Here is a 96,553-nt window from a genome sequence, read left to right as displayed (position 1 = left end):
GAGGCCGAAACGGCGAGACGGGCCTCAACCCTTTGAGGTGTCTCGTAAGACTCGACACCGCGTGGATCCCGGTCAAGACACCGCATGGTGCTCAAGTCCGGCGCTGGTTCGTCGAACCGTGGTGTCCCGGTCCGGTGCTGGGTCCGTCAACCAGCTTAGGGGAGTTGGCCAGTGCGAATGGTGCGGGTATGAGTGAGGACACCACCGGGGTGGGGTGCTGCGGGATGTGGCCGGGACCGCTGTGACTCGAGCGTGGCCGGGAACGCCTCGGTATCAGCAGAGGCGGGGCCCGAAAGAACAGTCCGCCCGCGAACCCGGGGCGGGTAGCGATCGCAGCCGGGTGTCGGGGACCACGGCCGAAACCGGTCCGGGCGGTCCGGCAACGGTGATCGGTTCGCCGGGTATGGGCACGGGCGCCGGGGGCCGAAGGACTCTTCGGCCCCCGGCCACCGACGTGTCGAGGCGTTCACGATGGCCTGGCGGCGTATTCGGGGTTCACCGAGGCCCGGGCAGGGCGGGCGCCGGGCCGGGTAACGGTGACCAGAAGTCGTCGCCGGGCGGGGCCTCCAGTTCCAGTCTGCCGTCGGGGCGCCACTCGGCGGCCAGGTCCAGGCGCCAGGAGTGCAGATGGGCGCGCGGGAGCGTGCCGGAGCGGTCGAACAGGGGATCGCCCAGGATGGGGTGGCCGATCCAGGCCAGGTGTACGCGGAGCTGATGGCGGCGGCCGGTAATCGGGCGCAGCGCCAAGACGGTGTGTTCGCGGTGCCGGGCGAGGACGGTGAACTCGGTGGACGAGGGGTAACTCTTGGTATTCAGCAGGTCCGTGTCGGCGATGGACCAGCGGTCGCCGTCGCGCCGGATCGTTTCGCGCGGGGCGGCCACCCGGACGCGGTTCTTACGGCCGACGCTGAGCGGGAGATCGATCGTCCCGGTATCAGGGAGTCCGGGGGAACCCGCGTCGACGATCGCCAGGTAGGCCTTTGCGGCGGTCTGCTTGTTGAACTGGCGGGTCAGCGGGCCGTGGGCGGACAGTTCCCGGGCGAACAGGATGAGGCCCGAGGTCACCTTGTCGATCCGGTGGACCGGGTACAGCTTCTCGCCGTGCGCCTCGGCGGCGGCCACGATATCGATATCGTGGCGCTCTCCGGTGACCGATATCCCGGCCGGTTTGTTCAGGGCCAGGATCGCCTCGTCCTCGAGGAGCAGGCTGCGGGCGCGCAGCTCGGGCCAGTCGATATCCACCGGTCGAGCCTAGGAGCCCGGTGTGCGGTGTGGTCGAGCAGGTTCCGGCGGACCGGTGACCTTCACGAAACTCCGGGAACCCGGGTGAACCCGGACTCGGGGGCCGTAGCGGGCACAATGGCGAGGAGTACGGCCGTGAGTCAGTGATATAGCGATAACGGCGGTTCGGGAGGGCCCGGCCTTCCCGGCCGCGTTCGATGACCGAATCGCCCGTCGAGCGGTGGGACCAGGTGTCCAGCGGGCGCGAGAGCTAGCCGGACCGATCTCCCCAGGAGTGATGGTGGCCTCTTCGACCCCGCTGAATCCCGGCCGGGCCATGGCCGGCGACCGGGCCGTCACCGGCGGACGCACCCTGATGCTGGTCCTGGCCACGGCGGGTTTCGCGCTCAACTTCTGGGCGTGGGCGCTGCTGAGCCCGCTGGCACCGCGGTTGCGCGACGAGCTCGGGCTGAGTTCCTTGCAGGAGTCGCTGGTGGTGGCCGTCCCGGTGATCGTGGGTTCGCTGGGCCGGATTCCGATCGGCGCGCTGGCCGACCGCTACGGCGGGCGCCTGATGTTTCCGGTGGTTTCGCTGATCACGGTACTGCCGGTGCTGTTCCTGGGCCTGGTCGGGCACTCTGCGTTGGCGGCCTTGCTCATCGGCGGTTTCTTCCTCGGCATCGGCGGCACGGTCTTCGCGGTCGGTGTGCCGTTCGTGAGCGCCTGGTTCCCGCCCGAGAAGCAGGGGCTGGCGATCGGCGTGTACGGAATGGGCATGGGTGGCACCGCGATCAGCGCCCTGACCACGGTGCGCCTGGTGGACGCGGGTAATACCGCCACACCGTTCCTGCTGTGCGCGGTCGCGCTGGTGATCTACGCGATCCTCGCCCGGTACCTGCTGCGCGACGCCCCGGGCCGTACCCCACCCGCCGAATCCGTGACCACCCGGCTGAATCAGACCATGCGGCTGCCCGCGACCTGGGTGGCCTCAGCGCTCTACGCGGTGTCCTTCGGCGGTTTCGTGGCTTTCTCCGTCTACCTGCCCTCCTATCTGCGCACCGCCTATGACCTGTCGCAGACCGACGCGGCCGGTCGTATGGCCGGGTTCGTGCTGCTCGCGGTGGTCATGCGGCCGATCGGCGGCCGGCTGGCGGATCGGTTCGACGCGCCCACGGTCCTCGCCGCGACGCTGTGTGCTGTCGTGATAGCCGCCTCCGTGCAGGCCACGACCCCGGACCTGGCCCCGCTCGGGACTCTGGCCTTCCTGGTGCTGGCCGCCGCACTCGGCGCGGGCAGCGGGGCCACCTTCGCGCTGGTCGCCCTGATCGCGCCCGCGGGCAGGGTCGGGGCGGTCACGGGTTTCGTCGGAGCGGCCGGTGGGCTGGGCGGCTTCGTGCCACCGCTGGTGATGGGCGCCGTCCACGAGGCGACCTCCGACTACGGCCCGGGTCTGCTGGCTCTCGCGGTGGTGGCCCTGGTCGCGTTGTTGTTCACGCTGATCGTGGTGCGCCCCCTGGTGGAGCGCAACCACACATGAGGCGATACCTCCGCCGACGCTTCGGTCTCCGCGGACCGCGTACACACACTTCGAAGGGAGTTCTATGACTCACAACGGTGCGGGGCAGGCGGGACTCGACGACGAACTGACCGATGCGCTGGTGGGTACTCGGCGGTTCTTCACGCGGGCGCAGATCTCCCCGGACCGGCGTTCGATGTTCGAGGTGGGCGGGCGGCAGGCGGACGAGTTCTACCGGGACCGCTGGAGTCACGACAAGGTGGTGCGTTCCACGCACGGCGTGAACTGCACCGGATCGTGTTCCTGGAAGATCTATGTCAAAGACGGCATCATCACCTGGGAGACCCAGCAGACCGACTATCCGTCGGTGGGCCCCGACAAACCCGAATACGAGCCGCGCGGTTGTCCGCGGGGGGCCGCGTTCTCCTGGTACACCTACTCGCCGACCCGGGTGCGCTACCCGTATGTGCGGGGTGTGCTGCTGGAGATGTATCGCGCCGCGAAGGCCGCCACCGGCGATCCGGTGACCGCCTGGGAAACGATCGTCGAGGATCCGGATTCGGCCCGGCGGTACAAATCCGCGCGCGGCAAGGGCGGTCTGGTGCGGGCGAGCTGGGACGAGGCGACCGAGATGATCGCGGCCGCCCACGTGTACACCATCGCCCGCTACGGCCCGGACCGGATCGCGGGGTTCTCACCGATCCCGGCCATGTCGATGGTGTCGCATGCCTCCGGCTCCCGGTTCGTCTCGCTGGTCGGCGGGACGATGCTGTCCTTCTACGACTGGTACGCCGATCTACCGGTGGCCTCGCCGCAGGTGTTCGGCGATCAAACCGACGTCCCGGAATCGGGGGACTGGTGGGACGCGGGCTACCTGATCATGTGGGGCTCGAATCTGCCGGTGACCCGGACCCCGGACGCGCACTGGATGGCCGAGGCCCGCTACCGCGGGCAGAAGGTCGTCGCGGTCTCCCCGGACTACGCCGACAATGTGAAGTTCGCCGACGAATGGCTGGCCCCGCATCCCGGTACCGACGGCGCGCTGGCCATGGCGATGGGGCAGGTGGTGCTGCGCGAATTCTTCGTGGAACGCGAGGTGCCGTATTTCGGCAGTTACGTGCGCCAGTTCACCGATCTGCCGTTCCTGGTCCGGCTGGCGGAGACCGACGGCGGCTACACCCCGGGCAAATTCCTGACCGCCGCCGACCTCGACGAGCACGCCGGGGTGGAGAATGCCGCGTTCAAGACGGTCGTGCTCGACGCGGACGGCCGCCCGGTGGTCCCGAACGGTTCGGTCGGTCATCGCTACGGCCGCAGCGGTAGGGGGAATTGGAATCTCGATCTGGAGGGCGTGGTGCCCCGGCTGACACTGTTCGGCGAGGCGGCGGTGCCCGTGCTGCTACCCAGATTCGACACCCTCGGCGGTGACGACACGACGATACGACGCGGTGTACCGGTGCGCCGGGTGAACGGCCATCTGGTCACCACGGTGTTCGATCTGATGCTGGCGCAGTACGGGGTGCACCGGGACGGACTGCCCGGGACCTGGCCCGTCGACTACGACGATTTCTCCCAGCCCTACACCCCGGCCTGGCAGGAGACCATCACCGGTGTCCCGGCCGCGGCGGTCCTGCGGATCGCGCGCGAATTCGCCGCCAATGCCGAGGACAGCCACGGCCGCTCGATGATCATCATGGGCGCCGGGACCAATCACTGGTTCCACTCCGACACGATCTACCGCGCGTTCCTCACCCTGACCACCCTCACCGGATGCCAGGGCGTGAACGGCGGCGGCTGGGCCCACTATGTGGGTCAGGAGAAGTGCCGACCGGTCACCGGATGGAATCAGCTGGCCTCGGCCCTGGACTGGTCGCGGCCGCCGCGGCAGATGATCCAGACCGCGTTCTGGTATCTGCACGCCGACCAGTTCCGCTACGACTGGTTCGGTGCCGACAAACTCTCGGCGACCCCGGGTACCGGCCGGCTGGCCGGTATGAGCACTGCCGACGTGATCGCGCAATCGGCGCGGCTGGGCTGGATGCCGTCGTATCCGACCTTCGACCGCAACCCACTGGAACTGGCCGATTCCGCCGCAGCCGAGGGCGGCTCGGTGGCCGGCTATGTGGTCTCCGAACTGCGTTCGGGGCGGATGCGTTTCGCCTGCGAGGACCCCGACGCCCCGGAGAACTTCCCGCGGATACTGAATGTGTGGCGGGCCAACCTGCTCGGTTCCTCGGCCAAGGGCAACGAGTACTTCCTCGAACATCTGCTGGGCACCGAATCGTCGCTGCGCGCCAAACCCACTCCGGCCGGCGCCCGCCCGCGTGATGTGGTGTGGCGGCCGGACGCGCCGCGCGGCAAACTCGACCTGCTGCTGACCCTGGATTTCCGGATGACCAGCACCACCCTGTTCTCCGATATCGTGCTGCCCGCCGCCACCTGGTACGAGAAGCACGATCTGAGCACCACCGATATGCATCCGTTCGTGCACTCGTTCAATCCCGCCATCGCGCCGCCTTGGCAGAGCCGCACCGATTGGGACGCTTTCCGGGCGATCGCCGAGAAGTTCAGCCAACTCGCCGGTCCCCGGCTCGGGATCCGCAAGGATGTGGTCGCCGTGCCGCTCTTGCACGACACCGCGGACGAACTGGCCACCCCGCACGGCCGGGTAGCGGACTGGAAAACCGGGGACGCCGAGCCGGTCCCCGGGGTCACCATGCCCAGACTCGTGGTGGTGGAGCGTGATTACGGCGCGATCGCGGCGAAGATGAGCGCGCTGGGCCCGTTGGCGGAGAAACTCGGCGGCACCACCAAGGGAGTGACTTTCGATTTCGGGCCCGAAGTCGAGTACCTGCGGCACAAGAACGGCGTGATCCGCGGCGGCCCGGCCGACGGCCGGCCGTCGTTGCAGCGCGGTATCCAGGCGTGCGAGGCGATTCTGGCGTTGTCCGCCACCACCAACGGCCGGCTGGCCACCGAGGGTTTCCGCACCCTCGAGCAGCGCACCGGAACCCGGCTGGCCGATCTGTCCGCCGAACACGAGGGCAAACAGATCACCTTCGCCGACACCCAGGCCGCTCCGGTGCCGGTGATCACCTCGCCGGAATGGTCGGGGGCGGAAACCGGGGGTCGCCGGTATTCGCCGTTCACCATCAATATCGAACGCCGAAAACCCTGGCATACGCTCACCGGCCGCCAGCATTTCTATCTCGACCACGATTGGATGACCGAACTCGGCGAGGGATTACCGGTGTACCGGCCGCCGCTGAACATGGCCGCGCTGTTCGGCGAGCCCGTGCTCGGTTCGACGGGTGAACTGGGTGTCACAGTCCGCTATCTCACCCCGCACAGCAAATGGTCCATCCACTCCGAATACCAGGACAACTTGTTCATGCTGAGCCTCTCGCGCGGCGGGCCCACGATCTGGATGGCGCCCGCGGACGCGGCGACCATCGGGGTGGCCGACAACGAATGGGTCGAGGCGGTCAACCGCAACGGTGTGGTGGTGGCCCGGGCAGTGGTCTCGCACCGCATGCCCGCCGGAACCGTGTACATGTACCACGCGCAGGACCGGCTCATCGATGTACCGATCAGCGAGACCTCCGGGCATCGCGGCGGGGTTCACAATTCGCTGACCCGGCTGCTGATCAAACCCAGCCACCTCGTCGGCGGCTACGCCCAGCTCAGTTTCGCGTTCAACTATCTCGGACCCACCGGTAACCAACGCGACGAGGTGACCGTGATCCGTCGTCGCAGCCAGGAGGTGAGTTACTGATGCGGGTGATGGCGCAGATGGCGATGGTGATGAACCTCGACAAATGTATCGGCTGTCATACCTGTTCGGTCACCTGCAAACAGGCGTGGACCAACAGGTCGGGCGTGGAATACGTGTGGTTCAACAATGTCGAGACCCGGCCGGGACAGGGATATCCACGCACTTACGAGGATCAGGATCGGTGGCGCGGCGGCTGGGATCTGAACTACCGGGGCAGGTTGCAACTCAAAGGCGGCGGCCGGTTGCGCAAATTGTTCACCATCTTCAGCAATCCGATCCTGCCCGCCCTGCGCGACTACTACGAGCCCTGGACCTACGACTACGAGAATCTGACCACCGCGCCCGCTCAGCGGCACACTCCGGTCGCCCGCCCGAAATCGCTGATCAGCGGCCGGAATACGAAAATCGAATGGTCGGCGAACTGGGACGACGATCTCGGCGGCGCACCCGAATACGGCCACCACGATCCACTACTGCGCAAACTTTCCGAAAAGGTACGTTTCGAATTCGAGCAGACCTTCATGTTCTATCTGCCGCGGATCTGCGAACACTGCCTGAATCCGTCCTGCGCCGCCTCGTGCCCCTCGGGCGCGATCTACAAACGCAGCGAGGACGGGATCGTCCTGGTGGACCAGGACCGGTGCCGGGGTTGGCGGATGTGCGTCTCGGGTTGTCCTTACAAGAAAGTCTATTTCAACCATCGCACCGGTAAAGCCGAGAAGTGCACCTTCTGCTTCCCGCGGGTGGAGGTCGGATTGCCGACGGTCTGCGCCGAGACCTGTGTGGGCCGGCTGCGCTATATCGGGCTGGTTCTCTACGACGCCGACAAAGTGCTGGCGGCCGCGGCCACCCCGGATGAGCAGGGCCTCTACGAAGCGCAACGCGAAGTGTTCCTCGATCCCGCCGACCCCGAGGTGCGGCGGGAAGCCGAACGCGCGGGTATTCCGTGGGACTGGGTGGAGGCCGCCGCCCGGTCACCGATCTATTCGCTGATCAACACCTATAAAGTCGCGCTGCCACTGCATCCGGAATACCGCACCATGCCCATGGTCTGGTACATCCCGCCGCTGTCGCCGGTGGTCGATATCGTGCGCGATACCGGGCACGACGCCGAGGATCACGGCAATCTCTTCGCCGCGATCGAGGCATTGCGAATTCCGGTGGACTATCTCGCGCAGTTGTTCACCGCGGGCGACCCCGGACCGGTGACCGCGATCCTGCGCCGCCTGGCCGCCATGCGCAGCTATATGCGCGATATCAATCTGGGCCGGGAACCGCAGGAGCGCATCGCCGAGGCGGTCGGTATGTCGGGTGAGCAGATCTACGATATGTTCCGCCTGCTGGCTCTGGCCAAATACGACGAGCGCTATGTGATCCCACCCGCGCATACCGAATCGGCGCACGGGCTGGAAGAACTCGCCACCGAATGCAGCCTGGACTACGAGGGCGGCCCGGGAATGACCGGTTCGGGACCGTTCGGCGAAAGCTCGGGCGGGGTGTCGCCCATCGCCGTCGAGAACTTCCGGATGCTGCGCAATCGGCAGACTTCCGAGACCGCCACCAGCGTGGGTGGCCCGGGCCGGGTGAATCTGCTCAACTGGGACGGAAAAGTCCCGGACAGGCTGTTCCCGCCGAAGGGGTCCGACCCGGTAACCGGTGATGTGGAGCCGCCGCGATGAAGGTAGCCAAGGCGAAGGCCCTCGATCCGGCCACCCGGGCCGCGGCCTGGCAGGTGCAGTCCCTGCTGCTCGGCTATCCGGACGAATCCCTGCGCCGCAATCTCGATGTGCTGGGCACGGTGGCGGCGGCGCTGCCCCCGCCGGTCGGCGCCCCGCTCACCCGGTTCCTCGGCCATGTACGGACCCGCTCGCTGTTCGAACTCGCCGCCGACTACGTGGCCACCTTCGATCACCACAAGCGGTTCAGCCCCTATCTCACCTACTTCGCCTATGGAGACACGCGCAAACGTGGCGTCGCCCTGCTGCGTTTCAAACAGGCGTATCGCGCGGCCGGGCTGCGGCTCTCCGAGGAGGAACTGCCCGATCATCTGTCCGTGGTGCTCGAATTCGCCGCGGCCGGTAATGCCGAGACCGGGTTACGGCTGCTCACCGAGCATCGAGCCGGTCTCGAGGTGATGCGCCGGGGCCTGCGGGAGACCGGTTCGCCCTGGGCCGACGTCCTGGAATCGGTCACCGCCACCCTTCCCGCCCTCGGCGGGTCCGAGCAGCACGCCGTCGCCCGGCTCATTGCCGAAGGCCCGCCCGAGGAAGCCGTCGGCCTCGCGCCGTTCGCCCCGCCGCAGTACCTCCCCGATCCGGTCGTGCGCCCGCCGCAGGCCGGGCAACCGAATACGGAGGCGTGCCGATGAACTCGATGTTGCTCGCCGCATCGGGGGATAACCTCACCGCGATGGACATCCTGCTGTGGGTCGCCCTGCCCTACGCCTCCATCGCCACGTTCCTGGTGGGTCACTACTGGCGCTACCGGTACGACAAATTCGGCTGGACCACCCGCTCCTCCCAACTCTACGAGAGCCGCCTGCTGCGCCTGGGCAGCCCGCTGTTCCACTACGGGATCCTGCTGGTGATCGTGGGTCATATAGTCGGCCTGCTGGTTCCGCAAGGTTGGACCGAGGCCGTCGGCGTCAGCGATTCGGTGTACCACGTGGGCTCCGCCAGTATCGGGATCGCGGCCGGCGCCGCCACGCTCGCCGGTGCGGCCATCCTGATCTACCGCCGCCGCACCACCGGTCCCGTCTTCTCCGCGACGACCGGCAACGACAAGATCATGTATGTGCTGCTGCTCGGCACGCTGCTGCTGGGTTTCGGCACCACGCTGACCAACAACGCCGACAACCACCCGCACGACTACCGGGAGACGGTCTCTCCGTGGTTCCGCTCCATCCTCTCCTTTCGCCCCGATACCGACTTGATCCTCGCCGCGCCCCTCGGCTTCCAGCTCCACGTGATCGCCGCCTGGCTATTGTTCGCGTTCTGGCCGTTCACCCGGCTGGTGCATGTCTTCTCGATGCCGATCGGATACCTGACCAGGCCGTATATCGTTTATCGCAGCCGGGACCGGGAGTTGGGGTCGCGGCCGGAACGCCGTGGCATCGAATTCCATCGAGGGGTTCAAGGTCGCCACCATCGACGTCGAGGACCTGCTCGCTGGAGAGCACGACGTGGACATCTCCGAGGAGAACCGCGCCGAGACGCTCGCCTATGAGCAGATGATGACCTATATCCAGACGTTGCACGATGTTCGAGATTTCGCCTATAGCAAGGAATTGCTCAACGCGCTGCACTGGATGCTGCAGGGGCATCGGCATGTGCCGCGCAAGCCTGCGGGGCAGTGGCGGCGCGGTCCGGTCTATGTAACCGATGACCGTGATCCGAGCATCGCCGCGTACACCGCGCCGGACGCCGATGTGGTGCCCGGGCTCATGGCGGAGTTGGTGGACTGGCTCGAGACCGCAGACGGCACCCATCCGCTTGTCCGCGCCGCGATGGCCCATCTGCATCTGGTGTCGATACATCCCTGGGCGGACGGAAACGGCCGGATGTCCCGCTCGCTACAGACGCTGATGATCGCGCGGGAAGGAGTGCTGGCGCCGGAGTTCTCTTCGATCGAGGCGTGGCTCGGACGGCCGGGCAATACGTGGGAGTACTACCAGGTACTCGGGCGCCGGGGGAGCGAGTATCGACCGGATCAGGATGTATCGGAGTGGATTCGGTTCAATCTGACCGCCTATCACCAGCAAGCGCAGACCGTGCATGCGCGTTTTGTTCGATCCGGACGTGTGTGGGAGCAACTGCTGGAGCTCGCTGCCGACGAGTCGTTCGACGAGCGGCTCGTCACCGCGTTGCACGACGTCGCGATGGCGGGCCGGGTGCGCCGCAGCCGATACGAGCAGAGTGAAAACCTGAGCGTTCAGCAGGCTCAGCGGGACCTGCGTGAGCTGGTGCGCCGGCAGATCCTGGAGCCGGTGGGACGGACGCGCGCCAGGTTCTATGTGGCGGGTGCACGCTTTCCCGAGAAGATTTCGGAGGTGGCGCGCACGCCGGTGACCTTGCGGGACCCGTACCGCGCGTAGACGTCTTCTCGCTTGTTCCGCGGTCGCTGTCCGGCGAGGCCGTGGCGGTAGCACTGCGTCTGTGATCATCGGCCTCCCTCTGGGCACCGGCCTGTCGGCAGATGCGAATCCGTGTTAACTTAAATCGAACGGTCATTAACTTGACCGGCCGGAACAAGCATTCAGGAGGGACTATGCAGTCCGCCGTCATCGTCGATGTGGTTCGCACGCCGTCCGGGAAGGGTAAGGCCGGTGGTGGGCTGTCCGGGGTGCACCCGGCGACCCTGCTGGCCGGGGTGCTCAGCGAACTGCTGCAGCGCAACGACCTGGATCCGGCGCTGGTCGACGATGTGATCGGCGGATGTGTGACACAAAGCGGGGAGCAGGCCTTCAATATCTCCCGGACCGCTGTGCTGGCCGCCGGATTCCCCGAATCCGTACCGGCCACCACGGTGGACCGGCAGTGCGGGTCGAGCCAGCAGGCCGCGCATTTCGCCGCGCAGGGCGTGATCGCGGGTGCCTACGATATCGCCATCGCCTGTGGCGTGGAGTCGATGAGCCGGGTGCCCATGTTCTCCAACGCGCAGGGCCAGGACGCCAATCGCGGTCCCATCGCGCACCGGTACCCGGCAGGCCTGGTGCAGCAGGGCGTCGCCGCCGAGATCCTGGCGGCGCGCTGGAAGTTCGACCGGGCCACCCTCGACGAATTCGCCGCCCGGTCGCATCGGCTGGCGGCCGAGACCGCCGCGGCCGGCGGGTTCGACCGGGAGCTGGTGGCGGCCGGGGAGCTGACCGCGGACGAGACCATCCGGGCCGGGTCCACCCCCGAGAAACTCGCGGGCCTGAAGCCGGCGTTCGCCGACGAGCAGTACACACAGCGGTTCCCGGAGATCAACTGGTCCATCACCCCGGGCAACTCCTCGCCGCTCACCGACGGGGCGTCGGCTGCGCTCATCATGAGCGAGCAGGCGGCCGCGAAGCTCGGGCTGCGGCCGCGGGCGCGTTTCCACTCCTTCGCGGTGGTGGGTGACGATCCGCTGCTCATGCTGACCGCGCCCGTACCGGCCTCGAAGAAGGTGCTGGAGCGGGCCGGCCTGACGATCGACGATATCGACGCCTACGAGGTCAACGAGGCCTTCGCGCCGGTGCCGCTGGTCTGGCAGCACGAGCTGAACGCCGACCCGGAGAAACTGAATCCGCGCGGTGGGGCCATCGCGCTGGGGCACCCGCTGGGCGCCTCGGGCGTGCGGATCCTGGCCACCATGGTCAACCATCTCGAGCAGACCGGTGGGCGGTACGCGTTGCAGACCATGTGCGAGGCCGGCGGCCTGGCGAACGCCACCATCATCGAACGTCTCTGATCACCGGGTACGGCCCTCGGTACTTCCCCGTCCCGAGGGCCGTACTCCGTGGGTGCTCCGTGGGCCCGAGGCTGTGGTTCGGGTTTGCCACCGGTCGATGGGGACCACGGTGCGGCCCGGGTCAGAAGCGGCGTGCTCCGACCACGGGCGAATACGACATCGGCGATATCTCCACGGTGGAGGTGGCGGCGTGGATCACCTGACCGTCTCCGGCGTACAGGGCCGAATGGCCACCACCGCTGTAGGAGATCACATCGCCGACCTGGAGCTGGTCGAGCGGTACCGGTGTACCGGCGGAGAGCTGGGACCAGCTGGTGCGCGGTACCTCTACTCCGGCCTGCCGGTATGCCCACTGCACCAGCCCCGAACAGTCGAATGCGTTCGGTCCGGTACCGCCGGAAACATACGGTGCCCCGAGCTTGCTGCGCGCCGCCGCCACCGCGACGTCGCCGACGGGCGGGGCGGGCGCTACCTGTGGGGCGGGCGCGCCGACACCGGGGATTCCGGCCGGTAGGGGTATCTGATCGGGGATTTCGAAGGTGCCGAAGCCGGGCAGTGTGACCGGCTGGGCCTGGGCGGGTGCCGTTGGTCCGAGAATGGCGCCGGCCGCGGCGGCGAAAAGAGCCAGTGCGGCACAGCGCTGACGTATCGGTACAGAATCCATAATTGCGGTCCTCCGTGCTCAGGTCGAGAGCCGGTGGAAGCGCCACGGTTTGCACCGCCGAGTGCGCGAGGAGAACATCACCGACTGCTCGAACAGCGTTGGAAATGCACCACAGCTATATGTCGGTCCTGCAAACCCGGGGAGTCATATTTCGCGTGATCGCGCGCCGATCGGTAAGCGACACGGGGAATACGGATCACGAAGAAATAACTATCTGCATTTCCGCAGCTCGGAGTCGGTATCGGAATTCATCCGGGGCGATATCTGGCCTTGATGTGGAACCGCTCGCCCTGCGGGCCGTAGATGCTCAGATACTCCACCGGCTGCTCGTCGGCGTTGCCGAACCAATGCGGCAGATGGGTATCGAATTCGGCCACCTCACCCGGGGTCAGGATCATGTCGCGGTCGCCGAGGATGAGCCGGAGTTTGCCGTTGAGCACATACAGCCAGTGATAACCCTCATGGGTGTGCATTTCGGGTTCGGCGGCGGCGCGGCCGGAGAGGATCTGCTTGTAGGCCTGCAGGCCGCCCGGTCTGCGGGTCAGCGGGATGAAGGTCTGACCGTGCCGCGTCACCGGGCGGGTGTGGACCCGGGGGTCACCGGTAACCGGTGCGTCGACCAGTTCGTCCAGCGGCACCTGGTGGGCCTTGGCCAAGGGCAGCAGCAGTTCGAGGCTGGGTTTTCGCTGCCCGGATTCCAGGCGCGACAGGGTGCTCACCGGGATGCCGGTGACCTCGGACAGTGCCGCCAGCGTCGTGCCGTTGCGGCGGCGCAGTTCGCGCAGCCGCGGGCCGATCGCATCGATGACCTCGCCGAACTCCCGCTCCATCTCTCTATTGCAGAACTGGCAAATAAAATTGTCAAGCCGGCTGTTTGCCCGGATGCTGGGAACCACACCTCACGAGACCAGGAGTAACGGATGGACCAGCAGTTCTGGGACGATATGTACGGCGAGAGCGAACGGCGCTTCAGTGGGTTGCCCAATGACGCCCTGGTCGCGGAAGTGACCGGTATGGCGCCCGGCCAGGCCCTCGATCTCGGTTGCGGTGAGGGGGCGGACGCGTACTGGCTGGCCGAGCGCGGCTGGCAGGTCACCGCGGTGGATATCTCGCAGGTGGCGCTGGACCGCGCCGCGGCCGGGCACCCGGAGATCTCGTGGCAGCGTGCCGATATCACCGTCACGCCGATGCCGGCCCGGTCCTTCGATCTGGTGTCGGCACACTATTTCCCGATTGTGCACGAATCCGATCACGCCACCGTGCGCGGACTGATCGACGCCGTTGCCCCCGGTGGAACTCTGCTGTTCGTCGCGCACGACCCCACCGAATTCCCCCAACGGGACGACCATTCGCATGAGGGTGATCGACCTTCGCCGCGGTTCGATCCCTACGACTTCTACCAGCCGTCCGAGATCGTCGAACTCCTCGGCGACGACTGGACCGTCGAGGTGGACGAGCGACGGGACCGCGACCGGCCCGCCGCCGGACATCAGATCAAGGACCTCGTCCTGCGGGCGCGGCGCGCGAGCTGACGCCGCGCCGCGGGCTCTCCCCGGGCCCCTGCCACATCGGTTCCGATGATCGGTCGAGTCCGCGCGTCGTAACCCGGTTCCTTCAGAGCTGATTGCTATCGTCGGCTCCACCTGTGCGCGGGAACCACTGTCGGTGCCACCTGCGCGCGGAACCGGAACCACGAGGTGGAGGGTTTGTCCATGCGGCTGTACCGGGTTCACGGTCTCGCGGCCGCCGCGGCCGCCACCGTGGTGGCCATCGTGATCGTGATCGTGGTGGCCGCGCAATCCGCGCGCCACCCGGTGCACCGGGACACTTCCCCGGCGGTATCGCCCGCCGAGCTCGCCCAGCAGTGGACCGACCTGCACGACGGCCCGCAGCCGTATCCCGAGACGCGCATCGACAAAGACGTACTGATCACCATGAGCGACGGTGTGGTGCTGAAAGCCGATGTGTACCGGCCCGCGGCGGCCGGCGGTGCGGTGGAGACCCGGCCGCTGCCGACGATCGTCACCATGACGCCGTACTCGAAAATGATGTCGAGCATGATCGAGGCGGCGATGAGTGATCCCGAAGTGCGGCGGTGGACCATGGACCTGGTGCGGCGGATCAATCTGACCGGCACCCCGATCAGCGGTTTCGAGGATCTGCTGCACGCGCTGGACGGTGGCACCGTGGCGACCGTGCTCGGGCTCGACAGCCGGCTCGTCCGAGCCGGTTACACGCTCGTCTCCGTGGATGTACGCGGTACCGGGCAGTCCCAGGGGCTGTGGGACACCCTCGGTGAGCGCGAACAGCTCGACACCCGCGAGGTGATCGAATGGTCGGCGCGGCAACCGTGGTCCAACGGCCGGATCGCCATGAGCGGTGGGTCCTATGCCGGGATCAACCAGCTGCGGGCCGCGGAGAACGCCCCACGACCGCTACAGGCCATCTTCCCGGTCGAACCGGGTAGCGATCTCATGCGCGATGTGGTGGCGCCGGGTGGCGGTGTGGGCGTGACCTTCCTGCCGCTGTGGCTCACCCAGGTGAACCGGGCCAAGCTCATGCCCGATGTGAAGGCCATGCTCAACGGCACCTTCGACTGGCAGTGGCTCCGCGACCGCATGGCAGATCCCGCGACGAACTACGATCTGCTCGCCCAGGCGCTGCTCACCCCCTCCCTACGCGAGATGCCGCCGGCCCTGGCCGACGCACTGGACGAGAACAGCGCCTTCCGTCAGGGCATCGAGGGCCATCCGGAGAAGATCACCGTGCCGACCTTCGTCTACGGCGGCTGGCACGACATCTTCGCCAACAGCGCGACCACGCTCTACAACGACATCCCCCTGCCGCCGGGCCGCAAACAGCTCATCGTCGGCGACACCTATCACGCCAACCCCGGTGCCGGGACCGGACGCCCCGGGGCCCCGCCGCGTCTGGACGTCCTGCAGCGCGCGTGGTTCGACCACTGGCTCAAGGACATCGACAACGGCATCACCGACTACGGTCCGGTGATCGTATGGGAGCAGGGCGGGGACTGGGTCGTGCTCGACCAGTTCCCGCAGCCGGGTATGACGCACCGGCGGGTGTATCTGTCCGGGGCGGCGAGCGGGACGACCGGCGACTCTCTCCACGACGGCTCGCTCACCGCTGCGCCGGGGGCGCCCGAGCGGCTCACCGTATCCCCGGGCCTGACCAATTTCTGCTCGCGGGACATGGCGCAGGGTTCGGCGGGGATCGGCGCGGCACTGGACATGTGTGCCAAGGACTCCCGTATCGCCGAACGCAACGCGCTCACCTTCACCAGCGAGCCGATCGCCGAACGCACGATCCTGTCCGGCCCGATCAATGTGCACCTCAACACAGTGCACGACGCCGCGGACGGCTACTGGAACGTGACGGTCAACGACGTGGCGCCCGACGGGACCTCGACCGTGCTGAGCACCGGTCAGCTCACCGCGTCGCTGCGGGCCGTCGACGAGTCCCGCAGTGCGCGGTCGGCCAATGGTGATCTCACCGCGCCGCACAATCCACTCACTCTGGACAGCGTGCAGAAGGTGGTGCCCGGGGAGCGGGTGACGCTCGATATCGCGGTCATTCCCATCCAGGCGGTACTGGCGCCCGGACACCGGCTGCGGCTCGACGTGTTCGCCGGCAATTCGCCCAAGGCATTGGCGTTCCGGCCCATGCTGAACGACAGCGAGCTGAAACCGCAGCATCTGGAACTGGATCCGGCCGCGCCGAGTTTCGTCAATCTGCCCACCGACCGGCCGCTGTTCGTCTCGCCCGCCGTCCCCGCCCAGGCCGCTCCCCGCCCGGTACCGGCTCCGGTGTCGCAGCCGGTACCGGCCCCGCAGCCCGTGCAGGCCCCCACGCCACCCGGCACCGCCCCGACGATCCCGCCCGCGGTGCCGGCCGAGCAGCCCGCCCCGCAGCCCGCGCAGTCCGGACGGCAGCCCGAGGTGCCGACCACGCAACCCGCGGCGCCCACTGCCCGGCCGGCCGAGATTCCCGAGCCAAGGGCGGTGCCGGCCGCCCCGGCCCCGGCCGGACCGCCGGTCCCCGTGGCCCCTTCCGCCGAGGTCCCCGTACCGGCGCTCACGCCCCCCGCCTAGATCGCTTCGCGGGGCTGCTCCGCCGCCGTCCCGCGCAGTGGCGGGCGTCGAGGCGGTGGTCGGCCGGGCCAACTCGCCGATCGCGGAAGGTGAGGAAGGCCGCGCCTCACGACCTGGTCATCCGTAGCCCGTGGTGCTGCACCCGGGCCCCGGTCGGCCGGCACGCCGGTACCGGGGCCCGCCCTACCTCGCGACTCCGGACCGGGCCGCCGCTATGCGAGCCGCTGCCCGAACATGACGCAGATCACCGGGCGATTCACCCGGACCGACCGGCGGGCCGGCGGGGCGTCGTAATGTTTCGCCCATGGTGTCGCAGGAGAAAGCCGAATTGGTGCGGTCGGCGGCCGAGGAGAGCCTGCTCGCCGGCCGCCGGCGCTACAACCGCAACGAGGTGGCCGAAAGAGCCGAGGTGACACCGGAGCTCGCGCGGCGGCTGTGGGTCTCGCTCGGATTCCCCGCCAGCGAGGACGACAGCGCGCGCGATTACACCGACGCCGATATCGCGGCCATCCGGCGATTCCGGGAGGTGGGAACCCTGGCCGGGGCGGACACCCGGCAGCAGGCCGCGACGGCCCGCACCATCGGGCAGACCATGGCGCGGCTGGCCGAATGGCAGGTAGACCTGGTACTGGCCGAAATCGATCGACGTGTCGCCGCGGCCGGAACCGACGGTGATCGCGAACAGATCATCCGGACCGCCACCGTGGAAACGGTGGAGCTGCTGGAAGGTCTGCTGTCCTATGCCTGGCGGCGCCACCTCGACGAGGCACTTTCGCGCAATCTGGAGGAGGCGGGTCCGCCGGCCGATTCGACCCGGGTGCTGGCCGTCGGGTTCGCGGATATGGTCGGCTACACCCGCCTCACCCGGCATCTGCATCCCGACGAACTGTCCATGCTGCTGGAGGCGTTCGAATCCACCACCAACGACGCCATCGCCGAGAACGGCGGCTGGGTCATCAAGAACGTCGGCGACGAAGTGATGTTCGCCGCCGAATCACCGCTGGCCGCGGCCCGGATCGCGCTGGCGCTGCAGGAATCCACCATGACGGTGGGTACCACGCCGGAATTGCGCATCGCACTGGCCTACGGGCCGGTGCTGCAGCGTTTCGGCGATCTGTACGGCTCGGTGGTGAACATCGCCGCCCGGCTCACCGGTGTCGCCCGGCCGGGCACGATCCTGGTGGACGACGGTGCCGCGGCGGAACTGGACAACGAGCCCGAGCTGAGCATCAAACACCTGCGCAGCGTGCGGGTGCGCGGATTCAACCGGCTGCGGCCGCACCTGCTCCGACGCAACGGCCGGGCATAACTGGCCCGCCCTATTCTCTGTTTCAACATACGAGATTTTCGACAACGTAAACGGCGCTATGGGTAGGGTCTTCGGTGAGCCGGGTGCGGCTCACGCGTGAAAAGGAGACCAGGATGGCCAAGGGCTACGTCATCGTGACCGAGCTGATCAAGGACCCGGCGGGGATGGCCGAATACGGTAAAGCGGCCGGTAAGGCGATGGCCGCCGGAGTGAAGGTCCTCGCGATCGATACCAAGTTCGAGGTCCTCGAAGGGGAGTGGCCCGCGACCCAGACCGTGGTGCTGGAATTCGAATCTCCCGAAGCGGCCCGTGCCTGGTATGAGTCCGAGGAATACCAGGCGGCGATCCCGCTGCGACAGGCGGCCGCGGACTGCAATGCGGTGATCGTCAACGGGCTGTAACCGCCCGGAGTTCGCGTGTGGCCGGCGCGAGGCCCGCCGGCCGTGGCGATTGCGGCCGCCGTGGCCGGTCGCGCGACGCGGGCCGCGTGTTCGCCAGGCGCGGCCGGGATGGGTATCTAGGCTGACGAGGTGACCATCTTCGAGCGCATCGCCCCGACCGGCCGCTCGATCGTGCTGGAGCTCTCCGGCGTGCGCGCCGAGATCGGCACCGTGGCCGCTGTCCTGCGTGGGCTGACCGTCGGCGGTGTCGCGGTCACCGAACCGGTTCCGGCCGAGGCGATGCCGCCGATGGGCGCCGGCATCGTCTTGGCGCCCTGGCCCAACCGGGTCCGCGACGGTATCTGGATACTCGACGGCCTACCCCAGCAGCTCGATATCACCGAACCGGCGCGTTCGAACGCGATACACGGGTTGCTGCGCAACACCGCCTACGAGGTGCGGGAACTGTCCGCTGCCGCCGTGACCCTGGGCGCGCTGATACCACCCCAGCACGGCTGGCCGTTCCTGCTCGACACCTGGGTTCGCTACGAACTGTGCTCCGACGGACTCGCCGTGACCCACGGCGTGCTGAACCACGGAGACCGCCCGGCGCCGTACGCCGTGGGCGCGCACCCGTATCTGCGGGTGGGTGCGACGCCGGTCGAAGATCTGGAGCTGACCGTCTCCGCCACAACATATTTCGAGGTCGACGCCCGCATGAACCCGGTGGCCGAGCACCCGGTCGAGGGCACCCGCTACGACCTGCGGGCCGGGGTGCCGCTGTCGGAGCTGGACCTGGACACCCCGTTCGGCGGGGTGACGCCCGCGGCGGCGGCCCGGCTCACCGCCCCCGACGGTGCGAGGGTCGAACTCGTCCAGGACGCGGGATGGGAGTATCTGCAGGTTTTCACCCCGCGGGAGTTCCCGCGGCCGCAGGGGCGGGGTCTCGCGGTCGCGCTGGAACCGATGACCGCGCCGCCGAACGCGCTGAATTCGGGTGAAGCAGTACTTCGCCTCGAACCCGGTCAGCGCTGGGAGGGCGGATGGCGTATCCGGTACACGCCCGGGCCGAGCGTGATGTCGCGGCGGTGATCAGCGGCGCTGGGCGGAGCCGTGGTGGCGGTGTGGACGGGTCACCTGTCGGCCAGTATCAGCGCGAATCGTCCGGCGGGGTCGGTCCAGGTGTGACGCACGCGGAAACCGGCGGTGGCCAGTTCCGCGTGGAACCCGGGCAGCCGGAACTGCGCCGAGATCTCGGTGCGCAGGTGCTCTCCGGCGGCGAAATCGACCACGAGATCCAGCGCGGGAATCGTCACCCGCATCGCCTCGGTGGCGACCAGGCGCATTTCGATCCATTCGAGGTCCGGGTCCCATACCGCGAGATGGGCGAATGCGAGCGGATCGAAATCGGCGCCGAGCCGGTCGTTCAGTATGTGCAACATATTCCGGTTGAATTCCGCGGTCACCCCCGCGGCGTCGTCGTAGGCGGAAATCATCCGGGCGGGGTCGGTGACCAGGCCCACCCCGACGAGCAAGTGTTCACCGGGTGTGAGCACCTGGTGCAATTCACCCAGGAACGCGGTGCGCTCGAAGGGCGGCAGATTCCCCAGGGTGCCGCCGAGCAGCGCGACCAGACGGCGGCCACCGTGCGGAAGCGCCGCGAGCATGGTGGTGAAATCGCTGACGATGCCGTGAACGGACAGATGCGGGAATGCGCCGCTGGTCCAATCGGCCGCGGCCCGCAGCGCGGTTTCGGAGACATCCTGCGGTAGGTAGGAGCACAGCGAGCCGTGTGCGGTGAGCGTGTTCAGCAACAGCCGGGTCTTCTCGGAGAAACCCGAACCCAGTTCGACCAGTTCGGTCGCGCACGAGGCATGCCGGGCGATCGCGCCGGCCGAGATACGCAGCAGTTCGCGTTCGGTGCGGGCGGGGTAGTACTCCGGCAGCCCGGTGATGAGGTCGAACAGCGCGTTCCCGCGAGCGTCGTAGAACCATTTCGGGGGAAGCCATTTGCGGGGAGCGGACAAACCCCAGAGCACATCGGTACGCAGTTGCTCGCGCAGATCGGCCTCCGTGAGCTGAATATCGAAGGTAGGTGCGATAGCCATTGGATCCTCTCTGTTCCGCGGCCTCGCCGTGAAAGTTAGGGCAGCCGCGACGACGGGACATCCGCCATTTCGATCGGAATATCCGCACTTGGTCCGGGTCGGGTGCAGTGCCGGCCGGGTTCGCGATGGTCGCCGTGGCGGGTGTGTCGGCGCCGGAATACGGATATTTCGATGACCGGAGGCCGATGTTCGGCAGGAATCGCGGCCTTATCGTCGTATGGCTCGGTGACGACGAGCCACCGAGCCGAGAACCGTTGTGCCCGGCTCAGTCCGGCGCAGAGAGGAAGGCAACCGTGAACAAGATTTCGGTGGCATTGTCGCTCGCTTCCGTCACCGCTGCCGGTCTGCTACTGGCAGTGGTCAATTCCGGTGCGGCGAGCGCCACGATCGAGAGCAACCGCAATATCAAGCGCGATATCGCCCCCGTGCGGTGGGAGCGCTGAGATTCCTCCGTCGGCTTCGGCGCCTGTTGCCGAAGCCGACGACCTCGCGCCGCCCGTCCGGGGACGCGGTCAACGGCTACGACATCCTCGACGCCGTCGCCGCCCTTCCGATCAGTACCTGGCGCTACGAATGGGAACCCGCCCATATCCGTCATCTGGGGCCGATGGCCCAGGACTGGATGGCCGCCTTCGGACTCGGCGACAACGACGAGGTGATCCACGCGGGTGACGCCAACGGGGTGGCACTGGTCTGTATCCAAGCCTTGCGGCGTGAGGTTTCGGAACTGCGGGCCGAGGTGCAGCGGCTGCGCGGCGATGTGGTCGCCGCCGATGCCGAAGCCGGCCCGGCAGGCTCCGCCTGAACGGTGCCCGGCCCGCGACGTCGACGCGCAAGGCGCTGAACCCGTTCTCCAAGCGTCGCCACCAGGCCTGGGGAACATTCGTCCTGGACCGTCCCGAGCCGGCTGTTCGACAGTGGGCCCGCGCCGGCGGATATTCCGGTGCGATGCCACGAATACTCCGGGAGGGAAGAGAGTCGATGGCGGCCGGGATCCTGTGGTGGGCGGCGACCGCCGCGGGCCGCCCACTGGGACGAGCCGATCGGGGCGCGCGGCCACGAGATCGTCGCCGCGTACACGCCGGCGTTCCTCGACCGGTTCCTGTCAGGAGGACACTCGGCGCTGCCGGACGGTCCGGCCCCGTGCAGTGAGGTCCGCGTCGAGCGCCGATGACGCACCGGCCGGATCGCCGGTGGGCCGCCGCCGGACGCCGCCGACGTGGGCGGGCGGTACCCTCGGTTGTGCCGTCCTCGATTTCCGCATCGGCTACGGCGAATAGGCGGGGGGGCGGACCGCGCGGACCATAGAATTCCCAGGGTGCGCACGGGTTTCGGGACGTGCACGGGAATCGGCGCTGCGGCACCGCAGTTCACGGCCTAGAATCGTACCCAGAACTTCTCGTGGTTAAACCAGCCTTCCGGCTGGACCGGGCCCGCGGGCAGGTAGGAGAGCGTCAGTGGACCTCGAAGAAGCACGCCGCTTCGCGGCGGGGGTGTGGGGTAGAGCGGATCTGACACGTACAGAGCGCTTGGCAGCCGTCAAAGCGGACGCGCACGCCCGTGGTAAGGAGCCGTTCGATCTGGGTCGGCTCGAAGCGCTGTGCGATACGAGTCATGAGGGTCGCATGGACCCGATGTCCTGGCGGCAGCGCCGGTTCGAACTGATCTACTACAGCCATCCCGAGATGATGTGCATCGAGGATCTCGCCGCCTACGTCACGATGACCCAGGGGTGGAGTCCGGCGATTCGCCCGGTCGATTAGGTCCGCCGCCGCCGGCGCTCATTCACCCGCCATCCGGCCGGAGACCGCCCAGAAGTCGGCATTCGAGTCCTTCGCCGCGTTCGATGATCCCGGCTCGGGGGCGGGTCCGGAACCGTTCCCGTATCCGGGTGTCGAACCCTTTGGCCAGGCACTCACCGGGCACGACGCATCATCGATCTCCAGCTGCTCGGCGAGGTGGGCCACGCGCTTCGCTCGAAGGCCGCACGCACAACATACTTCGACGGGCTACTTCTGGCCTGCCCGGCGGGGTGCATCGGAATCGGCTCGCGTGGCATGGAAATCGGCCGCTGGTAGCGGTGTTCCAGATGGCGGATGGTGGCGATTCCATTCTGTCGGTGCCGAAGCGAGGATGAGCTCCAGCGTTGCACGGAGGGCATCGACTTCTGTTGTCCCGATGCGGCTGACGAGCCACCGATCGAACATGTCCACGGCAGTCGCAGCCGCCTCTACTGCTTCCTCACCTTTTTTCGTAAGCCGCACAAGCCGAGCGCGTCGGTCATCGGGATCGGCGACGACCTCCAGGTAGCCGGCTCGCTCCAATCTCCCCACTTGTTCGGCCATCGCCTGCTTTGTCATATGCGTCCGCTGGGCGAGGACGCCCGCACGCGTTCCGGCGCCGTCGACAGCCAGGAAGATCTGCGCTTGCGCGGCACGCACCTCGGCAAAGCCGAGACTGGCGAGAAGGTCGTCGAGCTGGCCGCCGAGCCGATGTGCCGCGGCGGACATGAGGCTACCCAGTGGAAGTGGGCGATCCCGGAATGGATTAGTCAGGTCCTTGACCAACACTCTGGTCCCTTCTAGTCTGGCGACAGCTTTAGTCAAGCACATGACCAATTGGAGAATATCGTGGAGTTCATGGATCGCGCCCGCGGCTGGGGCGGCGTTGCCTGGGTAGCGATCGGGCTGGCGCTCTGGGGTACCTGGCTCGCCCGAGGGAACCCTATCGGCCGGGTGGTTGTCCTCATCACAGTAGCGGCCGCGCTGTCCGCGGCCGCTTTCACCGCGAGAAACGCGCGGCTGACGTGGTGGAGCGGACGGGTCCTCGCCGTCCTGCTCGGACTCGAACTGGTGGCCGCCGTTGCCGACCGTTTCGGCCTGGTCGGACCCACCGGCGCGCCAGGCGTGTCGTGGGGATCCTGGTCGGAATTCGTGATGAACACCCAAGCCCTGCTGCCGTGGTGGCCGCGGCCCGCGATCCCTGCGGCCCTCGCGACCGCTCTCGAAGCAGGACTGGGCGCAGCACTGATCGCCGGGCCGGGGTGGCGGTGGTGCGGCAAGGCAGTCGCGGGGTTGTTCGCTGTGTACACGCTGGCGATGCTGACCAGCGGTGCCACCGGTGACATCCTGCGCTATTCGATGGCCGTCCACATCGGCGCAGCACTGCTCGTCTCATCCCGGGCGGGATGGGACTCGTCCCGCGCCGGCCACACGCCCGATCGGGAGAGCCGAACACGAACGGGAGCACGATGACGACCGAGCCCATACCCACCGACCGCGGTCCGGTCGGCTCCGGGCAGGCGTGGGCGCGCATGTTCGCTCGGCCGTTGTGCTCGTGCCGAATGGTCAGACGACGCTCGCGTGCCCGACGATGATGTCGCCGTAGGAATTGCGCGCGTACACCCGCACGATGTCCCCGTTGCTCGCCGCCGGATCGACCGGTTGTATCCGGTTCTGTACCGTGCCGTGCAGAGCGCCCGCCTCCAGCCAGGCCGCGCTGCCCGGGCCGATACCCACTTCGAGTTCGCCCATGGATGTCTCCAACCGCAGTTCCCCGCGCACTGCCTCGCCGATGCGGATATCGCCCTTGGCGGTTTTCGCGGTCACCGAATCGGTCGGGCGCTCGACGACGATATCGCCGGCGGCCACCTCCAGATCGCATCGGCCGAGTTCGCCGGTGCCCACCAACCGGCCCACCGCGGCGGTGCCCTTCCACCGGGAGCCCGTGGGCACCTCGATGGTCACCACGATCGACGGATTGCCGCCGAACGGGGTGTAGGTCCGCCAATCCCGCGGGGTGATCACGCTCAGGGCGCCGGCCGTGAAATCGACCCGGGTCTGTTCGGCGGCGCGGATATCGCCTTTCTTGGACTCGTCGGCCGGCCGGATCGTGACCACGGTGTCGGTGCGGTCGGCGGCGGCGACCGTGACTTCGCCGCAGAGTACTTCGACGGTGACGACGATCGGTTCCGGCGTCTCGAATGTGGGCATGGCAGTGCTCCTTTGCGTGCGAGAGAGTTATGTGTGTGCCGATCGCGCGATCGGCGGGTGGTCTACCGGGCCGTTCAGGACCAGGTGACCGGCAGTTCGTGGACGCCGTAGATGTTCATATCGGTCCGCAGCGGTACTTCCCCGGCGGGCACGGCGAGCCGCAGGGTCGGGAAGCGGCGCAGCAGTCCGGCGAAACCGGCGCGCATCTCCACCCGGGCCAGTTGCTGGCCCAGGCACTGGTGCACGCCGTGCCCGAAGGACACGTGCCCGCGGGCCTTGCGGTGGATGTCGAGGGTGTCCGGGTCGTCGAAACGCCGGGGATCATGGTTGGCGGCCAGCAGCGAGACCACCACGGTGGATCCCGCGGGAATGGTCTCCCCGCCGAGTTCGAGATCCTCGGTGGCGTAGCGGTAGAAGATATCGGCGACCGACAGGTAGCGCATGAGTTCTTCGACCGCGTCCGGCATCAGGTCCGGGTCCGCGCGCAGTTCGGCCAGCTGCTCCGGGTTCTCCAGCAGCGCGAAGGTGCCCAGCGCCAGCATGTTCGCGGTGGTCTCGTGGCCGGCGAGCAGCAGCAGGAAGGAGATGCCGGTCAGTTCCTCGATGGAGAGGTCCGCGTCGCGGGCGAGGTCGGACAGGATGTCCTCGCCGGGCTCGGCGCGTTTGGCCGTCACCAGTTCGGCCAGGTAGCCCATCATCGCGCCGTAGGCACCCATCTTCTCCTCCAGCGGCTGGTCCCGCAGCAGGAACTTGGCGGAGTTGGTCTGGAAGGTCTCGCGGTCGGCGTAGGGGACGCCGAGCAGTTCGCAGATCACCAGCGAGGGCACCGGCAGCGCGAAGGCCCGCACCAGATCGACCGGCGGGGTCAGGGCCGCCATCTCATCGAGTTGCCGCTCCACGACCTCGGCGATGTGCTCTTCGAGTTGTTTCATGCGCCGGACGGTGAAAGCGCCGATGAGCTTGCGCCGCAGCCGGGTGTGGTCCGGCGGGTCCATGGCGACGAACAGTCCCGGGATCTGCGGCGAGGGTTCGGTTTGAGCGGGCATATCGGGATTCGCGTCCAGCGCGTGCACAATGCCGATGTCCTGGCGGGAGCTGAAGCGGGTATCGGCCAGGAGCGCGCGGACCTCCTCATATCCGGTGACCAGCCAGCCGGCGTGCCCGTCGGGGAAGATCAGTGGACTCACCGGGCGCGCCTCGCGCAGCCGGGTGATCTCCCGGGGCGGAACGAAGGGGCCGGCATCACGTGCGGTGGGGAGACCATGCGGGACGGAGGCGGTGTCGCTCATCGTATTTCCTGTCGTTCGAGGTCCCGGGGCTGCGCGGGACAAGGGTGATCGGTGGGGTGGGTGTTCGGGGCGGGGGCTCCGGTGAGCCGGGACGTGCCGTCGCCGTCAGTCGCCGGTGTGCCGGTCCGGCGGTGCGGACGCCCGGCCGAGCAGAGTGATCGCCGCCGCCGGGCAGTTGTGGGCGGCTTCGTGGGCGGCGGAGTGGTGTGCGGCCGGGGGCACGGGGTCGCGGAGCAGCACCCGGCCGTCGGCGTCGTCCTGGTCGAACAACTCCGGAGCGAGTAGTGCGCACATACCGGCGCCGATGCAGCGTTCCCGGTCGACCGCGAGTTCCATGGTTACTCCCTCCCGCCGGGCCACGGGGCTGTCCGGGCCCGTGGTCGCTTTTGCCCATCTGGTCATGGGAGAACTGTCGCCGGGCCCGCTGATACCGGCCTGATACCACGCTGACATACCCACTGATGTGGTATCGGCGCTGCTCAGAGCGGTGATATTCACTCTCGGAGAGACCGTGCGACTCGCTGCGGCAGAATGGTCCGGTGCAGATCGCGTTGCTTGGACCGCTCGACATCCGAGCAGACGACGGGGGATCCATCGAGGTACCGGGCGTCCGGTTACGGGCGCTGCTGATCGCCCTCGCCCTGGAAACCGGCCGCCCGGTCCCGCGGACCACCCTGGTCGACTGGATCTGGGGTGAGCAGCCGCCCGCCGATGCCGCGAACGCCCTGCAGGCGCTGGTCTCCCGGCTGCGCCGGCTGCTCCCGGGCGGATCGCTCGAGGGGCAGGCGGGCGGATACCGGCTCACCGTGCGCCCCGGCGCGGTCGACGCGGTGCGGTTCGAGCAGCTCCTCGACGAGGCCCGCGGCGGGGACGACGCGCAGCGGGCCCGGCTGCTGCGCGAGGCACTCGGCCTGTGGCGCGGTGCGCCGATGCAGGACGTGGAAGTACGCGACAACGAGGCCGTGGACGCGGTGCTCACCCGGCTCGAGGGGCTGCGCCTGGCCGCGACCGAGGACCTGTACGAATCGGAGACCCGCCTCGGCCGGGCCGCGGAGCAGGTGAGCGAGCTGACCGAGCTGGTGGCCCGGTATCCGGTGCGGGAACGGCTCGTCGCGGCGCTGATGCGCGCGCTCGGCGCCGCGGGCCGTGGATCCGAGGCGCTGGTGGTGTATCAAGATGCGCGGGAGGCGCTCGCCGACACGCTGGGAGTGGATCCTTCCCCGGAACTGTCCGAACTGCACGTCGCGCTGTTGCGCGGCGAGGTGGGCCCGGAGAACACCGGGCGCCGGACCAATCTGCGTGCCGAACTCACCGGATACATCGGCAAATACGCCGATATCGCCGCCGTACGCGACCTCATCGCCAATCATCGGCTCACCACTCTGACCGGTCCCGGGGGTTCGGGAAAGACCAGGCTCGCGGTGGAAACCGCGCAGACCCTGCTCGACGATCTCCCCGACGGCGCCTGGCTGGTCGAATTGGCGTCCGTGGAGGCGAACGGTGACGTGGCGCAATCGGCGATCGCCGCGCTCGGCCTGCGCGACGCGCTGCTCGGCGGCGCCCCGAACGCCGAACCGATCGAACGGTTCGTCGCGGCGGTGCGTGACCGCGAGACGCTGGTGATCCTGGACAACTGTGAGCATGTCATCGACGCGGTGGCGGTGTTCGCCCACCGGGTCCTGGGGGAGTGCCGGCGACTGCGGATCCTCGCCACCAGCCGGGAACCGCTCGGTATCACCGGCGAGGCACTGTGGCAGGTCGAGCCGCTGGCGCTACCCGCCGCGCACGCGGACCCCGGCGAGATCGCCGCGTCCCCGGCGGTGCAACTGCTGCGGGACCGCGCCGGAGCGGTGCGCCAGGATCTCGCCGCCGACCCCCGCGCCCTGGCGACCATGGGCCGCGTCTGCCGTGCCCTCGACGGGATACCGCTGGCGATCGAACTGGCCGCCGCCAGATTGCGCACCATGTCCCTCGACCAGCTCGCCGACCGCCTCGACGACCGGTTCCGGCTGCTCACCGGCGGCAGCCGCACCGCGATCCGGCAGCACCGGACTTTGCGTGCGGTGGTCGACTGGAGCTGGGAGCTGCTCACCGACGCGGAACGGACGGTGCTGCGCCGGCTCGCGGTGTTCGCCGGCGGCGCGAGTCTGGCGGCGGCGGAACAGGTGTGCGCGGACCCCGGCGCCGGCCCGGACTCGGGGGTCGAGCAGTGGGAGGTGCTCGAACTGCTCACCGCGCTCACCGAGAAATCGCTCCTGCTCACCGCGGCGGAGACCGAGCCGCGCTACCGGATGCTCGACACGATCCGGCAGTACGCCCGCGACCGGCTGGCGGAGTCCGGCGAGACGGACGCGGCGCGCCGAGCGCATCTGGCCTATTTCACCGATCTCGCCGCGACCGCGGAACCGCATCTGCGCCGCGCCGAACAGCTGGAATGGCTCGCGGTGCTGGGGGCCGAGCACGACAATATCGCTGTCGCGATGCGCGGCGCGCTCGCGGCCGGCGATACGACCGGGGCGCTGCGGCTCGCCGCGGCCGCCGGCTGGTACTGGTGGCTCGGCGGGTACAAGTCCGAAGGTCTGGAGTTCCTCTCCGCGGTCGCGGACGCGCCCGCCGACGTGGACGACGAGACCCGCGCCATGGTGTACGCGCTGGTCGTGCATTTCCTGAGTTCCGGACGCAACGACGCGAACCAGGTCGGGGAATGGATCCGCAAGGCCCACCGCGTCGGCCGCGATGTGCGGGCCGGGCATCCGGCGGTGGCGTTCATCGGCGCGCTGGAACGTGTGCTGCACGGCCCGGAAGCGTTGCCGGCCGCGTTCGAACCGCTGCTCACCGCCGCCGACCCCTGGGTGCGTGCGCTGGCCCGGTTGCAGATGGGCAAGATGCGCATCGTGCTGGGCCGGGACGGACCGGAAGTGGACCGCTATCTCGAGGGTGCGCTGGCCGAGTTCCGCGCCCTCGGTGAGCGGTGGGGGATGTCTTTCGCGCTGACCGAGGCGGCGAACCGACACGCCAGCCGCGGCGAATTCGCGGTGGCCTGTGAACTTTTCGAACAGGCGAATGCCGTGGTCACCGAGATCGGCTCGACCGAGGACATCGTCGGGCTGCTGTCGCGGCAGGCCCAGTTGTACTGGCTGGCGGGTGATACCGAGGCGAGCGCGGCCGCGCTGGCCGAGGCGCAGCGGTGCGCGGACCGGGTCGCCTGGCCGGTGGCGCTGGCCGAACTGGCGCTGGCGAAAGCGGAGCTGGCCCGCTGGCGCGGTGCGGCCGACGAGGCGCGCGAGCAGATCCGGGTCGCGACAACCCTGTTGGGCAGCGAAGCCGAGACGCCCCATCTCGCCGCCATGATCCACACCATGCTGGGGTACCTCGCCACCGATCCGGAACAGGCCCGGTCCCACCACGGCACCGCCTTCCGGGCGGCGGCCGAGGCGGGACATTCAGTTCTGGTCGCCCAGGTGATCGTCGGGATCGCGGATCTCGCGCTGCGCGCCGACCACGCTCTCGAGGCCGCGCGGCTGCTCGCGGCGAGTACCGCCGTGCACGGGACGCCCGATCGCTCCCAGCCGGACGCGGTTCGGATCGAGCGGACGGTACGAGATCGCCTCGGTGAAGCGGACTTCACCGAGGCGATGCGGGAGGGCGCGGAAGCGGACTGGCGGGAACTGGCCGCCGTCACGCTCGCTTGTTGAACGTGGCCCGCGACCACACGTATCCGACGAGGGCGAACCCGGCGCACCAGGCGAGCGCCGCGGCCGTGTAACCGCCGGAGGGGTGACCGGCCAGGAACCCGCGCAGTGCTTCGATGATCGGCGTGAACGGCTGGTACTGGGCGAACTGCCGCACCCCCTGGCCCATCTTCTCGGCCGGCACGATCGCGGTGCTCACGAAGGGCAGCATGATCAGCGGCACCACGCCCATACCGGCGGACTCCGGGGTTTTCGCCGCCATACCGAGCGCGACCGTGAGCCAGGCGGCGGCGAACGAGGTCGCCGCCAGGATGCCGAGGGCGCCCAGCCAGTGCAGCCCCGTGGCCGGTGGCCGGAAGCCCAGCGCGAACGCCACCGCGAGGATGGCCACTACGGCGACCGCATTGGTCAGGATGGTGGCCACGACATGGCCGGTGAGGACGGCGCTGCGGGACACATCCATCACCTTGAACCGGTTGATGATGCCCTTCGACATATCCGAGCTCACCGCCACCGCGGTGCCCGACAATCCGTAGCTGATGGCCAGCAGCAGCATGCCCGGCGTCGCGTAGTCGATGTACTCGCCGCCGACGTCGAAGGCGCTGCCGAACACGTACACGAAGATCAACATCATCACCACCGGCATGAAGGCCGCGTTGAAGATGGTGACCGGATTCCGGGTGGAGTGTTTGAAATTGAGCCGCAGCATGATCGACGAATCGGCCAGCGGTGCGGTGATGGTGCTCATGATGCGGTGACCTCCGTGGTCGCGTGGCCGGTGAGGGAAAGGAACACATCGTCGAGATCGGGTGTGTGGACGGAGACCTCGGCTGCCTCGAGCGCGGCATGGTCGAGCCGATCGAGCACCTGCCGCAATGATTTCGAGCCACCGTCACCGGGCACCCGCAGCGTCAGTGCCTCGTCGTCCCGGGTGGAACCCGGCAGTACCCGTTGCGCCGCGTCCAGTTCGCCGAGGTGGGTGAACCGGAGCCGGATATAGCTGCCGGGGACCTGGCGTTTGAGTTCGCCGGGCGTGCCCTCGGCGACGATGCGCCCCTGATCGAGCACCGCGATCCGGTCGGCCAGCTGATCGGCCTCCTCCAGATACTGGGTGGTGAGGAAGATCGTCACGCCCTGATCCGTCAGACCTCGCACGATCTCCCACATGGTGCGCCGGCTCCGCGGATCCAGCCCGGTGGTCGGCTCGTCCAGGAAGACGATCTCCGGCTTGGTGACCAGCGTCATCGCCAGATCCAGCTTCCGCCGCATACCGCCGGAATAGGTCGCCGCCCGTTTCCGCGCCGACTCCGTCAAGTCGAACCGGTCCAGTAGTTCGGTGACCACCCGCTTGCGCCCGTCACCTCGGAGCCGATGGATATCGGCCATCAGCTCCAGGTTCTCTTCCCCGGTGAGTAGATCGTCCACCGCGGCGAACTGCCCGGTGACCCCGATCGCCGCCCGTACCGCCTTGGTCTCGGTCGCGATATCGTGCCCGGCGACCCGCGCGGTGCCGCCGTCGGCCTTCAACAGGGTGGTCAGCACGTTCACCGTGGTCGTCTTGCCGGCCCCGTTGGGACCGAGCAGGGAGAAGATCGTGCCGGCACCGATGTTCAGATCGATACCGTCGAGGACGGTTCTGTCCCCGTACGCCTTCCGCAGCCCCGAGGCCGCGATTGCCGAATTGCTCATGGGAAGTACTGTCGGCGCGGCGGCTGATATCGCCCTGATGCCGAGCTGACACGGCCATGACACGGGGTCCCGGGTGACGGGCAGGGCCGTCCACTACGCCGGGGCGTATCCGGTGAACTCCTGGGCGGTCACCGTGACCATATGTCCGCCCATCGCCCGCACCGCCGTGCGGAAGGCGGGCCTGCCACTGGGCGGCAACGGCATCGACCAGGAAACCGCACCGTCGCCGGCGGCGATCGCGTGCACGGTGGTGCCGTCGGACAGGATGAGGTGGCTCGCGTCGGTGATGCCGTCGTAGCGCAGCGTGTTCGAGAACGGCGTCGGCAGCGCCCAGACCCGGTGCCCGTCGGTGAGGTCGAGGCCGATCAACTCCGCTCCACCGGGCGACCGGACGATCACGGTATCGGCCACCACTCCTTCCACCGCGCTCGAGCGACCGGTGGGCTCGTCGATGCCGATCTGCGCGTTCGTCCACAGAACCCGGCCCGAGCTCCGCTCGTAGGCGCTCTCGCCGGTGAGGATCGGCGGCGGTGTCGCGGTCGCGGTCGGATACCACTCGAGGATGGAACTCGCCTTGCCGACCTCGGTGATAGGCCGGCCGCTGCGTTCGAGCAGCGCGACCCGCCCCGCGCTCCCGCCGCGCTCGATCACCTGCGACGCGATGAGGCCGCCGTCGAAGGTGTAGGCGACGGGACCGGTGAACAGCGGCTCGCCGGAGTGCAGATCGTAGACGCGAACGCTGTGGTCGTGCCCGTCGAGAAAGTAGTTCTGGGCGGTCCCGTCGATCCGCGGGGTCACCGGGTCGCCGGCGACAGGCGTCGGATAGGTCCGCCGCCAGATCGCGTCGATATCGGATACCGTGCCGCGAGTCACGACCGCCGTCATCCAGTCCTCGGTCCGGCCGGTCACCGCTACGACACCGTCACGGACCGCGACATCCGTGACCTCGAAGTCGGTCGGATGGTCCCCGAGTATCGCGCCCGTGGCCGCGTCGACTATCACCACTCGATGCGTGCCGTGACACGCGAGCCTTCCGCCGGACACCCGCTCCCGGCAGCCGTCGAGTTCGCCCACATCGGTCGTCCACAGCACGTGACCGGTATCCGGATCGATGCCGTGCATCCGAACCGGACCGACAGTCGCCCCGGAATTCTCGCCCGCTCCCGGCCCGCCGGGCACCGCGGTCGCCGCGACGATCACCGTCCCGGCATCCATCGGCGCCCCGTAGCCGTAATAGCTGTGCAGGGTCTGCGGCGCCGCCAGCAGTACCGCGCCGGGCTCGTCGGACAGGTCGGCAGCCCGCAGAGTCCACTTCGGCACCGGAGCGGAGTCGAGCCGTGCCGAGACCAGGAAACGACCGGCGAGCACGGCGGCCTCCGGCGGCTCATCCGGTGACCGCCCCACCCATACGACCACCGCGACGCCCATCGCCACCACGAGCAGCACCGAGATCCAGATCTTGCGTGTTCCCCGGTCGATCGGCCACCTCGTAGCCTTGTTCATCGGGCGGTCTCCTTCATACAGCCGAACAGAACGGGCTGTGCGAACAGGTAACGTATCAGCGGCTTCGGCGGAATGGGGAACAGCGACTCGATACCGTTGATTCGTTCCGGGCCTTCGCAACCCGCGACAGGTGTGCCGAGCCCCGTCGCTGGCAGCTCGCCGAAATCGTTATCTCCGAAACGTTTCGGTACCGTTCCGATCGCGGTCGCGTGGGCCGCCGGATCCGGACCGGTAGGAGTGCCGGAGCGGACGACGAGCTCGGCGCCCACCACCAGCGCGAGGAGGAGTCCGCGCCGAGATACGACCAGGACGTCGCGACGTTTCTCGCGGGTCCGAGCGGCCGGTGCGACCAGTGACGCCGGGACCAGTGAGTGCGGTCATCAGCGTGCCGAGGGACGCGAAGTGGGCTGGAAGAGGAAGGACACGGCTTCGGTGAGCGGTTTGCGCTGGGTTTTCTGTACCGCCGCGATGCGCCACTGCCCACCGGTCTCGCGGACGATGGTGTAGGTGGCGAGTTTTCGCAGTTTCCGGGGGTGGCGTTTACCGGATTCGCCACGGGTCACGACGACAGCGATATCGGGCCCGTACCGCCGGATCTCGACGATGTCGAGGCGCAGGCGGGTGTCCTTCAGGAAGCTGTCGAACAGGACCTGATGGGCGCGGCCGATCTCCGCGCCGCCGCGGTAGACGGTGCCGGCATAGGTGACATCGGTGGCGTCGGCGGTGAAGCAGGCGCCGTACGCGGTGCCGTCGCCGCGATCCCACGCGTCGCGGCTGCGTTCGATCAGGGCACGAATGGCGAGTGTGTCGGTGTCGACGTTCATCGCTCGGCCTCCGGTTCGGTCGCCGGGTCGAACAGGAAAGAGAGGCGTTCCATCAACGTCCGGCGCTGCGTGTTGTGGAAGGCGGCGATCCGCCATGTGCGGTCGGTCTCCCGTACCAGCGTGTAGGTCTGTGTCTTCGACAGTTCCGTCGGACGGTCGCCCTCGTATCGGTCGCCGCGGCTGGTGACTATCGCTACATCGGTTCCGTAGAAGCGCGCGCCGAGGAAGGAGTCGGCTAGTTCGGTGTCCTTCAGGAATCCGGAGAACAGAGCTCGATGTGCCTCGGTGAGATCACGGCGACCCGTGTAGTGGGTGCCGAGAAAGGTCGTGTAGGTGGCGTTCTCGGTGAAGGCCGCACCATAGGCGTCGGCGTCGCCGCGACCCCAGGCCGCAGTCAGTGCGCCGATGGTGTCGCACACTTCCCGCAGGTCCTGCGCGCTACCACCGTCGGGCGTCACGCTCGTGCACTCGGCGACTCCGGTATCGCGGATATCGGAGGTCCGGTCCAGCCAGATATATCCGCCGCCCGCGGCGATGCCGAGGGTCAGCGCGGTGGCTCCGAGAACGCGTACGACCGTGCGGCGGCGTGAGCCGCGAGTCGTAGTAGGTGCGGTATCGCGGGTTGTCTTGGTCATGGTGCACCCCGTCCGTGTTATTCTCTGCTTATAAGACTCTTCTTCTTGAAGGAAGAAGTTTTGTTGAAGAAGAAGCTAGAGGGAGGTCGCGGACTTGTCAACGGATGCGCACAACACCGACCCCGGCCTGGTGTTCAGGCGCTACCTGAGTTCGGTGGTGCTCCATGCGCAGGCCGGCGCCAAGGCGGTCGGGCTGGGAGCGTCGGATCTGTACGCGCTCAACGTTCTGGAGCTGAGCGGCGCCATGACCCCCGGCGAACTCGGCGCGCGGACCGGTTTGACCACCGGGCCCACCACCCGCCTGATCGACCGGCTCGAACAGGCCGGTTACGTACGCCGCGGCCCCGACCCCGGCGACCGCCGAAAGGTCGTGGTAGAGCCGATCGATCGGCCCGCCGATCTCGATCGGGTGCTGGCCCCCGCCCGGCGTGAGATCGGGAACATCATCGAGAGTTATCCGTCCGAGCAGCGCGAACTACTGTTCGACTATTTCTCCCGCGCCGCCGACGCCTACCGTCGGGCCGCGGAGGAGATCGGGGGAGCGGCCGGGGACTGAGCGGGGGCTGCGAAACCGGCGGGCCGGTGGCCCGATTCAGCGCGCGGCGGCTATCACCGCGGCGAGGCCGTTCGGGGTCATGAGAGCGGCCGCGTCGGTGACCTGCTCGCCGTTCACGGTGACGGTCGGGGTGGAGTTCACGCCGCTGTTCAGCACCTCGTCGGTCTTCGTGCGCAGATAGGTGTCGTACTCGCGGTCGGTGATGCACTGGGCCACCGCGGGATCGGTGTAGCCGGCGGATTCCGCGATATCGATCAACGCGCTGTCGGGCAGGCCGGCACCGCCCTCTTCGGGCTGTCGGGTGAACATATCGGAAAGCCAGGCCTGATAGTCGTCCACACCGGAATTCGCGACGCAGAATGCCGCATTGCCCGCCCGGGAGGAGTACTCGGTTGTGCTGGCGCGGTCCAGGAAGGTGATGACGCTGTATTCGACCGCCGCGGTGCCGTCGCGCACGGCGTCCTCCAGCACCTTGCCGTTGGCCTCCTCGAATGCCTTGCAGGCGGGGCACTGCAGGTCCATGACGACGCGGACGGTCACCTTCGCGCCGGGTTCGCCGATCCGGACCGCGCCGTCGGCCAGCACATGCGCCGGAGCCGAATCGCCGGCCGTCGCTGTCGGGGTGCCGGGAATCTCCTCTGCCGCAGCACTTCGCGCCAGCAGTCCGATACCGATCGCGGCGGCGGCCACCAGCAACACCACGAAGGGGGTCGCGATCACGAGAAGCCGGCGATTCGATCCCTGGTTCTGCGGGGGCGGCCACCCGCCGGGGTAGGTGCTCAATTCGTGCGCTCCCGTTCGCCGGACATTGCTCCATCAGCCTAGTCGGCGCCGGCCGGGTCGGGTGAGATGCTTCCGTGGAGCGGCTCGGTTCCGAGTCGTGGCCCGGCGAACCGGTGGGGTCACCGAGGACGGAGAGACGGATGACGAAACGGATACTGGTCACCGGCGGTACCGGCCGACTCGGGCGCGTATTCGTGCCCCGGTTGCTCGCCGCCGGCCATGATGTGCGGGTCCTGACCCGTTCCGAACGCGCACCGACGGCCCATCGGTGGGCGGTGGGGGACCTGAGCACCGGAGCCGGGCTGGGCGAGGCGCTCAGCGGTATCGAGGTGATCGTCCACTTGGCCACCACCAACGGCCGCGGTGACATCACCACGACCCGTGCGCTGGTCGAGGCCGCGCAGGCCGTCGGCCGCCCACATCTGGTGTACCTGTCGATCGTCGGTATCGACCACCACGCACTCGGCTATTACCGCGCGAAAGTGGAGTGCGAAGCTCTGATCGAGCGGTCGGAGCTGCCGTGGACAATTCTGCGCGCCACCCAATTCCACAACCTGATCGCCGAGATATGCGACTACCAGCGGTTGTTACCGCTCCTCGCGATGCCGTCCAAGGTGAGTTTCCAACCGGTCGATGTCACCGAGGTGGCCGATCGCCTCGCCACATTGGCAGCGGGTGCCGCGAGCGGCCGGGTACCCGACCTGGGCGGACCGGAGATACGCGCCGCGACCGACCTGGCCCGGGCGTACCTGCGAGCCGCCGGGCGCCGCAGACCGGTACTGGCGGTTCCGTTGCCCGGTAAAGCGATGCGCGACTTCCGCGCCGGGCTCCAGCTCGCTCCGGACCACAGGGACGGACGGATCACTTTCGAAGAGTTCCTCGCCGCGCGCCGCGAACAGGATCGGGGCCGCTGAGGTTCTCGCTGTTGTCCAGCCGGCGGACTGTTTCCGCTCGCCCTGCGGACGGCGTCGAGGCCCCGAGCCCGCGGGGAGCTGCGGTCAGGACCCGCGGTTTCACCGGTGCTACCGACGGCCAGGGCGCGACCCCGTACCGGCATCCGGCAGTGCCTCACGTTCGGCAGCGGTCGTGTCGGTTTCGTCCAAGACAATGGCGGCCGCTGTTCCTACGCTGACCTCAGGCCGAATCCGAGGCCCGTACTCAGGAGGAACAGATGACACGCGAACTCGTCTACACGGGCTTCATGTCGCTGGACGGCGTCGTGGACTCGCCCGGCGGCACCGTCGAGGGACACCGCAGTGGCGGCTGGGTGATGGACACCGAGTTCGTGCCCGAAGCATTCGCGCTCAAAGGCGAGGAACTCGCCGATACGACCGCGCTGATGTTCGGCCGCCGCAGCTACGAGGCCTTCGCCCCGATCTGGCGCGATTCCGACGATCACGCCGACTACGAGGACCTGCCCAAATACGTCGTCTCATCCGGCCTGCGCGAGGACGCGCTGATCGACGGGTGGGGCCCGATCACGATCCTGCGCACCGCCGACGACGTCGCGAAGCTGAAGCAGACCGACGGCGGCGCGATCTACATCCACGGCAGCGCCGAACTGGCCCGCGGCCTCTCGGACGCCGACCTCATCGACCGGTACAACCTGCTCGTGTTCCCGGTGCTGCTGGGCGCGGGCAAGAGTCTGTTCAGTCGCGCCGACCGCGATAAGCAGACCCTGCGGGTGCGGGATTCGGCCACCTACTCCAACGGCGTGACCAAGCTCGTCTACGACGTCGTGCGCTGACCGGGATCGAGCGCGATCGCGCCACCGGACCCGGCGCGCAGCTGCCGGGCCGTCCGGCCGACATACCGGCGTAGCGCCCGGGCGAGATGGGGCTCGTCGTAGTAGCCGAGCTTGTCGACGACATCGCCGGGCGTCTCACCCGAGGCCAGCAGCAGCGCGGCGGTCCGGGCGCGCCCGATCTGCCGGACGGCCCCCTGGGTGAGCCCGGTCGCCGCCCGGAAACGGCGCTCGAGTGTCCGCTCGGTCACTTCCGGCGGCGATCCGCGCAGCGTTGCCGAGACCAGCGGATCGCGGACCACGACTCCTTCGCGGACGAGCCGATCGACCAGCGCCTCGGCGTCGTCGGGCCGCGGTGTCTCCCGGCGGGCTCCGTCGAGCCAGAAGGTCCGGCCGGTCACCTCGGGCAGTACCACGCCACCGTCCACCAGGGCCGATGTCGCCGTCGCCCGCAGCGACGTCCCGACAGCGAACTGGATACCGACGAACCCAGCACCCTCGGGCACGGGCGCGGTCCCGGTGCGGCTCTCCGGACCGGTGATCGCCGCGTACGGTCGCCCCCGCTGCTCCCAGAACACCAGCCCCCAGGTCTCGGACGCGACCGAGGTCATCTCCGACACGTGTTCACTGCGGCAGGTCCACACGGACTCGACCCACGGCGAATCCGACGCCCGCGTCCCGAACAGCAGTTCCACGGTCGGATAGTAGGCCGATCCGGGCGTTCAGAGAACGGTGACCGCGACCTCGGGCATCGCTTGAAACGTTCCCTTGGCGAGCCGCGCATCGAAGGTGACCAGGGGTGCGTCGTGCAGGGCAGCCACTGCGAGGTACGCGGCGTCATAGATGGGGACATTGTGGCGCAGCTTCCACACAGTGTGCAGTAGTAGCGAGTCTGTTTCGACGTACGTGATCTGCATGGCAGTGAGCGCCCGGAAAGCGGCGTCGGCATCGGCGCCGGCCAATTGATTCGTCACGGCCGCTTTGTGCAGGGTGCGTACGACTTCCATTGGCATATGGGCGGGCGCGGCCCACTCGTCGTCCGCGAAAAGCGCTGCGCGAGCCGCCTCCCCACGGTCGGACGGTCCGGCGAGCGCCATCACCATGACGTTGGCGTCTACGACGATCACTCCTGGTCCTCGCGGTCGGTACGGATTTGTGCGACCACCGCATCGGCGTCCATGGTCAGGGAACGTCGCCCCACCAAGCTCTCGATGAGCTGCCGGTTGCGTTCGGCGCGGAATTCCCTTTCCAGGAGGGCCCGGAGATAGGTCTGAGTCGACTGTCCCCGGGCGGCCGCCCGGCGCGCTATGGCGTCACGAACCTCCTCCGGAACGTCCTTGATCTGGATTGCGACACTCATGCACCGAGGGTACATGCGCATGGCATGTGCATGTGTGAACTGTACGGGAGCCGTCGGCCACCGGGTCGACCGGAGCCGGCTCGGGCATTGCCACCCCTCTCACCGTGGGAGGACACTGAAGGAATGGCTGACAAGGAGCAACGCACACCCTTCTACGGGATAGTGCTGATCCTCGCTGCGCTCGGTGCGTCGTTGGCGGTCAGTTACTACGGACCGATGTGGTTCCGTGTCACGGTCTATATCCTCACGGTTCTGCTCGTCCTCGTCGGTGGCGTCATGACGTTCCGGGACTACCCGTACTGACGTAGCGAATGCGCGAGCCGCCTCCCGGTCCGCCGGGGCGGCGCGCAAGTACTTGTCGATGCAGCCCGCCGGTGGACCGCCGACTTCTTCGCGCTCCCTGAACTACGCCTCCGGGCGTGAGTAATTACGCGCAGCCGTACTGAGACGCCTGGCACAGCAGCCCGGGCACACCGGTATGACCTGGTGCATTACCTGTAGGTGAGCAACTGGCGGAAAAAGTACGTACTTGTCGGCCGACGCGCCGCGCGCCGAGACTCGAAGCTCCGCGGTGATCATCCGGTCGCCGCGTAGTGATCGGAGCCGCAGATGAACTCAGGGCAACGAGCGACGGTAACCGTGCTCGGCACCGGATCCATGGGCAGCGCGCTCGTCCGCGCGTTCCTCGCCGCCGGGTACCGGACACATGTGTGGAACCGCAGTCCGGAGCGGGCCGCGGCGCTGGTCGCCGCGGGCGCGATCGCACACCGCGATATCACCGATGCCGTCGAGGCGAGTCCGGTGATCATCGCGTGCCTGAGCACTTTCGCCGCCACTCGCGCGAGTCTGACGCATGACGCCGAGATCGTCGCGGACCGCGATATCGTCACGCTCAACAGCGGAACTCCGGCACAGGCCCGAGAATTCGCACAGTGGGTGCGTTGCGCCGGTGCCCGTTTCCTCGGCGGCGCGATCAAGAATGTTCCCGCGGCCGTCGGCGCCCGGGACACGCTGCTGTACTTCGGCGGCGACCGCGCGGTCTTCGACGCGCATTCGGACACCCTGCGCGTCCTCGGTGGCGAACTCGACTTCCTCGGCGTGGAAACCGATCTCGCCGCACTCTACGAATCCGCGGTCGGTGCCACGTTGCTGCCCGCGCTGCTCGGCTTTCTCGAGGGCGCCGCGGTACTGGCCTCCCGCGGCCTGCCCGCGCACACGATGGTCCCGTATTCGGTGAAATGGTTGCAGATGGTCGAGTCGCTGCTGCCGGTCCTGGCCGAGGAGATCGACACCGGGAACTACAGCCTCCTCGGCTCCAGCATCGACCTGTTCCACACCGCACTCGTCGACGACGCGCAACTGGCTGCCGAATCGGGCGTCGACCTGTCCTGGCACACCCCCATGCACAACCTGCTGCGCCGCGCGGTCGCCGAGGGCCGCGGCGAACAGAGCATCACGGCTCTCTTCGAACTGCTCACCGCCGCACAGTGATCAGTGCAGCAGGCTGTACACCGCCGACAGTGTTAACCCGTGCTCACCGTTCGTCGTTATCGGAGTCGGGAACCGCGCCGGCCGACCGCTCGGGTATTTCGCTCCAGTGCTTGCGCGGTGCGGGAATCAGCGGGCAGAAACGTTTCCAATCGCAGCTCGGAAATCGTGACGTGCACGGCAGTGGCGAAAGTGGTGATCGCGGTGATCAGGCTCAGCTCGCCGACACTGGATCGAAGCCGCAGCGGAACGGCGAAACCGAAATGATCCGCGCCGACCGGGGGCGGATGCGGCAGGTAACCTTCCAGTTCCGCCAGCATCGCCGTGTGCCGCGCGTGCGGGGCGCGGGCGTTGTCCTGCCTCGGCCGTTCGAGCACGTGTTGCGCCCAATCGTCGAAGTTCACAATCCGCGGCGCCATACCGCGCGGATGTAACGCCAGGCGTAGCACGTTCACCGGTGGTTCCAGCAGTTCCGGTGCGACGTCTTCGGTCAGTATGTCGAGCCCGTCGTTGGCCGCCACCAGCTCGCCGAACCGGTCCACCACGATCGCCGGGTACGGACTGTGCCCGTCGAGCAGCCGCCGCAAACTGTCCATAACCGGTTGCAGCGCGGGGTCGTCCAAATCGGTTTCGGGGTAGCTCGGTGCGTAGCCGGCCGAGAGCAGCAGTGCGTTTCGTTCCCGCAGCGGCAGCTGCAGTGATTCCGCGACCCGCACCACCATGCCGCGTCCCGGCATGGACCGGCCGCTTTCCATGAAGCTCACGTGCCGCTGCGTGGTACCGGCCCGCAGTGCCAGTTCGAGCTGCGACAGCCGTCGCCGCTTCCGCCAGTCCTTCAGCGCCGCACCGAAACCGTTCATGAGGTGAGCGAAGCATATTCCCTGCAGGGAATTGAGTGCATACCCTCGCTCGGCGACGGTTGATCACATGGAATACGGACTTCTCCTTCCGGCGGGTCAGGCCCAGCTCGAGGCGGGGGGCTCGGCGCAGGCCCTGGTCGAGATCGCTGTGGAGGCCGAGCGGCTCGGCTTCGACTCCGTCTGGGCCGGCGACTCTCTCGTCCGCGCCAGGATCGAACCGCTCACCTTGCTGACCGCCGTCGCGCAGGCGACCGAACGCGTCACGCTCGGCACGGCGGTGCTGATGCCCGCCTACCGGCATCCGGTACACGCCGCGGTGACGCTCGGCTCGCTGGATCTACTGTCGAAAGGTCGCCTCGTGGTCGGTGTCGGGGCCGGCTTTCCCGGCTTCAGCGAAAAGGAACTGGAGCTCGTAGGGGTAAATTTCCGCACGCGCTTCTCCCGGCTCGACGATACGGTCGCGCTGTGGCGGGAGTTGTGGACCGGCAACCCGCAGTCGTTCCACGGCAAGGTTCTGCACTACGACTGGTTGCCCCAGGTACCCGAGCCCGCCCGTCCGGGAGGCCCGCCCATCTGGCTCGGCGGGATCACCCCGGCCGCGCTGGGCCGGACCGCGCGACTGTACGACGGTTGGCTGCCCTATCCGCCCGACCCGGGGGACTACGCGACCGCACTGAGCGCGATCCGTGACACCGCCACCCGGCCGGTCACCCCGGCACTGTTCGCGACCGTGTTCGTGGACGACGACGCCCAGCGGGGCGCGAAGGCGCTGGACGATTACTGTCAGGCCACCTACCGCATGCCGCTGGAGTCGGTCGCGCAGATTCAGACAATGATGACCGGTCCGGATATTGCCGGCCGGCTCGCACGGTTCGTCGAGGCCGGTGCGCGGCATATTCTGCTGCGGATCGCTGCGGTCGACTCCGCTACGTTCACCGAGCAGTTGGCCAGGACCGCGGAGGCTCTTTCAGCGCTTCCGCAACGGCCGGTCCTCGAGGCCGCGGGGGTTGAATTACAACGGGGTTCGAACCTGCGGCACCTGCAGTAACCGGATCCGGGACAACTCGCTCGCGTGCGATACGCGCTATGGGGAGCGGAACCAGGCGATCGTCAGCCCGAGAAGTCCGGCGACCAGTAGCATGAGAACGACATCGTCCCAGCTCACAGCTCGACCACTGGCCACCGATACCCGCGCGGATAGTGACACATCGGGGTGATCAGTGCGGCCAGGTCGGTGACGATATGACGCACCGAATCGGCGTGCTCGAAAGTCGATACGACGACGGCGCTCACATTGTGCTCGATGACCGCCGAGGCGACGATCAGCCCGGAGGCGAGTGGCGTGGTATCGAGCCGCACCGTCCACACCCCTCGGCACCCGTGCCGCTCGGCGAGCCGATCCAGATCCACTCCACCGCCGTAGATATCTCGCCGGACCAACCCCAGCGCTCTGTCCACGCGCACTCCTTCCCGTCTCTTGGTATGCACTCACCGTCGGGGCGGTTCCACCCGACGGTAAGGCGCGCCAGCAACTTTCCGTTCTGGGCGGCTACTCCCATCTCGCGGCGGCGGTGAACGAAGCTCGGAAACTGAACTACGCCAACGCGCTCGACCATGTGAACGCAGCGGCCGACACGGCGCGGCGGACCGGTGAAACCGACTTGTACCTGAGTGCGTTCGGGCCGCTGAATGCTCGCATCCACCGGCACGCGGTCGAACTCGAAGCAGGCGATCCCCACCGCGCCGCTGTCGAGGGCGCTCAACTCACCGCCGCGGTCGGCGCACCACCGACTCGCCTCGGTCATCACTGGCAGGACAATGCCCGGGCCTGGCCGATGGCAGGAAAGCCGGACAAAGCCCTGGTCGCTCTGAACCGGGCCCGCGCAGCCGCTCCCCAGCAGACGCGCCTCCATCCCGCGGTCCGCGAGACCCTGCATGGGATCGCTGCTGCCCAACGTCGGCAGAGTGAGAGCCTGGTCGGGTTCGCGTCCTGGTTGGGTGCGTCGTTTTGAGGGTGCCGTTCATCGGCGGAAAGATACGAAACCGCGGTATCGACACTCGGCCGACGTGATTTCCGCGCAATCGGCCCGCTCACCGGTGATGCCGCGTTCCGCCTGTTGCCCGATTACCTCTCATGGAAGGTCTCGCAGTGCCGGGCCGCTTTCGGAGAATGGCAATCCGGCGCGTCTGCCGGAAGGCGTCCCGGCTGGTGGGCGCGTCGGTAATCGCCCTCGCGGGATCGCTCGGAGACCGAACCGCGGTGTCAGATGTGATCGTGGCCGGAGAGGCGTTCGTGGTCGATTTCGGCCTCGCGTTCGCGGTCGCGCTGGTAGTCGGTTTTGGCGTTCACGTTCCACGAGATCGGGTGTGCGCCCGGGCCGCAGTCCTGGCTCAACCGGATTGTCGATTCGGGGCGAATCCGTTCCTCCAGGATCAGCGGGCGGAGGTCGCTGCACATGACGAATGCTCCGACGGTTGCCGGGCCCACATCGGTATTCGTGCATTCGATATCGAGACGGCTGTCGACCGGAACCTCTGAACAGAACGCGTCACCGGGCGGCATCGCCCGAGCAGACCCCACGCCGACGGTCGTCGATACCGCCACGGCCACGAGACCGGATATCACCGCGCCCACGATCGATAGCCGCCGGGGATTTCTCTTGGGGATGGACACCGAGTTTTCTCTCTTCCGCCGCACTACAACACAATTCCCGAAATCGTATGCATCCCGAAGTCGAATTACCAACAGAAGGAATTCCCGGCCCGGCGGGGTCGAGTTGTCGGTGTTTACCGGGTGTGGCGCGACCTCGGCTACGCCGTGGGCGCGGTCCTCGGCGGAAGTGTCGTCGCTAGGGGGAGTCGAGGGCTTCGATCACCCGGTGGGTAGCGGTGACGCGGGCGGGTATCGGGATGTTCCGGTTCATCAGCACGACGACGGCGATGGAACGGCTCGGTACGAAAGCCACGTAGGCGCCGAATCCGCCGGTGGATCCGGTCTTGTCGAACAACGCCGGACCGGAACCGGCCGCGGCCGGTTCGACCGGCTGGGGCCGGTTGATGATATCGGCCGAGTTGCCGGCCTGCAGCGCCTCGAGTGAGGTGGGGTAGTCGAAGCGTTCCCAGCCCAGGGCCTGTGTCATCGATCCGACTCGGTAGTAGCCGTGCCGGGCCGCGTCCAGCGGTCCGCGCAGGGCGAGCGGAGCGCGCCGGTTGTCCATATTCGCCGCGACGAACGACAGCAAATCGGACGCGGTCGTTTTCAACCCGTAGGCCTCGGTATCTCCCGGACCGGGAGTAACCCGTACCGGAGCACCCGATCGCGCTGTCCCCCAGGCGTAGTCGTCCTGCCTGTGTGCGGGTACATCGAAGTAGGTGTTCCGGAGGCCGAGCGGCTCGAGTATCTCGGCACGCATCGCGTCCTCGAACGGGCGACCGAGTGCCGCGGCGGCCGTCTGACCCAGCAGGGCCATACCCGGGTTCCCGTAGAGGCGGGTGCTCCCCATCGGGTACGTCGGGCGCCACTGCTGGAAGTAGCGCCACATCTCGGCCTCGGTCGTCACCTCGGCGGGAAATTGCTGCGGCAGACCACCCGCCGTGTAGGTCGCAATATCCCTGATCCGCGCGCTGTCGATCGGGTGACTCCGTAGTTGCGGCAGGTACCGGCCTGGGGTGTCGTCGAAGTCGAGCCGCAACCGGTCGGCGGCGGAACCGGTCAGCAATGTGGTGAACAACTTGCTGACCGAGCCGATCTCGAAGATCGTGTGCTCGGTGACCGGGCGATCACCGCCAGGCGCGGTGGTGCCGAACTCGAAGAGGCGGGTCCGGTCCCGGTGGACCACACCCACCGCGATCCCGGGGATGTCGTGAGCCTCGCGCAACGCTGTGAAGGTGTCGTGCACGACTGTGCCCAGGACATCGTCGGTGGCTGCCGGGGCGGGCGCTTCTCCGGTGCATGCGCACATGAGTAGACCTGTCAGCAGGGCGATCGCCGCCTCGATCCACCTCGCACCGCCGTGCGCCCGCGCCTCGGCAGCGCGCCCGAGGCGATCGCGGCCGACGTGGTGACCGGGTATCGGCTCGCCTGGTGCGTGCGCGGCATCGGTATCTCGAAACCCCATAGACGGCATGCTAGGCAATCCGTCCACCATCGCCGCACCCCCGATGAGATCCGACTACCGCCGACACCTACAGTTCGAACAGTCCGGCCAGGACCGCGATTCCCAGCGCTCTCCCCCGTTCTTATCTGACAGTCCGTACAAGGTGCTCGAAATCATGGAAAACGGCGAAATGGTGCCCTTGGGGGCATCGAACCGGTGACGCCGGAGATCCGCACTGAACTGCAGGAACGTAGTGGCAGGTAAGTGCCCTCGGCAGGATTCGCAAAACATGGGCAAGTGGGAAACGCCTGGTCATAGTGGGCACCTACCGGATGTGACGAAACTGGCTGGTCAAGGCATGTATCGATCAGGCTGTCATGGAAGGCTGTAATCATGGGCGCCTCGGCGATGGTGGAGAGCGGAGAACTGCACGATCAGTGCCTGGCTATCTCCTCGATCTCGGTGTCGAGTGCGGTGGCGAGGTCGCGGGCGGTGGGGGTGTTGCCCAGTTTCTGCGTGAGCAGAGGTGTGACGGTGGTGATCCGGCCGCGGAGTTCCTTCAGTTTGTTGTAGGTCGTCGAATTCGACGCCGCGGCCGGCGTGGCGGCGAGCGATATGGTCGGCCAGTGGCAGGCAACGCCCGATGATCTCGTCACGCAGTACGGCACGGCCGGGGTCGGCGGAATCGCGGGCGGCGAGTTCGCCGAGTGCGGGTCCGATTCCATCGTAGGAGTCGCGGCCGCGGTTGGCGCGGTGAGCGGACGGTGACGGGACCGGTCGGGTGTGGGAATGGGGAGTTCCTCACGAGCAGATGATCGAATCCCGCCGCAGTTCTGCGAGTCGTGCCCGCATCAATGCGATTTCCCGGCCCCCGTGAACAGAAAGGGCTATGGACCGTCGAATCATTCGGCGGCGATCGGGTGGTCGTGGCGCATGATTTCGTCCCACCAGCCGGCCAATGGGCTGGGGTCGGGCCAGCGCACTACTGCCGGCTCAGCACCTGTCACAACGCTGGATGTGCCGCCCCGAACGGTATCGGCCTTGTTGCGTATCACTGTGTTCTCCTGTCATGCCCGCCAGATGCGGGACTTGCGGTGCGACCCCTTGCGGGGACTACCTCGAACCGAACCCGACGTCGAACTGAACCCGAGCGGGCCGGTCCGGATGCTCCGCCGGTCCATGTCACGCCGACGCTCGGCCGGGCGGGTGCGGCGAACGGAGGAAACTTCTCGAAACAGTTCGGGCCTCGCCGATGCGCGCGGTATGAGATCACTGACCATGCCGCCGGTACCCCAGCGGATATAGGCTCCTGTATCAGCCGCGTGGACGATGGCGGGCCGATAGTCCTCGAGTCGATATCAATCCAAGTAAACCCTGCGCAGAACCTGATGTCAACGATGTAGGCCTACAATGGACGATGTAGGCCTACAATGGGTGACGGCAGTGATTTTTCACAAGGCGAGGCGGCTGTCCACGCAGGGCTATACGACCCGTTCAGGGCTGTACGACGCGGCTCCCCCCCCGGTTCACGACGTCGACGGCATCGGCACTCTCGGCGCCTTACATGATCTTGCCGAAAACTCGTCACCGCCACGCAGCTGATGCCGGGGCTCGGCGCCGACGGTCGGCGGTTACCGGCGCTGGACGCGGCGCCCGTCCTGTGCCTACGTTGTAGATCTACATATCGGATATCCGCCCGGAGAATGGAGCGCCTTCGTGATTGCCGAACCCTCGGGCAGCCGCAGGAAAGCCGGTGCCGGTCGCCGGGACAGGTCGGTGACCCGGGCGGCTGTACTTGATGCGGCGCTGGTGATCGTCGACCGCGACGGGATCGACGGGTTATCGATGCGGCGCCTGGCCGAGGCGGTGGGTCGTGATCCGATGGTGATCTACCGGCATGTGCCGAACAAGGCGGCGGTGCTCGACGGTGTCGCGGAGGTGGTGTTCGCCGAATTGTCGGTCGATGCCACGGCCTCCGATTGGGTCACCGAAATGCGTCGCGTTGCCCGGGAGTTCCGGCGAGTGGCGTTGGCGCATCCGCGGGTGGTGCCGCTGCTGGTGACCCGGCCGCTGGCGACCCCCCTGGGGCAGCGCCCGCCGGCGGTGGTGCGGCCGCTGGAGGACATGCTCGCGCTGCTCACCCGAGCCGGGTACACCGTGGTCGACGCGTTGCACATCTATCGCGCGCTGTTCGGGTTCCTCTACGGGCACGTCCTCAACGAGTTGCAGGAGATCGTGGAGCGCCCGGAGGAGACCGATGACCTGCTTCGGCTGGGTTTGTATCGGCTGCCGATCGGTGAATTCCCGCTCGTACGGGGTTTGGCGCCGGTGCTCGCGGCCTATGACGGCGCGGTGGAGCTCGAACGTGGGCTGGATATCCTGCTGGCCGGCCTCGCGGTGACGATGCCCGGGCCGCATCCCGCGGCACTGCCGCCGGGTGACGCCGTCCTGCCGGGTCCGGGCGACGCGCCTGCGGCCGGGGGACGGGTCACCCCGGGTACTTCTGGCGTGGTGTAGCCGGGTGGATGGTGGTGGCGAGGCCGGCCAGCAGGGTGTCCAGGCCGCGTTCCAATTCGGTGGCACCGTCGTAGGCGGCCAACTGTGATGCGAGTCCGCGCAGCAGTGGGAACTCGCCGATCGGTAAATGGTGCAGGCCGAGTCGAAGCAGGTCCGTGGTTTCCTCGGGCCGGTCGACGATCTCCTGTACTTCGTTCAGGATGTGCCCGTAGAGGAACCCGAACAGCGCGCGATAGATGTGCAGGGCGTCGCTTCCGCTGAAATCGGCTCGCTTTAGCAGGTCGAGCATGTCCTCCAGCGGGCGCAGTGTGCCTGGTGGCCGCAGGCCCAGCGGCGTGGCCAGCGAACGGGTGACCAGCAGCGGCACCACCCGCGGATGCGCCACCGCGAGTCTGCGGAAATCCCGGGCGACCAGGCGGAGCTGGTGGCGCCAGTCGGGGTCGGTGGAGTCGACAGTCAGTTGCCCGAGCACGAACTCGGTGACGCCGTCGAGGAGTGCGGCCTTGCTGGCGGCGTGCCGGTAGAGCGCGGTCGGGTCGTGGCCGAGTCGGTTGCTCAGGCGTCGCATCGACAACCGGTCGATGCTGTCACGGTCGATGATGTCGAGGGCGGCGGCCAGGATGGCCGGGCGGGTCAGCGGATGTGCACCGCGATTCTCCGTATGATCGTCCGGTCGGTCCCGCCCGTCGGACGGCCCGGCTCTCGTCTCGTTCATCGCACACGCCGCCTGTTCATCTTCTGTTGATAACAACGTTATTCTACACCGTAGACAGACGATGTATCTCCAGTTTAGTATGTGGACATGCCCGGGTTCATGAGTCGACCGGTCGGACGATTCCGGATGGCCGCGGTCCGATACGCATCCGGAGACGGGATCATTTCGATGGCCACGACAAGCAAGATCACCCATTGAGTTCGGGCAGCGAAGGCGAACATGGGCGAGCGCTGACCCGCCCCTTGCGCGCGGGCAATGGGTGCAGGCGCCCGGCGTCGGCTCGGCCACGGCACAACTCCTGGCGATTCGAGGGGATGAACAATGGCAATCACCGAAGTCGCTGTCTACGCGCACCTCGGCCCCGCTGATGTCGAAGCGCTCGGCCTCGAGCTCGACGCGATCCGACGGGACATCGTGGCGCAACGAGGCGCGCGGGACGCGGCCTATATCCGCCGCACCATCGCCCTACAGCGCGGGCTGGACGCGACCTCTCGTCTGGTCATCGCCCACGGCCGGGGCACAGTGGGCTGGGCGCTGGGAACCGCTGGACTGGCGGTGGCCAAGAGCATCGAGAACATGGAACTCGGCCACAATATCTGCCACGGTCAATGGGATTGGATGAACGATCCCGAAATTCATTCCGGCACCTGGGAATGGGATATGGCGGGGTTGTCCTCCCAATGGCGCTACGCCCACAACTTCCGTCACCACGTGTACACGAATGTGCTGGGTATGGACGACGATATCGGTTTCGGTGTGATGCGGGTGACCCGAGACCAGCCGTGGCGGCCCCGGTTACTGTTGCAGCCGTTCCAGAATCTTCTGCTGGCGGCGGTGTTCGAATGGGGTATCGCTCTGCACGACCTGTATTCCGAACGTGATCGCGTCGCCACCCCTATGGGAAAGGCTGCGGAGACCAGAGCGTTCGTGAAGAAGATCGGCAGACAGGTCGGCAAGGATTATGTGCTGTTCCCGGCGCTGAGCGGGCGGCGGTGGCGGCGGACCCTGGCGGCGAACGCGGCAGCCAACCTGGCGCGCAACCTGTGGGCGTATGTCGTGATCTTCTGCGGCCACTTTCCCGACGGTGCAGAGAAATTCGAACCCGCCGTGGTCGAGGCGGAGTCGAAGGCGGAGTGGTATCTGCGGCAGATGCTGGGTACCGCCAACTTCGACGCCGGGCCGATCCTCGCGTTCCTGAGCGGAAACCTCTGTTATCAGATCGAACACCATCTCTTCCCGGACCTGCCCAGCAACCGCTACGCCGAGATGAGTCACCGGGTGCGGGCGCTGTGCGATGAGTATGACCTCCCCTACACCACCGGCCCCCTGTTGCGCCAATACCTACTCACCCTGCGCACCATCCTCAAACTCGCCCTGCCGGACAGCTTTCTGACCGCGACGAGCGACGATGCGCCCGAAACGGCCTCGGAGAAGAAGTTCCACGGTCACGACGCACGGGGGAACGGCCGATCGGGCAGCAGCGAACTCGGCTCGACCGGCCGGCGCGGCCTGCGCTCGGCACTGCGCGCGTTGGCGGCGCAGTCGAGGCCGGGCAGACGAAGAAAGGCGGAAAGGTGCAGATTCGAACAGGTGGACCTCCCGGTACCTACCCGGAAACCTGCGGTGGCCCGTGGTGTTCATCGCGCGGTGGTGTGAGGCAGTACGCATGAATACGATCACTGTTTCCTACGCCCATCTGTTCCGGCTCAGTGACGAATGCGGGATCTTCGAGCACGCGAGGCTCATCGAGCCCCTCGTCGAATACGGCTACTGTGTCGACGATGTCGCCCGCGGCCTCGTCGTCGCCGTTCGTGAAACCGAACCCACCCAACAGTTGCTCGCCCTCACCGAGGTGTACTTCGACTTCGTGGTCGATGCGCTCACTCCGGACGGGCGTTGTCACAATCGGCGCGGATCGGACCGGCACTGGCAGGACGAACCGAGCCTCGACGACCACTGGGGCCGCGCGTTGTGGGCCCTGGGCACGGTCGTCGCGCACCGGCCCGATCTGGCGCGGACCGCGCTGGCGCGTTTCATGGCCGCTGCCCGGCAGCGGCCCCGGTCGGCTCGTGCGATGGCATTCGGCGCACTGGGTGCGGCCGAGGTTTTGCGCGTCGATCCGGTGAACCACTGTGCCCGTAACTATCTGGACGATACGGCGATATTGATCGGCGCGCCGACTCGCAGATTCGACTGGCGGTGGCCCGAGCCGCGACTCGAGTACGCCAACGCCGTGCTGGCAGAGGCGTTGCTCGCAGTCGGCTCGATACCCGGCAGAGAACGTATACAGGCGGACGGATTGGCGATGTTGCGCTGGTTGCTCGAGACCGAGACGGCCGGCGATCACCTCTCCGTGACTCCGGTCGAGGGCTGGGCGACCGGGGAGCCTCGGCCCGGCTTCGACCAGCAGCCCGTCGAGGTCGCGTGCCTGGCCGATGCCTGCGCCCGCGCCTACGACACCACGGGTGACCAACGCTGGAATGAAGCCGTCATGCTGTGCGAGGCATGGTTTCGTGGCGCGAACGATATCGGTACCCCGTTGCTCGATCCGGAGAGCAACGGCTGCTCCGACGGGCTGGAGCACACCGGCAGCAACGAAAATCAGGGCGCCGAGGCGACACTCGCGCTGCTCTCCACTCAGCAGCAAGCTCGGCGGTTGGCGCGAGAGCCGTCGTAACCGATGCGCGGGCCGGTAATCGCTCGTCCGTCGATCAGACGCCTCGGACACGCGCCGGTTCCGAACCGAATCACCATGACAGGCCGCAGCACGGCCGCGACAGGAGTGTCGATCATGACGTCACAACCGAACGCGTTCGACGCTCGTCGGCAGGAGTGGTCGACCCGCCGCGTACGGCTGGAGTTGGGTGCCGCCGACGAGAAAGCCGACGGTGTCTGGTGGCCGCACAGCCGGGACCTCGTCGCCGAGCTCGCGGGTCTGTTCGCGGCGCTGCAGCCCGGATTCGGGCCGGTCCGGCGCGTGATCTATCACCTCGACGAGTGGTCCACCGCACCAGGTGAACTGGAAAGCGGCGGCCGGTGTGTTCGGCTCGACGGTTACCGGCGCCGGCAGGCGCGCACTCTCGATATCGTCGGGGACGGCGCTACGCTGACCCTTCGGCTCATCACTCCGGTCGCCGCCGCCACGAGCGCGGGCCGGCCGCGGCGGGATTCCGGAAGCGGGGCAGGGCCCGAAATCGAGGCATGGCTGAGGGCGCGGCGGAAAGCTGCGCCGCAACGGGGCCCGTGAGCCGACCGGACCCTGCGGCGGCCCGACTGCCGGGCGTCGGCGCCGGTACGCGGCAGTGTCCGGCGCTGTCGAGATCGGCCGGGCCCCGCCGCGTCGCGCCGGCCGGCGGACGACGGCGTGAGCCGCGTTCTGTCCACAGGACCCCATACGGGCGGTGGGCCCGGCGTCGGATGTTGAAACCGTAGACCTACACTGTTGACACCAGGTCGCGAGCGGAGTCTACTGGAAGTACCCAACAGATCCGAGGGATCGCCATGATCGTCATCATCGGACTCGTCATCCTTGTCGCCGCTGTACTCGTCGGTGTCGCGGGAGTGTTCGCCAACAGCGGCTCCGCCCACACGCTGACCGACAACTTCGCGGTGTTCGGCTACCACGTCACCGGCTCCACAGGGGTGCTGTTCCTCTACGGCATCGTGGTCGGCGGTATCGGAATCGCCGGGCTGGCATTGCTGCTGGCCGGGGCTCGCCGTAGCGCCCGCCGTGGACGTGCCGCCCGCCGCGAACTCGAAGCAACGCGTCGCGACAACTCTGCCGGCCAGGCGCACCCGCCGATCGGCGCGGAGCGGGGAGCCCCCACCTACTACACCCACACCGGTACCACCGATATCGCCGGTGAGGGGCCCGGTTACGCCGCCGCGCCGTACTCCGCCGATCAGCCCGCACACCGCCGCCGCGGTTTGAGCCAGATCTTCGGTTGAGCAGGCGCTCGATAGCCGGCGCGCTCCGCCCGGCGCCGAAGCCCGGCCACCGAGGCCCATCGGCCACCCGCCGTACCGAGATCTCGAGCATCCGAGGCCGGGCACTTCGGGTGATCTTCCTCGGAGCTTCACCCACCCTTGAATGAGCCTTCACCCACCCTTCAATGAGCAGGGACCACTCGGTCCCGGTCAGGAGCGTCGCGATGACGCTGCAACACGAGCGGATCCGTCTGGATCGCTCCACCCGCTTCTCCCTCTGCACCGGCCCGCCGCCGGCATCGCGGCGGCGATCGACACCGCGACTCGGGACAGTGCACGGTGCCTGGTGGCCGCACACCGACGATCTGGTCGCCGAGCTGGCCGCTCTCGATGTCGAGGCGCTACAGCGCGGGCGAGTTCGCCCGGTCGATCGCATCATGTACAACACCGACGATTGGCAACCCGCGCCGAAGCGGACGACGCTCGGCGGACGTTCGGTTCGTCTGGACGGCTATCGGCATCTACCCGCGCATACCGTCTGTGTCCTCGGCGTGGACCGGACCCGCCTCGTGCTGCTGGTGATACCCCCGCTCACCGGGCCCGCGACCGCGCAGGCGCTGCTGTCCGCCGCGTCCCGGCCCGGCAACGAACTCACCGCCCACGAACTGGTGGCGGACACCGATCGGCAGATGCTCGAGTACACGCAGAACGCGGACGCGTTGCTCCGCTGGGACGACGAAGGTGGCCGAGCCCTGGTCCCGGCAGGCAGCACCTTCACTCAGGTGACTCCAAGGAGGTCGGTATGACATATGACCCGCAGACTACAGGTTCCGGTCGATTCCAGGCCACGACAGGCGGCGGACAACCGTTCGCCGCACCCACCCGCACACCGCGACTACTGCTCGGCGCGCCCGCGCAACGTCCCGAACGCATCGACGGTGCATGGTGGCCCAGAACCGACAACGTCACCAACGAACTGCACGATCTGATCAGCGCCCTCACCACACGACTGGGGGTCACCACACGGATCGCCTTCGACTGGAATTCGCTGAGCCTGTCCCAGCGGGGAATCGACCCGCCTGACGGGATCGAGGTCACCGGACCCCTGCCGGACCAACCGGACACGGTGATGTACGTATTCGGCCTGCACGATCGGTGCATACGATTGCTGGTGATCGATCCCGCCACAACTGCGGCCCGCGCCGAAGCGCAGATGCGCGCCGCCGTCCGCCCCGTCGCGGACCATTCGGAACAATGAACGGGCTTTTTCCGGAGCGGCGGCCCCGCCCGAATGCTGCTTCGGGAGCTGGCGCGTGGCCGGGCGCGCGGGAAGTGGGCGCCGACCGGGGGATGTTTATCCGGTGCTCGAATGGCTATGTCGGCGGTGCCGGAGGTGGGTTGAACAGTCAGCTTCTCTCTGGACCTGCCGTTGGTGGCTCGGTGCCGTGCTCGAGCAGCCCGAGGCTGCCAGCGGCGGGGGTGTGGGCTGTTCGTGGGGCGGTGGTGAGGTGGCGGCTACGGAACGGCTGTCCGGTCTCGATCACCGGGGCCAAGTGTTCCTGGGCGCGGTCGTCGGGGTGTTTGTGCTTCAACAGCAGTTCGGTGGTCGGTTTCACCTCGCAGGGGCCGGAGCCGCGCAAGGCCGTGATCTCGTCGGACCATTCCCAGCTGCTCGGCTGTCCAGAATCGGAGACCTGCCCGGCTGCGCCGGGGCTGCACCGTTGGGGGCCGGTCTCCCACCGTGCGTCAGTGGTCGGCGGGGGTCGGGCCACCCCTGGCGCGCAATCTGCGCAGAGACACCGGTCTCGCGCCTGATACCGGCCCATGAGGCACCGGCGTCGCGGGCGACGTGCGCGGAGGCCGCCAACTCTCGGCGTGCGTGCTCGACGCTTCGGCTGCCAGCCACACCGCGGCCAGTTCCTCGGCCGGCGCGATATGGACTTGCCAGACGGCCAGGACCAGGTCCCGGCCGTCTCGGTCCAGACCGAAGCCGTCCCCGTAGTAAAGACGCCGCTGGTGCATATCCTGGTCCTGCGGACTCGACACTCGGGCCCAGACCGGTCCACGCCAACATTCGGGATACCCGCGGTCGGCGAGATCGGTGCACGCCGCGCACCAGGCGACCACCTCATCGAACCTGCGCCGCCGACCGTACTCCACAGCCGTGCCGTCCGCGCCCGTATCGGCGATCGGACCATCCGCACCGAACGTCGATCCGGAGGTGCCGTCACCGAAGGGATGGGACCACCGAACCTTCATGCCGACCCGAACCGACCTGCTGTATGGCCGGTTCGGGGGCGTGGCTGATCGGGGCCCGGGCGGTGCAGGGTGTGGGGGCGGCGGTGCTGGCGCCGGTGACGTTGGCGATCGTAGCCGCGGCCTTCGCCGCGGGCGCGGCCCGGACGCGGGCGTTGGCGGTATGGACCGCGCTGGGGTGGCCGGCGGCACCCCGGGAAATCTGTGGGGGGGTGTGCTGACCGAGTGGTGGTCGTGGCGGACAACGCTGCTGATCAACGTCCCGATCGGGACCCTCGTGCTGGTGGTGGCAGTGCGGGTGATCACCGCGGACCGCCCGGCTCTCCGGCCGCGGTTGGATGTCGCGGAGGCGGTGCTGGTCACCGTGGGGCTCGTCACCCCGGCATATGGGGTCGGGCAGGCTGCGGACCGCGGCTGGACTGCGGTGTCCACGCTGGCCGGGCTCGCCGCGCGCGCCGTCCTGCTGGCGGTTTTCGTGATGGTGCAGGCGCGGTGGGTGCGGGCGCCGTTGATCCCGGTACGGCTGTTGCGGATCCGGTCGGTGACCGACGGGAACCTGATCCTGCTGTGGGCCGGTGCCTGCCTGAATCCGATGTGGTACTTTCTCACGCTTTCGATGCAGACCGGGCTGGCGTTCCTGCCGCACACCTTGGCCGCCATCGTGATCGGCGCCGGGGTTGATGCGGTCGTTCGATTCCCGGGTGCTGATCGCGGTGGGTGCCGTGGTGGCGGCGGCCGGGTTTGTGCGGCAGGCCCAGCTGCACACCGGCAGTAATTATGTGGCCGGGATTCTCGGTCCGGCGGTGGTGTTCAGCATCGACGTGGGCCGCCTGTTGAACACCCCGGTCACCGCTGCGGTCACTGTCGGGGTGGCCGGTGCGGATGCGGGTGCGGCGGCAGGGTTGATGACCACCACCAAGGAGATCGGCGCGGCGCTGGGATTGGCGGTGCTGATCACGGTGGCCGCCCCAGGTGGTCTGGAGGGCTACAACCGGGCGTTCACCGCGATCACGGTGGCGATGGTGGCGGCTGCGGCCGCCACGGTGCTGCTTCCCGCCCACCGCGATACCGCCGACCCCGGCCGGTAGGTGACTTCCGGGCGGGGCCCGGGTCAGGGGTGGGTGCGGGCGTCGAGGAGTTCGCCGAATTCGTTGGCGTAGGCCAGGTGGCGGCGCAGTCGTTCGGCGCTGTCGAGGGCCCGTTCCCGGCACTGCTGTAGGAACTCTCGTGCCCGGGCGTGCTGCTCGTGGTCGGGCTCCCAAGACGGCTCCGTGCGGCATCTCGGTGACAGTGTCACTGGTGACGGCAAAGGCGACAACGAGGTCGTCTCGATCGATTTCACCCGCGTTCCGGCTGTGGTCGACCGGATCGTCCTGTTGGTCACCTGTTACACGGGGCAGAGCTTCGCCGAAATCGAGAATCCGTTCTACCGGTTGGTGGATGCGCGCGACGGGACCGAACTGCTGCGGCACGACCTGAGCCTGTACGCCGCCAGCGGTTTCGTCCTGGCAGTGCTGGTTCGTGGCGAGCACGGATGGCAGCTACGTGAAATTGCGGACACAGTCAACGCCCAGCATCCAGTGGAGGCAGTGCCCCAGGTTGGGAGGTACCTGGCCTGCGCCGTCACCCATCCGCCCGCCTCCTCGGTGGTGCCGGAGTCCTTGTTCCGGTGAGTGAGTCGGCGGCCGGGGCGGAGTTGTCGATCCGGCAACATCCGGACCGGACGGTAAGTAGCGACGTACCTGTCCAACATCCGTGGACAGTACATCTAGTGTACCGCGCCTGAAATTCGTTGGCTAATTGTAGGATTCGGTGGTGGCGAGGACGGGGCGGCCGAGATCGGGTCCGGAGTTGGTGGTGACCGAGGCGCAGCGGCAGGAGTTGGTGCGGGGTGCGCGGGCGGGGACCTCGACGCAGGCGTATGCGCTGCGGTGCCGGATCGTGCTGGCGTCCGCGGAGCCGGGAGCAGCGAACGCGCATGTGGCGGCAGCGGTCGGTGTCACGCCGATGACCGTGGCGAAGTGGCGGAATCGCTTCATCGAACACGGTCTGCCCGGGCTGGCCGACGAGCCGCGGCCGGGCCGGCCGCCGTCGATCCTGCTGGACCGGGTGGAACAGGTGCTGGCGTTGACCCTGGAACAGACACCGCGTGATGCCACGCATTGGTCCCGGTCATCGATGGCCGAGCGGACCGGGCTGTCGAAATCGACGATCGGGCGGATCTGGCGGCGGTTCGAGCTGAAACCGCACCTGGTCGACGGGTTCAAACTGTCGACGGACCCACTGTTTGTGGAGAAAGTGGTCGATGTCGTCGGCCTTTACCACAATCCACCGGAGCGGGCCGTCGTGTTGTGTGTGGACGAGAAGTCGCAGATGCAGGCCCTGGACCGTTCACAGCCGGTGCTGCCGATGATGCCGGGCATGCCCGAGCGCCGCACCCATGACTACGCCCGCCACGGGACTACGAGCCTGTTCGCGGCGTTCAATATCGCCGACGGCACCGTGATCGGCGAGCTGCACCGCCGCCACCGCGCGAGCGAGTTCCGCAAGTTCCTGGTCACGATCGACAAGACCGTGCCCGCCGAACTCGATGTCCACCTGGTTTGCGACAACCTCGCCACCCACAAGACCCCGATCGTCAACGAATGGCTCGCCCGGCACCCTCGCTTCCACGTCCATTTCACCCCGACCGGGTCGTCCTGGCTCAACCAGGTGGAGCGCTGGTTCGGATACCTCACCGACCAGATCACCCGCCGCGGTGTCCACAAAAGCGTCGCGGCACTGGAGAAAGACGTCACCACCTGGATCGAGCACTGGAACGAGAATCCCCGGCCGTTCGTCTGGAAGAAAACCGCCGAGGAGATCCTCGACTCCCTAGCCCGATATATTCAACGGATTTCAGGCGCGGAACACTAGTTGCCCTTGTTTTGTGTTTCCTGGAGGATCGAATCAGGGCAACCGTTTGACCTGCATATATGCGTTCTATTGATTATTCACAAGCCTGTTGAGGATCAGGAAATCCTGTTGACCTGCGGAAACGCTGTCGCAGGTTGTGCCCTCGGCAGGATTCGAACCTGCGACACCCGCTTTAGGAGAGCGGTGCTCTATCCCCTGAGCTACGAGGGCCCGGGCCGTGGCCGGTGGGCAGAGTCTACCGGGTGACCCGCTTCGGGGCCGCATCGTGGGGAGCGGCCCCGGACGGGGTCAGGCCGCGCGGCTGGTCTCGTAGTCGGCGGGGTCGAAGCGGCGTGTCTTCCAGCGGTAGAGGACCGTGGCGCCCGGCCAGTTGTTGGTGATGCGGCCCGAGGCGTTGCGGTACCAGCTGGAGCAGAAGTTCCAGGGGGTGTCCTTCAGGCGTTTCTGTAGCCAATCGTCCCAGCGCTGTTCGGTTTCCGGGCGGGCGGACAGGCCCCGGCCGGGGTTTTCGCGCAGGTATTCGACGGCCTGGCGGATGTAGCGGGCCTGCGCTTCCAGCATGTAGACGATGGAGCCGGAGCCGACGTTGGTGTTCGGGCCGTACATCATGAACAGGTTGGGGAATTCCGGTACCGAGACGCCGAGGTAGGCGCGGGCGCCTTCGGCGGCCCAGGTGTCGGCGAGTTTGCGGCCACCCGCGCCGTAGATGTTCATGGGGGCGAGGAATTCGGTGCCCTTGAAGCCGGTGCCGTAGATGATGACATCGACTTCGTGGTGGATTCCGTCGGCGGTGCGCACGCCCGTGGGGGTGATCTCGGTGATGGGGTTGGTCTCCACGGTGACGTTCGGCCGGCTCAGGGCGGGGAAGTAGTCGTTGGAGAAGAGGGCGCGTTTGCAGCCGGGGGCGTAGTCGGGGGTGAGTTTCTCGCGCAGGATCGGGTCGGGGACCTGGCGGGTGCGGTGGGCGTCGGCGACCTTCACCACAGGGGCCTGGATGCCCTGGAGGTCGGTGAGGGCCAGGGCCATGACCTCGAAGAACATCCACCAGCCGAAGCGTTCGGCCCAGCGGACCGGCGGAATGTACTTGAACACGGCGTGGTGGCGGGGGGCGTAGGCGGCGTCGGCCTTGGGCAGGACCCACGCGGCGGAACGCTGGAAGAGCGTGAGGTGTTCGGTGAGCGGCTGGATACGGGGGATGTACTGGATGGCGCTGGCGCCGGTGCCGATACAGGCGACGCGTTTACCGGTGAGGTCGATCGCGTGGTCCCATTCGGCGGAATGAAACGCCGGTCCGGCGAAGGTGTCGATACCGGGGATGTTCGGCATGGCGGGGCGGGAGAGCTGGCCGACGGCGGAGATCAGGACGTCGGCGGTGAGCTGTTCGCCGCCGGTGGTGCGGATCTGCCACTTCGCGGTGGTCTCGTCGTATTCGGCGTCGCTGATCTCGGTGCCGAAACGGATGTGGCGTTGCAGATCGTATTTGCCGACCACGCGGCGCATGTAGTCGTGGATATCGGCCTGCTCGGAGAAGCGGCGGGGCCAATCGGAGCGCGGTTCGAAGGACCACGAGTACAGCGGGGACGGGACATCGCAGGCCGCGCCGGGGTAGGTGTTCTCGCGCCATACGCCGCCGAAGTCCTGCGCGCGCTCGAGGATGGCGAAATCTTTCACTCCGGAACGCAGGAGCTCCAGTCCCATACCGAGCCCACCGAACCCGGCCCCGATGATGATGATCGACGGCGATGTCATGTGCTCAGGGTAGGTCGGGCGGCGGTGCCGCCGAAGAGAACGACGGTCAGTGAATCGAGATTTCCGGCCACGAAATCAGGCCGCGGAGGCGATGCCCGTGCATATGTAAGCGAGCGCTCGCCAGGCCCGGCGGTTTCCGCCTGAACGGGTGAAACCGGTGGTCCACGGGCTTTTGAACTGCGAGTATTTGTCCTATCAATGGGTCGCGAACCGGGTTCGTGTCTCGTTTGGATGTCATTTCGTTATCTGACTTGGCAGCGGGCCGGAATCCCCGTTATCACAGTGGAGTGCTCGGCGGCGATGGCGCAGTGCCGGTGGCCCGCAGGGGGCGTCGCGGGCATTGCGTTCCATCCCGCCGTCCGGCGCCGATCATCGGTTCGCCTCTTCTCCGCGCTGAGCAGCGCCCCCGGTGAATCCACCCGGTTTCTGTCTACCTTCACCGCGCCCGGCTACTGCACGGTACTGTTCGGCGGTGTGTGATGTGAGTCATGTCCGTTCCTGTGTCTCACAGGAGCGTGACCCGGACGCACCGCGCGACCGTCCGCCGCCCAGATGAGTTAGGGGTATTTCCGATGTTGAGCACCATGATGGACGACCAGCTGTCATTGGCCACGCTGCTGCGCTACGCGTCCACCTTCGTCGGCGATTCCACGGTGTCCACCTGGACCGGGGACGGGGTGCGCACCATGACCTACCGCGAGGTCGGGGCCGACTCGGCCCGGCTGGCCAACGCGCTCACCGACCTGGGTATCGGCGAAGGCGACCGGGTCGGCACGTTCATGTGGAACAACAACGAGCATTTCGTGGCCTATATCGCGATCCCGGCCATGGGAGCGGTGCTGCACGCGCTGAACATCCGCCTCTCGGCGGAGCAGTTGATCTTCGTGGCCAACCATGCCGAGGACCAGGTGGTGCTGGTCGACTCCAGTCTGGTGCCGATGTTCGCCCAGTACCTGCCGCATCTGAAAACGGTCCGGCATGTGATCGTGGTGAACGGTGACGCCGCGTCGCTGGCCGCGCCCGAAGGCGTCACCGTGCACGATTACACCGAGCTGCTGGCGAAATACCCTGCCGAATTCGACTTTCCGGTGCTGGACGAGCGCTCGCCGTCGTCGATGTGCTACACCTCCGGCACCACCGGCGATCCGAAAGGGGTCGTCTACTCCCATCGGTCCAACTGGCTGCACGCCATGCAGGCCACCACGCCCTCGTCGATGGGCACGCGCAATGACGACACCATGCTCGCGATCGTGCCGCTGTTCCACGCCAATGCCTGGGGGTTGCCCTACGCGGCGCTGCTGACCGGGGCGAACCTGCTGATGCCCGACCGGTTCCTGCAGCCCGTGCCGCTGCTGGAAATGATGGCGGTGGTGAAACCCACCTTCGCGGCGGCGGTGCCGACCATCTGGGGCGGGGTGCTGGCCGCGCTGGACGCTCATCCGCAGGACATCACGCATCTGCGTTCGGTGGTGGTGGGTGGCTCGGCCGCGCCGCCGTCGATGATGAAGGCGTTCGAGCAGAAGCACGGGGTGCGGGTGATCCACGCCTGGGGAATGACCGAGACCTCGCCGCTGGGCAGTGTGGCGCAGCCGCCGCAGGGAGTGACCGAGGACGAGGCCTGGGCCTACCGGGTCACCCAGGGGCGGTTCCCGGCCGGGGTGCAGGCCCGTCTGGTGGGCGACGACGGGAACGTGGTGCCCAATGACGGCACCTCCCTGGGCGAGGTCGAGGTCCGCGGGCCGTGGATCACCGGCTCTTACTATTCACCCGACGGGGTGGAGGTGGACCCCGGCAAATTCGACGACGGGTGGTTGCGCACGGGGGATGTGGGCAAGATCAGCCCGGACGGCTACCTGACGCTGGTCGACCGGTCCAAGGATGTGATCAAGTCCGGCGGTGAGTGGATCTCCTCGGTGGATCTGGAGAACGCGGTGATGGGTCATCCCGCGGTGGCCGAGGCGGCGGTGATCGGTATTCCCGACGAGAAGTGGGACGAGCGTCCGCTGGTGGCGATCGTGGCGGCCGAGGGTGTGTCGGTGGAACCGGCGGAGCTGCGCGAATTCCTCGCGGAACGTTTCGCGAAATGGCAGCTGCCGGAGTACTGGACCTTCATCGCCGAGGTGCCCAAGACCAGCGTCGGCAAGTTCGACAAGAAACGGTTGCGAGCACAGCACGCGGACGGGGAGTTGATCGTCACGACCGTGCACTGAGGGTCGGCGGTCCGGGCCGATATCCGCGGCCGGGTCGCCGGCCGGATGCGGGGTCCCCGGCGCGGATTCGCGCCGGGGACCTGCCGGATCAGCAGTTGCGCAGTTCCGGGCTCTGGTTGAGCAATTGGTTGCGGGGGCTGATGAAGCGGCTGTAGGTTTCACCGCCGACCGCCGACAGGGGGAACGCCGCCACCCGGTGGCAGTTCTGGAACGCCAGTTTGACGCCGAAGTGCCGTTCCAGGCCACCCCGGATGGCATCCGAGGCCAGGGCGCGCAGCAGCTGACCGCGTGCCGTCTCGTCCGGCGGGGCCACTTCGTTGTCGGCGAATTCCGCGGTGCCGGACCCGAGTTCGCCGGCGACGCGACTGACGACCTCCCACGCGTAGGGCAGCGAGTTGCGGACGCATTCGACGAATTCGGCGTCGGTGACATCACCGCGCTCGGCACGTTCCAGTAGAGCGGTGGGGACATCTAGGGACACGGCGACCTCCTGGGTCAACTGGTCTTGCAACTGATGGTGCGGAAACCCGCGTGCAGATCTGCCGGGCCGAGTCTAATCGAAATTGGTTGTCAATAGCAGTGGATTGGTCGTGAAAGTCGTTCGTGGGGCGGTGCTTTGGCGGTAGCGGGTCCATTGCTGTCTCGGTAACCCGCGGCGTGGTGCGTGCGGGACGACCGCTGTCGGGGGCGGTGTGCGGGGTTTGCCGGGGGGTGACCGCCTCGTGTGGGGGTCGGTAGGAGAACCTCGCAAATATTACGAAAAAGACATCGTTCACAACAGGAGGCGCGGACTGCATTACCCCGTTTGAGCTGGTAATTAACAGAAAAGGTTGCGATTCGATCACGGGCCGGTAGAGTTACCGTCACAACGGATGCCGAAACGTTACGTTTATCCGGCTCGAGTAGCTGGATCCGTGCACGGCGTTCGACCCTGATGACCGGATAGCGAGGACGGACCTTTGGCGCACCATCGACTAGGCCCCAGCTCCATCACCGTTATGAGCCTTGTCGGTGACGATGTGCAGGTCCGCCCCCGCCGCCACCGCGCCGCCGCCACCGCGGCCGAAAAGGTCCGCGCCGCCGCCGGGGCCGCTGTCGCCGCCGGCGCGCTGATCGGTACCGCTTCCCAGATCGCTCCCGCCATCGCCTACGCGACGCCGTTACTGCCCGGAAGCGGCGACGACGAGGCGGTGAAGGCCGAACCGGTCACGCCCACCGCGGACTCCTCGCCCGCGTCCGCCGCGCGGATGGCACAGGCCGCGCCGGTCGCCGATACACAGCCCGCACCGGCCCAGGCCGCCCCGATCGCCGCACCCGCGCCGGTGGCCGCCCCGTTCGGCCTGCAGAATCTGCCGCCCGAGGTCGCCGCCCCGCTGACCCAGGCCGAGCAGACGCTGAAGCAATTGCATCAGCAACTGGCCCCCGCCGCCGCGGTGCGGCCGGTCGCCGGCGTCGTCAGCTCCACCTATGGCAGCCGGTGGGGCGCCATGCACTACGGTATCGACTTCGCCGATACACTCGGCGCGCCGATCAAATCGGTTGCCTCCGGCACGGTGGTCGAGGCCGGTCCGGCCTCCGGATTCGGAATGTGGGTCCGGGTCCTGCACGACGACGGCACCACCGGCGTCTACGGGCACGTCAACGATATCTACGTCAGCGAAGGGCAGCGGGTGAACGCGGGTGATGTGATCGCCACCGTGGGAAACCGCGGGCAATCCACCGGCCCCCATCTGCATCTGGAGATCTGGGACCAAGGTGGTAACAAAATCGATCCGATGACCTGGATGGTGTCCAAGGGGGTGCCGCTGGAGTGGGGACCCTCGCACTGAGATCGACAGAATCGCTCGACCGCCCGATCCTTGCCACCCCCACGGGATTGCAGGCCGAATTGCGGACCCCCGGTGTGACCGAACTGGCCGATATCTTCGAACCCGACTCGATCCACGGCCGGGTGTACGCGGCGCTGGTGCAGCGGCCGCGGTCGGGCCTCGCCGATATCGCCCGGCACACCGCACTGTCCGAGGCCGTGGTCGAGAACGCGCTCGACGATCTGTGCGGGCTGCGTGCGGTGATCCGCCTCACCGAGCCCGACGGCACCCCGCGCTGGGACGCCCACGCGCCGGAATCGTTGTCCGAGGCCGAGGCTCGGCGGCGGCGCCAGGAGATCAGCACCATGCACGCGGCCGCGGCCCGGCTCAGTGAGACCTTCCGTTCCGTCCGGCGCTCGCAGGGTTGGAACGGGGTGATCTCGCCGGTCTTCGAACGGGCCGAACTGCTCGCCGACTTCGAGGCACTGCACGCCAATGCCGACAGCTCGGTGAAAATGGTCGAGCGCAGCCCGCATATCAGCGATCCCGAACGCGACAGCCGGATCGCCGAACTCAAACAGACCCGGATGGCCGAGGGTGTGCGATACCGGATCCTCTACCAGGACACGATCTATCAGGACGCGGACCGGCTGCGGCACACTCTGGCCACCAACGCCCGGGGCGCGCAGGCACGTACGCTGCCCGATCCGCCGTTCAAGTTGATCATCGCCGACGACGAACGCGCCAGCCTGGTGCTGCACACCGACGAACGCCGGCCCGACCCGATGGCGCTGCGGATCAACGGATCACCGCTACTGGATATGTTGATCCGCAGTTTCGATGTGCTGTGGACCCTGTCCGCGCCGATCTCGGTGCAGCCGGAAGCCGACGAACTCGACGAACGCGACCGCGCGATCCTCACCATGATGGGGATGGGCGCGACCGACGATACGATCGCTCGCCGGCTCGGTATGTCGCGGCGCACGGTGGTCCGGCGCACCGCCCGGCTGCTGGAGCGGCTCGGCGCCAGCACCCGCTTCCAGGCCGGGGTGCAGGCGATCCGGCGCGGCTGGTTGTGAACCCGTACATCGGCCGGGTGCGGGCGGCGACGTCCGGGCCCGTTCGTCCGGCGTAGCCACTCGACCCGAACGGCGGCAACGTCCCGCCGGGGCGTGACGGCCACCCGGTGCTGGGTCGTTCCCCGGGCGGCGACCCGGGGCGCTCCCGAATATGATGGCCACACCGCGCCGGCCCCGGTCCATATGCCCTTCCACCCCCGCAGGGTATGTAGGGGGCCGGGACCTGGCTCGATGCGAGAGGTGAACGCACCCGAATGCACACTGCCCGCCGTCCTTTTGTCGGTAGTCGACGGCGTCGTTCGGGAAGCCCGCTGTTCGCCCAGCTGCTGACCGCCGCCGTCGAATCCGCCGCCACCGAGGTGGCGATCCGCTTCAACCCCACGGGTGACCCCGCCCACCAGCGCGAGATCACCTACCAGGAGTTGGACGAAGGATCCTCACGACTGGCCCGGGAACTGATCGAGCGCGGAATCGGACCGGGCGATGTGGTGGCGATCGGGCTCGCGCGCAGCCCCGAATCCGTGCTCGCGGTCTGGGCGATCGCGAAAACCGGGGCCGCCCATGTGCCGATCGACCCCGGTATGCCCGGCGACCGGATCGACCGGATCGCCGCCGGTTCGGGAGCCGCTCTCGGTCTGACCACTTCGCGGTACCGATCCGCGCTCGGCCGGTCCCTGTACTGGATGGAACTCGACGATCCGGTGCAGGCCGAACGGATCGCGCGCCGGGCGCGGCATCCCATCTCCTACGCCGACCGGGTGCGGATGCTCGACGCGCGCCATCCCGCCTATATCGCCTACACATCCGCTCCGGACGGGGAGCACACCGGTGTGGTGGTCCCGCACAGCGCACTGGCCCCGGTGGTCGCGGCCGTAACAGATCGGTACGGCATCACCAGCGATTCCCGGGTGGCCCATATGTGCGCACCGGATGTCGATGTCTCGGTGCTGGAACTGTTGCTGGCCTTCACCTCCGGTGCCACGCTGGTGCTCGTCCCCGCGGGCACACCGGACGGGCGGAGCCGCACCGACCTGCTGGCCCGGGAACAGGTCACCCATATACTCGCGACCCCGGCGGCATTGACCTCCGTGGACCCGGCGGGGCTCACCGATGTACAGGTCGTCGCCATCGGCGGCGGGTGCGATTTCGAACCGATCGGCCGCTGGGCGCGCAAGCCGAACCTCGTCACCGGCTACGGCCGCACCGAGGCCGGTGTCATCGCGACCGGACCGGGTACGACGGCGCCGGGGGCGCCGATCACGCTCGGTGCCGCCCTGCACGAGTCCGGTGTCCTCGTTCTCGACGCCCGGTTGCGGCCGGTGCCCACCGGGGTGGTGGGTGAGCTCTACCTGTCCGGGCCGGCGCTGGCGCACGGGTACCTCGGGCAGCGCGGCCTCACAGCGCAGCATTTCCTCGCCGCGCCCTTCGGCGCCGAACTCGGCCGGCCCGGTGCCCGTATGTACCGCACCGGCGATCTGGTACGGCGGATCGTCACATCTCGCGGTGAAGAGATCGAATACCTGGGCCGCAGCGGTTCACAGGTGAACGGATGGGGAGAGGATCCGCAGACTTCGAGCGGTGAGCTCGACCGGGGTGCGCGGCCGGAGCGTTCGCCCGGGTTCGCGGCGGGCCCGGTCTCACCGACTCCGGCGGACCGGCCGGAGCACGAAGCTCTGTCCGCGAGTGCGCGCGGACCGGCGCCCGTCCACGTGCCCGGTCACGGTGGCCCCCGTGAAGGCAGGCGCGTGCCCGGTCCGGCGGGGGCCTCTCCGGCTTCGGGCCACGAGGCCGAGCGCGCGATCCTGCCGGATCGCGGACGCGGGATCGGACGCGGAGAGGTCCCGGAGGCTTCGGCCGCGGAGTCGGGTCGGGTTGTGCTGCCGAGGTCTTCACGCGGGCTCGGGGGCGGTGAGGTGCCGCCTCCTTCGAACGCCGAGTTCGATCGAGGTCTGCTGCCGGAATCTTCGCGTGGGGGCGCGGATGTAGAGGTCCCGGCTGAATCGGCCGACGTGGCCGAACGTGGTGTGTTGCCGCAGCGTTCGCGTGGGCTCGGGGGAGGGGCGCCGCGGCCTTCGGCCGACGTGGCCGAACATGGTGTGTTGCCGCAACGTGCGCGTGGGCTCGGGGGAGGGGTACCGCAGGCTTCGGCCGACGTGGCCGAACATGGTGTGTTGCCGCAACGTGCGCGGGACTTGGGTGTGGTGCTGCCGCAGGCTTCGGCCGACGTGGCCGAACGTGGTGTATCGCCACAGCGTTCGCGTGGGCTCGGGAGAGAGTTGCCGCAGGCTTCGGCCGACGTGGTCGAACGTGGTGTGTCGCCGGAGCGTTCGCGTGGGCTCGGGGGGGAGGTGCCGCAGGCTTCGGCCGACGTGGCCGAACGTGAGGCGCCGCCGGAACGTTCGCGTGGGCTCGGGGGAGGGGCGATGCGGGAATCTGCCTCTGGCCGGGGGGTTCGTGAGGCGCCGCCGGATCGAGTCCGAGAGTTCGAGTTCGGAGCCCCACCTCGACACGGAAGCCCGGGGCGCGGTGAGGTTTCGCAGCATCGGGACACCGCACTGGAACGGAGTGCGCTGCCGCAACGTGGGCGTGGGTTCGCGGGGGAAACCGTCGCGCCTGCCGTGACGAACGCGTCGGTGCGCGATACGCGGCCCGGATCCGGCCGCGCCGACGGGGCGGGGACGGGCCTCTCGCCTGCGGCCCACGCGTTCGAGCACGAGGCGCCACCGGACAACTGGCGCGGTTTCAGGGGAGAAACGGTTGCGCCGGGTCCGGGGCAACTCCGGCAACCGGCGCATGGGGATGCGCGCGGGGTCGGGCAGCGGGAAACTCCGCCGATCCCGGCCGACGGTGTCGGTGCCGTGCCGCCGACTCCGATCCTGGCCGAGTATCTGGTGGGGGGCGTACATCCCGGTTTCGCGCAGACGGCGGTGCTGGCGTTGCCGGAGGGAATCGACCGGGCCTGGACGGCGACGGTCCTCGGTGCCGTGGTGGAGCGGCACGATATGTTGCGGGCGCGGCTGGTGGCTGCGGACGGGCAGTACCGGTGGGAAGTCCCCGACAGCGGGCCTGTCGGGGAGAGCCGCCTGCTCGCCGAGGTCGAGGTACCCGCGGGGACCCGTCCGGCCGAGGTCGTCGCGCTCGCCGGTTCGGCGATGGAAACGACCGTGGCGCGCCTGGATCCGCTCGGTGGCCGGATGGTCGCCGCGACCCGGTTGTGCCGTCCGGGCGCCCGCGACGCACTGCTGCTCGCCGTGCACCACTATGTGGTCGACAGTGCGTCCTGGCAGATCCTCCTGGCGGATCTGGCCCGGGCCTGGGCGCAGGTGGCCGGTCGGCGGCGTCCCGAGCTGCCCGCTGTCACCACGTCGTTCCGGCGCTGGGCGCAGGCGGCGACCGAACCCGTCCCGCCGCCGGAACGCGACACCGCGCTCGCCCGGTGGCGGAAGGTGCTGTCCACCCCGGACCCGCTGCTGGGCGCGCGGGCGATCGACCCCACCGTCGATACCCACGCGTCGATGCACCGATTCGCGGTGGAGGTGCCGGGGGATATCGCCGAGGTGGTGGTGACCGAAGTACCGGCGCTGTACCGGATGACTTCCGAAGGTGCGCTGCTGGCCGCGCTCGCTCTGGCGGTGCGGAACTGGCGGTCCCGGCGCGGAGTGGACTGCGCGACCACCCGGGTCCGGCTGTACGGCGACGGGCGCGCGGAATCGCTACTGCCCGGCGCGGATCTCACCCGTACCGTCGGCTGGTTCGATACGGCATACCCGGTGGCCCTTGATCTCGGCGATATCGATCCCCGGGCCGCGCTGGCCGCGGGCCCGGTGACCGCCGCACTGCTGCGATCGGTGAAGGAACAACTGGTGGCTATTCCCCGGCCGCTGGGATTCGGGTCGCTGCGCAGCTCGGCCCCCGGGGAATTCGAACCTCCCGTGGCACAGATCGGTTTCGCTTGCGCGGGCCGGTTCGCCGCCGACGGCGTAGGACCCGGTAACGACGAGACATCCTGGCAGCCCATCGGGGAACTCGGTGGGTTCGCGACCGCGTTCGACCCGGATATGCCGGCGGAGACGGTGATAGATATCGAAGCCGTCGTCGGCGGCGACGGCCGGATCACGGCCTCGTTCGCCTACGCCGTCGATATCGTCGACGAGCCGGCGGTCCGGGAGCTGGCCGACGAATGGCTGGCCGCGGTCAACGCCATCGCCCGGCATATCGCCGATCCGGCGGCCGGGGGCCTGACTCCTTCGGATCTGCCGCTGGTCCGGGTGGGGCAGCGAGAGCTCGACACCTGGCGCGCGGAGCATCCGGGCCTGATCGATGTGCTGCCGCTCGCACCGCTGGGCGCGGGGTTGTTCTTCCATTCCCAGTTCACGGTGGGTGGTCCCGACGACTATGTGATGTTGTTCGCCGTCGAGCTCGGGGGCGTCATTGATCTGGACCGGTTGCACCGGGCCGCGCAGGGGCTGGTCGACCGGCATCCGGTCCTGCGCACCGCGTTCGTCACGGCCGCGGACGGGGTGCCGGTGCAGTTGGTGACCGAACCCGTCACCGTGCCGTGGCGGGTGGCCGACGATGTCGGCGACTACGAGATCCCGGAACTGCTGGAGACCGAGCGGCTCACCCGGTTCGCCCTGGACACCGCGCCGCTGCTGCGGGTGACGGTGTATCGCACGGTTTCCGGCCGCACGCATCTCGTGCTGGCCGCTCACCAGCTGCTCTTCGACGGCAGGTCGGCGCCGATACTGCTGGACGATCTGCTGACCCTCTATGCCCGCCACGGCGACCCCGCGGCGTTACCGCCGCCCCCGGCCTACCGTGACTATCTGCAGTGGCTGGCGCGACAGGACACCGCGGCCGGCCGGGCCCGCTGGGCGGATGCGCTACGGGGTGCCCGGCCGACCGCACTCGCTCCGGTGCTGGCCCCGCCCACCGAGCCGGGAACCGGTATGGGGAAAGTCGATCTCGCGCTCGGCGACGCCCAGACCGCCGCCATGGCGGCGTACGCGGCCGAGGCCGGCGTGCCGGTCGAAACCGTGGTCCAGGCGCTGTGGGCACTGCTGCTGGCGGGACTGACCGGACGCCGGGACATCGTGTTCGGGGCCGTGGTCTCCGGTCGCCCCGCCGGGCTGAGCGGGGTGGACCGGATGGCTGGTCTGTTCGCCAATACCGTCCCCGTCCGAGTGTGTTTCGAGCCCGGCTGGACGGTGCGGGATCTGCTGATCCGTATCCGCTCCGAACAGCATGCGCTGCGTGATCATCACTATCTGAGCGCCGCCGATACCGCGCCGGGGGCGGCGGGCCTCTTCGACACCCTGCTGATTTACGACCTGCGCCCGGCGGGCGCGGCGCGATGGCCCACTGCCGGCGATATCGACGGGCTCGAGGTGACGGAGCCGACCTGCCATGCCTTCACCCACTACCCGGTGACGCTGGTGGCGGAGTCGGCGGACCGGCTGCTGCTGCGGCTGTGGTACCGGCGCGAACGCATCGCCGAATCCGCGGCCGGTGCCCTCTCCGTATTACTGCACGCCCTCGTGGGCCAGCTGCTGGCGGTGCCCGCGGAACTCGGGCCGACTCCGGCCGCGGATTGGTGGCGGGCTCCGGGCACGCTCGTCGGCCGCGCCGAGCTGCCCGCCGATCGGCCGCGCCCGGCCGCCCGTTCCGGACGCTGCGGCCAGGTGACGCGGGAGCTGAGTATCGACCTGCTCGATTCGCTCAACGATATCGCGACGCATCAGGAGACGACCGGCTTCACCGTGATACAGGCGGCGCTGGCCATTCTGCTGGCCCGGTTGTCGGGGCATCGGGATATCGCGGTCGGTGCGTTCAGCACCCAGCACGCCGGGGGCGGGTTGTCGGTATTGCACACCGATCTGGATCCGGCGCTGCGCTTCGACGAACTACTCGACACCGCCCGGCTCGCGGGTGGGGCGCTCTTCGAGACCGGTGGTCATGGCACCGAACGGCTGGGCCAGCTGATCGATACCGTGCGCACCGCCGCCGGGCAACCGCCGTTCCGGGTCCTGCTCGCCACCACCGATGCGCCCGCCCGCCTGCCGGATATGCTCGACCTGCGTGTGGACCTGCTGGACACCGGCGCCGAGGCGCGGCTGACCTTCACCTACACCAGCGACCTGTTCGACGCGCCCACGCTCGGTGATCACGCGGACCGGTTGCTGCGCATCCTGAACGCCGTAGCCGCCGACCCGCACCGGATCGTGGGCGATATCGATCTGCTGGCGCCCGGCGAACGCGATCTGGTACTGCGGGAATGGAACAGCGGTGGGGTCCCGGTGCCCGCGGTGACGCTGGTCGATCTCATCGAGGCGCAGGCCCGGCGGCGGCCGCGGTCTCCGGCCGTCCGGTCCGGTGGGGTCGTGCTGAGTTTCGCGGAACTGCTGAGCCGGTCGTATCAGGTGGCACGCACCCTTATCGCCGCCGGGGCGGGCCCGGAGAGCCTGGTGGCCGTGGCGGTGCCGCGGACCGAGGAGTTGCCGGTCGCGCTGCTGGGTGTGCTGCTATCCGGTGCCGGCTATCTACCGATCGACACCGCCTACCCGCGCAAGCGGCTGGAGGCCGTTCTCGCCGACGCCGGTCCGGCCGTTGTCCTCACCACCGCTGCCGAACGTGACGCGCTGCCCACCGTGGACGCGCCGGTGATCCTGCTCGCCGAGACCGTGCACCGTTCCACCGAACCGGTCACCGATGCCGAGCGCCGGGCCCCGCTGCGCCCCGACAACGTGGCCTATGTCGTCCATACCTCCGGTTCCACCGGTGCCCCCAGGGCCGTGGCCGTCGCGCACCGCAGCGTGGTGGAACTTTTCGCCAACACCCAGCTGCTGTTCGAATTCGACGACACCGATGTGTGGACCCTGTTCCATTCGATCGCCTTCGACTTCTCGGTGTGGGAACTGTGGTGCTCGCTGGCCAGTGGTGGTTCGGTGGTGGTGGTCGACCGCCCGACCGCCGGCTCACCCGAACAGTTCCGGGACCTGCTCATCCGCGAACGGGTCACTGTGCTCAACCAGACACCGTCGGCGTTCTATCGACTCGCTGAGGCCGACCGGCTCGCCCACGGCACCGGCGCGCTCGCCCTGCGCTATGTGGTGTTCGGCGGTGAGGCGCTGGATCTGCGCCGGCTGCGAAGCTGGTACGAACGGCACGGCGGACCCGAAACAGACGGTCCGTGGCTGGTGAACATGTACGGCCTCACCGAGACCACTGTGCACGCCTCTTTTCTGGCACTCGACGAGAAACTGGTGGACAACCCGGCCGGCGTGATCGGCCGGGCGCTGCCCGGTCTGGACGCGTTCGTGCTCGACGAGCGCCTGCACCCGGCGCCGGTCGGCGTACCGGGAGAGATCTATGTGTCGGGGCGGCAGCTGACCCGCGGCTATGCGGGTAGTCCGGGCGCCACCGCCACCCGGTTCGTGGCCGACCCGTTCGGTGCGCCGGGGTCACGGATGTACCGCAGTGGTGATATCGGCCGCTGGGCCGCCTTCGGTGGCCGCGCCGAGCTGGAATACGCCGGTCGCGGAGACGCGCAGGTGCAGTTGCGGGGGTTCCGGGTCGAACTCGGTGAGGTCGAGGCAGCCCTGCTGCGCTGCCCGGGGGTCGGCCGGGCGGTGGCGCTGGTACGTACCGACGAGCTGGCCGGAGACAGGCTGCTCGGTTACGTGGTGGCCGCCGCGGAGCACGAAGTCGTTCTCGATCCGGGGCTGTTGCGTGAGCAGGTGGCCGAAATACTGCCCGCGTATATGGTTCCCGAGACCCTGGTCGTGGTCGAGGAGTTGCCGTTGACCACGCACGGGAAGGTCGACCGGTACGCGCTACCGGTTCCGCCGGTGACCGGCCGGGCGCCTTACGCCGCTCCGGCGGGGCGGGTGGAAACCGTGGTGGCGGGGGTGTTCGCCGATCTGCTCGGCGCCGAAAATATCGGCGCCGACGACGATTTCTTCGCGCTCGGGGGTAATTCGCTGACCGCCACCCGTGCGGTGGCCCGGATCAACGAGGCGCTGTCGGCGCAGCTGGTGGTACGCGTGCTGTTCGAGGCGCCGACGGTGGCCGCGCTGGCCGCGCGGGTTGTTCCCGGGGTCGTCCCCCGGGTGGAGCGACCGATACTGGCGCGGGTCGATCGTCCCGACCGGATCCCACTGTCGCCGCGGCAATATCGGCTGTGGCCGGGTGATCGGCTCGTCCCGGATTCGGCGGTCCACAATATTTCGCTCGCCATCGGACTCGACGGGGCGCTCGATACGTCCGCGCTGCGCTACGCCCTCTCCGATGTCCTGGAACGGCACGAGGTACTGCGTACCCGCTATCCGGGTGACTCGGACGGACGGCCCTACCAGGAGATCCTGCCGGTGGCGCAGGCGTTGCGCGGGGGGCTGGAGTCGGAGACCACCGAAGACGCGCTCGGCCGGATCGGCGAACTGCTCGCGGCCGGTTTCGATGTCACCACACAGGTACCGGTACGCGGGCTGCTGCTCACCACTGGACCCGACCGGCATGTGCTGGCGCTGGTCGTGCACCGTATCGCCGCCGACGCGGCCTCGCTCGCGCCCCTGGCGCGAGATCTGATGACCGCGTATCTCGCCCGCGTCGGCGGGGAGTCGCCGCGCTGGTCACCGTTGCCGGTACAGTACGCCGACTACGCGATCTGGCAGGGCGCGGTGCTCGGGGAGGGGGCGCAGGAGAACTCCGTCGCGGCAGCGCAATCGGCATACTGGCGTGAGAAGTTGCGCGGGGTGATCGGGGAGCCGGAGCTGCCGCTGGACCGTCCGCGTCCGGCGATGCCCTCGATGCGCGGCGGCACCACGGGTTTCGCGGTGTCCGCCGAAGTGCACGAGGGATTGGACCGGCTCGCACGGGATCGCGGAGCCACGCTGTTCATGGTGATGCACGCCGCGGTGAGCGTACTGCTGCACCAGCTGACCGGCGCGGAAGACATCACCGTGGGCACCCCGGTCGCCGGCCGCGGAGAGCGGTCGCTCGACGACCTCGTCGGTATGTTCGCCAATACGCTCGCATTACGCGCACGCGTCGACAGCTCCCGGCCCTTCGCCGAATTGCTCGACGAGACACGGGAAACCGGTCTGTCCGCGTTCGACAATGCCGAAATCCCGTTCGAACAGGTCGTGGAAGTCGCGGCTCCGGAGCAGGCCATCGCGCGCAATCCGCTGTTCTCCGTACTGCTGACGGTGGACAACCACGACCGGGTCGCGCTGAAACTGCCGGGTCTGTCCGTGTGGTCGCTGGATTGCCGAGAGCTCACCGCCACATTCGATCTGCGAATAGATATCGACCCCGGCCGCGATGCCGACGGTGCGCCCGGCGATATACACGCCGTGCTGACCTACCCCACCGACCTCTTCGACGAGGAGACCGTGCGGTCCTTCGGCCGCCGGCTACGGCGGATCCTCACCGCGGTCGCCGCCGACCCGCTGCGGCCGGTAGGCGCTATCGAGTACGCGGAAGCCCCCGAACGTCCCCGCGCACTCGCCCCCGCCGAGCAATTGTTACCGGCCGCGGCCGCGGGAACCGCGCTCGCCCAGACTCTGAGCACCTCGGTGGAGGACGATCCGGAAGGTCCCGCGGTGGTATGTGGCGAGGCGGCGGTGAGCTATCGCGAACTCGACGCGCGGTCCTCACGACTGGCGCGGGTCCTGATCGCGCGCGGATACGGTCCGGGCACCGGCGTGGTGAGTGCGCTGGAACGCGGGGTGGATGCGGTGGTGGCGATCTGGGCGGTACTCAAGGCGGGCGCCACCCTTGTGCCGGCCGACGCTCTGGAGGTCGCGGCGGCAGCGGATCTGGCAGTCGCGGCCGGACTGGCCGTGGGCCGGGCCCCGGCCGTCCCGCACCTCGAATGGCTGCTGCTCGACGATCCGGAGATCGCCGCGGAGATCTCCGCGCAATCGCCGCGGCCGGTCACTCACGCGCACCGGGCGCGGCCGCTGCGCGGTAACGATCCGGCCGTGGTGGACGGTACCGGCCGGCAGGTGAGTTACGACCGGCTGGCCACCGCGGTGACCCGGGTGCAGACCGTCACCGGCCTGACCTACGAGGCCAGGACCTACCGTGCCGGCCGCGGTGACAGTCCGGCGGCGGTACTGGAAACCGTGGCCGCCGGTGCCGCGGGAGCTTCGGTGGTGGTGGTTCCGGAGGAGCACGCGACCCCCGCAGGTGAATGGATCACTCATCTGTGGTCCGACAGTGCCGGTCTGGAGGTACTCGACCCGGGCGAGCTGGAGGATCTGACCGCCCTCGTCCTCGACGAGGAGGACGAGCCGGGCACCGCCTGGTCCGGCGTCGAGACGGTGCTGGGTCTGGACACGCTATTGGGCTGACGGTGCGGGACGGCCGGTCTCCCGGGCGTTCGCGCAGGTCCGCCCATTCCCGCCGGGTAGGGAGCCGGGTTGTGTCGGCTCGGCGGATACGACCCGCAGTACCGCTCGCTGCGATTTCGAAGTAACGGTGAAGTGTTTCGGGCGGCCGGGCCGGGACGGGGTGCCGCGGGGTGTAGCTGTGCGCGGCCCCGACCGGTAACCTGCCGGGTGCCATACCGGGTACCGGCGCATTGTGGCAGGCTGCTGTCCAAGCTGCGGCACGGTAGGGCGCGGCGGTGAAGTGCGATAGGCAGGCGAGGCGGACAGATGGATGCGGTAGTCGGTCAGCGGTGTGACCACCTCCGGAGGGCGAAAACGGTATGACGCGGCCAGTCCGGACCCGGCCCCACCGAACCCGGCGGCCCCGCGTGACCACCCTTCCGCAGCTGATCGCGAACGCTGTCGAGACCAATCCCGACGGTGCGGCGCTCGTACTCGCCGACGGCACCGGCCCGCTGGAGCAGGTCAGCTACGCCGATCTGGACGCCTGGTCGAGCCGATTGGCGCGGTCGCTGATGGCGCGCGGTATCGGTCCGGAGGATCTGGTGGCCGTGGCCATCCCGCGTTCGCTGGACGCGGTGCTGGCTGTCTGGGCGGTGGCCAAGACAGGTGCGGGTTTCGTACCGATCGATCCCGCCTACCCGCCGAACTGGATCGCGCATCTGCTGGTCGATGTCGGTGCGGTCTACGGCCTGGCGGTCTCCTGGGTCCGCAACGAACTGCCCGACGAGATCGAATGGTTGCACGTCGATACGGTCGACACCGCCCGGGCCCTGGAGCAGTTCTCCGCCGAACCGGTCACCTACGCCGACCGCATCCGCCCGCTGCGGGCCGAACATCCCGCCTATGTCAGCTACGCCGGCGACAGCGGGGCCTCGCCGGACGGCGTGGTGGTCACCCAGGCGGGGTTGTCCGGCCTGTGCTCCGAACAGCAGGGCCGCTTCCGGGTCGAACCAGAGGACCGCACGCTGAATTTCGCGCCGCTTCCCTCGGATTCGGCCGTACTGGAACTGCTGCTCGCGCTCGGCGGCGCCGCGACCATGGTGGTGGTTTCCCCGCTGGTGTCCACTGCGGACGAACTGACCGAACTGCTGCGTCGCACCGGTGTCACCCATGCCTACCTCACACCGGAGGCCCTGGAGGTGATGGATCCGGCGGGACTCGACGAACTCGGTGTGGTGCTGACCGGGCGCCGGCCGTGCCCGCCCGAATCGGTGTCGCGCTGGGCGGTTCCCGTCGCCGGCGGGGCGACCCGGGCGCTCTATCAGGGGTACGGGCCGGCCGAGGCCACGATCATGACCAGCATCAGCACCGCGCTGACTCCCGGCCGGGCACCCACTGTGGGTGCGCCGATCCGCGGTGTGACGACCCATATCCTGGACGGACAGCTCACGCAGGTGCCCGACGGAGAGGTGGGCGAGCTGTATCTCGGCGGTCCGCAACTGGCCCGCGGTTATCACCGCCGGCCCGGGCGCACCGCGCAGTTGCTGGTCGCCGACCCCTACGCCGACGACGGTTCCCGGCTCTTCCGCACCGGTGACCTGGTGCGCCGCGCCGGTGACGGCGAGATGGAATACGTAGGGCGGGTCGACCTACCGTTCCTGCAGCCGGCGCTGCCGGACGCATCGGAGCCGGGCGCCGCGGAGGTGGCGCCGCCGGCCGCCGAAGCCGAGGCGGCCCCCGAGGCAGCGTCCCCCGAATCGTCGGCCGACTTCGAACAGAGTCTGCCGATCCGCGAAATCGGGGTCCGGCCCGAAGAGCCAGGCCTGGCGCACCCCGAACCGGAGCAACCGGTCGAGCCGGAGACCTTCGCCGGATACGGCTACGGGCTGTCCCATGGAGATCCCGCCGCTCCCGATCAGGCGCCCGTATCGCCCATCCGCGGACTGCCCGGGGGAGACAGCCGGCTCGCCTCCGAGCGGCGCGATATGGACCTGCCCGGGCGCGGCTACCTGGAGATGCCCGACCGCTCGCATCCGCTGGGCGCCCGCGGTGCCCGGGCCGAGGAGCCTTCGCCCACCGCGGCCGAGGTGAACGCGCCGGCGGATCCGGATGCCGACACCTGGCTGAGCAGCGGGCGGCAACTGCCCGCGCCGAGCGATGCGCAGACCTCCCGCGGGAGTTCGTTGCGGGCGGCCGGTGACGCACTGGCGTTCTACGAGAACATGCCGGAGGACGCGGCCGCGCCGGTGCCGGGACACCGGGGCCCGAGCCCGGCGGTGCTACCTGCCACGCGCCCGGAATCCGGGGCCTCGGATTTCCCGTTCGGTGCCCGGGACAGCAATGCCCGCAGCCCGCTGTGGCCCGACTCCGCCGCCTCGCCGCCGGTGCGGGAATCTCCGGCGCCGGAACCGGTTGCGGCCTCGGACGACCGCCCGGCCGCGACCCGACGACCCGAATTCATTCCACTCTCGCCGGGGCAACTGCGGTTGTGGGAACGCAACCGTTTCACCCCTGAAGAAGGCGCCGACACCGTCACCGCCGCGATGACCCTGACCGGCACCCTGGACGTGACGGCCATGCAGGCCGCCGTCGCCGATGTGGTCGACCGGCACGAGACGCTGCGCACCGTCTACCCGGAGGCCGGCGGCACACCGCAACAGGTGGTGCTGCCGCGGGAACAGGCGGTTCCGGAAGTGGTCCCCGAACCGGTCGCGCCCGCCGAACTCGCCGACTGGCTGCAGGCGCTGTCGCGGACCGATTTCGACGTCGCCGATCCCGAGCAGGTGCCGGTACGGTTCGCGCTGGCCGAGACCGGCCCCCGGGAACACGTGGTCGCGGTGGTCGTGCATCGCATCCTCGCCGACGAGATGTCGGCCGGTCTGCTACTGCGGGACCTGCTGCGGGCCTTCCTGGGCCGGCGCAACCGATCGCGGCCGCTGTGGCAGCCGCTGTCGGTGCAGTACCTGGACTATTTCCTGAACCAGCAGGCCGAGCTCGGCGACAGCACCGATCCGGAATCGCTCGCCGCGGCCCGGCTGGCGTTCTGGCGCGAATACCTGGCGGGGTTGCCGCCGCGGCTGGAGATTCCGGCCGCCACCGGCGACTCCGGCGCCACCGGCTACGGTGTGCACGGTTTCGAGATCGGCACCCGCACCCATCGCCGGATCGCCGATATCGCCCGCCGCGGTGAGGTCTCCGAGTTCATCGTGGTGCGCTCGGCCTTCGCGGTGCTGCTGGCCCGTTCGGCGGCCGTCACCGATATCGTGCTCGGCAGTTCGGTGCGTGGGCACGACGAACGCGAACTCGACGACGCGATCGGCCCCTACGCCAACACCGTCGTCCTGCGCACCCGCATCGATCCGGCGGAGTCCTTTCTCGACCTTGTCGCCCGGGTCGCCCGATCCGATCGCGCGGCATTCGCCCACGCGGATCTGCCCTTCGAGATCGTGGACGCGGCGATCGGTGTCGGTGGACCGCTGTTCGATATGGCGATCTCGTTGCGACACAACGATGTTCCGCGACTGGAGATGCCGAGCCTGTCCACCGAGCCGATCGAGATCGCGAATGCCTCCGCCGAGTGCGGATTGCGGCTGGTCATCGACCCCCACCGCGCGCCCGACGGTTCACCGGATGGGATCGCGGCCGCGTTGCACTATGCCGCCGACCGGTTCGACACCGCCACCGTCACCGAATTCGCGCGCCGGTTGCAGCGCGTACTCACCGTCGCCGGTGGTGATCCGGACGGTCCGGTGGGCGATATCGACCTGCTGTCGCGGGCCGATCTCGATCGGCTGCTGGTGGTCTGGAACGACACCCGGTACCCGGTCGCGCCGGATCTGCTGCTCGACGGTTACCGCCGTACCGCTGCCACCCGCCCCGACGCCGTGGCGGTGGCCGACGCGGAAACCGAACTGACCTACCAGGAATTCGACGCCCGGGTGAATCGGCTGGCCCGGCAGTTGATCGAGGCCGGAGTCGGTACCGAGACGCCGGTGGGTGTGGCACTGCGGAACTCCACCGAGCTGCTGGTCGCGATCTACGCGGTGCTGACCGCCGGTGGCGTCTGCCTGCCGCTGGACCCCGACGATCCGGCGGGTTGGAACGCGCGGGTCATCGATATCGCCGGCCCGGCCTGTGTGCTGGTGGCTCCGGCCGATGAAGCGCGGTTGGCGGCCGCGGTGGAAACGACGGCCCGCCCGCAGCCACCGATCCTCGTGACCGGTGCCGAGGACCTCGCCCGCCACGCCGCCGATCCGGTGCGCCCGGCGGAGCTGATCCGGCAAATACGCCCCGGCAACGCGGCCTACCTGCTGTGCGCCTCGGTGGCGCCGGACGGGCCGGAACTGACGGTGCTCTCGCACAGCGCGATCAACAACCAGATCACGCTGATGCTCGCCCAGTACCCGATGGGTTTCACCGACGTCTACCTCCAGCAGAATCCCCCCACCCGCGACACCTCCCTGTGGGGTACCTTCCTGCCGCTGCGCGCCGGCGCGGAACTGGCCCTGGCCCCGACCGGAGCGCGGGACCCGGAGCGTATCGCCGCGACGATCGCCGCGCGGGCGGTGACGGTGACCGATTTCGGGCCCGACGAACTCGCCGCGTTCGCCGAGCACGCCGATCCGGGCCCGATGCGCAGTCTGCGCGAGGTATTCGTGACCGGCGGTCCGCTGGCGCCGGAAACGGCCGGGGTGGTCCGGGAACGCTGCGGTGCGCGGACGCAGAACCTGTACGGAACCGCCGAAACCACGGTGTCGGCGACGTCCTGGCCGGCCGCGGGGTCGGCGGATCGGTCGGTGCCGATCGGACTGCCACAGTGGAACACCCGGGTCTACGTGCTGGATTCGCGGCTGCGGCCGGTCCCGCCCGGAGTACCCGGTGAGTTGTACCTGGCCGGTGACCAGCTCGCTCGCGGGTACCTCGGTCGGCGCGGTGCCACCGCGGACCGGTTCGTGGCCAACCCCTTCGGTTACGGCCAGCGCATGTACCGGACCGGTGACATGGTGCGGTGGCGCGATGCCACCGCCACCACCCCACAGCGGCTCGAACACCTGGGCCGCACCGATGACCAGTTCGGTTTCCGGGGCCACCGCGTGCGTCCCGCCGCGGTCGCGGCCGCGTTGCGCGCCCTGCCCGGTATCGCCGAGGCCGCGGTACTCGCCCGTGGCACCGGTCCGGCCGTATCGTCGGCCGCGCGCCCCGGCGCCCGCCTGGTCGCCTACGTCGTCCCCGAACAGACCGAGGCCGAACCCGACCTCGCCCGGATTCGCGCCGCACTCGCGCAGACGGTGCCCGTGGACCTGGTGCCGTCGGCTTTCGCGGCCGTCGAGCAGATCCCGCCGACCGGCACCGGCGCACCCGATCGAACCCGGCTACCGGACCCCGACGAGATCGCGCCGCTCCCGCCGGACCCGGGCCCGTGGGCCGCGGACGTGCTCGTCGCCCCCACCTCAGCGCCCGGCCCCGCGGAGCCGGCACCGGCGGAACCGCAACCGCGGCCGGCCGAACCCAACTCGACCGGTGCAGCCGCCGCGTCCGCTTCGGTCTCGTTCACCGCCACCGCGACGGAGATCAGCGGTGAACTGCCCGCGACCCCCACCGCCGCCCGGCTGCTGGACAATCCGGTCCCCGGGGTCGAGGTCCGGTCGGTGGTGCTCGATCTACCGTCCGACCAGCCGCTGAGCCGGACCGAAACCGCGGTGCGGTCGCTGATGGCCCGGCACCCGATGCTGTCGGCCCGGCTCCACACCGGCGACCGGCCACCGGCGCTGTCGATTCCGCCGCGGGAGCAGCGTGGCGAGCACCAGTACTGGTGGCTCGGACCGGAGTCCAATGAGAACACCATCGCCACCGACGATGTGGTGCAGGCGGCGGCCGACGCGCTCGATCCCGCGACCGGGCGCAATATCCATTTCGTCGTCACCGGTAGCGAGCCGGATCGTCGGCTCGTAGTGGTGGCCAACGGACTGGCCGTCGACGACCGCTCATGGCGGATAATCGTCGACGAGCTGATCGCCGGCTGGACCGGCGCCGATCTCGCCGCGGCCGCACCCGAGAACAAACTGCCACAGCTCGTGCACGCCCTGGACGCACGCGCCCGCTCCATCGAACTACTGGACGAGTCCGGGTGGTGGCGGCGCAATCTGGCCGGCGCGCAGATCGCGGCCCCGCTCGGGACGGCCGACCTCCGGGTCCGCCGCCGGGTCTCGCTGGCCATCACCGCCGAGGGCACCGCCGCGGTGACCGCCGCGGCCGCCGCCTACGGGGCCACTGTGCCCGAGGTGCTGCTGACCGCTGTCGCGGTCGCCCTGCATACCGGTGCACAGGGCAAAGTCGCCCGCGCGATCGGATCCCTGGTGCGCTGTGACGCCGACGCCCGTTCGCTGGCGAACGGCGCCGACGATCTCGTCGGTGGTTTCGCCACGGAATTCCCGCTGTCGGTCCGGATCGTCGATATCGATACCACCGAGGCCCTGGTCGGCGGGCCCGCCGCGGGCAGCGCGCTGGTCCAGATCCGTGACCTGTACCGGTCGGTACCCGACGGCGGCGCGGGTTACGCGCTTCTACGCCACCTGAACCCGGAGACCACCGCCGAGTTCGCCGCCGCCGAATCGGGCCGGTTCACCCTGCGCTATCGGGATCTGCGCCCGGCCCGGGTCCACACCGACGGCCCTGCCGACGGAGTGCTGCTGGCACTGGCCGTCGACGCCACCGACGACGGCCTGCTGTGCCGGTTCGACTATGCGACCGAAGTTCTCGCAGGTGAGGATGTGAAAACCTTCGCCGAGCACTGGGTCCGCGCGCTCGGCGGCCTCGCCGAGCACGGGTTGCGCCCGGATATCGGACCCGCCCAGCCCGCCTCCGCCTCCGCCTCCGCGTCGCAGTCCGCGTCCGCGCCGCAGCCTGTGTCTGCGTCGCAGTGTGTGTCCCCCTCGGAGTTCGCGCCCGCGTCGCAGTTCGCGCCCGCGTCGGAGTCGGTGTCGACGTCGCAGTCCGCGCCCGATTCGCAGCCCGCGGCCGACCCGGAGCCCGCCGCCAGGACGGAGTCCGCGCCTGTACCCGAGCCGGTACCGGACGCGGAGGTCACCTCACTGCTCCGGCCGGTCGCCGGTATGCCGGATGCCGAGATGCCCGAGCCGGGCCGCGGTGGGCTGCCGCGGCGTCACGCGCAACCCGCGGCCGCCGGCGATCCGCTACCGGACACAGCAGGCGCACCCTCCCGGGGCGGGCTGCCGCGGCGCCGGACTCCGGGCGCCGAGACACCGGCGACGATCGCCGCGGGTACCGACGCCGGGGAGGCCGGAACCGCTTCCGGGCTACCGCAACGCCGCTCGGTCATCGGCGCGGGTGCGCCCACGCAACCGGAGCCGGAGCCGGAGCGGAACGCGTTCCCGCGGCGCGACACCACGCCTGCGGTCGACACAGCGGCCGTTATGGGCGAGACCGATTCGGCCGGAACATCGACCCCGGCCTCGCTGCCGCAACGCCGCCCGCAGCCGTCGCATTCGGCACCCGACACCGCGAGTCCGGAATCGGTCGCGCGATCCGGTGGCCTCCCGCAGCGGCGGCCCCGCCACGACGACAGCGGACCTGCCGGTGAGCCGGTATCGCAGCAGTCCTACGAGCCCTCGGCCCCGCCGCCGCAGGGTGGGCACCGGCACGACGCCGGTCCTGCCGCCGAGCCGGTGGGCGCCGACGGGGGCGCGCCGCCGGCGCTGCCCCGGCGGCGGTCCGGATCCGCCGCGCAAGCGGAACGCCCCGGCGCGGACGCGGACTCGTCCGAAGCCGCCGCGCCGCCGGGACTGCCGCGGCGTCGTCCGCGGCCCGACAGCGGCTCGCTCGCGGAAGCGGAACCGACCGGGGCGTCCGAATCGTCACCGGCTTCGTTGCCGCAGCGCCGGTCTCGGCTCGGCGCGCAGCCCGACGCCGATTCCGCGGCAACTCTTTCCGAACCCGTGTCCCCCGAGAGCGGAGTCGTACCGGATCCGCTGCCGGAGCGCCGCCCCGCCGCCGAAGCGCGACCCGCGCCCGCCGAGACCGGTTCCGAATCGGCGAGCGCGCCTGCGCTGCCACAGCGCGGTGCCCGCTCCACGGTGGCCGCGGACAGTCCGGCCACCGAAACCGCCTCCGACCCCGCCCCGGCCCCGCTGCCGGAGCGTGGGCTCCATGGCGCGGACGAATCGGCACCGGTCGAGCTCCCGCCGGCCCTTCCGCGGCGGCGGCCGCAACCCCTCCGCGACGAAACGGCGTCGTCCGAACCCCGTGACTGGACCCTGAAGCGTGCCGAGCCCGCGGCCCCCGCCCCCGTACCGGCGGACGCACCCGGGCCCGAGCTCACCGCCGACCCGGAGCCCACCACCTTCTTGCGGCCGATCCCCGATGTGGAGACGACCGCCTATATGTCTCCGGTCCTCGATCCGGCCTCGCACGACGACCAGAGCACCCTGCTGTCGTTGTTCGACGAACAGGTGAGAAGGACTCCCGCGGTCCCCGCCGTGCGGCAGGGGGCGCGGGTGCTGAGCTACAGCGAACTGGACCGCAAGTCCCGGGCGCTGGCCGTGGAGCTGATCCGCTTCGGCGTCGGCGGCCGAACCCTGGTCGCCGTGGCCATGCGACCCGGTATCGACCTGGTGGTCGCGGTCTGCGCGGTACTGCGCGCGGGCGGCGGATATGTGCCGGTCGATCCCGGTCGCCCGGCCGCGGAAGTCGACGAGTTGCTGGCCACGGCCGCCCCCATCTGCGTGCTGAGCACCTCGGACGAGGGTGTCACCACCGGCACCGGTATTTCGGTGGTCGCCATCGACCTGCTGTATCTGGACCTGCCCACCGATCCGTCCGGTGACCCGCGCATCGCCCCCGACGACCTCGCCGATATCCGGTACGTCCCCGGCGGGACGGCCGGTGTCACGAGCACCCACCGGCAACTGGTCGAGCGCCTGCGGCGGGCTCAGCGCAGCCACCCCTATGATTCGTCCGATCTGGTCCTGCACGCGGCGCCGACCGTCACCGACATCACGCTGTGGGAGCTGTTCCGGCCCCTGCATCACGGTGCCCAGCTCCTGATGCCCGACAATCCGGGCCGGGCCGCCGACCTGTCCCGTTCGATCGCCGCCCACAAGGTGACGGTCGTGCACGTGGTCCCCTCCCTGCTGGACCGGTTCCTCGATTCGGTGACCGACGGCGGCGGCCGCGCCGCGCATCCCAGCCTGCGTCGGGTCGTGGTGGACGGCGCGGCTCTTCCGCCCGGCGGTGTCGAACGGTTCACCACGCTGCTGCCCGGCGCGGAGCTGGTGATCTGGTACGGCCACAACGAGACCGGTGTGATCACCGTGGGGTCGGTCGGCGGACGGCCGGTCACCAACGACCGGGTGTACCTGCTGGACGAGCAGTTGCGCCCGGTACCGCCGGGCACGGTCGGCGAGATGTACATCGGCGGTCCGCAGCTGGCCCGGGGTTACCACGCCGCCGCCGCGGAGACGGCAGCCAGGTTCGTCGCCACCGGTGGTGGGGGACGGCTGTACCGGACGGGGGACCTGGTCCGCCGCCGGGACGGTGTGCTGGAATATCTCGGGCGTGTCGAACGCGTCGGCGGGTCGCTCATCAGCGGCTCTCGGCGCGGCGGGCATGATTGAACCGCGCCGCGTGTCCCGAATCATCGAGCCGGGTGAGCATCGGTACTGAATTCCCAGATCCGGTCGACCGGGCCGAAGCGAGATATTCGGGCAACGCTACGGTAACGATATGTCCGCAAAGTACGACTACAGGGACAGAACTCTCGGGGTGGACGAGACCTGCCCCGTTACTGTGAGGCGTTCGGGTCCTGGAGCCGGTTGTCGCGGTGCGGAAAGAGCCCGGATGAAAATTCGAGACGAAGCGAAGGTGCGAAATTGATACGTCGACTCACCCGGCGTGGCGGTAGGCGCGCCGCGGCGATGGTCGCGGCCACGGCAGTTCTGACCGGTGTGATGACCGGCCTCGGTGGGAGTACCGCCGGCGCGGATCCGATCATCGAATCCAAGACACTGCTCGCCGACCCCACCGCGCCCGACGGATCACGCATCGTCAAGGCCGAGTACAAGGACGACCGCACGCTGCGGCTGTATGTGAACTCGGTGGCCATGGACAAGGACATCGTCGTCGATGTCCAGCGTCCGGCCGACGCCTCGGTGCCCCGGCCCACCCTCTACCTGCTCAACGGCGCGGGTGGCGGCGAGGACTCCGCGTCCTGGCAGGCCCAGACCAACACCCTCGAATTCCTGTCCGACAAGAACGTCAATGTGATCCAGCCCATCGGCGGCGCCTGGAGCTACTACACCGACTGGATCAAGGACGATCCGGCGCTGGGCCGCAACAAGTGGAAGACCTTCTTCACCGAAGAGCTCCCGCCGCTGATCGACGGCGCGCTGGGCACCAACGGTGTGAACGCCATCGCCGGTCTGTCCACCTCGGGCACCACCGTGCTGGCCCTGCCGATCGCCAAGCCCGGTCTCTACAAGGCTGCCGCCGCCTACAGCGGTTGCGCCCAGACCAGCGACCCGGTCGGCTCGGAGTTCGTGAAGCTCACCGTGAACACGTGGGGCGGCGGCAACACCGACAACATGTGGGGTCCGCAGGGTTCGCCGGAGTGGGCCGCGAACGATCCGTACGTCCACGCCGAAGGGCTGCGCGGTCTCGAGCTCTACGTCTCCACCGGTAACGGTCTGCCCGGCCGCTGGGACACCCTGAACGGCCCGCACACCCTGCCCGGCTCCTACGGGCTGGCCAATCAGATCCTGGTCGGTGGCGTCATCGAGGCGGGCACCAACTTCTGCACCCACAACCTGAAGACGCGGCTGGATTCCCTCGGTATCCCGGCCACCTTCAACTTCCGTGACTCGGGCACCCACTCCTGGGGTTACTGGGAGGACGAGTTCAAGGTGTCGTGGCCGGTTCTGGCCCGCGGCCTGGGCCTCTAGTCCACCGCTGTTCCGTATGCCCGTGCCGGGCCGGCCGCGTGCCGGCCCGGCACGGGCTTCTTCGTATCTCGGCCTCCGCGCCGGGACCGTGCCCGAGGGCGGGCGCGGAGAGCATCAGGGTGCTGCCGGGTGATGCGGCCGGACTCGGTTGAGCGCACCGGCTTCGGTCCGGCCCGGTAGCGCCGCCCGATACATCCGCGGTCGGTTCCCAGGGTACGGAAACACCCGCCCTGCCGGCGGGCAGAACGGGTGTCGTGACCGTGGTCGCGCTTACTCCGCGAAGACCGCTTTGCGCTTGCCCAGCATGGCGCCGGCGCCTTCGAAGAAGTCGGGGGACTGCAGCAGTTCGACCTGCCCCGCCTTCTCGTCGGCCAGGGCCGAGTCCAGCGCACCGAGAGTGGCCCGGTTGAGGGCCTTCTTGGTGAGTTCGAGGGCGCGCCGCGGGCCGTGGGAGATCTTCTCGGCGGCGGCCTCGACCGCGGCGTCGAGTTCCTCGGTGGTGGCCAGGACCTCGGTGAGCAGGCCTTCGGCGCGGGCTGCCGGAGCGGGTAGGCGCTCACCGAGCAGCGCCAGCCGTGCGGCCAGCGGGCGGCCCGCGGCCGCGGCCACCAGCGCCGCGGCTCCACCGTCGGGCATCAGGCCGATATTGATGAACGCCAGCAGCAGATAGGAGTCGGCTTCGGCGTAGACCAGGTCGGCGGCCAGCGCGATACCGACACCGACCCCGGCGGTCGCGCCCCGCAGGCGGGCGATGACCGGCACCGGCAGGTCGACGATGGCGCGGACGAGCCGGTTGGCGGCGTCCATCACCTGGTCGGGGGTGATGCCGCGGGCGCCCTCCTCGGCGCTGGCGGCCAGGTCGGCGCCGGTGCAGAAGTCGCCTCCGTCGCCGGTGAGCACCACCACCCGTACGGCTTTGTCCTGCGCGGCGGCGAGGAAGGTGTCGCCCAGTGCGACCAGGGAGTCGTAGTCGAGCGCGTTCTTGCGTTTGGGCTTGGTGAGGGTGACCCGCAGTACCCGGCCGTCCTGCACGGCGGAGAAACCCGCCGGCTGCGTGGTGGGGGAATCTGTGTTGACCATGCGCGCTCCATCGAGTGCCCTCCGGTGCCGACCGGGTGGCGAATAGCGGTTAACGTTGCGAATTGTGGTTAACTTAGGTTGACTTGTCGGGCGCTGTCAACACCGGCGGCGCTGCCGAGGCGAACGGAGAATGCATGGTCGCGGATAGCAGCCGGGTGGACCCGGTGCGCATGCGTCCGGCCGACCGTGGCACCGGCCAGGGCGGGCGGCGCCGGCCGAAGGACCGCAAGGTCCAGATCATGCGCGCCGCGGCCCGGGCCTTCAGCGAACGTGGCTACTATCCGGTCGGCGTGGACGAAATCGCGGCCGAGGTCGGGATCTCCGGCCCTGCACTGTACCGCCATTTCGCCAATAAATATGCCCTTCTGGTCGCCGCCGCGGAGGAAGGCGCCCGGCAACTGCTCGAGGCGGCCCGGGCCGCGGACGAGCCGGAAGCGAAGCCGGAAGAACGTCTCGACGCCCTCATCCGAGCGGTCGCCGAGCACACCATCGAGATCCGGCGCGAGGCGGGTCTGTACCGGTGGGAGGGCCGCTATCTGGAGCAGCCCGACCGCGCCCGCATCCGCACTCTCTACAACGAGATCAACGACACGCTGGCCGCGCCGATCGCGCGACTCCGTCCGGAGGCCCCGCCGGAGGACATCGCCCTGCTGGCGGCCGCCGTGCTCAGCGTGATCGGCAGTATCTCGGCGCATCGCACCGCCCTCTCCAGTGCCAAACTGCTGCCGCTGCTGCACGATATGGCCTGGTCGATCGTGCGTACCGACCTGCCGCCCGCCCCCGGAGCAGGCGAACCCGACAACACCCCGCGCGGGCTGCCGGTGACCTCCAAACGGGAACAGCTGCTCACCGAGGCGATCCGGATCTTCGGCCGCCGTGGCTACCACGAGGCCAGTATCGAGGAGATCGGCGCGGCCGTCGGCATCAACGCCTCCAGTGTCTACCGATACTTCAGCAGCAAATCCGATTTGCTGGCGGCGGCCTTCCACCGCACCGGCGACCGGCTGGCCTTCGCCATCACCGAGGCACTCGCCGAGGCCAGCGGGCGTGCCGACGCGGTGGACAAGATCGCCGACCGCTACGTCCGGCTCAGTTTCACCATGCCGGAGATCATGCCGGTGTACTACGCGGAATTCCCGAATCTGCCCCCGGCCGAACAGCACAAACTGCGGGCCATCCAGCGGCAGAACGTGCACGAGTGGGCGAATCTGCTCGATGGTGATCCGATCGAGGCGCGCTTCCGGGTGCATTCGGCGATCGGCCAGGTCATCGATGTGGGCCGGTTGATCCGTTTCGATTCCCGGCCTCAGCACATGGCCCGGGTGCACGCCCTCATGATGGCGGCCATGCTCGGTTCTTCGCCGGCCTGATCGGCCTCGCCCGGACCCGGGTGGCAGGGAGCGTGGCGAATCGACCGCCGGTAGCACTTCGGGGCCGCCTGCCCGACCGTCGCGCAGGTGATTCGGGAGCAGGGCTTGACCTTGCCCCAGGGGCAAGGATCGACGATCGGTCCATGAGCGAAATCGAACGAGAGATGGCCGCATTCGTCGCGGCAGCGGCGACCGAACTGGGGGTGCCGGGGGTGGCGGTAGGTGTCACGGCGGCGGGCCGGGAGTACTTCGGCTGCCACGGGGTGACCAGTGTGGACAACCCGCTTCCGGTGGATCGCGACACCGGATTCGTCATCGGATCGGTCAGTAAGACGTTCACCGCGACCGCGTTGCTGCGACTTGTCGATCAGGAGCTGGTGGATCTGGACGCGCCGGTGCGACGGTATGTGCCGGAATTCACCGGGCCCGGTGTCGCGGCGCATGCGATCACCGTGGCGCAGCTGCTCAATCACACCGCGGGATTGGAATGGAAGCTGAGTGCCGATCCCGGGGAAGGCGCGGACGCTCTTGCCCGGCACGCGCAGCTGCTCGCGGCGGCGCCACTGGTCGGCCAACCCGGTACCCGGGCGTCCTACAGTCAGGCCGGTTTCAACCTGGTGGGCCGGATCATCGAGAGCATCACCGGGCAGGCCTTCGAGCGGGCCGTCGCAACCCTGCTGCTCGAGCCCCTGGATCTGACGCGCAGCGGGTACCTGCACAACGAGGTGATGACCCGCCGTTTCGCGGTCGGCCACAACACCGGGGACAACGGCGATCTCACGGTGGCCGCTCAGTGGAAGGACAACCGATCCAACAATCCCGGTGGCGGGCTGGTCTCTTCGGTCGGCGATCTGCTGCGCTGGGCGCGCTTCCATCTCGGCGACGGCCGGACCGCCGCGGGCGACCGGATCATGACCGCCGGCTCGCTGCATCGGATGCGGGAGCAGACGGTGGAACTACGCGGCAGCACGCTGGGCGACGGGTTCGGCCTCTGCTGGTTCCTGCGCGAGGTCGACGGTGTCGCGACCATCGGGCACGGCGGATCGGGCAACGGGCAGTTCGCCGAGCTGCTGCTCGTGCCGGAGCGGGACTTCGCCGTGGCCGTGATGTCCAATGCGGGGCCGGACGCGGGTCTCGAGTTCGATCGTGCGACGGTGCGGTGGGCGCTGGAGCACTTTCTCGGGTTGGTGGAACGCGACCCGGATCCGCTGCCCTACGATTCGGCGCGGGCAGCCGAGATCGCCGGGGCCTACGAGAACGAGATGATGCGGCTGACGCTGGAAACCGACGGTTGCGCGCTGACGATCGGCTGCGCCATCAAACCCGGCATCCGGGCTGCCGCGGATACCGAACTACCGCCGGACCTGCCGCCCGCGGCCCTCGGCCTGCTGCCCGGTGACGCCGACGAGTACATCGTGACGGCCGGTGGCCTGGTCGGACAGCGCGGGTACTTCACCCGGGACGAGTCCGGTGCCGTGGTGGGAATCGACCTCGCCGGCCGGTTCTTCGGCCGAGCCCGGTGACGGGGTGGATCGCGTCGGAAGGGAACAACTGTGATCACCATCGGACAGCTCGCGCGATACGCGGGCGTGACGACCAAGGCCGTGCGCGTCTACCACGAACGCGGCCTGCTTCCCGAGCCGCCGCGCGACTCCTCCGGCTATCGGCGCTACCGCGCCGAGGATGCCGTCGAACTGGTCAGGATCAGGACACTGGCGCAGGCGGGAGTACCGCTGGCACGGATCAAGGAGCTGCTGGCCGCCGGTCCCGAGGAGTTCGCGTCGGCGCTGGCCGAGATCGATGCCGGGCTCGCCGAACGCGCCGCGGAGATCCGGCGCACCCGGGCCCGGCTCACCGAACTGGGCAGGGGCGACCGGCTTTTCGTCTCGGCGGAGGTCGCCGGGTACCTGGATCGGCTGCGGCAGTTGGGCGCGAGCGAACGCGCGGTACGGATGGAGCGCGATATCTGGATCCTGCTGCATTCGGTGGCGCCCGAGCAGGCGGCGGACTGGGTCGCCGACAAGCTCGACGCGCTGCGCGATCCCGATTTCGGCGCCCTGTATATCGAGCACGATGCCGCGTTCGGCTGGTCGCCGGAGGACCCGCGACTTCCGAGCCTGGCGAAGCGAACCGCACGCTGGCTGGCGGGCCGGGCCGGCGGGCCGGGCCCTGCGGTCCCGGCCCTGGATCCGGCGCTGCTCCGTCTGGTGACCGGATCGATCGCCGGCACCTCGCCCGCTTGGGATCGGCTCGCCTCTCTGGCACGCGATTCGCCCGGGTGAAGGTGGTCTACCGTGGTGCGCCGACCGAGCCCGACGGCCCATCCGCCGGGGCTGCCGGACATGTCGATCACCACGACAGCGACACTGTTCTCCTCGACCGGCCGGGCGCCGCCGGTGATCCGGGGGAGGAGAGAGAACTATCCGTCATCCGTGGTCGCCGCCCGGCCGGCCCGGAAGCCGCCGGTCAGCCGTGGCGGAACCGGAAAACCGTGCGCGCCACCCGCAGTCGCCGGGCATTGCGGTGGAAGCTGGACAGGCCCAGCGGTTCCCCGTAGCGGTTGCGGGCGATGGACAGGGTCCGGCTGAATTCGCGAAGCCCGTGTACGCCGTGGCTGTGCCCCTGCCCGTATTCACCGACCCCGCCGAAGGGCAGCGCCGGGATACTGGCGTAGGTGGTGGCCGTATTGACCGTGACCACACCGACCCGTAGCCGTTCGGCGTAGATCTCGACCTCGGCGATATCGCGGGTGAACACCGATACCGCGATACCGCGGCCGGCCTCGTTGATCCGGTCGACGGCGTCGTCGAGATCGCGCACTTTGTTCACGATGAGAAGCGGGCCGATGCCCTCCTCGGTGATGGCGACACTTTCCTCCGGTACATCGGCCAGCACGATCGGCTCGACGTAGGGCTCGCGAATGGAATCCAGTCCGCCGACCACCGCGCGACCTCCGCGCGCCAGGGCGTCGCGGACCTGTTTGCGCACCACCTCGGTCTGCGATTCCAGGATCATCGGCCCGTAGGACGAACGCCGGTCCGCACCGGGCTTCAGGGCGCGGGCGCGTTCGACCACGAGGTCGAGGAACTGGTCGTAGACCGACGCCGCGACATAGGCGCGCTGCACGCCGGTAGCGTTCTGACCCGCGTTGGCCATGGCTCCGAATACCGCGGCGTCGGCGGCGTCGTCGAGTTTCGCGTCGACGTGCACGATCATCGCGCCCTTACCGGAGTTCTCGACCACCACCGGAGTCATGGTCTGGGCGCACAGCGAGATCACTTCCCGGCCTTCGGCTTCCGGCCCCGCGTACGCGATCTTGTCGACCCCGGCGCGGCACAGGGCGGCCGCGGTCGAATCGTCGCCGGTGACCGCCGCCAGCACGGGTTTGCCGGGAGCGATCTCGCGCCAGGTCTCGGCCAGCCACAGCCCGGTACCGCTGGTCACCGCGTGCGGTTTGAAAACCACCGCGTTGCCCGCGGCCATGGCATAGGCGATCGAACCCATCGGGGTGAAAACCGGGTTCTGCCAGGGGCCGAGGACGCCGATCACGCCCAGCGGCAGATAGCCGACCGACGCCCGCTGATTGCGGGTGAGCCAATTGGAGGCCAGCGGTTTCCGGCACAGCGCGCGACCGGCGTTGCGGGCCGCCCAGTCCAGGTTCTCCACGGCGAGCATGACTTCGATCGCCGCGTCGGCCTCTGGTTTGCCGGTTTCCTCGCGCAGGATCTCCACCAGCTGCGCGGCCCGGCGCGCGATGACCCGTTTCCACTCCAGCAGAAGTCGTTTGCGAGTTCCGAAACCCGCTGTCGACCACCAATCCCCGACCGTGCGCGCGGCATGGACCGCGCGTTCGAGTTCGCTGGGGCCGGCAACGGCATAACTGCCCACCACCTCGCCGGTGCGGGGGTCGTGGGATGTGAGCACGCTCGGTCGGCCGGGTCCTCCCGAACGCGCCGCCACCTCGGGCTGCGCGGTATCGGCCATGGCACTCAGATTATGGTGGTGGCGTAGCGCCGACAAGGTACGAGCACTGCCCATGGACTGTCCCTGCACCGCCGACCAGGGTGGATGACCGGCCGCAAGGTTGCTGTGAGCAAAGGCACATTTGGTTCGACCCGGTATGGGGTAAGGGCGGCGCTCCGGCGCCGGGTATCTCAGCCGGTAACATCGCGCCCGGCGCCAGGGATCATTCAGGGGGATACCGATGCGCCGGTCACCCCGCCCGCCGATCAGGCCGATAGTGGAGAGTTGATGCCGAGTTCGAACGAAGCCGTGACAGCCCCCGGCGAGAATGCCCCACCGCTTCGATCGGTGCATTCCCGCCCGCCCGGCGCCGAGACATCGGAGTACGGGAACGGCCGTGCCGCGCCGGCGCTCGCACCCGTCCGCCCCAGCCGCTCCAAACCCGCCTGGGCGGACACAGTCCGCGTCGAGGGCATCACCAAATCCTTCGGTGAGGTGCACGCGTTACGCGGAGTGAGCTTCTCGGCCTCCCGCGGCACCGTGCTCGGCATCCTGGGGCCCAACGGCGCCGGGAAGACCACCACCGTGAAGATCCTGTCCACTCTGCTGCGTCCCGATTCCGGCAGCGCGGTGGTGGCCGGTCACGATGTCCGCAAGGATCCGGCCGAGGTGCGACGCTCGATCATGATGACCGGCCAATACGCCGCGCTCGACGAAAACCTCTCGGGCCGGGAAAACCTGGAACTGTTCGGCCGGCTGATGGGCCTGGGCAAATCGACGGCGCGTAAGCGCGCGGACGCGTTGCTCGAAGAGTTCGATCTGGTCGCTTCCGGGCGCCGCCCGGTCCGCCAGTACTCCGGCGGTATGCGGCGGCGAGTCGATATCGCCTGCGGCCTGGTGGTCCGGCCCGAAGTGGTTTTCCTCGACGAACCGACCACCGGACTCGACCCGCGCAGCCGGCAAGGTGTCTGGGATCTGGTGAGCGCGCTGAAAAAGCAGGGCATCACCGTGCTGCTCACCACCCAGTACCTGGAAGAAGCCGATGTTCTGTCGGACAACATCATCGTGATCGACAAGGGCACGGTGATCGCGGAGGGCACCGCCGACGAGCTCAAGGCGAAGACCGGCGGCAGCTACTGCGAGATCGTCCCGCTGGACCCGACCCGGCTGGCCTCGGCCGCCACCGCTCTGGGAGACCTGGTTCCGCCGGCCGTTGCCGCCGGCCTCGCCGGGTCCGGGCGCCTCTCCATCCCGGCGCCCGACGGCGCCGCGACGCTGTCCGAGGCGCTGCGCCGGTTGGACGCCGCCGGCATCACGCTGGCCGATATCGGGCTGCGCCGCCCCTCCCTCGACGATGTGTTCCTGTCCATCACCGGGCACTCGGGCGGTACCGACCAGCCGGGCGTTCCCTCGTGAGCGCTCCCGCGGTTTCCCGGCCCGACCTGTTCGGCGATCTCCCCCGGACGCGGGTGTCCACGTTCGCGCAGTGGCGGGCGTTGACCGGACGCGTCGTCTGGACCATGCTCACCAAGGGCGAGATGATCGCCGCCATCGTGATGCCACTGGTCTTCACCCTCGGTTTCTATCTCCCGCTGCGCTATGTGATGCAGTTCCAGGGCATCGACTACGCGCAGTTCGTCATGCCGATCGTGGTGTTGCAGACCATGGCGTTCACCATGATGTCCAATGCGCAACTGGCCGCTGTCGAGGCGCTCACCGGATTCAGCACCCGGTTGCAGACCATGCCGGTCGGCATGCTGGTACCGCTGGGCTCGCGGATCGCGGCCGGGCTGTTCCGTTCGGTCGTGTCCTTGGCCGCGGCGCTCGTCTACGGCCACCTCATCGGTTTCGAGTTCACCGCCGGCTGGGGCCAGACCGTCGGTTTCTGTGCTTTCGCGATCGCCGTCGGGACCGTGCTGGCGGTCGGGGCGGATGGGCTGGGCAGCCTGACCAAGAGCCCCGCCTCGCTGAGCCAGGCGCTCACCCTGCCGACGCTGATCTTCGGCATGATGTCATGCGGTTTCGTGCCCGAGACCGGTTTCCCCGAATGGGTGCGGCCGTTCGTACGCAATCAGCCGATCACCCAGTTCGCCTACGCGCTGCGCGATATGGCGGGTGACGGGGTGACCTGGGAGGTACTGCGAGTGGGATTGTTCTGGCTGGTCGGTGCGGCGGCGGTGTTCACCCCGTTCGCGGTCTGGGCGAGTGTGAGGCGGGCATGAGCGAGTCGGGCACGGAGGCGGTAGCGGAGCGTGACCACGCAGGGCCCTCGCTCATGCCCCAGAGATACAGCATGAGCGAGTCGGGCACGGAGGCGGCAGCGGAGCGTGACCACGCAGGGCCCTCGCTCATGCCCGAGGATCACGGCATGAGCGTTATCGAACGAACCGCGGCGACCGGGGCCGAAAGGTTGCCGGTACATATCGCCGCGCTCGAACTGCCACGGGTCGAGCCGCGGTCCGAGCGCTCGCTGAGGGTCTGGGCGGTACACAGTTCCATCCAGTGCAAACGGCTGCTGACCGCCTGGCTGCGTGATCCGGCCACCTCCATCCAGACGATCGTGTACCCGGCGCTGACCCTGGTGATGTTCTGGATCGTGCTCGACGATTCCATCTCCGGCTTCACCGGTAAGCCCGCCATCTACGGCACCGTCCCGATGATCATCCTCGTCGCGGCCATGACGGGCGCGGTGGTCAGCGCGCTGGGTTTCAAGGTGGAGAAGGCCACCGGGCTGCTGGGCAGATTCTGGACCATGCCGATCCATCGCGCGGCGGGCCTGACCGGCCGGCTGTTCGCCGAGGTGATCCGGATCTCGCTCACCACGGTTATCATCATCGCCGTCGGTTTCGCTCTCGGATTCCGCTTCGACCAGGGGCTGTGGGCCGCACTCGGTCTCATGGGCATCCCGATCCTGTTCGGGCTCGCGTTCGCCGTCTTCATCACCGCGCTCGCGGCCTCCACCGAGGGCCCGCTGCTGGTCCAGTTGGTCGCGATCTTCATGAACCTGCTGCTGTTCTTCAATTCCGGTTTCGTCCCGGTGTTCGCCTACCCGAGCTGGCTGCGGTCGACAGTGGAGAACCAGCCGATGAGCTGCGCCATCGAAGCGATGAAGGGGCTGTCCCTCGGCGGTCCGGTCGCCGAACCGCTCGTGGACACCCTGCTGTGGGTGGTGGGCGCCATCCTGGTGTTCGGCTATCCCGCGGTCCGCGGCTACCGCAAATCCGCCGAGCGCAGCGGCTGATCGCGGCCGGCTACTTCCGGGGCTTCGCCGACCGCGTCTCGGAAGTAGCCGGTGCGAACGGGTAACCGACCCAGCGGTCGCGGTTGGTCCAGCCGACAAGGTCGTAGCGCCAGCGGAACGGCCAGGTGCGCGAGACGGTGTTGAACAGCACCGCGCCCAGTGCCGCGTAATCGTCGTGGGCGGAGAGCAGGGCGCGCTGTCCCCGCGGCGAGGCGGAGAAGAAGGAGTCGAACATGGCGATCGACTGCTCGGTGGTCAACCGGCCCAACCCCCACAGGCCGCGCATCCGCATCCAGTAGGTGAGCCGGGCCTGCCACGGCCACAGTGCCGCGATCGGATCCTCGCCGGCCAGGATCGCGGTGACCGCGGTATCGGCCAGAGCGAACGAATCGGCGACGCTGTACCCGGTGCAGGGGTGCATCATCCCACCGCGCGACCCGTAGGGCACCACCTTTCCCACTCCGTTCTTCGGCGGCGGAGTGTCCAGCGGATAGTGCGCGGCCTCGCTCGGCTCCGCACCGGTCAGTTCGATACCGTGCGCGGCCAGCCGCGCGAGAGTGCGTTTGCGCAGTTCGTGCTGCGGCATCCCGCCACGTAGCCCGAGGCTGGTCTCCTCGAAGATCACGGTGCCGTCGCCGAGCGGCACCGAATACAGGAACGACGGCGGCTCGTCGGGCCCGGCACCGTTCTCCGGCCGCCAGTCCAGCAGCAGGCCCTCGCCCTGCCCGACCATCGGCGCCGCGGTTTCGGCGTTCACGAAGATTCCGTGCGCGCTGGCCGCGCGCCGGTCGCCCAGCGGGGCCATCCCGCGCGCATCCACCACCACCGCGGCGCGGATCACCGTGCCGTCGGCCAGCTCGACCTCGTGTGCGTCCACCCGGGTCGCCCGACCCGCGTACACCTGGGCGTCGTCGAGCGATAGCGCGTCGCGCAGTAGCGGTTTGGACAGCACGCAATAGGGCCGCTCGATCTTGATCTCGGAAGTCGTCCAGACCACCGGCGCCGGAATGCGGCTCGCGATCACACTGTGCGGCAGCCAGTCCGGGAGCTCGTCGATCCAGCAGGAGAACGTCGGCGGCCACAGGCGATCCGGGCGGGGATCGACGGCGGCGACCCGAAGACCCGCCACGACGGCCCGGTGGGCCAGCGCCCGCCCGGACGGGCCCAGCCCGACCACACAGATATCGAACTCACGGACCACGCTGCCTGCCATGTAGTGCATTCAACGGGGTGGGGCGGGGGAGGGCAACAAGGACGGTCGGCTCCCGCGGGGGTAGCGTCGGTGGTTCCACTACTGGTCGGGCGGGTGTCTCGCCTCCGGCGCCGGCCGCTTGTGAAGGCGGGAAGTGGGTCTCCCGGGGAGACGAGCCGCGCCGATACGCGAAGACGAGCATGCGCGCTCGCTC

The 96,553-nt window shown here is 68.7% G+C and carries 76 protein-coding genes and 1 tRNA gene; 47 read left to right on the top strand and 30 right to left on the bottom strand.

Annotated elements, in window-relative coordinates; all coding sequences use genetic code 11:
- Window positions 1-495 precede the first annotated feature (495 nt).
- Complete coding sequence (locus NS4_RS23205; RefSeq protein ID WP_063061611.1) at window positions 496-1,242, bottom strand: RluA family pseudouridine synthase; 747 nt, start codon at window positions 1,240-1,242, stop codon at window positions 496-498.
- A 277-nt stretch (window positions 1,243-1,519) separates the two neighbouring features.
- Between NS4_RS23205 and NS4_RS23200 the strand changes: the two genes are divergently transcribed.
- The 7 genes from NS4_RS23200 to NS4_RS23170 all read left to right on the top strand — a co-directional run bounded on the left by NS4_RS23200 (window position 1,520) and on the right by NS4_RS23170 (window position 11,945).
- Window positions 1,520-2,758, top strand: a complete 1,239-nt coding sequence (locus NS4_RS23200; RefSeq protein WP_439955805.1) for an MFS transporter — start codon at window positions 1,520-1,522, stop codon at window positions 2,756-2,758.
- 64 nt (window positions 2,759-2,822) lie between these two features.
- Entirely contained in the window at window positions 2,823-6,512 is a 3,690-nt protein-coding gene (locus NS4_RS23195; RefSeq protein WP_063061610.1) for a nitrate reductase subunit alpha, read from the top strand.
- Window positions 6,512-8,191 carry a nitrate reductase subunit beta gene (gene narH, locus NS4_RS23190; RefSeq protein ID WP_063061609.1) on the top strand — a complete coding sequence of 560 codons (1,680 nt, stop codon included), beginning with the start codon at window positions 6,512-6,514 and terminating at the stop codon, window positions 8,189-8,191. Before NS4_RS23195 ends, narH begins: the two co-directional genes overlap by 1 nt.
- Complete coding sequence (gene narJ / locus NS4_RS23185) at window positions 8,188-8,880, top strand: nitrate reductase molybdenum cofactor assembly chaperone (RefSeq protein ID WP_063061608.1); 693 nt, start codon at window positions 8,188-8,190, stop codon at window positions 8,878-8,880. Before narH ends, narJ begins: the two co-directional genes overlap by 4 nt.
- Window positions 8,877-9,737 carry a respiratory nitrate reductase subunit gamma gene (gene narI / locus NS4_RS23180; protein WP_084487621.1) on the top strand — a complete coding sequence of 287 codons (861 nt, stop codon included), beginning with the start codon at window positions 8,877-8,879 and terminating at the stop codon, window positions 9,735-9,737. Before narJ ends, narI begins: the two co-directional genes overlap by 4 nt.
- Window positions 9,619-10,605, top strand: coding sequence for a Fic family protein (locus tag NS4_RS23175; protein WP_157106191.1), 987 nt, complete (start codon window positions 9,619-9,621; stop codon window positions 10,603-10,605). The genes narI and NS4_RS23175 overlap by 119 nt, the downstream gene beginning before the upstream one ends.
- Window positions 10,606-10,778: 173 nt before the next feature.
- Complete coding sequence (locus NS4_RS23170; RefSeq protein ID WP_063061606.1) at window positions 10,779-11,945, top strand: thiolase family protein; 1,167 nt, start codon at window positions 10,779-10,781, stop codon at window positions 11,943-11,945.
- Between the two features lie 121 nt (window positions 11,946-12,066).
- Here the strand turns inward: NS4_RS23170 and NS4_RS23165 are convergent, their stop codons facing one another.
- Both NS4_RS23165 and NS4_RS23160 read right to left on the bottom strand, forming a co-directional pair.
- The gene (locus tag NS4_RS23165; protein ID WP_063061605.1) at window positions 12,067-12,609 is read right to left on the bottom strand and encodes a C40 family peptidase; all 543 of its coding nucleotides are present in this window, start codon (window positions 12,607-12,609) and stop codon (window positions 12,067-12,069) included.
- A gap of 248 nt (window positions 12,610-12,857) precedes the next feature.
- On the bottom strand, window positions 12,858-13,439 hold the full coding sequence (locus NS4_RS23160) for a helix-turn-helix domain-containing protein (protein ID WP_063061604.1): 582 nt from the start codon (window positions 13,437-13,439) through the stop codon (window positions 12,858-12,860).
- 90 nt (window positions 13,440-13,529) lie between these two features.
- On the opposite strand from NS4_RS23160, the gene NS4_RS23155 reads away from it, so the two are divergent.
- From NS4_RS23155 to NS4_RS23135, 5 genes are all read left to right on the top strand, one after another.
- Complete coding sequence (locus NS4_RS23155; protein WP_063061603.1) at window positions 13,530-14,141, top strand: class I SAM-dependent methyltransferase; 612 nt, start codon at window positions 13,530-13,532, stop codon at window positions 14,139-14,141.
- 180 nt (window positions 14,142-14,321) lie between these two features.
- On the top strand, window positions 14,322-16,718 hold the full coding sequence (locus tag NS4_RS23150) for a CocE/NonD family hydrolase (RefSeq protein WP_174552126.1): 2,397 nt from the start codon (window positions 14,322-14,324) through the stop codon (window positions 16,716-16,718).
- 304 nt (window positions 16,719-17,022) lie between these two features.
- Entirely contained in the window at window positions 17,023-18,027 is a 1,005-nt protein-coding gene (locus NS4_RS23145) for an adenylate/guanylate cyclase domain-containing protein (protein ID WP_063061602.1), read from the top strand.
- 113 nt (window positions 18,028-18,140) lie between these two features.
- Window positions 18,141-18,428, top strand: a complete 288-nt coding sequence (locus NS4_RS23140; RefSeq protein ID WP_063035550.1) for a DUF1330 domain-containing protein — start codon at window positions 18,141-18,143, stop codon at window positions 18,426-18,428.
- Between the two features lie 129 nt (window positions 18,429-18,557).
- On the top strand, window positions 18,558-19,499 hold the full coding sequence (locus tag NS4_RS23135; protein ID WP_218020386.1) for an aldose 1-epimerase family protein: 942 nt from the start codon (window positions 18,558-18,560) through the stop codon (window positions 19,497-19,499).
- Window positions 19,500-19,540: 41 nt separating this feature from the next.
- Here NS4_RS23135 and egtD read toward each other — a convergent pair whose 3' ends face one another.
- Complete coding sequence (gene egtD, locus NS4_RS23130; RefSeq protein ID WP_063061601.1) at window positions 19,541-20,515, bottom strand: L-histidine N(alpha)-methyltransferase; 975 nt, start codon at window positions 20,513-20,515, stop codon at window positions 19,541-19,543.
- Between the two features lie 293 nt (window positions 20,516-20,808).
- Here egtD and NS4_RS32375 point away from each other — a divergent pair, with 293 nt between their 5' ends.
- The 3 genes from NS4_RS32375 to NS4_RS32370 all read left to right on the top strand — a co-directional run bounded on the left by NS4_RS32375 (window position 20,809) and on the right by NS4_RS32370 (window position 22,278).
- Entirely contained in the window at window positions 20,809-20,958 is a 150-nt protein-coding gene (locus tag NS4_RS32375) for a hypothetical protein (protein ID WP_157106190.1), read from the top strand.
- Window positions 20,959-20,984: 26 nt separating this feature from the next.
- A complete protein-coding gene (locus tag NS4_RS23120) occupies window positions 20,985-21,320 on the top strand; it encodes a tail fiber domain-containing protein (protein ID WP_157106189.1) in 336 nt (111 codons plus the stop codon).
- 652 nt (window positions 21,321-21,972) lie between these two features.
- Entirely contained in the window at window positions 21,973-22,278 is a 306-nt protein-coding gene (locus tag NS4_RS32370) for a hypothetical protein (protein WP_063125260.1), read from the top strand.
- 246 nt (window positions 22,279-22,524) lie between these two features.
- Here NS4_RS32370 and NS4_RS31650 read toward each other — a convergent pair whose 3' ends face one another.
- Window positions 22,525-23,025 (bottom strand): MarR family winged helix-turn-helix transcriptional regulator, encoded by a 501-nt coding sequence (locus NS4_RS31650; RefSeq protein WP_169811804.1) that lies wholly within the window; start codon window positions 23,023-23,025, stop codon window positions 22,525-22,527.
- A 120-nt stretch (window positions 23,026-23,145) separates the two neighbouring features.
- On the opposite strand from NS4_RS31650, the gene NS4_RS23105 reads away from it, so the two are divergent.
- Window positions 23,146-23,769 carry a hypothetical protein gene (locus NS4_RS23105; RefSeq protein WP_157106187.1) on the top strand — a complete coding sequence of 208 codons (624 nt, stop codon included), beginning with the start codon at window positions 23,146-23,148 and terminating at the stop codon, window positions 23,767-23,769.
- Window positions 23,770-23,862: 93 nt separating this feature from the next.
- Here the strand turns inward: NS4_RS23105 and NS4_RS23100 are convergent, their stop codons facing one another.
- The 3 genes from NS4_RS23100 to NS4_RS23090 all read right to left on the bottom strand — a co-directional run bounded on the left by NS4_RS23100 (window position 23,863) and on the right by NS4_RS23090 (window position 26,198).
- Window positions 23,863-24,507 carry a DUF4097 family beta strand repeat-containing protein gene (locus NS4_RS23100; RefSeq protein ID WP_063061595.1) on the bottom strand — a complete coding sequence of 215 codons (645 nt, stop codon included), beginning with the start codon at window positions 24,505-24,507 and terminating at the stop codon, window positions 23,863-23,865.
- Between the two features lie 74 nt (window positions 24,508-24,581).
- The gene (locus NS4_RS23095; protein WP_063061594.1) at window positions 24,582-25,796 is read right to left on the bottom strand and encodes a cytochrome P450; all 1,215 of its coding nucleotides are present in this window, start codon (window positions 25,794-25,796) and stop codon (window positions 24,582-24,584) included.
- 105 nt (window positions 25,797-25,901) lie between these two features.
- A complete protein-coding gene (locus NS4_RS23090; RefSeq protein WP_245665628.1) occupies window positions 25,902-26,198 on the bottom strand; it encodes a ferredoxin in 297 nt (98 codons plus the stop codon).
- 137 nt (window positions 26,199-26,335) lie between these two features.
- Between NS4_RS23090 and NS4_RS23085 the strand changes: the two genes are divergently transcribed.
- Complete coding sequence (locus NS4_RS23085; protein ID WP_063061592.1) at window positions 26,336-29,491, top strand: ATP-binding protein; 3,156 nt, start codon at window positions 26,336-26,338, stop codon at window positions 29,489-29,491.
- Here the strand turns inward: NS4_RS23085 and NS4_RS23080 are convergent.
- The 5 genes from NS4_RS23080 to NS4_RS23055 all read right to left on the bottom strand — a co-directional run bounded on the left by NS4_RS23080 (window position 29,475) and on the right by NS4_RS23055 (window position 34,139).
- Window positions 29,475-30,236 (bottom strand): ABC transporter permease, encoded by a 762-nt coding sequence (locus NS4_RS23080; protein ID WP_063061591.1) that lies wholly within the window; start codon window positions 30,234-30,236, stop codon window positions 29,475-29,477. The genes NS4_RS23085 and NS4_RS23080 overlap by 17 nt on opposite strands.
- Window positions 30,233-31,177: an ATP-binding cassette domain-containing protein gene (locus tag NS4_RS23075; protein ID WP_063061590.1), complete on the bottom strand. Its 945-nt coding sequence runs from the start codon at window positions 31,175-31,177 to the stop codon at window positions 30,233-30,235. Before NS4_RS23075 ends, NS4_RS23080 begins: the two co-directional genes overlap by 4 nt.
- Window positions 31,178-31,270: 93 nt before the next feature.
- Window positions 31,271-32,680, bottom strand: a complete 1,410-nt coding sequence (locus tag NS4_RS23070) for an outer membrane protein assembly factor BamB family protein (protein WP_063061589.1) — start codon at window positions 32,678-32,680, stop codon at window positions 31,271-31,273.
- 380 nt (window positions 32,681-33,060) lie between these two features.
- Window positions 33,061-33,504, bottom strand: a complete 444-nt coding sequence (locus tag NS4_RS23060; protein ID WP_063061587.1) for an SgcJ/EcaC family oxidoreductase — start codon at window positions 33,502-33,504, stop codon at window positions 33,061-33,063.
- Complete coding sequence (locus tag NS4_RS23055; protein WP_084487618.1) at window positions 33,501-34,139, bottom strand: SgcJ/EcaC family oxidoreductase; 639 nt, start codon at window positions 34,137-34,139, stop codon at window positions 33,501-33,503. The genes NS4_RS23060 and NS4_RS23055 overlap by 4 nt, the downstream gene beginning before the upstream one ends.
- Window positions 34,140-34,233: 94 nt before the next feature.
- On the opposite strand from NS4_RS23055, the gene NS4_RS23050 reads away from it, so the two are divergent.
- Window positions 34,234-34,695, top strand: coding sequence for a MarR family winged helix-turn-helix transcriptional regulator (locus tag NS4_RS23050; protein ID WP_063061586.1), 462 nt, complete (start codon window positions 34,234-34,236; stop codon window positions 34,693-34,695).
- A gap of 36 nt (window positions 34,696-34,731) precedes the next feature.
- Here NS4_RS23050 and NS4_RS23045 read toward each other — a convergent pair whose 3' ends face one another.
- Window positions 34,732-35,478, bottom strand: coding sequence for a DsbA family protein (locus NS4_RS23045; RefSeq protein ID WP_063061585.1), 747 nt, complete (start codon window positions 35,476-35,478; stop codon window positions 34,732-34,734).
- Window positions 35,479-35,618: 140 nt separating this feature from the next.
- Between NS4_RS23045 and NS4_RS23040 the strand changes: the two genes are divergently transcribed.
- Window positions 35,619-36,392 carry an SDR family oxidoreductase gene (locus tag NS4_RS23040; protein WP_063061584.1) on the top strand — a complete coding sequence of 258 codons (774 nt, stop codon included), beginning with the start codon at window positions 35,619-35,621 and terminating at the stop codon, window positions 36,390-36,392.
- Between the two features lie 257 nt (window positions 36,393-36,649).
- Window positions 36,650-37,225, top strand: a complete 576-nt coding sequence (locus NS4_RS23035; RefSeq protein WP_063061583.1) for a dihydrofolate reductase family protein — start codon at window positions 36,650-36,652, stop codon at window positions 37,223-37,225.
- Here the strand turns inward: NS4_RS23035 and NS4_RS23030 are convergent.
- From NS4_RS23030 to NS4_RS23020, 3 genes are read right to left on the bottom strand one after another with little or no spacing between them, the layout of a single operon-like run.
- On the bottom strand, window positions 37,207-37,917 hold the full coding sequence (locus tag NS4_RS23030; protein WP_063061582.1) for a helix-turn-helix domain-containing protein: 711 nt from the start codon (window positions 37,915-37,917) through the stop codon (window positions 37,207-37,209). The two genes, NS4_RS23035 and NS4_RS23030, sit on opposite strands and share 19 nt — an antisense overlap.
- A 27-nt stretch (window positions 37,918-37,944) precedes the next feature.
- Complete coding sequence (locus NS4_RS23025; protein ID WP_063061581.1) at window positions 37,945-38,349, bottom strand: type II toxin-antitoxin system VapC family toxin; 405 nt, start codon at window positions 38,347-38,349, stop codon at window positions 37,945-37,947.
- On the bottom strand, window positions 38,346-38,582 hold the full coding sequence (locus tag NS4_RS23020; protein WP_063061621.1) for a FitA-like ribbon-helix-helix domain-containing protein: 237 nt from the start codon (window positions 38,580-38,582) through the stop codon (window positions 38,346-38,348). The genes NS4_RS23025 and NS4_RS23020 overlap by 4 nt, the downstream gene beginning before the upstream one ends.
- A 123-nt stretch (window positions 38,583-38,705) precedes the next feature.
- On the opposite strand from NS4_RS23020, the gene NS4_RS23015 reads away from it, so the two are divergent.
- Entirely contained in the window at window positions 38,706-38,885 is a 180-nt protein-coding gene (locus NS4_RS23015) for a hypothetical protein (RefSeq protein ID WP_063061580.1), read from the top strand.
- A 306-nt stretch (window positions 38,886-39,191) separates the two neighbouring features.
- Window positions 39,192-40,073: an NAD(P)-dependent oxidoreductase gene (locus NS4_RS23010; protein ID WP_063061579.1), complete on the top strand. Its 882-nt coding sequence runs from the start codon at window positions 39,192-39,194 to the stop codon at window positions 40,071-40,073.
- 56 nt (window positions 40,074-40,129) lie between these two features.
- Here NS4_RS23010 and NS4_RS23005 read toward each other — a convergent pair whose 3' ends face one another.
- Window positions 40,130-40,930, bottom strand: a complete 801-nt coding sequence (locus tag NS4_RS23005) for a helix-turn-helix domain-containing protein (protein WP_063061578.1) — start codon at window positions 40,928-40,930, stop codon at window positions 40,130-40,132.
- 67 nt (window positions 40,931-40,997) lie between these two features.
- On the opposite strand from NS4_RS23005, the gene NS4_RS23000 reads away from it, so the two are divergent.
- Window positions 40,998-41,978, top strand: coding sequence for an LLM class flavin-dependent oxidoreductase (locus tag NS4_RS23000; RefSeq protein ID WP_063061577.1), 981 nt, complete (start codon window positions 40,998-41,000; stop codon window positions 41,976-41,978).
- A gap of 113 nt (window positions 41,979-42,091) precedes the next feature.
- Here the strand turns inward: NS4_RS23000 and NS4_RS22995 are convergent, their stop codons facing one another.
- On the bottom strand, window positions 42,092-42,388 hold the full coding sequence (locus tag NS4_RS22995; protein ID WP_245665627.1) for a hypothetical protein: 297 nt from the start codon (window positions 42,386-42,388) through the stop codon (window positions 42,092-42,094).
- Window positions 42,389-42,501: 113 nt separating this feature from the next.
- Here NS4_RS22995 and NS4_RS22990 point away from each other — a divergent pair, with 113 nt between their 5' ends.
- A complete protein-coding gene (locus NS4_RS22990) occupies window positions 42,502-42,942 on the top strand; it encodes a hypothetical protein (protein ID WP_063061575.1) in 441 nt (146 codons plus the stop codon).
- A gap of 251 nt (window positions 42,943-43,193) precedes the next feature.
- Here NS4_RS22990 and NS4_RS22985 read toward each other — a convergent pair whose 3' ends face one another.
- The 3 genes from NS4_RS22985 to NS4_RS22970 all read right to left on the bottom strand — a co-directional run bounded on the left by NS4_RS22985 (window position 43,194) and on the right by NS4_RS22970 (window position 45,752).
- Window positions 43,194-43,604, bottom strand: coding sequence for a hypothetical protein (locus NS4_RS22985; protein WP_157106186.1), 411 nt, complete (start codon window positions 43,602-43,604; stop codon window positions 43,194-43,196).
- A gap of 175 nt (window positions 43,605-43,779) precedes the next feature.
- Complete coding sequence (locus NS4_RS22980) at window positions 43,780-45,048, bottom strand: serine hydrolase (protein WP_169811803.1); 1,269 nt, start codon at window positions 45,046-45,048, stop codon at window positions 43,780-43,782.
- A gap of 413 nt (window positions 45,049-45,461) precedes the next feature.
- Window positions 45,462-45,752: a hypothetical protein gene (locus tag NS4_RS22970; RefSeq protein WP_063061572.1), complete on the bottom strand. Its 291-nt coding sequence runs from the start codon at window positions 45,750-45,752 to the stop codon at window positions 45,462-45,464.
- 991 nt (window positions 45,753-46,743) lie between these two features.
- On the opposite strand from NS4_RS22970, the gene NS4_RS22965 reads away from it, so the two are divergent.
- Window positions 46,744-47,544: a TetR/AcrR family transcriptional regulator C-terminal domain-containing protein gene (locus NS4_RS22965; protein ID WP_084487616.1), complete on the top strand. Its 801-nt coding sequence runs from the start codon at window positions 46,744-46,746 to the stop codon at window positions 47,542-47,544.
- On the opposite strand, the gene NS4_RS22960 is transcribed toward NS4_RS22965, so the two are convergent.
- Entirely contained in the window at window positions 47,516-48,259 is a 744-nt protein-coding gene (locus NS4_RS22960) for a TetR/AcrR family transcriptional regulator (RefSeq protein ID WP_063061571.1), read from the bottom strand. The genes NS4_RS22965 and NS4_RS22960 overlap by 29 nt on opposite strands.
- A gap of 321 nt (window positions 48,260-48,580) precedes the next feature.
- Between NS4_RS22960 and NS4_RS22955 the strand changes: the two genes are divergently transcribed.
- The 6 genes from NS4_RS22955 to NS4_RS22930 all read left to right on the top strand — a co-directional run bounded on the left by NS4_RS22955 (window position 48,581) and on the right by NS4_RS22930 (window position 53,444).
- On the top strand, window positions 48,581-49,915 hold the full coding sequence (locus NS4_RS22955; RefSeq protein ID WP_084487615.1) for a fatty acid desaturase family protein: 1,335 nt from the start codon (window positions 48,581-48,583) through the stop codon (window positions 49,913-49,915).
- A gap of 10 nt (window positions 49,916-49,925) precedes the next feature.
- On the top strand, window positions 49,926-50,936 hold the full coding sequence (locus NS4_RS22950; RefSeq protein ID WP_063061619.1) for a hypothetical protein: 1,011 nt from the start codon (window positions 49,926-49,928) through the stop codon (window positions 50,934-50,936).
- A gap of 114 nt (window positions 50,937-51,050) precedes the next feature.
- Window positions 51,051-51,506: a DUF5994 family protein gene (locus NS4_RS22945; protein WP_063061570.1), complete on the top strand. Its 456-nt coding sequence runs from the start codon at window positions 51,051-51,053 to the stop codon at window positions 51,504-51,506.
- A 254-nt stretch (window positions 51,507-51,760) separates the two neighbouring features.
- Window positions 51,761-52,207, top strand: coding sequence for a hypothetical protein (locus NS4_RS32835; RefSeq protein WP_174552125.1), 447 nt, complete (start codon window positions 51,761-51,763; stop codon window positions 52,205-52,207).
- 203 nt (window positions 52,208-52,410) lie between these two features.
- Complete coding sequence (locus NS4_RS22935) at window positions 52,411-52,992, top strand: DUF5994 family protein (RefSeq protein WP_063061569.1); 582 nt, start codon at window positions 52,411-52,413, stop codon at window positions 52,990-52,992.
- Window positions 52,989-53,444 (top strand): DUF5994 family protein, encoded by a 456-nt coding sequence (locus NS4_RS22930; RefSeq protein ID WP_063061568.1) that lies wholly within the window; start codon window positions 52,989-52,991, stop codon window positions 53,442-53,444. Before NS4_RS22935 ends, NS4_RS22930 begins: the two co-directional genes overlap by 4 nt.
- Window positions 53,445-53,932: 488 nt before the next feature.
- Here NS4_RS22930 and NS4_RS22920 read toward each other — a convergent pair whose 3' ends face one another.
- Entirely contained in the window at window positions 53,933-54,445 is a 513-nt protein-coding gene (locus tag NS4_RS22920) for a hypothetical protein (protein WP_063061566.1), read from the bottom strand.
- A 160-nt stretch (window positions 54,446-54,605) separates the two neighbouring features.
- Between NS4_RS22920 and NS4_RS22910 the strand changes: the two genes are divergently transcribed.
- The 4 genes from NS4_RS22910 to NS4_RS22895 all read left to right on the top strand — a co-directional run bounded on the left by NS4_RS22910 (window position 54,606) and on the right by NS4_RS22895 (window position 57,358).
- Window positions 54,606-55,217 carry an efflux MFS transporter permease gene (locus NS4_RS22910; RefSeq protein WP_157106185.1) on the top strand — a complete coding sequence of 204 codons (612 nt, stop codon included), beginning with the start codon at window positions 54,606-54,608 and terminating at the stop codon, window positions 55,215-55,217.
- The gene (locus NS4_RS22905) at window positions 55,144-55,530 is read left to right on the top strand and encodes a hypothetical protein (protein WP_063061563.1); all 387 of its coding nucleotides are present in this window, start codon (window positions 55,144-55,146) and stop codon (window positions 55,528-55,530) included. Before NS4_RS22910 ends, NS4_RS22905 begins: the two co-directional genes overlap by 74 nt.
- A 99-nt stretch (window positions 55,531-55,629) precedes the next feature.
- Window positions 55,630-56,115: a TerD family protein gene (locus tag NS4_RS22900; RefSeq protein ID WP_084487614.1), complete on the top strand. Its 486-nt coding sequence runs from the start codon at window positions 55,630-55,632 to the stop codon at window positions 56,113-56,115.
- Window positions 56,116-56,257: 142 nt separating this feature from the next.
- Complete coding sequence (locus tag NS4_RS22895; protein ID WP_063061618.1) at window positions 56,258-57,358, top strand: IS630 family transposase; 1,101 nt, start codon at window positions 56,258-56,260, stop codon at window positions 57,356-57,358.
- Between the two features lie 137 nt (window positions 57,359-57,495).
- Here the strand turns inward: NS4_RS22895 and NS4_RS22890 are convergent.
- Window positions 57,496-57,568 (bottom strand) — tRNA-Arg (locus NS4_RS22890).
- 78 nt (window positions 57,569-57,646) lie between these two features.
- On the bottom strand, window positions 57,647-59,107 hold the full coding sequence (locus NS4_RS22885) for a flavin-containing monooxygenase (RefSeq protein ID WP_063061561.1): 1,461 nt from the start codon (window positions 59,105-59,107) through the stop codon (window positions 57,647-57,649).
- A 572-nt stretch (window positions 59,108-59,679) separates the two neighbouring features.
- Between NS4_RS22885 and NS4_RS22880 the strand changes: the two genes are divergently transcribed.
- The gene (locus NS4_RS22880) at window positions 59,680-61,317 is read left to right on the top strand and encodes a long-chain fatty acid--CoA ligase (RefSeq protein WP_063061560.1); all 1,638 of its coding nucleotides are present in this window, start codon (window positions 59,680-59,682) and stop codon (window positions 61,315-61,317) included.
- A gap of 88 nt (window positions 61,318-61,405) precedes the next feature.
- Here the strand turns inward: NS4_RS22880 and NS4_RS22875 are convergent, their stop codons facing one another.
- On the bottom strand, window positions 61,406-61,798 hold the full coding sequence (locus NS4_RS22875; RefSeq protein ID WP_039828431.1) for an SCO5389 family protein: 393 nt from the start codon (window positions 61,796-61,798) through the stop codon (window positions 61,406-61,408).
- A gap of 517 nt (window positions 61,799-62,315) precedes the next feature.
- On the opposite strand from NS4_RS22875, the gene NS4_RS22870 reads away from it, so the two are divergent.
- The 5 genes from NS4_RS22870 (at window position 62,316) to NS4_RS22850 (ending at window position 85,493) form a co-directional block, all read left to right on the top strand.
- Entirely contained in the window at window positions 62,316-63,146 is an 831-nt protein-coding gene (locus tag NS4_RS22870; RefSeq protein ID WP_063061559.1) for a M23 family metallopeptidase, read from the top strand.
- A gap of 74 nt (window positions 63,147-63,220) precedes the next feature.
- On the top strand, window positions 63,221-64,204 hold the full coding sequence (locus NS4_RS22865; RefSeq protein ID WP_063061617.1) for a LuxR C-terminal-related transcriptional regulator: 984 nt from the start codon (window positions 63,221-63,223) through the stop codon (window positions 64,202-64,204).
- 254 nt (window positions 64,205-64,458) lie between these two features.
- Window positions 64,459-74,556, top strand: coding sequence for a non-ribosomal peptide synthetase (locus NS4_RS22860; protein ID WP_063061558.1), 10,098 nt, complete (start codon window positions 64,459-64,461; stop codon window positions 74,554-74,556).
- 407 nt (window positions 74,557-74,963) lie between these two features.
- Entirely contained in the window at window positions 74,964-84,170 is a 9,207-nt protein-coding gene (locus NS4_RS22855; RefSeq protein ID WP_063061557.1) for an AMP-binding protein, read from the top strand.
- A gap of 300 nt (window positions 84,171-84,470) precedes the next feature.
- Window positions 84,471-85,493, top strand: a complete 1,023-nt coding sequence (locus tag NS4_RS22850) for an alpha/beta hydrolase (RefSeq protein WP_063061556.1) — start codon at window positions 84,471-84,473, stop codon at window positions 85,491-85,493.
- 270 nt (window positions 85,494-85,763) lie between these two features.
- On the opposite strand, the gene NS4_RS22845 is transcribed toward NS4_RS22850, so the two are convergent.
- Entirely contained in the window at window positions 85,764-86,573 is an 810-nt protein-coding gene (locus NS4_RS22845) for an enoyl-CoA hydratase-related protein (RefSeq protein ID WP_063061555.1), read from the bottom strand.
- Window positions 86,574-86,707: 134 nt separating this feature from the next.
- Between NS4_RS22845 and NS4_RS22840 the strand changes: the two genes are divergently transcribed.
- The 3 genes from NS4_RS22840 to NS4_RS22830 all read left to right on the top strand — a co-directional run bounded on the left by NS4_RS22840 (window position 86,708) and on the right by NS4_RS22830 (window position 90,225).
- Window positions 86,708-87,943 (top strand): TetR/AcrR family transcriptional regulator, encoded by a 1,236-nt coding sequence (locus tag NS4_RS22840; protein WP_084487612.1) that lies wholly within the window; start codon window positions 86,708-86,710, stop codon window positions 87,941-87,943.
- Window positions 87,944-88,086: 143 nt separating this feature from the next.
- On the top strand, window positions 88,087-89,466 hold the full coding sequence (locus NS4_RS22835; RefSeq protein WP_063061554.1) for a serine hydrolase domain-containing protein: 1,380 nt from the start codon (window positions 88,087-88,089) through the stop codon (window positions 89,464-89,466).
- A gap of 30 nt (window positions 89,467-89,496) precedes the next feature.
- Complete coding sequence (locus tag NS4_RS22830; protein ID WP_063061553.1) at window positions 89,497-90,225, top strand: MerR family transcriptional regulator; 729 nt, start codon at window positions 89,497-89,499, stop codon at window positions 90,223-90,225.
- Between the two features lie 184 nt (window positions 90,226-90,409).
- Here the strand turns inward: NS4_RS22830 and NS4_RS22825 are convergent, their stop codons facing one another.
- On the bottom strand, window positions 90,410-91,927 hold the full coding sequence (locus NS4_RS22825) for an aldehyde dehydrogenase family protein (protein ID WP_084487611.1): 1,518 nt from the start codon (window positions 91,925-91,927) through the stop codon (window positions 90,410-90,412).
- Window positions 91,928-92,194: 267 nt separating this feature from the next.
- Between NS4_RS22825 and NS4_RS22820 the strand changes: the two genes are divergently transcribed.
- The 3 genes from NS4_RS22820 (at window position 92,195) to NS4_RS22810 (ending at window position 95,147) form a co-directional block, all read left to right on the top strand.
- The gene (locus tag NS4_RS22820) at window positions 92,195-93,322 is read left to right on the top strand and encodes an ATP-binding cassette domain-containing protein (RefSeq protein ID WP_084487610.1); all 1,128 of its coding nucleotides are present in this window, start codon (window positions 92,195-92,197) and stop codon (window positions 93,320-93,322) included.
- Window positions 93,319-94,128 carry an ABC transporter permease gene (locus NS4_RS22815; protein WP_063061552.1) on the top strand — a complete coding sequence of 270 codons (810 nt, stop codon included), beginning with the start codon at window positions 93,319-93,321 and terminating at the stop codon, window positions 94,126-94,128. The genes NS4_RS22820 and NS4_RS22815 overlap by 4 nt, the downstream gene beginning before the upstream one ends.
- A gap of 146 nt (window positions 94,129-94,274) precedes the next feature.
- On the top strand, window positions 94,275-95,147 hold the full coding sequence (locus tag NS4_RS22810; RefSeq protein ID WP_063061613.1) for an ABC transporter permease: 873 nt from the start codon (window positions 94,275-94,277) through the stop codon (window positions 95,145-95,147).
- A gap of 10 nt (window positions 95,148-95,157) precedes the next feature.
- Here NS4_RS22810 and NS4_RS22805 read toward each other — a convergent pair whose 3' ends face one another.
- Complete coding sequence (locus tag NS4_RS22805; protein WP_063061612.1) at window positions 95,158-96,360, bottom strand: lycopene cyclase family protein; 1,203 nt, start codon at window positions 96,358-96,360, stop codon at window positions 95,158-95,160.
- Window positions 96,361-96,553: the final 193 nt, after the last annotated feature.

It is taken from the genome of Nocardia sienata NBRC 100364 (assembly GCF_001613205.1).
Taxonomy (GTDB): domain Bacteria; phylum Actinomycetota; class Actinomycetes; order Mycobacteriales; family Mycobacteriaceae; genus Nocardia; species Nocardia sienata.
Note: the sequence above shows the minus strand (reverse complement) of the source record. Positions and strands in the feature narration are given on the sequence as shown.

Coding starts and splice junctions, on each gene's coding strand:
- NS4_RS23040 (WP_063061584.1), top strand. CDS start 35,619: ATGACGAAACGGATACTGGTCACCGGCGGTACCGGCCGACTCGGGCGC.
- NS4_RS22825 (WP_084487611.1), bottom strand. CDS start 91,927: ATGGCCGATACCGCGCAGCCCGAGGTGGCGGCGCGTTCGGGAGGACCC.
- NS4_RS23060 (WP_063061587.1), bottom strand. CDS start 33,504: ATGAACGTCGACACCGACACACTCGCCATTCGTGCCCTGATCGAACGC.
- NS4_RS22885 (WP_063061561.1), bottom strand. CDS start 59,107: ATGACATCGCCGTCGATCATCATCATCGGGGCCGGGTTCGGTGGGCTC.
- egtD (WP_063061601.1), bottom strand. CDS start 20,515: ATGGCTATCGCACCTACCTTCGATATTCAGCTCACGGAGGCCGATCTG.
- NS4_RS22880 (WP_063061560.1), top strand. CDS start 59,680: ATGTTGAGCACCATGATGGACGACCAGCTGTCATTGGCCACGCTGCTG.
- NS4_RS23000 (WP_063061577.1), top strand. CDS start 40,998: ATGGAATACGGACTTCTCCTTCCGGCGGGTCAGGCCCAGCTCGAGGCG.
- NS4_RS22850 (WP_063061556.1), top strand. CDS start 84,471: ATGGTCGCGGCCACGGCAGTTCTGACCGGTGTGATGACCGGCCTCGGT.
- NS4_RS23200 (WP_439955805.1), top strand. CDS start 1,520: ATGGTGGCCTCTTCGACCCCGCTGAATCCCGGCCGGGCCATGGCCGGC.
- NS4_RS23075 (WP_063061590.1), bottom strand. CDS start 31,177: ATGAGCAATTCGGCAATCGCGGCCTCGGGGCTGCGGAAGGCGTACGGG.
- NS4_RS23150 (WP_174552126.1), top strand. CDS start 14,322: ATGCGGCTGTACCGGGTTCACGGTCTCGCGGCCGCCGCGGCCGCCACC.
- NS4_RS23095 (WP_063061594.1), bottom strand. CDS start 25,796: ATGAGCGACACCGCCTCCGTCCCGCATGGTCTCCCCACCGCACGTGAT.
- NS4_RS23170 (WP_063061606.1), top strand. CDS start 10,779: ATGCAGTCCGCCGTCATCGTCGATGTGGTTCGCACGCCGTCCGGGAAG.
- NS4_RS22950 (WP_063061619.1), top strand. CDS start 49,926: ATGAATACGATCACTGTTTCCTACGCCCATCTGTTCCGGCTCAGTGAC.
- NS4_RS23140 (WP_063035550.1), top strand. CDS start 18,141: ATGGCCAAGGGCTACGTCATCGTGACCGAGCTGATCAAGGACCCGGCG.
- NS4_RS23035 (WP_063061583.1), top strand. CDS start 36,650: ATGACACGCGAACTCGTCTACACGGGCTTCATGTCGCTGGACGGCGTC.
- NS4_RS22935 (WP_063061569.1), top strand. CDS start 52,411: ATGACGCTGCAACACGAGCGGATCCGTCTGGATCGCTCCACCCGCTTC.
- NS4_RS22980 (WP_169811803.1), bottom strand. CDS start 45,048: ATGGGGTTTCGAGATACCGATGCCGCGCACGCACCAGGCGAGCCGATA.
- NS4_RS23090 (WP_245665628.1), bottom strand. CDS start 26,198: ATGACCAGATGGGCAAAAGCGACCACGGGCCCGGACAGCCCCGTGGCC.
- NS4_RS23155 (WP_063061603.1), top strand. CDS start 13,530: ATGGACCAGCAGTTCTGGGACGATATGTACGGCGAGAGCGAACGGCGC.
- NS4_RS32835 (WP_174552125.1), top strand. CDS start 51,761: ATGATCGTCATCATCGGACTCGTCATCCTTGTCGCCGCTGTACTCGTC.
- NS4_RS22970 (WP_063061572.1), bottom strand. CDS start 45,752: ATGGAATCGGACCCGCACTCGGCGAACTCGCCGCCCGCGATTCCGCCG.
- NS4_RS22840 (WP_084487612.1), top strand. CDS start 86,708: ATGGTCGCGGATAGCAGCCGGGTGGACCCGGTGCGCATGCGTCCGGCC.
- NS4_RS22845 (WP_063061555.1), bottom strand. CDS start 86,573: ATGGTCAACACAGATTCCCCCACCACGCAGCCGGCGGGTTTCTCCGCC.
- NS4_RS22810 (WP_063061613.1), top strand. CDS start 94,275: ATGAGCGTTATCGAACGAACCGCGGCGACCGGGGCCGAAAGGTTGCCG.
- NS4_RS23100 (WP_063061595.1), bottom strand. CDS start 24,507: ATGCCCACATTCGAGACGCCGGAACCGATCGTCGTCACCGTCGAAGTA.
- NS4_RS23070 (WP_063061589.1), bottom strand. CDS start 32,680: ATGAACAAGGCTACGAGGTGGCCGATCGACCGGGGAACACGCAAGATC.
- NS4_RS22805 (WP_063061612.1), bottom strand. CDS start 96,360: ATGGCAGGCAGCGTGGTCCGTGAGTTCGATATCTGTGTGGTCGGGCTG.
- NS4_RS22820 (WP_084487610.1), top strand. CDS start 92,195: ATGCCGAGTTCGAACGAAGCCGTGACAGCCCCCGGCGAGAATGCCCCA.
- NS4_RS22870 (WP_063061559.1), top strand. CDS start 62,316: ATGAGCCTTGTCGGTGACGATGTGCAGGTCCGCCCCCGCCGCCACCGC.
- NS4_RS23145 (WP_063061602.1), top strand. CDS start 17,023: ATGGTGTCGCAGGAGAAAGCCGAATTGGTGCGGTCGGCGGCCGAGGAG.
- NS4_RS23195 (WP_063061610.1), top strand. CDS start 2,823: ATGACTCACAACGGTGCGGGGCAGGCGGGACTCGACGACGAACTGACC.
- NS4_RS23055 (WP_084487618.1), bottom strand. CDS start 34,139: ATGACCAAGACAACCCGCGATACCGCACCTACTACGACTCGCGGCTCA.
- NS4_RS23010 (WP_063061579.1), top strand. CDS start 39,192: ATGAACTCAGGGCAACGAGCGACGGTAACCGTGCTCGGCACCGGATCC.
- NS4_RS22920 (WP_063061566.1), bottom strand. CDS start 54,445: ATGAAGGTTCGGTGGTCCCATCCCTTCGGTGACGGCACCTCCGGATCG.
- NS4_RS22835 (WP_063061554.1), top strand. CDS start 88,087: ATGAGCGAAATCGAACGAGAGATGGCCGCATTCGTCGCGGCAGCGGCG.
- narJ (WP_063061608.1), top strand. CDS start 8,188: ATGAAGGTAGCCAAGGCGAAGGCCCTCGATCCGGCCACCCGGGCCGCG.
- NS4_RS23080 (WP_063061591.1), bottom strand. CDS start 30,236: ATGAGCACCATCACCGCACCGCTGGCCGATTCGTCGATCATGCTGCGG.
- NS4_RS23020 (WP_063061621.1), bottom strand. CDS start 38,582: ATGAGTGTCGCAATCCAGATCAAGGACGTTCCGGAGGAGGTTCGTGAC.
- NS4_RS23015 (WP_063061580.1), top strand. CDS start 38,706: ATGGCTGACAAGGAGCAACGCACACCCTTCTACGGGATAGTGCTGATC.
- NS4_RS22860 (WP_063061558.1), top strand. CDS start 64,459: ATGCACACTGCCCGCCGTCCTTTTGTCGGTAGTCGACGGCGTCGTTCG.
- NS4_RS23005 (WP_063061578.1), bottom strand. CDS start 40,930: ATGAACGGTTTCGGTGCGGCGCTGAAGGACTGGCGGAAGCGGCGACGG.
- NS4_RS22910 (WP_157106185.1), top strand. CDS start 54,606: ATGGACCGCGCTGGGGTGGCCGGCGGCACCCCGGGAAATCTGTGGGGG.
- NS4_RS22930 (WP_063061568.1), top strand. CDS start 52,989: ATGACATATGACCCGCAGACTACAGGTTCCGGTCGATTCCAGGCCACG.
- narH (WP_063061609.1), top strand. CDS start 6,512: ATGCGGGTGATGGCGCAGATGGCGATGGTGATGAACCTCGACAAATGT.
- NS4_RS23160 (WP_063061604.1), bottom strand. CDS start 13,439: ATGGAGCGGGAGTTCGGCGAGGTCATCGATGCGATCGGCCCGCGGCTG.
- NS4_RS31650 (WP_169811804.1), bottom strand. CDS start 23,025: ATGTCCGCCGCGGCACATCGGCTCGGCGGCCAGCTCGACGACCTTCTC.
- NS4_RS22955 (WP_084487615.1), top strand. CDS start 48,581: ATGGCAATCACCGAAGTCGCTGTCTACGCGCACCTCGGCCCCGCTGAT.
- narI (WP_084487621.1), top strand. CDS start 8,877: ATGAACTCGATGTTGCTCGCCGCATCGGGGGATAACCTCACCGCGATG.
- NS4_RS22945 (WP_063061570.1), top strand. CDS start 51,051: ATGACGTCACAACCGAACGCGTTCGACGCTCGTCGGCAGGAGTGGTCG.
- NS4_RS22960 (WP_063061571.1), bottom strand. CDS start 48,259: ATGAACGAGACGAGAGCCGGGCCGTCCGACGGGCGGGACCGACCGGAC.
- NS4_RS23165 (WP_063061605.1), bottom strand. CDS start 12,609: ATGGATTCTGTACCGATACGTCAGCGCTGTGCCGCACTGGCTCTTTTC.